Origin of the sequence: Bacillus sp. D7-8 (assembly GCF_052055895.1) — a bacterium.
In the GTDB taxonomy this organism is placed as follows: Bacteria; Bacillota; Bacilli; order Bacillales; family Bacillaceae; genus Bacillus; species Bacillus velezensis.
Genome location: NZ_CP179922.1, coordinates 3,507,869 through 3,623,211, shown reverse-complemented (window position 1 = coordinate 3,623,211; position 115,343 = coordinate 3,507,869). Strand labels below are relative to the sequence as shown.

The 115,343-nt window shown below is 46.6% G+C and carries 120 protein-coding genes and 3 pseudogenes (2 of these 123 running past the window's edge); 94 read left to right on the top strand and 29 right to left on the bottom strand.

Going from position 1 to position 115,343, the window contains the following annotated elements:
- A protein-coding gene (locus ACKTRM_RS17920; RefSeq protein ID WP_012118730.1) for a purine/pyrimidine permease crosses the window boundary here: on the top strand, positions 1-15 show its 3' portion. 1,305 nt of this gene lie to the left of the window's left edge; 15 of the gene's 1,320 nt are visible here — the last part of the coding sequence; the start codon falls outside the window, past its left edge; it ends in the stop codon at positions 13-15.
- A 63-nt stretch (positions 16-78) separates the two neighbouring features.
- Positions 79-450, top strand: a complete 372-nt coding sequence (locus tag ACKTRM_RS17915; RefSeq protein WP_012118729.1) for a DUF423 domain-containing protein — start codon at positions 79-81, stop codon at positions 448-450.
- A gap of 46 nt (positions 451-496) precedes the next feature.
- Here ACKTRM_RS17915 and gerQ read toward each other — a convergent pair whose 3' ends face one another.
- Positions 497-1,048 carry a spore coat protein GerQ gene (gene gerQ, locus ACKTRM_RS17910; protein ID WP_007407693.1) on the bottom strand — a complete coding sequence of 184 codons (552 nt, stop codon included), beginning with the start codon at positions 1,046-1,048 and terminating at the stop codon, positions 497-499.
- A gap of 280 nt (positions 1,049-1,328) precedes the next feature.
- Here gerQ and ACKTRM_RS17905 point away from each other — a divergent pair, with 280 nt between their 5' ends.
- The 20 genes and pseudogenes from ACKTRM_RS17905 to ACKTRM_RS17810 all read left to right on the top strand — a co-directional run bounded on the left by ACKTRM_RS17905 (position 1,329) and on the right by ACKTRM_RS17810 (position 22,708).
- Positions 1,329-2,099 carry a glycosyltransferase family 2 protein gene (locus ACKTRM_RS17905; protein WP_003150972.1) on the top strand — a complete coding sequence of 257 codons (771 nt, stop codon included), beginning with the start codon at positions 1,329-1,331 and terminating at the stop codon, positions 2,097-2,099.
- Between the two features lie 4 nt (positions 2,100-2,103).
- Positions 2,104-3,528 carry a capsular polysaccharide export protein, LipB/KpsS family gene (locus tag ACKTRM_RS17900; protein WP_012118728.1) on the top strand — a complete coding sequence of 475 codons (1,425 nt, stop codon included), beginning with the start codon at positions 2,104-2,106 and terminating at the stop codon, positions 3,526-3,528.
- A 22-nt stretch (positions 3,529-3,550) separates the two neighbouring features.
- Positions 3,551-4,720: a DegT/DnrJ/EryC1/StrS family aminotransferase gene (locus tag ACKTRM_RS17895; protein WP_012118727.1), complete on the top strand. Its 1,170-nt coding sequence runs from the start codon at positions 3,551-3,553 to the stop codon at positions 4,718-4,720.
- On the top strand, positions 4,721-5,584 hold the full coding sequence (locus ACKTRM_RS17890; RefSeq protein ID WP_012118726.1) for a GNAT family N-acetyltransferase: 864 nt from the start codon (positions 4,721-4,723) through the stop codon (positions 5,582-5,584). It begins immediately after the preceding gene.
- Positions 5,584-6,705, top strand: coding sequence for an N-acetylneuraminate synthase family protein (locus ACKTRM_RS17885; protein WP_012118725.1), 1,122 nt, complete (start codon positions 5,584-5,586; stop codon positions 6,703-6,705). The genes ACKTRM_RS17890 and ACKTRM_RS17885 overlap by 1 nt, the downstream gene beginning before the upstream one ends.
- A complete protein-coding gene (locus ACKTRM_RS17880) occupies positions 6,698-7,438 on the top strand; it encodes a cytidylyltransferase domain-containing protein (protein WP_023357183.1) in 741 nt (246 codons plus the stop codon). Before ACKTRM_RS17885 ends, ACKTRM_RS17880 begins: the two co-directional genes overlap by 8 nt.
- Before the next feature lies 1 nt (position 7,439).
- Complete coding sequence (locus ACKTRM_RS17875) at positions 7,440-8,444, top strand: PseG/SpsG family protein (RefSeq protein WP_012118723.1); 1,005 nt, start codon at positions 7,440-7,442, stop codon at positions 8,442-8,444.
- Between the two features lie 27 nt (positions 8,445-8,471).
- A complete protein-coding gene (locus ACKTRM_RS17870; RefSeq protein ID WP_012118722.1) occupies positions 8,472-9,209 on the top strand; it encodes a sugar phosphate nucleotidyltransferase in 738 nt (245 codons plus the stop codon).
- A 2-nt stretch (positions 9,210-9,211) separates the two neighbouring features.
- Positions 9,212-10,159: a dTDP-glucose 4,6-dehydratase gene (gene rfbB, locus ACKTRM_RS17865; RefSeq protein WP_007407684.1), complete on the top strand. Its 948-nt coding sequence runs from the start codon at positions 9,212-9,214 to the stop codon at positions 10,157-10,159.
- Between the two features lie 20 nt (positions 10,160-10,179).
- Entirely contained in the window at positions 10,180-11,028 is an 849-nt protein-coding gene (gene rfbD / locus ACKTRM_RS17860) for a dTDP-4-dehydrorhamnose reductase (RefSeq protein ID WP_012118721.1), read from the top strand.
- Positions 11,025-11,480: a dTDP-4-dehydrorhamnose 3,5-epimerase family protein gene (locus tag ACKTRM_RS17855; protein ID WP_015240798.1), complete on the top strand. Its 456-nt coding sequence runs from the start codon at positions 11,025-11,027 to the stop codon at positions 11,478-11,480. The genes rfbD and ACKTRM_RS17855 overlap by 4 nt, the downstream gene beginning before the upstream one ends.
- Before the next feature lie 348 nt (positions 11,481-11,828).
- Positions 11,829-12,755 carry an ABC transporter ATP-binding protein gene (locus ACKTRM_RS17850; RefSeq protein ID WP_025285446.1) on the top strand — a complete coding sequence of 309 codons (927 nt, stop codon included), beginning with the start codon at positions 11,829-11,831 and terminating at the stop codon, positions 12,753-12,755.
- Between the two features lie 64 nt (positions 12,756-12,819).
- Positions 12,820-13,524 (top strand): ABC transporter permease, encoded by a 705-nt coding sequence (locus ACKTRM_RS17845; protein WP_012118718.1) that lies wholly within the window; start codon positions 12,820-12,822, stop codon positions 13,522-13,524.
- 20 nt (positions 13,525-13,544) lie between these two features.
- A pseudogene (locus tag ACKTRM_RS17840) lies at positions 13,545-14,411 on the top strand (DUF4097 family beta strand repeat-containing protein).
- A 191-nt stretch (positions 14,412-14,602) separates the two neighbouring features.
- The gene (locus ACKTRM_RS17835; protein ID WP_012118715.1) at positions 14,603-15,301 is read left to right on the top strand and encodes a response regulator transcription factor; all 699 of its coding nucleotides are present in this window, start codon (positions 14,603-14,605) and stop codon (positions 15,299-15,301) included.
- Position 15,302: 1 nt separating this feature from the next.
- Positions 15,303-16,238 (top strand): sensor histidine kinase, encoded by a 936-nt coding sequence (locus tag ACKTRM_RS17830; RefSeq protein ID WP_012118714.1) that lies wholly within the window; start codon positions 15,303-15,305, stop codon positions 16,236-16,238.
- A gap of 231 nt (positions 16,239-16,469) precedes the next feature.
- Positions 16,470-17,756, top strand: coding sequence for a Glu/Leu/Phe/Val family dehydrogenase (locus ACKTRM_RS17825; RefSeq protein ID WP_003150991.1), 1,287 nt, complete (start codon positions 16,470-16,472; stop codon positions 17,754-17,756).
- 207 nt (positions 17,757-17,963) lie between these two features.
- A complete protein-coding gene (gene pruA, locus ACKTRM_RS17820) occupies positions 17,964-19,511 on the top strand; it encodes an L-glutamate gamma-semialdehyde dehydrogenase (protein WP_012118713.1) in 1,548 nt (515 codons plus the stop codon).
- 71 nt (positions 19,512-19,582) lie between these two features.
- A complete protein-coding gene (locus ACKTRM_RS17815; protein ID WP_012118712.1) occupies positions 19,583-21,265 on the top strand; it encodes a M20 family metallopeptidase in 1,683 nt (560 codons plus the stop codon).
- Between the two features lie 24 nt (positions 21,266-21,289).
- On the top strand, positions 21,290-22,708 hold the full coding sequence (locus ACKTRM_RS17810) for an amino acid permease (protein ID WP_012118711.1): 1,419 nt from the start codon (positions 21,290-21,292) through the stop codon (positions 22,706-22,708).
- A 32-nt stretch (positions 22,709-22,740) separates the two neighbouring features.
- Here the strand turns inward: ACKTRM_RS17810 and ACKTRM_RS17805 are convergent, their stop codons facing one another.
- A complete protein-coding gene (locus ACKTRM_RS17805) occupies positions 22,741-23,943 on the bottom strand; it encodes a multidrug effflux MFS transporter (protein ID WP_012118710.1) in 1,203 nt (400 codons plus the stop codon).
- 222 nt (positions 23,944-24,165) lie between these two features.
- Between ACKTRM_RS17805 and ACKTRM_RS17800 the strand changes: the two genes are divergently transcribed.
- From ACKTRM_RS17800 to ACKTRM_RS17770, 7 genes are all read left to right on the top strand, one after another.
- Positions 24,166-25,404, top strand: coding sequence for an MFS transporter (locus ACKTRM_RS17800; protein ID WP_012118709.1), 1,239 nt, complete (start codon positions 24,166-24,168; stop codon positions 25,402-25,404).
- A 160-nt stretch (positions 25,405-25,564) separates the two neighbouring features.
- Complete coding sequence (locus ACKTRM_RS17795; RefSeq protein ID WP_003150997.1) at positions 25,565-26,179, top strand: bacilysin biosynthesis protein BacA; 615 nt, start codon at positions 25,565-25,567, stop codon at positions 26,177-26,179.
- Entirely contained in the window at positions 26,169-26,879 is a 711-nt protein-coding gene (locus ACKTRM_RS17790) for a cupin domain-containing protein (RefSeq protein ID WP_003151000.1), read from the top strand. Before ACKTRM_RS17795 ends, ACKTRM_RS17790 begins: the two co-directional genes overlap by 11 nt.
- Entirely contained in the window at positions 26,876-27,637 is a 762-nt protein-coding gene (gene bacC / locus ACKTRM_RS17785; protein WP_007407673.1) for a dihydroanticapsin 7-dehydrogenase, read from the top strand. Before ACKTRM_RS17790 ends, bacC begins: the two co-directional genes overlap by 4 nt.
- A 17-nt stretch (positions 27,638-27,654) precedes the next feature.
- On the top strand, positions 27,655-29,073 hold the full coding sequence (locus ACKTRM_RS17780; protein ID WP_012118706.1) for an ATP-grasp domain-containing protein: 1,419 nt from the start codon (positions 27,655-27,657) through the stop codon (positions 29,071-29,073).
- Positions 29,070-30,251 carry an MFS transporter gene (locus ACKTRM_RS17775; protein ID WP_012118705.1) on the top strand — a complete coding sequence of 394 codons (1,182 nt, stop codon included), beginning with the start codon at positions 29,070-29,072 and terminating at the stop codon, positions 30,249-30,251. Before ACKTRM_RS17780 ends, ACKTRM_RS17775 begins: the two co-directional genes overlap by 4 nt.
- Before the next feature lie 12 nt (positions 30,252-30,263).
- Complete coding sequence (locus tag ACKTRM_RS17770) at positions 30,264-31,463, top strand: pyridoxal phosphate-dependent aminotransferase (protein WP_012118704.1); 1,200 nt, start codon at positions 30,264-30,266, stop codon at positions 31,461-31,463.
- Between the two features lie 16 nt (positions 31,464-31,479).
- Here the strand turns inward: ACKTRM_RS17770 and ACKTRM_RS17765 are convergent, their stop codons facing one another.
- Positions 31,480-32,259 carry an SDR family oxidoreductase gene (locus tag ACKTRM_RS17765; protein ID WP_007407669.1) on the bottom strand — a complete coding sequence of 260 codons (780 nt, stop codon included), beginning with the start codon at positions 32,257-32,259 and terminating at the stop codon, positions 31,480-31,482.
- A 119-nt stretch (positions 32,260-32,378) separates the two neighbouring features.
- Entirely contained in the window at positions 32,379-33,143 is a 765-nt protein-coding gene (hemQ, locus tag ACKTRM_RS17760; protein WP_003151011.1) for a hydrogen peroxide-dependent heme synthase, read from the bottom strand.
- A gap of 261 nt (positions 33,144-33,404) precedes the next feature.
- On the opposite strand from hemQ, the gene pta reads away from it, so the two are divergent.
- Positions 33,405-34,376, top strand: a complete 972-nt coding sequence (gene pta / locus ACKTRM_RS17755; protein ID WP_003151012.1) for a phosphate acetyltransferase — start codon at positions 33,405-33,407, stop codon at positions 34,374-34,376.
- A gap of 36 nt (positions 34,377-34,412) precedes the next feature.
- Here the strand turns inward: pta and ACKTRM_RS17750 are convergent, their stop codons facing one another.
- Entirely contained in the window at positions 34,413-35,390 is a 978-nt protein-coding gene (locus tag ACKTRM_RS17750; protein WP_012118703.1) for a YeiH family protein, read from the bottom strand.
- Positions 35,391-35,505: 115 nt separating this feature from the next.
- Here ACKTRM_RS17750 and ACKTRM_RS17745 point away from each other — a divergent pair, with 115 nt between their 5' ends.
- From ACKTRM_RS17745 to ACKTRM_RS17720, 6 genes are all read left to right on the top strand, one after another.
- The gene (locus tag ACKTRM_RS17745; RefSeq protein ID WP_003151014.1) at positions 35,506-36,405 is read left to right on the top strand and encodes a LysR family transcriptional regulator; all 900 of its coding nucleotides are present in this window, start codon (positions 35,506-35,508) and stop codon (positions 36,403-36,405) included.
- A gap of 46 nt (positions 36,406-36,451) precedes the next feature.
- Positions 36,452-37,315 carry a lipoate--protein ligase family protein gene (locus ACKTRM_RS17740; RefSeq protein WP_012118702.1) on the top strand — a complete coding sequence of 288 codons (864 nt, stop codon included), beginning with the start codon at positions 36,452-36,454 and terminating at the stop codon, positions 37,313-37,315.
- A 152-nt stretch (positions 37,316-37,467) separates the two neighbouring features.
- The gene (locus ACKTRM_RS17735; RefSeq protein WP_003151018.1) at positions 37,468-37,647 is read left to right on the top strand and encodes a hypothetical protein; all 180 of its coding nucleotides are present in this window, start codon (positions 37,468-37,470) and stop codon (positions 37,645-37,647) included.
- 48 nt (positions 37,648-37,695) lie between these two features.
- Entirely contained in the window at positions 37,696-38,619 is a 924-nt protein-coding gene (locus tag ACKTRM_RS17730; RefSeq protein WP_015240789.1) for a DUF6895 family protein, read from the top strand.
- Positions 38,588-39,385 (top strand): hypothetical protein, encoded by a 798-nt coding sequence (locus ACKTRM_RS17725; protein WP_023357180.1) that lies wholly within the window; start codon positions 38,588-38,590, stop codon positions 39,383-39,385. Before ACKTRM_RS17730 ends, ACKTRM_RS17725 begins: the two co-directional genes overlap by 32 nt.
- On the top strand, positions 39,376-40,212 hold the full coding sequence (locus ACKTRM_RS17720) for a hypothetical protein (protein ID WP_012118699.1): 837 nt from the start codon (positions 39,376-39,378) through the stop codon (positions 40,210-40,212). The genes ACKTRM_RS17725 and ACKTRM_RS17720 overlap by 10 nt, the downstream gene beginning before the upstream one ends.
- On the opposite strand, the gene ACKTRM_RS17715 is transcribed toward ACKTRM_RS17720, so the two are convergent.
- The 5 genes from ACKTRM_RS17715 to ACKTRM_RS17695 form a co-directional block, all read right to left on the bottom strand.
- On the bottom strand, positions 40,202-41,155 hold the full coding sequence (locus ACKTRM_RS17715; protein ID WP_012118698.1) for an ABC transporter permease: 954 nt from the start codon (positions 41,153-41,155) through the stop codon (positions 40,202-40,204). The genes ACKTRM_RS17720 and ACKTRM_RS17715 overlap by 11 nt on opposite strands.
- A complete protein-coding gene (locus ACKTRM_RS17710) occupies positions 41,152-42,072 on the bottom strand; it encodes an ATP-binding cassette domain-containing protein (protein WP_007407659.1) in 921 nt (306 codons plus the stop codon). The genes ACKTRM_RS17715 and ACKTRM_RS17710 overlap by 4 nt, the downstream gene beginning before the upstream one ends.
- 97 nt (positions 42,073-42,169) lie before the next feature.
- Positions 42,170-42,724, bottom strand: a complete 555-nt coding sequence (locus tag ACKTRM_RS17705; protein WP_012118697.1) for an HAAS signaling domain-containing protein — start codon at positions 42,722-42,724, stop codon at positions 42,170-42,172.
- Positions 42,725-43,039, bottom strand: a complete 315-nt coding sequence (locus ACKTRM_RS17700; RefSeq protein WP_012118696.1) for a PadR family transcriptional regulator — start codon at positions 43,037-43,039, stop codon at positions 42,725-42,727.
- Positions 43,040-43,299: 260 nt separating this feature from the next.
- A complete protein-coding gene (locus ACKTRM_RS17695; protein WP_012118695.1) occupies positions 43,300-44,073 on the bottom strand; it encodes an RsfA family transcriptional regulator in 774 nt (257 codons plus the stop codon).
- 202 nt (positions 44,074-44,275) lie between these two features.
- Here ACKTRM_RS17695 and ACKTRM_RS17690 point away from each other — a divergent pair, with 202 nt between their 5' ends.
- The 3 genes from ACKTRM_RS17690 to ACKTRM_RS17680 all read left to right on the top strand — a co-directional run bounded on the left by ACKTRM_RS17690 (position 44,276) and on the right by ACKTRM_RS17680 (position 46,501).
- Positions 44,276-44,500: a DUF1450 domain-containing protein gene (locus ACKTRM_RS17690; RefSeq protein ID WP_003151034.1), complete on the top strand. Its 225-nt coding sequence runs from the start codon at positions 44,276-44,278 to the stop codon at positions 44,498-44,500.
- Between the two features lie 159 nt (positions 44,501-44,659).
- The gene (locus ACKTRM_RS17685) at positions 44,660-45,961 is read left to right on the top strand and encodes an HD domain-containing protein (protein ID WP_007407654.1); all 1,302 of its coding nucleotides are present in this window, start codon (positions 44,660-44,662) and stop codon (positions 45,959-45,961) included.
- 39 nt (positions 45,962-46,000) lie between these two features.
- Positions 46,001-46,501: a YwgA family protein gene (locus ACKTRM_RS17680; protein ID WP_007407653.1), complete on the top strand. Its 501-nt coding sequence runs from the start codon at positions 46,001-46,003 to the stop codon at positions 46,499-46,501.
- A gap of 64 nt (positions 46,502-46,565) precedes the next feature.
- On the opposite strand, the gene ACKTRM_RS17675 is transcribed toward ACKTRM_RS17680, so the two are convergent.
- Positions 46,566-47,945, bottom strand: coding sequence for an amino acid permease (locus ACKTRM_RS17675; protein ID WP_041482224.1), 1,380 nt, complete (start codon positions 47,943-47,945; stop codon positions 46,566-46,568).
- Between the two features lie 384 nt (positions 47,946-48,329).
- Between ACKTRM_RS17675 and ACKTRM_RS17670 the strand changes: the two genes are divergently transcribed.
- Entirely contained in the window at positions 48,330-48,749 is a 420-nt protein-coding gene (locus tag ACKTRM_RS17670; protein ID WP_012118692.1) for a MarR family winged helix-turn-helix transcriptional regulator, read from the top strand.
- 37 nt (positions 48,750-48,786) lie between these two features.
- Here ACKTRM_RS17670 and ACKTRM_RS17665 read toward each other — a convergent pair whose 3' ends face one another.
- Positions 48,787-48,975 carry a 2-hydroxymuconate tautomerase gene (locus tag ACKTRM_RS17665; RefSeq protein WP_003151042.1) on the bottom strand — a complete coding sequence of 63 codons (189 nt, stop codon included), beginning with the start codon at positions 48,973-48,975 and terminating at the stop codon, positions 48,787-48,789.
- 105 nt (positions 48,976-49,080) lie between these two features.
- Here ACKTRM_RS17665 and ACKTRM_RS17660 point away from each other — a divergent pair, with 105 nt between their 5' ends.
- The 3 genes from ACKTRM_RS17660 to ACKTRM_RS17650 all read left to right on the top strand — a co-directional run bounded on the left by ACKTRM_RS17660 (position 49,081) and on the right by ACKTRM_RS17650 (position 50,846).
- Entirely contained in the window at positions 49,081-49,740 is a 660-nt protein-coding gene (locus tag ACKTRM_RS17660) for a site-2 protease family protein (protein ID WP_012118691.1), read from the top strand.
- 12 nt (positions 49,741-49,752) lie between these two features.
- Complete coding sequence (locus tag ACKTRM_RS17655; protein ID WP_007407649.1) at positions 49,753-50,271, top strand: YwhD family protein; 519 nt, start codon at positions 49,753-49,755, stop codon at positions 50,269-50,271.
- Positions 50,272-50,414: 143 nt separating this feature from the next.
- Positions 50,415-50,846: a hypothetical protein gene (locus ACKTRM_RS17650; protein WP_012118690.1), complete on the top strand. Its 432-nt coding sequence runs from the start codon at positions 50,415-50,417 to the stop codon at positions 50,844-50,846.
- Positions 50,847-50,870: 24 nt separating this feature from the next.
- On the opposite strand, the gene ACKTRM_RS17645 is transcribed toward ACKTRM_RS17650, so the two are convergent.
- Positions 50,871-52,943, bottom strand: a complete 2,073-nt coding sequence (locus ACKTRM_RS17645; protein ID WP_012118689.1) for a transglycosylase domain-containing protein — start codon at positions 52,941-52,943, stop codon at positions 50,871-50,873.
- A gap of 199 nt (positions 52,944-53,142) precedes the next feature.
- On the opposite strand from ACKTRM_RS17645, the gene speE reads away from it, so the two are divergent.
- The 3 genes from speE (at position 53,143) to ACKTRM_RS17630 (ending at position 55,290) form a co-directional block, all read left to right on the top strand.
- Positions 53,143-53,973, top strand: coding sequence for a spermidine synthase (gene speE / locus ACKTRM_RS17640; RefSeq protein ID WP_003151052.1), 831 nt, complete (start codon positions 53,143-53,145; stop codon positions 53,971-53,973).
- A 58-nt stretch (positions 53,974-54,031) separates the two neighbouring features.
- A complete protein-coding gene (speB, locus tag ACKTRM_RS17635; protein WP_007614448.1) occupies positions 54,032-54,904 on the top strand; it encodes an agmatinase in 873 nt (290 codons plus the stop codon).
- Positions 54,905-55,071: 167 nt separating this feature from the next.
- Entirely contained in the window at positions 55,072-55,290 is a 219-nt protein-coding gene (locus ACKTRM_RS17630) for a helix-turn-helix transcriptional regulator (RefSeq protein ID WP_003151056.1), read from the top strand.
- Positions 55,291-55,880: 590 nt separating this feature from the next.
- Here the strand turns inward: ACKTRM_RS17630 and ACKTRM_RS17625 are convergent.
- From ACKTRM_RS17625 to ACKTRM_RS17595, 7 genes are all read right to left on the bottom strand, one after another.
- On the bottom strand, positions 55,881-56,393 hold the full coding sequence (locus ACKTRM_RS17625) for a stage II sporulation protein M (RefSeq protein ID WP_023357177.1): 513 nt from the start codon (positions 56,391-56,393) through the stop codon (positions 55,881-55,883).
- A gap of 43 nt (positions 56,394-56,436) precedes the next feature.
- Positions 56,437-56,718 carry a hypothetical protein gene (locus ACKTRM_RS17620; protein ID WP_007407643.1) on the bottom strand — a complete coding sequence of 94 codons (282 nt, stop codon included), beginning with the start codon at positions 56,716-56,718 and terminating at the stop codon, positions 56,437-56,439.
- A 185-nt stretch (positions 56,719-56,903) separates the two neighbouring features.
- Positions 56,904-57,089: a DUF4177 domain-containing protein gene (locus ACKTRM_RS17615; protein ID WP_007407642.1), complete on the bottom strand. Its 186-nt coding sequence runs from the start codon at positions 57,087-57,089 to the stop codon at positions 56,904-56,906.
- Between the two features lie 34 nt (positions 57,090-57,123).
- Entirely contained in the window at positions 57,124-57,327 is a 204-nt protein-coding gene (locus tag ACKTRM_RS17610) for a hypothetical protein (protein ID WP_007407641.1), read from the bottom strand.
- Between the two features lie 13 nt (positions 57,328-57,340).
- Positions 57,341-57,544, bottom strand: a complete 204-nt coding sequence (locus ACKTRM_RS17605) for a helix-turn-helix transcriptional regulator (RefSeq protein WP_007407640.1) — start codon at positions 57,542-57,544, stop codon at positions 57,341-57,343.
- 197 nt (positions 57,545-57,741) lie between these two features.
- The gene (locus ACKTRM_RS17600) at positions 57,742-57,861 is read right to left on the bottom strand and encodes a PhrC/PhrF family phosphatase-inhibitory pheromone (protein ID WP_007407639.1); all 120 of its coding nucleotides are present in this window, start codon (positions 57,859-57,861) and stop codon (positions 57,742-57,744) included.
- Positions 57,845-58,990 carry a tetratricopeptide repeat protein gene (locus tag ACKTRM_RS17595; RefSeq protein WP_012118686.1) on the bottom strand — a complete coding sequence of 382 codons (1,146 nt, stop codon included), beginning with the start codon at positions 58,988-58,990 and terminating at the stop codon, positions 57,845-57,847. The genes ACKTRM_RS17600 and ACKTRM_RS17595 overlap by 17 nt, the downstream gene beginning before the upstream one ends.
- Positions 58,991-59,220: 230 nt before the next feature.
- Here ACKTRM_RS17595 and ACKTRM_RS17590 point away from each other — a divergent pair, with 230 nt between their 5' ends.
- Both ACKTRM_RS17590 and ACKTRM_RS17585 read left to right on the top strand, forming a co-directional pair.
- Positions 59,221-60,576 (top strand): YncE family protein, encoded by a 1,356-nt coding sequence (locus tag ACKTRM_RS17590; RefSeq protein ID WP_012118685.1) that lies wholly within the window; start codon positions 59,221-59,223, stop codon positions 60,574-60,576.
- 39 nt (positions 60,577-60,615) lie between these two features.
- Positions 60,616-61,992: a YncE family protein gene (locus tag ACKTRM_RS17585; RefSeq protein ID WP_012118684.1), complete on the top strand. Its 1,377-nt coding sequence runs from the start codon at positions 60,616-60,618 to the stop codon at positions 61,990-61,992.
- 6 nt (positions 61,993-61,998) lie between these two features.
- On the opposite strand, the pseudogene ACKTRM_RS17580 reads toward ACKTRM_RS17585, so the two are convergent.
- Positions 61,999-62,510: pseudogene (locus tag ACKTRM_RS17580) on the bottom strand (bacteriocin biosynthesis protein AlbG); the annotation flags it as partial.
- A gap of 153 nt (positions 62,511-62,663) precedes the next feature.
- On the opposite strand from ACKTRM_RS17580, the gene ACKTRM_RS17575 reads away from it, so the two are divergent.
- The 4 genes from ACKTRM_RS17575 to ACKTRM_RS17560 all read left to right on the top strand — a co-directional run bounded on the left by ACKTRM_RS17575 (position 62,664) and on the right by ACKTRM_RS17560 (position 66,897).
- Positions 62,664-63,092, top strand: coding sequence for a DUF1934 domain-containing protein (locus tag ACKTRM_RS17575; RefSeq protein ID WP_007407634.1), 429 nt, complete (start codon positions 62,664-62,666; stop codon positions 63,090-63,092).
- Positions 63,089-64,759 carry an arginine--tRNA ligase gene (gene argS, locus ACKTRM_RS17570; RefSeq protein WP_007407633.1) on the top strand — a complete coding sequence of 557 codons (1,671 nt, stop codon included), beginning with the start codon at positions 63,089-63,091 and terminating at the stop codon, positions 64,757-64,759. The genes ACKTRM_RS17575 and argS overlap by 4 nt, the downstream gene beginning before the upstream one ends.
- Before the next feature lie 133 nt (positions 64,760-64,892).
- Positions 64,893-66,083 carry a nitrate transporter NarK gene (gene narK / locus ACKTRM_RS17565; protein WP_007407632.1) on the top strand — a complete coding sequence of 397 codons (1,191 nt, stop codon included), beginning with the start codon at positions 64,893-64,895 and terminating at the stop codon, positions 66,081-66,083.
- 97 nt (positions 66,084-66,180) lie between these two features.
- On the top strand, positions 66,181-66,897 hold the full coding sequence (locus ACKTRM_RS17560) for a Crp/Fnr family transcriptional regulator (protein ID WP_007407631.1): 717 nt from the start codon (positions 66,181-66,183) through the stop codon (positions 66,895-66,897).
- A gap of 31 nt (positions 66,898-66,928) precedes the next feature.
- Here the strand turns inward: ACKTRM_RS17560 and ACKTRM_RS17555 are convergent, their stop codons facing one another.
- Positions 66,929-67,648: a YwiC-like family protein gene (locus ACKTRM_RS17555; RefSeq protein WP_012118682.1), complete on the bottom strand. Its 720-nt coding sequence runs from the start codon at positions 67,646-67,648 to the stop codon at positions 66,929-66,931.
- 142 nt (positions 67,649-67,790) lie between these two features.
- Between ACKTRM_RS17555 and ACKTRM_RS17550 the strand changes: the two genes are divergently transcribed.
- From ACKTRM_RS17550 to ACKTRM_RS17515, 8 genes are all read left to right on the top strand, one after another.
- Positions 67,791-68,267, top strand: a complete 477-nt coding sequence (locus ACKTRM_RS17550) for a Crp/Fnr family transcriptional regulator (protein ID WP_007407629.1) — start codon at positions 67,791-67,793, stop codon at positions 68,265-68,267.
- A 177-nt stretch (positions 68,268-68,444) separates the two neighbouring features.
- Entirely contained in the window at positions 68,445-72,131 is a 3,687-nt protein-coding gene (locus ACKTRM_RS17545) for a nitrate reductase subunit alpha (RefSeq protein WP_012118681.1), read from the top strand.
- Positions 72,121-73,584: a nitrate reductase subunit beta gene (gene narH, locus ACKTRM_RS17540; protein WP_015240770.1), complete on the top strand. Its 1,464-nt coding sequence runs from the start codon at positions 72,121-72,123 to the stop codon at positions 73,582-73,584. The genes ACKTRM_RS17545 and narH overlap by 11 nt, the downstream gene beginning before the upstream one ends.
- A 25-nt stretch (positions 73,585-73,609) precedes the next feature.
- Positions 73,610-74,167, top strand: a complete 558-nt coding sequence (gene narJ, locus ACKTRM_RS17535; protein WP_012118679.1) for a nitrate reductase molybdenum cofactor assembly chaperone — start codon at positions 73,610-73,612, stop codon at positions 74,165-74,167.
- A complete protein-coding gene (gene narI / locus ACKTRM_RS17530; RefSeq protein ID WP_012118678.1) occupies positions 74,164-74,835 on the top strand; it encodes a respiratory nitrate reductase subunit gamma in 672 nt (223 codons plus the stop codon). The genes narJ and narI overlap by 4 nt, the downstream gene beginning before the upstream one ends.
- A gap of 139 nt (positions 74,836-74,974) precedes the next feature.
- Positions 74,975-75,604 carry a YitT family protein gene (locus ACKTRM_RS17525; protein ID WP_012118677.1) on the top strand — a complete coding sequence of 210 codons (630 nt, stop codon included), beginning with the start codon at positions 74,975-74,977 and terminating at the stop codon, positions 75,602-75,604.
- 95 nt (positions 75,605-75,699) lie between these two features.
- On the top strand, positions 75,700-77,202 hold the full coding sequence (gene cls, locus ACKTRM_RS17520) for a cardiolipin synthase (RefSeq protein WP_007407622.1): 1,503 nt from the start codon (positions 75,700-75,702) through the stop codon (positions 77,200-77,202).
- An 80-nt stretch (positions 77,203-77,282) separates the two neighbouring features.
- Complete coding sequence (locus tag ACKTRM_RS17515; RefSeq protein ID WP_012118675.1) at positions 77,283-79,007, top strand: ABC transporter ATP-binding protein; 1,725 nt, start codon at positions 77,283-77,285, stop codon at positions 79,005-79,007.
- Positions 79,008-79,077: 70 nt separating this feature from the next.
- On the opposite strand, the gene ACKTRM_RS17510 is transcribed toward ACKTRM_RS17515, so the two are convergent.
- From ACKTRM_RS17510 to cls (ACKTRM_RS17500), 3 genes are all read right to left on the bottom strand, one after another.
- Positions 79,078-79,350 (bottom strand): hypothetical protein, encoded by a 273-nt coding sequence (locus tag ACKTRM_RS17510; protein ID WP_012118674.1) that lies wholly within the window; start codon positions 79,348-79,350, stop codon positions 79,078-79,080.
- A gap of 68 nt (positions 79,351-79,418) precedes the next feature.
- On the bottom strand, positions 79,419-80,381 hold the full coding sequence (uvsE, locus tag ACKTRM_RS17505) for a UV DNA damage repair endonuclease UvsE (RefSeq protein ID WP_012118673.1): 963 nt from the start codon (positions 80,379-80,381) through the stop codon (positions 79,419-79,421).
- Positions 80,382-80,393: 12 nt separating this feature from the next.
- Positions 80,394-81,593: a cardiolipin synthase gene (gene cls / locus ACKTRM_RS17500; RefSeq protein WP_012118672.1), complete on the bottom strand. Its 1,200-nt coding sequence runs from the start codon at positions 81,591-81,593 to the stop codon at positions 80,394-80,396.
- Positions 81,594-81,731: 138 nt separating this feature from the next.
- Here cls (ACKTRM_RS17500) and ACKTRM_RS17495 point away from each other — a divergent pair, with 138 nt between their 5' ends.
- From ACKTRM_RS17495 to pyrG, 3 genes are all read left to right on the top strand, one after another.
- Positions 81,732-83,840, top strand: coding sequence for a heterodisulfide reductase-related iron-sulfur binding cluster (locus ACKTRM_RS17495; RefSeq protein WP_012118671.1), 2,109 nt, complete (start codon positions 81,732-81,734; stop codon positions 83,838-83,840).
- A gap of 227 nt (positions 83,841-84,067) precedes the next feature.
- Positions 84,068-84,595 carry a DNA-directed RNA polymerase subunit delta gene (gene rpoE, locus ACKTRM_RS17490; RefSeq protein ID WP_007407616.1) on the top strand — a complete coding sequence of 176 codons (528 nt, stop codon included), beginning with the start codon at positions 84,068-84,070 and terminating at the stop codon, positions 84,593-84,595.
- Between the two features lie 240 nt (positions 84,596-84,835).
- Entirely contained in the window at positions 84,836-86,443 is a 1,608-nt protein-coding gene (pyrG, locus tag ACKTRM_RS17485; RefSeq protein WP_003151098.1) for a glutamine hydrolyzing CTP synthase, read from the top strand.
- Positions 86,444-86,490: 47 nt separating this feature from the next.
- Here pyrG and ACKTRM_RS17480 read toward each other — a convergent pair whose 3' ends face one another.
- Positions 86,491-87,012, bottom strand: coding sequence for a DUF2529 domain-containing protein (locus tag ACKTRM_RS17480; protein ID WP_007407614.1), 522 nt, complete (start codon positions 87,010-87,012; stop codon positions 86,491-86,493).
- A 164-nt stretch (positions 87,013-87,176) separates the two neighbouring features.
- Between ACKTRM_RS17480 and spo0F the strand changes: the two genes are divergently transcribed.
- The 11 genes and pseudogenes from spo0F to ACKTRM_RS17425 all read left to right on the top strand — a co-directional run bounded on the left by spo0F (position 87,177) and on the right by ACKTRM_RS17425 (position 97,647).
- The gene (gene spo0F, locus ACKTRM_RS17475) at positions 87,177-87,551 is read left to right on the top strand and encodes a sporulation initiation phosphotransferase Spo0F (protein ID WP_012118670.1); all 375 of its coding nucleotides are present in this window, start codon (positions 87,177-87,179) and stop codon (positions 87,549-87,551) included.
- A gap of 175 nt (positions 87,552-87,726) precedes the next feature.
- Positions 87,727-88,584 carry a class II fructose-bisphosphate aldolase gene (locus ACKTRM_RS17470; RefSeq protein ID WP_003151102.1) on the top strand — a complete coding sequence of 286 codons (858 nt, stop codon included), beginning with the start codon at positions 87,727-87,729 and terminating at the stop codon, positions 88,582-88,584.
- 118 nt (positions 88,585-88,702) lie between these two features.
- On the top strand, positions 88,703-89,341 hold the full coding sequence (gene fsa / locus ACKTRM_RS17465) for a fructose-6-phosphate aldolase (RefSeq protein WP_007407613.1): 639 nt from the start codon (positions 88,703-88,705) through the stop codon (positions 89,339-89,341).
- 309 nt (positions 89,342-89,650) lie between these two features.
- Positions 89,651-90,940, top strand: a complete 1,290-nt coding sequence (locus tag ACKTRM_RS17460; protein WP_012118669.1) for a UDP-N-acetylglucosamine 1-carboxyvinyltransferase — start codon at positions 89,651-89,653, stop codon at positions 90,938-90,940.
- Between the two features lie 33 nt (positions 90,941-90,973).
- Positions 90,974-91,939, top strand: a complete 966-nt coding sequence (gene glpX / locus ACKTRM_RS17455) for a class II fructose-bisphosphatase (RefSeq protein WP_003151105.1) — start codon at positions 90,974-90,976, stop codon at positions 91,937-91,939.
- A gap of 201 nt (positions 91,940-92,140) precedes the next feature.
- Positions 92,141-92,349, top strand: a pseudogene (locus ACKTRM_RS17450) (hypothetical protein).
- Positions 92,346-93,632, top strand: coding sequence for a transcription termination factor Rho (gene rho / locus ACKTRM_RS17445; RefSeq protein WP_003151107.1), 1,287 nt, complete (start codon positions 92,346-92,348; stop codon positions 93,630-93,632). Before ACKTRM_RS17450 ends, rho begins: the two are co-directional and overlap by 4 nt.
- A gap of 121 nt (positions 93,633-93,753) precedes the next feature.
- Positions 93,754-93,954, top strand: a complete 201-nt coding sequence (gene rpmE, locus ACKTRM_RS17440) for a 50S ribosomal protein L31 (protein ID WP_003151132.1) — start codon at positions 93,754-93,756, stop codon at positions 93,952-93,954.
- A gap of 84 nt (positions 93,955-94,038) precedes the next feature.
- A complete protein-coding gene (locus ACKTRM_RS17435) occupies positions 94,039-94,623 on the top strand; it encodes a thymidine kinase (protein ID WP_007614390.1) in 585 nt (194 codons plus the stop codon).
- Between the two features lie 283 nt (positions 94,624-94,906).
- The gene (malS, locus tag ACKTRM_RS17430) at positions 94,907-96,604 is read left to right on the top strand and encodes an oxaloacetate-decarboxylating malate dehydrogenase (RefSeq protein WP_007407609.1); all 1,698 of its coding nucleotides are present in this window, start codon (positions 94,907-94,909) and stop codon (positions 96,602-96,604) included.
- An 86-nt stretch (positions 96,605-96,690) separates the two neighbouring features.
- Positions 96,691-97,647 (top strand): AEC family transporter, encoded by a 957-nt coding sequence (locus ACKTRM_RS17425; RefSeq protein ID WP_007407608.1) that lies wholly within the window; start codon positions 96,691-96,693, stop codon positions 97,645-97,647.
- 33 nt (positions 97,648-97,680) lie between these two features.
- Here the strand turns inward: ACKTRM_RS17425 and racA are convergent, their stop codons facing one another.
- Both racA and gloA2 read right to left on the bottom strand, forming a co-directional pair.
- The gene (racA, locus tag ACKTRM_RS17420) at positions 97,681-98,244 is read right to left on the bottom strand and encodes a chromosome-anchoring protein RacA (protein ID WP_012118668.1); all 564 of its coding nucleotides are present in this window, start codon (positions 98,242-98,244) and stop codon (positions 97,681-97,683) included.
- Between the two features lie 109 nt (positions 98,245-98,353).
- The gene (gene gloA2 / locus ACKTRM_RS17415; RefSeq protein ID WP_003151138.1) at positions 98,354-98,737 is read right to left on the bottom strand and encodes an SMU1112c/YaeR family gloxylase I-like metalloprotein; all 384 of its coding nucleotides are present in this window, start codon (positions 98,735-98,737) and stop codon (positions 98,354-98,356) included.
- Between the two features lie 111 nt (positions 98,738-98,848).
- Here gloA2 and prfA point away from each other — a divergent pair, with 111 nt between their 5' ends.
- From prfA to ACKTRM_RS17400, 3 genes are all read left to right on the top strand, one after another.
- Entirely contained in the window at positions 98,849-99,919 is a 1,071-nt protein-coding gene (prfA, locus tag ACKTRM_RS17410; protein ID WP_003151139.1) for a peptide chain release factor 1, read from the top strand.
- Between the two features lies 1 nt (position 99,920).
- Positions 99,921-100,781, top strand: a complete 861-nt coding sequence (prmC, locus tag ACKTRM_RS17405; protein WP_012118666.1) for a peptide chain release factor N(5)-glutamine methyltransferase — start codon at positions 99,921-99,923, stop codon at positions 100,779-100,781.
- Between the two features lie 70 nt (positions 100,782-100,851).
- Positions 100,852-101,130 carry a DUF5316 family protein gene (locus ACKTRM_RS17400; RefSeq protein WP_012118665.1) on the top strand — a complete coding sequence of 93 codons (279 nt, stop codon included), beginning with the start codon at positions 100,852-100,854 and terminating at the stop codon, positions 101,128-101,130.
- Here the strand turns inward: ACKTRM_RS17400 and ACKTRM_RS17395 are convergent.
- Complete coding sequence (locus ACKTRM_RS17395; RefSeq protein WP_012118664.1) at positions 101,117-101,491, bottom strand: UPF0715 family protein; 375 nt, start codon at positions 101,489-101,491, stop codon at positions 101,117-101,119. The two genes, ACKTRM_RS17400 and ACKTRM_RS17395, sit on opposite strands and share 14 nt — an antisense overlap.
- A gap of 160 nt (positions 101,492-101,651) precedes the next feature.
- Here ACKTRM_RS17395 and spoIIR point away from each other — a divergent pair, with 160 nt between their 5' ends.
- The 17 genes from spoIIR to atpD form a co-directional block, all read left to right on the top strand.
- Complete coding sequence (gene spoIIR, locus ACKTRM_RS17390; RefSeq protein ID WP_012118663.1) at positions 101,652-102,332, top strand: stage II sporulation protein R; 681 nt, start codon at positions 101,652-101,654, stop codon at positions 102,330-102,332.
- Between the two features lie 70 nt (positions 102,333-102,402).
- Positions 102,403-102,846 carry a hypothetical protein gene (locus ACKTRM_RS17385; protein ID WP_007407603.1) on the top strand — a complete coding sequence of 148 codons (444 nt, stop codon included), beginning with the start codon at positions 102,403-102,405 and terminating at the stop codon, positions 102,844-102,846.
- Between the two features lie 156 nt (positions 102,847-103,002).
- Complete coding sequence (locus ACKTRM_RS17380; RefSeq protein ID WP_012118662.1) at positions 103,003-104,043, top strand: L-threonylcarbamoyladenylate synthase; 1,041 nt, start codon at positions 103,003-103,005, stop codon at positions 104,041-104,043.
- Between the two features lie 68 nt (positions 104,044-104,111).
- Positions 104,112-104,669 (top strand): manganese efflux pump MntP, encoded by a 558-nt coding sequence (locus tag ACKTRM_RS17375; RefSeq protein ID WP_012118661.1) that lies wholly within the window; start codon positions 104,112-104,114, stop codon positions 104,667-104,669.
- Between the two features lie 73 nt (positions 104,670-104,742).
- Positions 104,743-105,198 (top strand): low molecular weight protein arginine phosphatase, encoded by a 456-nt coding sequence (locus ACKTRM_RS17370; protein WP_007407600.1) that lies wholly within the window; start codon positions 104,743-104,745, stop codon positions 105,196-105,198.
- Positions 105,199-105,331: 133 nt separating this feature from the next.
- Entirely contained in the window at positions 105,332-105,781 is a 450-nt protein-coding gene (gene rpiB, locus ACKTRM_RS17365) for a ribose 5-phosphate isomerase B (protein ID WP_003151149.1), read from the top strand.
- A gap of 13 nt (positions 105,782-105,794) precedes the next feature.
- Complete coding sequence (locus ACKTRM_RS17360) at positions 105,795-106,337, top strand: TIGR01440 family protein (protein WP_007407598.1); 543 nt, start codon at positions 105,795-105,797, stop codon at positions 106,335-106,337.
- A 147-nt stretch (positions 106,338-106,484) separates the two neighbouring features.
- Positions 106,485-107,732 (top strand): serine hydroxymethyltransferase, encoded by a 1,248-nt coding sequence (glyA, locus tag ACKTRM_RS17355; protein WP_012118660.1) that lies wholly within the window; start codon positions 106,485-106,487, stop codon positions 107,730-107,732.
- A 134-nt stretch (positions 107,733-107,866) separates the two neighbouring features.
- Positions 107,867-108,496, top strand: coding sequence for a uracil phosphoribosyltransferase (upp, locus tag ACKTRM_RS17350; RefSeq protein ID WP_003151154.1), 630 nt, complete (start codon positions 107,867-107,869; stop codon positions 108,494-108,496).
- Between the two features lie 418 nt (positions 108,497-108,914).
- The gene (gene atpI / locus ACKTRM_RS17345) at positions 108,915-109,298 is read left to right on the top strand and encodes an ATP synthase subunit I (protein ID WP_003151155.1); all 384 of its coding nucleotides are present in this window, start codon (positions 108,915-108,917) and stop codon (positions 109,296-109,298) included.
- Between the two features lie 7 nt (positions 109,299-109,305).
- Positions 109,306-110,040, top strand: coding sequence for a F0F1 ATP synthase subunit A (gene atpB / locus ACKTRM_RS17340; RefSeq protein WP_003151158.1), 735 nt, complete (start codon positions 109,306-109,308; stop codon positions 110,038-110,040).
- Positions 110,041-110,085: 45 nt separating this feature from the next.
- Entirely contained in the window at positions 110,086-110,298 is a 213-nt protein-coding gene (atpE, locus tag ACKTRM_RS17335) for a F0F1 ATP synthase subunit C (protein WP_003151167.1), read from the top strand.
- A gap of 142 nt (positions 110,299-110,440) precedes the next feature.
- Positions 110,441-110,953 carry a F0F1 ATP synthase subunit B gene (atpF, locus tag ACKTRM_RS17330; protein WP_003151168.1) on the top strand — a complete coding sequence of 171 codons (513 nt, stop codon included), beginning with the start codon at positions 110,441-110,443 and terminating at the stop codon, positions 110,951-110,953.
- Positions 110,950-111,495 carry a F0F1 ATP synthase subunit delta gene (locus ACKTRM_RS17325; protein WP_003151169.1) on the top strand — a complete coding sequence of 182 codons (546 nt, stop codon included), beginning with the start codon at positions 110,950-110,952 and terminating at the stop codon, positions 111,493-111,495. Before atpF ends, ACKTRM_RS17325 begins: the two co-directional genes overlap by 4 nt.
- A gap of 16 nt (positions 111,496-111,511) precedes the next feature.
- Positions 111,512-113,020 (top strand): F0F1 ATP synthase subunit alpha, encoded by a 1,509-nt coding sequence (gene atpA, locus ACKTRM_RS17320; RefSeq protein WP_003151170.1) that lies wholly within the window; start codon positions 111,512-111,514, stop codon positions 113,018-113,020.
- A gap of 75 nt (positions 113,021-113,095) precedes the next feature.
- A complete protein-coding gene (gene atpG / locus ACKTRM_RS17315; protein WP_003151172.1) occupies positions 113,096-113,959 on the top strand; it encodes an ATP synthase F1 subunit gamma in 864 nt (287 codons plus the stop codon).
- 25 nt (positions 113,960-113,984) lie between these two features.
- Positions 113,985-115,343, top strand: partial view of a F0F1 ATP synthase subunit beta gene (gene atpD, locus ACKTRM_RS17310; protein WP_003151173.1) — the 5' portion only. Its footprint extends 63 nt past the window's final position; only the first 1,359 of its 1,422 coding nucleotides appear in the window; the start codon lies at positions 113,985-113,987; its stop codon lies off the right edge, out of view.

Here is a 115,343-nt window from a genome sequence, read left to right as displayed (position 1 = left end):
GACGGCGGACGTTGAATTTTGCCGATGTTGGGTTATGATTGAATTGGAAACTTTAACGAAAAGGCGGGAGAAAAATAGATGAAAGTGTTTATTATTCTTGGTGCGATTAACGCTTTATTGGCCGTGGCGCTGGGCGCTTTCGGCGCGCATGGGCTTGAAGGGAAAATCCCCGATAAATATTTGCAGGTGTGGCACACAGGCGTGCAATATCATATGTATCACGCGCTCGGTCTTTTGGTTGTCGCGTTTTTGGCCGAAAAGCTTTCTGGCGCAGGCAGTGTTTCTGTTGCGGGCTGGCTGATGTTTGCGGGCATCGTTCTGTTTTCAGGAAGCCTGTACGTATTGAGCGTGACGCAGATTTCCATTCTCGGCGCGATTACACCGCTCGGCGGCGTGGCGTTTATCATCTCTTGGATTATGATTATCGTCGCGGCCGTCAAATATTTATAAAGAAAAAAAGCCAATCCTCTGTCAAGTGAGCGATTGGCTTTTTGATTTATCTCGGAGAATAAGAAGACATGGAGTACGGATAAGTATAAGCGATTTCCTCATCAAACGTGATGTAATCAAGGTAAATGGTCAGAAGCAGATAGCGGGTGCCCGTTTTCGGGTCGCTGATGATGATATGGTCACGTCCCGCCGCCTGAATCACACCGCGGAAAATCTTTGAATTCCATTCTTTGCTGTTTTCAAATGTCATATAAATCGTCGCCGTTTTGCCCCGGTTCAACCGCAGAATATTTTCAATGTATGACTCTTCAATCGGCAGCATGCCGGGAACGTTTTGTGACGATGATGGACCTGACGGAATCTGAAAGCTGCCGCCGCCCTGCTGCTGCGGCTGGCCGGGGAACCCCCCGCCGAAGCTCTGCTGTCCTTGCTGCATCGGCATTGTCATTTGCTGCTGCATCGGCATCATTTGTGATCCTTGGCCCTGAGGCTGCGGATAAGGATTAGGCCCGAGCTGCGGCTGGTATCCTTGCATATCCATTCCCATTCCCATCCCCATCCCCTGCATTTGCTGATATTGATTCTTTTTCGGTTTCATATTGTTCCTCCTTTGATGAAAACCTCTTGATGCTGAAACCTCCTGACAAGTATCAGACAGCCGACAGAGCGGCTGCTGTTTTTATCTATTCCACCATATGAGCCCAAAGAAAGATTTATGCGAAAAAAGAAAATACGCTCCAATGAGTCCGGACATCAGAGCCGGCTTTTTTTGTGCGCGCAATGCTGACTTTTCACATAATAGTCTGTATTCCTAGCGCATCTTCCGCATAAGGAACATATGATAGCGGTAGTTTCAGGTGCGAAAAGGGGGTGACGAGTTGCCTAAAGTGTCAGTGATCATGACGAGCTATAACAAAAGTGACTATGTGGCCCGCTCTATTAAAAGTATTCTGTCTCAGACGTTTACGGACTTTGAGCTGTTCATTATGGATGACAACTCAAATGAAGCGACATTGGCGGAAATACGTCCTTTTCTCACGGATGACCGCGTCCGGTTTTATCAAAGCGATGTATCGGGCGTCAAAGAAAGAACGGAAAAAACACGCTACGCCGCCTTGATTAATCAGGCAATAGAAATGGCGGAGGGCGAGTACGTGACGTATGCGACCGACGACAACACGTATGTGCCGGAACGGCTTGAGAAAATGGTGAAAGAGCTTGATGAAGACCCGGAAAAAGCCGTCGTGTATTCAAGTTCCAAAACCTATCATTTGAATCAGCGGAAAGAGACGGTGAAGGAGACGGCCAGGCCCGCCGAACGGATCGTGTGGAACGCGCCGTGCGCCATTGACCATTGTTCGGTCATGCACCGGTTTTCCGTGCTGGAACAGGTCAAATCGGCATTCGGTTCCTATTGGGATGAAAGCCCGGCGTTTTACCGGATCGGTGACGCCCGTTTCTTCTGGAGAGTGAATCATTTTTATCCGTTTTACCCGATTTCTGAGGAGCTTGATATCAATTATATTACCGATCAATCCATCCATTATCAGCTTTTCGCGGCGGAGAAAAACGAGTTTGTGAACAGCCTTCCGCAGCAGACCACGTGCCGGGAGCTGAGGGAATCATTAAAAAAGCTTGGAAAGGGGTGAGGGCTTGTCGGCATACTTAGCGAATTATTGGGTGCTGTACCGGCAGTATATTGACCTTTTTCAGTCACTTCGCTACAAAGACATCCCGCTCGCATTGATCAGTAATTTTTATCAATATATCAGTCCGGCGCTTCGGGAGAGCATGGAGCAGAACCCAGAGCTTTTCGGTCCGGCTGATCAGCATATTCCTGAAGCCGGTATACAGCCATATTATGATCAAAAAAGGCAAAACATTAAGAAAACAGATGAGAAACCGGTAAACGGAAAAGTCATTCTGCATTTCGATCATCTTCGGTTCACCGAGGGAAACTACCGGCAGTTTGATCCGGCAAAAACAGCGGTACTGGCCAGATGGAGTCTGCCTGACCATTACGGGCTGCCCGTTATCTGCAAATTGGAGCTGACGGGAATGGGGAAAAAAGGGAACCCCGTCCCTTATATTGAAAAAGCCCATTCCATTCTGAAAGAGCTTCACAGCCATCCCGCTTTCGGAAACAGAGAATTTCAGGAACGTTTGTATAAAGACATTCCATTATTTATTGAAGCGATTGACGCCATTGATATTTTGTTTACGGCCGAAAAGATTTCCGCCGTTGTAGTCGGCACGACGGAGGATATTTACAGCCGTGTGCTGGCGCTGATGTCCGCGAAAAAAAACGCCGTCAGCATCTGTCTTCAGCACGGAGCGCTCATGGGAGATGAAGCGTTTCTGCCCGTGTTTACGGACTATCAGGCCGTATTCGGGGCTTATGAAGCGGAGTGGTATAAAGCAAAAGGCTGCAGGGATGAACAAATCATCATCACGGGGCATCCCCGTTTCGACGAGATTTTCTCAAGAGAGCCGATAGATCAGGACACGTTTTACCGCAAACTTTCTTTTCTCCCGTCACAGCGGACGGTGCTGATCGCCACGCAGCCGTTTTCTGATGAATTTTATACGGGCGTGCTTGAAGAGCTTGCCGGCCAAAAGAACATGCAGCTCATTATTAAACCGCATCCGTGGGAAATCGGCAAAAACAAGCTGGATGCTTACAATCAGCTGCTGCGGAAATATAAAGCAGGCAAAATCATCAAAAAAGAGATGGAGCTGTATGATATTCTCCCGTATGTTGACGCTGCAGTGACACAGACATCAACGGTCGGTCTTGAAGCGATGCTGTTTCAAAAGCCCGTGCTGATCGGAAAATCAGCGGGAACCCGCAGATACCCTTATTATCACTCACTTGGAGAATTTGTCTTTGAGGACCCGCAGGCACTCGCTCAGGAATTAATCCGGATATGCGAAAGCCCCGCAGAATATCAAAAAGCGGAACAGGCGCGCCGTGCTTTTGTCGCCGCGAACTACCCGGTTCAGGATTCGCTTGCCGCTTTATGCCAAGTGCTTCAGGAAAAAACCGGAGTCAGCTTTAGACGGGTTGACCCTTCATAAAAAAGATAGGAGCGCAAAGAAAATGGTGCAAAAAAGATCAGCTTTTCTTCCCTATTCATTGCCCATGATCGGGAAGGACGAAATTCAGGAGGTTATTGATACGCTTGAATCGGGCTGGCTTTCAAAGGGACCGAAAGTAGAGGCGTTTGAAAAAGCTTTTGCCGCCTGGACGGGGGCAAAGCACGCGATCGCGCTGAACTCATGTACCGCCGCTTTGTTTTTGGCCCTGAAGGCGAAAGGGATCGGTCCCGGCGACGAGGTCATCACGTCTGCCGTGACGTTCAGTTCAACAGCCAATACAATCGTGCACACAGGCGCCGTTCCGGTGTTTGTTGACATCGATCCGCTTACGCTGAATGCAGACCCTGAAAAAATTGAGGCGGCCGTCACCCCGCGGACAAAAGCGATTGTACCCGTTCATTTCGCCGGCCAGTCGTGTGATATGGATCAGATTCTGGCCATTGCCGAAAAGCATCAGTTATTTGTCTTAGAGGATGCCGCACATGCCGTGTATACCACTTACAAACAGAAAATGATCGGATCAATCGGCGATGCGACGGCATTCAGCTTCTACGCGACAAAAAACCTGGCAACCGGTGAAGGCGGCATGCTGACGACGGACGATGACGGGCTTGCCGATCAGATCAGGGTGCTCAGCCTTCACGGCATGAGCAAAGGCGCGTGGAACCGCTATTCTTCAAACGGAAGCTGGTACTACGAGGTCGAAACGCCCGGCTATAAAATGAATATGTTTGATCTTCAGGCAGCGCTTGGGCTTCATCAGCTGAAACGGATTGACAGCATGCAGCAAAGAAGAGCCGACATTGCGAGCCGCTACCAGGACGCCTTCAGACACATGAAAGGGCTGACCATCCCGCATGTCAGTGATGACGGGCGGCATGCATGGCATCTGTATGTTCTTCAAATAGAGGAGCAGGAGGCCGGGGTCAGCCGGAACGATCTGATTTCCGCTTTAAAAGACCAATATAATATCGGCACAAGTGTTCATTTTATTCCGGTTCCGTTCCATCCGTATTATCAAAAAACGTACGGGTATAAGGAAACTGACTTTCCGGCCGCGGCCGCGTATTATCACCGCACCGTGTCACTCCCTCTTTATCCGTCAATGACAGATGACGACGTTGAATACGTCATTGCAGCCGTTACGGATATCGTCAAAGGGGCTGATTAGGTGTACAGACTGAGGGAAAATCTTGCGCAGGACATGATTCATACCTTCCTGCATCAGAAGGGCATCCAGCCGGAAGCCTATGAATCGTCGCTCTGTTTATTGGAAGAAAACAGCCTTCAAGGCGTGATTTTATATGAAAACTCTTCGTGGGAAAGTCAATTGTTCCGAAAAAATATCATCAATGTGAAGCTTGCAGCCGCAAACAGCGCCGGACAGCTCAAAAGGCTGTTTCAGGAATTTTACGCGGCAAGGCGGGCGGCAGGCACTGATTTTATATTTATTAAAATACCGGCTGAAGATATCGGCGCGATGCAGGTCGTTCAGCAGCTTCCGAACGCTTATTTTGTAGGGAGTCTGCTCAAGCTCGTCAGTCCTGTGCGTGTATATAACAGCACGCCGCCGTTTGAGATTACGGAAGCCGGACCCGGCGACACGGAAGCGATCAGCCGGCTGGCCCGCGACGCCTTTACAAAAAGCAGGTATTATCAAGACCCCCATCTCAGCTATGAAAGTGCAAACCTCCTGTTTGAAGAGTGGGCGCGGAATAACGCGGAAGGCAGAGCTTCGTTACAATTCGCCGCCACATATAAGGGAGAGACTGTGGGCTTTGTTCAGGGGCTGTCTAAAGGCGATGAATTCGTCCTTGATCTGATGGCGGTAAAGCCGGGATTTGAAGGAAAGGGAGCGGGATTCCATTTAGCGGCGCACGTGATTGAACAATCATTGCGCTTTCAGCATAAGACTGTATCAGCGGGAACGCAGCTCCACAATGTAAGAGCCATCCGCCTGTACGAAAGAATGGGATTTAAAGCGGATGCGTCCTATTACTACTATCATGTGTGGCCCGGGAAGGAGGCGGACTGATGGCATCATGCCAAATCGGAACGAAGTCAATCGGCGAAGGTTCGCCCGTATTCATCATCGCCGAAGCCGGAATTAATCATGACGGAAAACTGAGCCAGGCGTTTGAATTGATAGATGCGGCCAGTGAGGCCGGCGCGGACGCGGTCAAGTTCCAAATGTTTCAGGCTGACAAAATGTATCAGAAAGACCCCGGCTTGTACAAAACCGCTGCGGGAAAAAACGTCTCTATTTTTTCTTTGGTGCAATCAATGGAAATGCCCGCCGAATGGATCGAACCGCTGCTTGAATATTGTAAGAAAAAAGGCGTGCTGTTTTTAAGCACGGTCTGTGACGAAGGCTCTGCCGACTTACTGTATGCGACTTCCCCTTCAGCCTTTAAAATCGCCTCCTACGAGCTGAATCATCTGCCGTTATTGAAATATGTCGCGGGGCTGAAGACACCGATTATCTTTTCCACCGCGGGTGCTGATATTTCAGATATTCAGGAGGCTTATCAAACCATTACCGGCGAGGGGAACACAGAAATTGCGATCATGCATTGTGTGGCGAAATATCCCGCGCCGCCTGAATACAGCAATCTGAGCGTCATTCCCATGCTTGCCGCCGCATTCCCGGATGCTGTGATCGGTTTCTCCGATCACAGCGCCCATCCGTATGATGTGCCGTGCGCGGCTGTCAGGCTCGGAGCGAAACTGATTGAAAAGCATTTTACGATCGATAAAAACCTGCCCGGTGCTGATCACTCCTTCGCCCTCAATCCGGATGAATTAAAAGAAATGGTTGCGGCGATCCGCTCAGTTGAAGCGGAGCTGCGGCAGGGGCATCACGCTCCGGTGCCGGAAGTGCTGTCGGGAAGTTCCCATAAAACGACGACACCGATTGAAGGGGATATCAGAAGGTTCGCTTACAGAGGCATTTTTTCAACAGCGCCGATTCAAAAAGGCGAATGTTTTACGGCGGAAAACCTTGCCGTCCTTCGTCCCGGCCAAAAACCGCAGGGGCTTCACCCGAGATATTTTGAGCTTTTAACTGACGGCGCGCGTGCGGTCAGGGATATCCCCGCCGACACGGGCATCACTTGGGATGACCTTTTGACGAAAGGCAGCCCATATGATGACTGACATTTTGTTTATCATTCAGGCGCGGATGGGAAGCGGGCGTCTTCCCGGTAAAGTGCTGAAACCGATCGGCGGGTATACGATCCTCGATATGATTGTCAAAAGGGTTCGGCAAAGCGCGTATTATGATCAATCGCGGGATAATCTGATCGTCGCCTCGTCTGACAGCAAGACCGACGACATTCTGTCTGCGCACTGCATCAGCAAGAACTACCGTGTGCACCGCGGCAGCGAGCAGTGTGTGCTTGACCGGTTTGCACAAGTCATCGAACAAGTAAAACCGGACATCGCAGTCAGACTGACGGGGGATAACCCGTTTGTCGATCCTTCGCTGCTTGATTTTCTGATTCAATCGCATTTAGATCAGCACGCAGACTACACGTATATCTGCGGTACACCGCTCGGCATCGGCGGCGAGGCGGTAAACGCGCGACTTTTAACGGAGATCAATGCCGACAAAATGCTGGCGGACAAATACCAGGAGCATGTCACGCTTTTAATAAGAGAATCTCCTGAGAAGTACCGGCTTCTCTTTCCTGAGCCCCCGCAGGAACTCCGGGCTCCTCACTTGCGGATGACCGTCGATACAGAAGAGGACTACAGGCTGGCCCGCGAGCTGTACGTAAAAGCGGGCTCGCGTCCTGATATTCCGGCAAAAGAATTGATCCATCTGCTGAATAGTGATCCGGAGCTCAGGGCCATTAATCAAATGATCCGGCAAAAAGAGGCTGATTAGCATGCGGATTTTGATTTTCGCGGACGGGGGCCGTGACATCGGCATGGGGCACGCGGTCCGGATGAAGCTGCTTGCCGGTGCCATTAAGAACAATTGCTCAATAACGTTCTACACAAATAAAGAGGCTTCTTCTTATCTGTCTTCTGATCAATGGGAAGTGATCATCAAGCCTGACAAGGAACAGAAGAAATTTATTGTCCGGGAAATAAACAGGCAGGCTCCTGACCTTCTCATATTCGATCTGCTCGATATGCCGTGTGACTGGTTAGAGGAAGTCAAAAAGCATTCATCGGCACGCATCGTCTTATTTGAAGAAAAACGGGAACATGTCATTCATTTATGCGATGCCGTTATAAACGGCATTTACGGAGGGCTGAAAAGCCGGACGGTTCAAATGGGCAGCGCCGCGGTATATGAAGGCCCGGAATATATGATTCTTCATCCGGGTTTTGAAAAAGCCAAACAGCTTTATCAGCTGAGAAAAGAATGCCGGACCATATTGGTTTCATTAGGAGGAAGCGACCCGAAGAAGCTTGTCTTTAAAGTGATGGAAGCATGCCGCCGCATCCCCGACATTCATCGAAAACGAGTGATCATCGTCATGGGCGGCGCCGCGCCTCATGCTGATGACGTGCGCGCGCATCTTACACAAATGCCTTATGCCGAGATGGTAAGGCAGACAAATGACATGGCCGCGCTTCTTTCGAGGGCTGATATGGCCGTCGTGTCCGGCGGGATCACTTTATATGAAACCATTTGTACAGGTGTGCCCTGCATCGTACTTTCTCAAGTGGAGCATCAAACTGAGACGGCGGGAAAATTCGCCGCACGGGGGGCCGCCGTTCACCTCGGCCTTGGTGAAGGCATATCAGCGGACGTTCTCGCACGGCATATGTCTGACATGGCCGCTGATTATCCGCTGCGGACCGGACTTCATCAAAACGGAAAGCCGCTGGTTGACGGCAGGGGCATCAAACGGGCGGCGGCGATTCTTTATGATTTGTGATAAAACCACACGTAAGGAAGTGTTCATGTGAAAGGTGTTATCTTAGCCGGAGGCACCGGCTCACGCCTTATGCCGCTGACAAAAGCGGTCAATAAGCATTTACTCCCTGTCGGTCCATATCCGATGATTTACTGGTCGGTCATGAAGCTGGAAGAAGCGGGGATTACAGATATCTTGCTGATTACGCAAAAAGAATATATTCCGCAATTTCATAAACTTCTCGAAACCGGAGAAGAGCTCGGCGTCTCAATCACATATCAGGTTCAGCCAGCCGCATCCGGCATTTCCGACGGTTTATCATACGCAAAGCGATTTACCGGGCGCGATCCGTTCGTTCTGCTTTTGGGAGATAATATTTTTGAAGATTCATTAAAACCTTATACGGAGCGTTTCGCAAAGCAGGGAAAAGGAGCGAAAGTGCTGCTGAAAGAAGTGGACGATCCGGAGCGCTTCGGCATCGCCGAGATTGATGAGAAAAACAAACGGATCAAGTCGATCATTGAAAAGCCGGAGCAGCCGCCGACCAGACTATGCGTCACAGGGATCTACATGTACGACGCAGAAGTGTTTTCTTATATTGAACAAATTTCCCCTTCAAAACGCGGCGAACTGGAAATTACGGATGTCAATAATTTATACATTGAACACAGTGAGCTGACGTATGATGTGTTAACGGGCTGGTGGGTGGATGCGGGTACGCATGAATCGCTCTACCTCGCCGGAAGCCTGGCGCATCAGGCATTACAGAAAGGACAGGAGCATTAATCATGCCAAAATCATATTTAATTACAGGGGGCGCCGGATTTATCGGCCTTACCTTTACAAAGATGATGCTGAAAGAAACGGACGCGCAGATTACCGTCCTGGATAATCTCACGTATGCAAGCAGGCCGCTTGAAATAGAAGCCTTGAAAAAGAACGGCCGTTTCCGTTTTATCAAAGGTGACATTTCTGAAAAAGAGGACATTGACAAAGTCTTTTCCCAAATGTATGACGCTGTCATTCATTTTGCGGCTGAATCCCATGTGGACAGAAGCATAAATCAGGCAGAGCCGTTTATCACAACAAATGTGATGGGCACATACCGACTGGCGGACGCGGTGTTACAGGGAAAAGCCGGCAGGCTGATTCACATTTCCACAGATGAGGTGTACGGAGATTTGGCGCCGGATGATCCCGCTTTTACAGAGACGACGCCGCTTTCTCCGAACAATCCGTATTCGGCCAGCAAGGCAAGCTCAGACCTGCTCGTCATGTCTTATGTGAGAACCCATAAGCTTCCTGCCATCATTACAAGGTGCAGCAACAATTACGGGCCGTACCAGCATCACGAGAAAATGATTCCGACCATTATCAGGCATGCCGTAAACGGCACGCCGGTTCCGCTGTACGGCGACGGGATGCAGATCAGAGACTGGCTGTTTGCCGAAGATCATTGCCGCGCCATTAAGCTCGTGCTGGAAAAAGGAACACTCGGTGACATTTACAATATCGGCGGAGGAAATGAACGGACGAATAAAGAGCTTGCGTCATTTATCATGAAGGAGCTCGGTGTCGAGGAACGGTTTGCTCATGTCGAAGACAGAAAAGGGCATGACCGCCGTTACGCCATCAATGCTTCAAAGCTGAAAAATGAGCTGGGATGGCGGCAGGACGTCACATTTGAAGAAGGAATGAGAAGAACCATTCGCTGGTATACAGACAGCCAAGACTAATCGGAAAGAAGGGGATCCGATTGACGAAGGTATTAGTAACCGGAGCGGCCGGCCAGCTGGGGCGGGAGTTATGCCGCCAGCTGAAGCAGGAAGGGTATGAAGTGATCGCCTTGACAAAAGCGATGATGAACATATCCGACCAGCGTTCGGTGCGGCACTCGTTCAGCCATTACAAGCCGGATATCGTCGTCAATACGGCGGCATACACCTCCGTTGACAAATGTGAAACGGAGCTCGACAAAGCGTATTTAATAAACGGAATCGGCGCTTATTATGCCGCGCTTGAGGCTGAAAACACCGGCGCGAAATTCATTCACATCAGCACCGATTACGTCTTCAGCGGCAAAGGAACACGGCCATACCAGACCGATGATCCCGCAGATCCGGGCACAATTTATGGAAAAAGCAAAAAACTCGGCGAAGAACTGATCCGGTTGACGGGAAAAAACCACACCATTATCAGAACATCGTGGGTGTACGGCAGCGGCGGGCACAACTTTGTCAATACGATGCTGAAGCTTGCGGATACACATGATCAGGTGCGTGTCGTTAACGATCAAGTCGGCGCACCGACGTATACAAAAGATTTAGCCGAAACGGTGATCGGTCTGTTTGACAGGCCGCCGGGCTTATACCACGCCGCAAACAGCGGAGTGTGCAGCTGGTATGAATTTGCCAAGGCTATTTTTGAAGAAAGCGGCAGAACCGCCGCCGTGCTGCCCGTCACGACGGAGGAATACGGAAATGAGACGCCGCGCCCCGCTTACTCGGTGTTGAGTCTTGAGTCGATTGAACGGCAGGGGCTCGGCATGAGGCATTGGCGGGAAGCGCTGCATGATTATTTACAAAGGGAGGGACAGTGCAAGTGATCGAAGGCGTAAAAGTCAAAAAGCTGATCAAACACAGCGATGACCGGGGTTTTTTCTCAGAACTCGTCCGTGACGATGAACATCTCTTAGAGCGTTTCGGGCAGGCTTCCTGGTCCAAAAGCTATCCCGGCGTCATTAAAGCATTTCACTATCATGAGAAACAGGATGACCTATGGTTTTTTCCGACGGGCCACGCCCAGGTCGTGCTGCATGACCTTCGCGAAGAGTCTGCAACCAAGGGAGAAACGGATGTCTACTACATGGGAGAAGACAATCCGATGCTCCTTCTCATTCCCAAAGGCGTCGCACACGGGTACAGAGTGCTGGGCGAAACCCCGCTGACCATTATTTATTTCACGACAATGTCCTACAATCCGGATCAGCCTGACGAAAAAAGAATCCCGTGGAATGATGACACCATCGGATTTGACTGGCAGACGGCTCACCGATAGCGCACAAGACGAAGACAGCGGATGTCTTCGTTTTTGTGTTTTTATTGACTTTGATATGAGTGGAGCCAGTGAATAAGATACGACCGCCCACTATATCATGATTGCTGGCCTGAAGAGCAATTTCATCAAAAATGTCTTGGAAGATGGCGGTCAGTTAGGGACCTGAAATTTAAGAGATCCTCCCTTTCTTATCCTACGGACATCATGCATCCTAAAAAAACAAAAAATGATTTATAGAATGGGGATAGGATTTAATTAGAAAAATCTTAAGAAAAAAGTAATATTTGCTTAAGAGAAAAGAGAACTTTCCTTTATATAGTAGGAGTATATATGGAAAGGGGAAAGCGAATGACATACATCTTAAAAACGAGTCAGCTTACAAAAACATTTAAAGGAAAAGAAGTTGTTTCCGGGGTTAATATGCACGTGAAAAAAGGGGAGATTTATGGATTCTTGGGTCCCAATGGTGCAGGTAAAACAACCATTATGAAAATGATTACAAATTTAATCAAGCCAACAAGTGGGGAAATAGAAATTTTCGGTGAGAAATTAACAGATACGTCATTTGAAGTTTTAAAAAGAATGGGCACCATTATTGAATACCCCATTTTTTATGACAACCTCACTGCTAAAGAGAATTTAGATTTCCATTGTGAATATATGGGCTATTACGATAAAAAATCCATTGACCACGCCATCGAGCTTGTAAAGTTACATAATATTGATAATAAAAAAGTGAAAGAGTTTTCTTTAGGAATGAAACAAAGGTTAGGAATAGCCAGAGCTATTTCTACAAGACCAGAACTTCTCATTTTAGACGAGCCGATTAATGGCCTGGATCCAATAGGTATAAAAGAGTTGAGGGATCTCTTTAAATTACTTTGCAGAGAATATGGAATTACATTATTAGTCTCCAGTCACATTTTAGCCGAAATGGAACAAATGTCAGATACTGTTGGTATCATACAGAATGGCAAGTTAATAAAAGAAGTTTCTATGAAGAGTATAAACGGAAAACAAACAGAGTATATAGAGGTAAAAGTCCAAAATATAAAAAAAGCGTTATATATTTTAGAGCAAAATCTGGGGATAAGAAATTTTAAAATGATTGATCAGCAATTAATTCGTATCTATGAAACAGCAGTTACACAACAAGAAATCTCTAAAGCACTTATTCTGAATGACATTGGTATAGAAAGTATAAATAAAAAACACAGTTCTTTAGAAGAATACTTCTTAAATTCTATGAATGGGGAGGGAATACACATTAGATAGATTGCCCGTCTGTGTTATGCACCTATTTGCATTGTCTTAAATTCTTCTGCTGGAGGCTATTAGCATGTTAAAACTTATGAAATTAGAGTACAAAAAACATCACTTATCACAGTATTTTAAATGGGTGGCACTTTGGATATTCATCATCTTTGCCTTAGCGGCTTTTATGGGATGGGAATCTAAAAATGAAAATGAACTTATGTTTCGTGATTATGCAGATTTTATATCTCTAACTAATATTTTAATTAGAATTGTGTTTATTAGTTTTTCTGCTGTGATTTTATCCCGTTTAGTTATTGATGAATATAAAAATAAAACAATACAATTGCTGTTTACTTATCCTTTACAAAGAAAAAAATTAATGCAAGCTAAACTATCTATTGTCTTCCTATTCTGCTTTGTAAGTATTGTTATTGCTACGTTTGTTATTAACTTGTTAATTCTCTTCGTGAGTCCGCACTTATATTTATTCGAGAAGCCTGTTGAAATGAGTGAAGTTATTTCCGCTATGCCATCGACTCTTCTCACCGCTTTTATGATGGGAGGAGTGAGTCTGATTCCTTTATTTTTCGGCATGAGAAAAAAATCAACTTCTGCTACAATCACTTGGGCTGTCATAATCGGGGTCTTTATCAATGCAACAGTTTCCGACGGAGGAGAAACAGTCAGTTTAAGTCAATTTATTATCATTCCAATTATACTTTGTTTATTTGGTTTTTTAGTGGGTTATCTTTCTTACCGTAAGGTGGATCAGAAAGATTTATTGTAGATAAAAGGAGAAATTCTACAATGAAGAAAATTATAGCATCTTGTGCAGTGTTAATCGTAATCGGCGGAATTGTTTTAAGCCTTTATAAGACAGATACAAAAAACTTTAAAAAGAACGTGTCCTACAATGTTGAAAAAATTGATACTTTAAAAGTATATACTGACTCATGGGATGTGAAGTTTAAAAAGAGTAATTCAAATAAGGCAACAATATCTGCTGAGGGGAAGAAGAAAGATAAGGCTCGAGTTACATTTCAAGAAAATGGGAGGGGTTTGGTCGTTACTCAAAAAGAACAAAAGAATGGCGGCTTTTTGGATGGATTTACTTTTGGTAAGCAGGGCGGCACAATCTATATTAATGTTCCCGATTCAGGTATGAACAATATTGAAATAACCAATAAAGATGGGACTATACATTTAAGTGAAATTTCAGCTGAAAATATTGTCGTTGATAATCATTCCGGTGATGAAAAAATCAATAATGTTTCGGCTCATACTGGAAAGTTTTAATCCAAGGATGGGGCGTTAAGCGTTGAAAATAGTTCTTTTGAGGAATTAAATATAACATCTGCAAGCGGCGATAACGAGATGAAGGAAATAGATAGTTCCAATGTAAAGATTACCTCTAAAGATGGGACGGTTTCAATCAAGGACATAACAGAGGGAAAATCTTTATCAGTAAATACGAAATCAGGAGATATAGGTGTATCTTATAAAAAAGCGCCAACTTCACTTGCTGTTTTTGCTCAGAGTAATTCTGATGTAACGTTTGATCTAGATGGGCTTAATAAGAGCCATGATGGCGTAAAACTGAAAAAAGGTGAAATTGGCGCGGGAAGTAATAAAGTAAGTCTATCTAGTGAAGATGGTTCGATAAAGGTGAGATAAAAAGAGAAAAACACAAGACAACAATTCCCGCTATTGAAGAATGGTTGTCTTGTTTGTTTGTATTTAAAATGTTTTGGAATATTTATCTCCTTTTGTATAAAAAATAATTATAATGAGATTAATTATCTGTATAATGATTGAAATAAACAGTGAATTAAGAATATCAGTTTTATATTTAAGGAGCGGAAAGCTTGGGTTACAAAATATTAATTGTAGAAGACGACCAATTCATAAGCGATATGGTAAGCGAAAGCTTAACGAAAGAAGGGTTTGAAGTAACAGCAGCTTTTAATGGTGAAGAAGCTTTAGACATATTGAACACCCAAAAGTTTGAGGTTATATTGTTGGATTTAATGCTTCCGAAGATAGATGGGATGGAATGTTTAAGAATGATTCGTTCCAAAAGTATGGTTCCCGTTCTTATCATGTCTGCAAAAGATGAAGATGTAGATAAGGCACTTGGTCTCGGCCTCGGGGCTGATGATTATATTTCTAAACCTTTTTCTATGCTGGAGGTAATAGCCAGAATTAAAGCAACCATTAGAAGAGAAAGACACTATAAGAGCTCCCTGTCTTCAAAGGAAGAAAAAATCATTAAAATAGGTGATTTAAGTGTTGACCTGCATGGCTTTTCTGTTAAAAAATTCAATGAAAAGATTAATCTCACGGCAAAAGAATTTAATATTTTAAAACTCTTTATTTCTAATCCTTCACAAGTATATACTAAGTCTCAACTTTATAAATCCGTATGGGAAGATGAGTATCATGGAGATGAGAATGTAATTAATGTTCATATTAGACGGCTTAGAGAGAAAATTGAGGACGATCCATCTCATCCAATGTACATAAAAACTTTGTGGGGAATCGGTTATAAGTTGGGAGATTTTTAAATTGTTTTATATGTTGGTTATTTTATTCATATGCTCTGCAGCAGTAAATATATTTCTTTTCCGAAGCCGATTAAATCTAAGGACTGAGATTAAATATATAAGAAATAAACTTCGAAAAGTTGTTAATGAAGAGACAGGCGAAAGATTATTGCTTAACACGGAAGATAAATATATAAAATCCTTGTTAATTCAAATAAACCGTCTTTTAGACCATAATCAAAAGATCAAAGGGAACTGCAATAGTATTGAACTGTCCATGCGAAAAATGTTATCAAATATTTCACACGATTTAAAGACGCCTTTAACAGTTATACTAGGTTATATTGAAATTATAAATAACGATAAAAGTCTGACTTCGGAAAAGGTTATGAGTTTACTAAAAACAGTTAATTTAAAAACGGTCGAGGTATTAGCGTTAATAAACCGTTTTTTTGAACTTGTAAAATTAGAGTCAGGAGATAAAAAATTAAATTCTTCACGAATTGACATATGTGAAGTCAGCCGAAAAATAATTTTGGATTACTACGAAATTTTAATTAGCAAAGAATTTGAAGTAGTGATTGATATACCCGATGATTCTGTCTTTGTTAGCGGAGATGAAGATGCAATTGAGAGGGTTCTGAATAATTTAATTACGAATGCAATTCAATATGGTTCCGATGGTAAGATGGTGGGTTTAAAGATCAGAATAACTGATAATGATGTTTTTGTAGAAATATCAGATAAAGGAAAAGGAATAAATGAAATGCATAAAGACCGTGTCTTTGAACGAATGTACACATTGGAAGACTCGAGAAATACCAATTATCAGGGAAGCGGATTGGGGCTGACGATTACTAAGAGATTAGTAGAGCAAATGGGAGGAGGTATATCTTTAGATAGCGTGCCATTTGAAAAAACAATATTTTCTGTGCGTCTAAAACGTATTAGGTTCTAATAAAGCAGTAAGGTTTCTTCTGTATACGTCTTCAAATCCCCTTTCTCTTTAATCTGAGAGGCTGACAACAGTCTCTTTTTTTTATAAGCAAAAACCTGGCATGAATCTTGCATATAAAAAGGGGCGTAACGACAATGTGAAAGGGATTGATGGGTTTTGGTGTAAAAGCGCTTACATTTTGTTCTGCCGGTAATTGAAGCTTACACGTAAAATACGATGAGGTGATAAAACATGTCAGCCAACCCGCTTTCTAAAAGCAATCAGAAAGATGAAGAAAAAGAAGTTCTTAATTTGTTCTTGTCAACACAATCGATCATAAAAGAGGCCCTGCGCAAACTGGGGTACCCTGACAATATGTATGAATTGATGAAAGAGCCGATGCGGCTTTTAACCGTCCGCATCCCTGTCAAAATGGACAATGGCTCAGTACAGGTTTTCACGGGCTACCGCTCACAGCATAATGACGCAGTCGGCCCGACAAAAGGGGGCGTGCGGTTTCATCCGGAAGTCAGTGAAGAAGAGGTTAAGGCGCTTTCCATCTGGATGACTTTAAAATGCGGCATCACAAATCTTCCTTACGGGGGCGGAAAAGGCGGCATCATCTGTGATCCGCGGACGATGTCATTCGGAGAGCTGGAACGGCTGAGCCGCGGATATGTGCGTGCGATCAGCCAGATCGTCGGTCCGACAAAGGATATTCCGGCTCCCGACGTATATACCAACTCGCAGATTATGGCATGGATGATGGACGAATACAGCCGCCTGAGAGAATTTGATTCACCGGGATTCATTACGGGCAAACCGATCGTTCTCGGCGGTTCACAGGGGCGGGAAACGGCGACCGCGCAAGGCGTCACGATTTGTATTGAGGAAGCCGTTAAGAAAAAAGGGATTCCATTGGAAAATGCGCGGATCATCATTCAGGGGTTCGGAAATGCGGGGAGCTTTCTCGCTAAATTTATGCATGACGCCGGCGCCAAGGTGATCGGCATCTCAGACGCCCACGGCGCTTTGTATGACCCTGACGGCCTTGACATTGATTACCTGCTGGATAAGCGGGACAGCTTTGGCACGGTGACGAATCTCTTCTCGGATGTCATAACGAACAGGGAGCTGCTGGAAAAGGACTGTGATATTCTCGTGCCCGCCGCAATCTCCAATCAGATTACGGCTGAAAACGCCCATCACATTAAAGCCTCAATCATTGTGGAGGCGGCAAACGGCCCGACAACGATAGATGCCACGAAAATTCTGAATGAAAGAGGCGTGCTTCTCGTGCCGGATATTTTGGCAAGCGCCGGCGGCGTGACGGTGTCTTATTTTGAATGGGTGCAAAATAATCAAGGCTTTTACTGGTCTGAGGAGGAAGTCGCCGGAAAACTGCGCAGCGTCATGGTGAATTCGTTTGAATCCATTTATCAGACAGCGCATACCCACAAAGTCGATATGCGTTTGGCCGCCTATATGACAGGCATCAGAAAGTCGGCTGAAGCGGCCCGTTTCCGCGGCTGGGTATAAGTGTTATCCGCAAAGAGATTTTGCATCAGTTATATAGCGGATCGCAAAATTTCTTTGCGTTTTCAGATTACAGCTGACAGATTCGGACAAGCTTCGTCCGCTTTCGGCAGAAGATTTTCTTATTTTTATCACAAATTGCTATGCTGGTATGCTTCTTGCATCTTATAAAGCGTGAGCACACATTACAAAATACGGGGAGGAATTCTAATGACAGTTTCATACGCACACGAACCATTTACAAATTTTCAGGAAGAGACAAATAAACAATCGTTTCAGGAAGCGCTGGCTTATGTAAATTCACAGCTCGGCAAGCATTATCCGCTTATCATCAACGGTGAAGCGATTGAAACGGATAAAAAGATCATTTCCGTCAATCCGGCAGATAAAAAAGAAGTGATCGGTTCTGTATCGGCAGCCGGAAAAGAACTTGCGGAAAAGGCCATGCAGGCTGCGCTGCAGGCATTTCAAACATGGAAAAAAGTACGGCCGGAACACCGCGCGAATGTGCTGTTTAAAGCGGCGGCGATCATCCGCAGAAGAAAGCACGAATTCTCCGCATATCTAGTGAAAGAAGCGGGAAAACCGTGGAAGGAAGCGGATGCGGATACGGCGGAAGCGATCGACTTTTTAGAGTATTACGCCCGTCAGATGCTGAAACTGAAAGACGGTTCCCCTGTAAAGAGCCGTGACGGAGAATATAATCAGTATCACTATAAGCCGCTTGGGGTGGGGATCGTCATCTCTCCATTCAACTTCCCGCTTGCGATTATGGCGGGAACGGCGGCGGCAGCCATCGTAACAGGCAACACGATACTGCTGAAACCGGCGGATGCGGCGCCTGTCGTGGCGGCGAAATTCGTTGAAGTGATGAAAGAAGCGGGCCTGCCGGACGGCGTGCTCCAATTCATACCGGGCGACGGAGGAGAAATCGGCGACTATCTGGTTGAGCATCCGAAGACGAGATTTGTGTCGTTTACAGGTTCCCGCGCGGTTGGATGCCGTATTTATGAACGCGCCGCAAAAGTACAGCCGGGCCAAAAGTGGCTGAAACGGGTCATCGCCGAAATGGGAGGGAAAGATACGGTGCTTGTAGACAGAGATGCTGATCTTGATCTTGCCGCTTCCTCAATCGTGTATTCCGCCTTCGGATTCTCAGGCCAAAAATGTTCAGCCGGTTCCCGTGCGGTAATCCATCAGGACGTCTATGATGAAGTTGTTGAAAAAGCCGTCGCTTTAACAAAATCACTCACCGTCGGAAGTCCGGAAGATTTTGATACATACATGGGGCCAGTCATCCACGAAGCATCTTATAATAAAGTCATGAGGTATATCGAAATCGGCAAAACAGAAGGAAAACTCCTGACGGGAGGCGAAGGTGATGATTCAAAAGGATACTTTATTCAGCCGACCATTTTTGCGGATGTTGATGAAAACGCCCGCCTGATGCAGGAGGAAATTTTCGGGCCGGTCGTCGCGATCTCAAAAGCCCGTGATTTCGACCATATGCTTGAGATTGCCAATAATACCGATTACGGACTGACGGGCGCTCTGTTATCGAAAACCCGTGCGCACATTGAACGCGCCCGCGAAGATTTTCACGTCGGGAATCTATACTTCAACCGCGGATGTACGGGAGCGATTGTCGGATACCAGCCGTTCGGCGGCTTCAATATGTCAGGAACCGATTCAAAAGCCGGAGGACCTGACTATCTGATTCTTCATATGCAGGCAAAAACAACGTCTGAAGCCTATTAATCTTTCGGAAATAGCGCGATGAAAAAGAGAGTCGCGCTATTTTCTCTATATGAGGGTAAGGAGGATGGAACATGTATCAGCAGCTCAGCAAAATGCTTCCGGAGGAGAAAATAGAAGCCATTACGAAATCACTGGTGGCGTTAAACAGCATCAACGGCACATTGGGAGAAGGAAAAAAAGCCGACTATATCAAAGATATGATCAAGAGCTTTCCCTACTTTCAGGAGAATCCGTCACATGTGTGGGAGCAGGCGATTCCTGAGGACCCTTACGGCCGCAAAAATATTTTCGCATTTATTGAGGGAAACGGCGAAAGCCTGAATACGGTCATTTATCACGCTCATCTTGATACGGTCGGCATCGAGGATTTCGGCCCTTTAAAAGATATCGCTTTTGATTCCGACCGTCTCGCGGAATATTTCTCAAACTATGAATTTGATCGGGATGTGCAGCGGGACGCCCGCTCAGGCGAGTGGATGTTCGGAAGGGGTTCGGTTGATATGCAGAGCGGTATTGCCGTTCATCTCGCCAATCTGCTTCACTTTTCTGAACGGCGCGATCAGCTGCCGGGCCATATTCTGTTCATGGCAAATCCGGATGAAGAAAGCCAGCATTCCGGCATTTTAACCAGCATTTCTGAATTAAAACGGCTGAAACAAGAAAAGCAGCTTCGTTATTTAGCAGCGATTAATAACGATTTTATCACGCCGCTGTATGAGGGTGACACGACAAGGTACATCTACACGGGCGCGGCAGGGAAGCTTTTGCCTTGCTTTGCGATTTACGGGCGGGAGGTGCATGTCGGTGATACGCTGTCCGGCATCGATCCGAATTTGATCGCATCAGAAATCACCAGAAGAATTCACAACAATATTCATATGGCGGAAAACATTGAAGGGGAGCTTGTGCTTCCGCCGACCTGCCTGTACCAGCGTGACAATAAGGAAGCGTATAACGTGCAGACCGCCGTCAGCAGCTATGTCTATTTTAATTATTTTATTTACGAGAAAACCGCCAAAGTAGTCATGGATCAGCTGACTGCCGTGGCTGACGAAGCCTGCAGAGAGACAGAGCAAAAATTATCTGATTATTACGACGAATACTGTGAGAGAACGAGCCTGCCGAAAAAAGAGATGTCATGGAACGTTCAAGTGTACAGTCTGGAAGATTACCTGAAAAGGCTTAGAAGCCGCGGGATAGACCCTGCACAGTGTATCGAGCAGGCATTTAAAACATATGAACATCTTGAACTGCGGATGAGATGCTTTAAAGCCGTCGAGGAACTGCAAAAACTCGATCCTGAGCAGGGAGCCAAGGTCATTATTTTCTATGCGCCGCCTTACCTTCCGCACAATTATCTGAAAGAAGAGAGCTCACGGGACCGGCTTTTGCAGCATGTCATTCAAGAAGCGGTCGATAAAACAGCGGCATCAACCGGAGAAACATTCGTCTTTAAAAAGTTTTTCCCTTATTTAGCGGACGGAAGCTTTTTATCGCTGCATGAAACAGACGAGGAGGTCTCCGCCTTTACCGATAATTTTCCGGGCTGGGATGTCATCGGGACGATTCCTTTTAAAGAAATCAGGGAATTGAATATTCCGTCGGTCAATATAGGGGTATACGGAAAGGACGGCCATAAATGGACGGAACGCGTGTACAAGCCGTACACATTCCATGTGCTGCCGGAGCTCATTCAGCAGACGACAATGCACCTTTTGCACAGCTACCGATTAGACATACGCACAAATGGCTGACATAACGGAATAAGGAGGATGTATATGCAGGGAGATACCAATCAAACTGAATTGCAGCGCACGATGAAGGGCCGGCATTTGTTTATGATCGCCCTCGGCGGCGTGATCGGGACGGGGCTTTTTCTGGGCTCCGGTTTTACGATCAGTGAAGCGGGACCGATCGGCGCGATATTGGCTTATGTGATCGGCGGATTTTTAATGTATCTGGTGATGCTTTGTTTGGGGGAGCTCGCGGTCGCCATGCCGGTCGCAGGATCATTTCAAGCGTATGCCGCAAAGTTTCTCGGGCCGTCGACGGGTTTTACGATCGGATGGATGTACGCATTCAGCTGGGCCAATACAGTGGGGCTTGAACTGACGTCGGCGGGGATTTTAATGCAGCGGTGGTTTCCGGCCGTTCCGATTTGGGTGTGGTGCCTTGTATTCGGCGTCGTCATTTTTTCCATTAACGCGCTGTCTGCGCGGAGTTTTGCGGAAATGGAATTTTGGTTTTCCAGCATTAAGGTCATGGCCATTGTATTGTTTATTATTCTCGGCTGCGCTGCGGTATTCGGCTTTGTCGGTTTTAACGGCGGGCAGACGGCTCCGTATCTGTCAAACTTTACGACGGACAAAGGGCTTTTCCCGAACGGTGCCCAAGCCGTGCTGTTTACCCTTGTCATGGTGAATTTTTCATTCCAGGGCACCGAGCTGGTCGGAATCGCCTCGGGAGAAAGCGAAAATCCGGAAAAGACGCTTCCCCGCTCAATCCGAAACGTCATATGGCGGACGCTGTTTTTCTTCGTGCTGGCGATGTTTGTTCTCGTGTCCATTTTGCCGTACCAAACGGCAGGCGTCATCGAAAGCCCGTTTGTGGCTGTGCTGGATAAAATCGGCGTTCCCTATGCGGCTGATATCATGAACTTTGTCATTCTGACCGCCATGCTGTCGGTGGCGAATTCCGGGCTGTACGCTTCGTCCAGAATGATGTGGTCCCTATCAAAAACTAAGATGGGCCCCGCTTCCTTAACGAAACTGACGAAAAAAGGCGTGCCTCTGAAAGCTCTTTCCATCACCATCGCCATCTCCGGTTTATCCCTGCTGACAAGTGTATTCGCGGCTGAAACGGTGTATGTGTGGCTCATTTCCATCTCCGGTATGATTACCGTCGTCGCGTGGATGTCAATCTGCGCTTCACAATTCGTTTTCCGGAGACGCTTTCTCGCTGAAGGAGGAAATCTGAAAGACCTGGCATTTAAAACGCCTCTTTATCCGATCGTGCCGATTCTCGGATTTTCGGTTTACGGTCTTATCTTGATCAGTCTCATCTTTATCCCCGACCAGCGTATCGGTCTGTACTGCGGCGTCCCGCTGATGATCATTTGTTACGCGTATTATCACTTCGGTATCAAAAAACGCCTGAAGCGTGAGCCGGCTTCTTCGGAAAAAGGCGCTGCCGGATAAGAAAAAAAGCCCTCCGCAAAAAGCGGCGGGCTTTACTTTGTTTTCCGTTTGGCTGACAGCACATAGGATAGAACGGCACAGAACTCAAAACCGAAAATGCTGACGGCCATCGGCCAGGCATTTTCTTCTCCGGCAATACCGACCAGGGGAGCGGCAGCCGCACCGCCGATAAAGGGCAGGAGTCCGAGAAGAGCCGCAGCGCTTCCCGCGCCTTTCTCCTGTTTCTGCATAGCCAGAGAAAATCCCGTCGTCGTGACGATCCCGACAGAAGAAACAATGATGAATAAAGAAATGCAGACCGCCGTCAGGCCTGAACCAAACGCAAGTGATAAAAGCAAAGCGATGCTTCCGATGACGGCGATCAACAGTCCGGAGACAAACAGCTTCCGTTCATCATGTGTTTTGGCCATCCGTCCGGTGATTTGAGTGGCGCATATGATTCCCGCACCGTTTACGGCGAACAGCAGGCTGAACATTTGCGCCGATACGCCGTAGATGTTTTGCAGTACAAACGGCGATCCGGCAATATATGCGAACATGCCGGTCATCACAAATGCCTGGCTGAGCGCAAATCCCATAAACATCCGGTCGCCAAGCAGGCCGCGAAACGTCATCAGCGTCTCCCGGAGTCCGCCGCTTGTCCGCTTTTCCGGCGGGAGTGATTCAGGCAACGCCGTAAGCACGGCGGCAGAAATGATACAGCCGATCACCGCCAGCACGACAAATACGATTTTCCAGCCGGCGAACTGAAGGATAAATCCCCCTGTAATCGGCGCTAAAATCGGTGCCGCCCCATTGACGAGCATCAGTAATGAGAAAAAAGCCGTCAATTCTTTTCCGGAATACATATCGCGTGCGGACGCCCGTGCGATGACGATTCCGGCCGCCCCGGTGAATCCTTGAATAAACCTCATGACAATTAAAAACGAAACAGAAGGGCTGAAGGCGCATAATAAAGAAGACAGCGTATAAAGCAGCAATGACAGAATGAGCGGCTTCCGGCGCCCGATCATATCACTGAGCGGCCCGACAACGATCTGCCCGACCGCCAGCCCCAAAAGACAAAACGTCAGGCTCAGCTGCGCAAGTGACGCTGTCGTATGAAGATCGGCCGCCACTTCAGGCAAAGCGGGCAGATACATATCGAGCGAAAGCGGCCCGAATGAAGCGAGCGTCCCGAGAATCAGTACCATGCCGAGGCCTGCGCGGGCGGCCTTTGAATCAGTGTTATTCATTCCATGCCCCCCACCTTAACAAATGATTCTATCACTATAGCATAACCGGACGGTGTATTTTATATCATTTATTGAATACAAACTAAATATTTTATTTAAAATCTGAATGTAAATAAAAAAATAGAATTAGTTTTCATTTGAAATGTAAAATGAAACATAAGGATGCTAAACTATAAAATAACAAAAGGTAGAAAAGTTTTACGGAAGAGGTGTTCAAAGAGCATGAACAGCAAACAAACCGATCACATCGAAACGAAACGCCGATTTCCGATCTGTCTCGCGCTTGCTTTGACATTAGGCGTATTTGCCGCCGGTTCTGAAGAGCTGGTGATTTCTCCGCTGCTTCCGGATTTAGCGCAGGCTTTCAGCTCGGATGTCAGTGTGCTGGCGCTTTCCATCAGTATTTACGGATTGATGATTTTTATCGGCGCGCCGCTTCTCGTTCCGCTGGGAGATAAATATTCCCGGGAACTCAGCCTGCTGGCGGGGCTGCTTATATTTACGGCCGGCACGGTGATCTGCGCGCTGGCGCACAATCTCTTTTTCTTCTTTCTGGGCAGGGCGCTTTCCGGGCTCGCGGCGGGTGCGTTTGTGCCGACAGCATATGCGGTGGTCGGCGACCGTGTGCCTTATGCGTACCGCGGCAAGGTGATGGGTCTGATCGTGTCAAGCTGGTCGCTCGCTTTGATTTTCGGTGTTCCGATCGGCTCTTTTATCGGCGGTGTTTTGAATTGGCGGTGGACGTTTTGGATTTTCGCCATGATGTCTGTCCTCGTTGCTTCGCTCATTTTCATTGAGGCGCGCCGCAGCACGGCGGATGGGGATAAAACAGAAGAGGAAAACGGACGGCAGGCAGGCACTTTCCGGGATGCGCTGAAGGTGCCCCGTGTCCCTGTATACCTCACGATCACTTTTTGCAACATGATCGGTTTTTACGGCATGTATTCCTTTCTCGGCACATATCTTCACCGCGTGCTGCCGGGGGGAAATACAGCTTCAGGGCTGCTGATCATGGTGTACGGAATCGGTTTTTCCATGAGCGTGTTCACCGGAAAAATCGCAGATAAGGCGGGGAAAATGCGCTCTTTGATCGCGGCATTGGCCGTGATCAGCATATGGCTTTCCTGTCTCGCCTATGCGCCGTCATCAATGCCGTTTTTGGTCATCGGGTTATTCGTCTGGGGATTGATGCAAAGCCTGACGGTGACCTTGCTCAGCACCATTTTAAGTGATTGCTCACAGAGCCGCCGGGGCAAAATCATGGCATTTTACAGTCTGGCGTCCAATTTGGCCGTCACCTTGGGTTCTGCTGTCATGGGTCCGGTCTATGTCGGATACGGATATGCAGCTGTCGGATTTATTTGTGCGGCCGTCACCCTCATCGGCTTTGTCCTCAGCGTTTTCGCATACAGAAGGTATGGGAAATATGAGCATCAGGCCGACCAAACATTGTATCGGTAAAATAAAGTTTCTATAATTTTATAAATGTTAATTTTAACACCCTATGTCATAGGGTGTTTTCTAATATATAGGAATAATTATCAATATTTTCAAATAATATTGACAGCTTGAACATCTATGGATAATATTTACTTAAAATTTAACAGATTGGTTGGTGCTCATGATTATATTGGATAATAGCATTCAAACAAAAAGCAAGGCTTATTCAATATCTAAACTGATTACGATCAACACGCTCGGTCCTGAAGGGACAAGTAGTGAGTACGCAGCAAAAAACTTCATCACCAATTTTACCCTTCTCCAAGGGGTGAACAGCAAATTATCACTGCATGATACATTTGAATCGTGCATTGAAAAAACGCTTCAAAGTCCGCTGGAATACACAATTGTGCCTCACGCGTATGACGGCATTAAGCACTTCTACATGAGACCGGATCTGCAGCTTCTGCAAATTTTCAGGTGCGACACCCCGATGTACGGCCTGGCTGTCCGGCCCGGTTTTGAATATACGGATGACATGCTTGATAAGACTGTCATCGTATCCCACCCGTCTCCTATCAATTTGATTAAGTATTTTACCCGTAAAGATGTCACGTTTGATCTGGTGAACTCAACGAGCGCAGCCGCGAAAAGAGTGAAGGACGGTTTGTCCGACATCGCGCTGACAAATGAGCTGGCCAGACAAAAGTACGGCCTTCACTTTGTCAAAACATTTAAAAGCATTCCCATGAGCTGGTCATTATTCGGAAAAGGAGAGATTCATGATGAAAACTGAACAAGATTTGCAGGAACTTTATTTCCCGACGCCTAAATTAATAGAATGGGATAACGGAGTAAGACAATATTCGTCCGTCAGAGGAGATACGGAAGTTCTGCTTTCTTACGTTCCGCCGCATACAAACGTGGAACCGCATCAGCATAAGGAAGTCCAAATCGGCCTTGTCGTTTCCGGGGAGCTGTCCATGACTGTCGGAGATGTCACAAGAAAGATGACAGCGCTGGAATCAGCCTATATCGCGCCTCCTAATGTGCCTCACGGCGCAAGAAATGAGACGGATCAAGAAGTGATCGCCATTGATATTAAACGCCTGAAAGCCGGTGAAACCTACACAAGCCCTGAAGATTATTTTTTGAATATTTTTAAAACGAGAGACTTATTGCCCGGTATGGAAGTCACGTTCTTCGTGGAAGACTGGGTGGAAATCATGCTTGCCAACATTCCGGGCAACGGGGGAGAAATGCCGTTCCATAAACACCGCAATGAACAGATCGGCATCTGCATCGGCGGCGGCTATGATATGACCATTGAAGGCTGCAAAGTGGATATGACATTCGGCACAGCTTATTTCTGCGATCCGAGAGAAGATCACGGCGCCATCAACAGATTTGAAAAAGATTCAAAATCAGTCAATATCTTTTTCCCTCCGCGCTATAACAGAGCAAAAGCGAAAAAATTAGAGGCGAAAGAGTCATGAACCTGACGGATAAAACCGTCCTCATCACAGGGGGCGCATCAGGCATCGGTTATGCCGCGGTTCAGGCGTTTCTGAATCAGCAGGCGAATGTGGTCGTCGCGGATATTGATGAGGCGCAGGGAGAAGCGATGATCAGGAAAGAAAACAATGACAGGCTGCATTTTGTGCAGACGGATATTACAGATGAGCCGGCATGTCAAAACGCCATCCGGTCAGCGGCGGACAAGTTCGGCGGATTGGACGTGTTAATCAATAACGCCGGCATCGAAATTGTCGCCCCGATTCATGAGATGGAGCTGAGCGATTGGAACAAGGTGCTCAACGTCAATCTGACGGGCATGTTTCTTATGAGCAAGCACGCGCTCAAGTATATGCTCAAAAGCGGCAAGGGCAATATCATTAACACGTGCTCCGTCGGAGGAGTCGTTGCATGGCCCGACATTCCCGCATATAACGCCTCTAAAGGCGGCGTATTGCAGCTGACGCGTTCGATGGCCGTCGATTACGCCAAACACAACATCCGCGTCAATTGCGTGTGCCCGGGAATCATTGACACACCTTTGAATGAAAAGTCGTTCCTTGAAAACAACGAAGGCACGCTTGAAGAAATCAAAAAAGAAAAAGCGAAAGTCAATCCGCTGCTGAGACTCGGCAAGCCTGAAGAAATAGCGAACGTCATGCTGTTTCTCGCGTCGGATTTATCAAGCTATATGACCGGAAGCGCGATCACCGCAGACGGTGGATACACCGCACAATAGAGAAGGAGTGTTTACATATGGAGAGAAAAACAGTATTGGTTATCGCTGACCTTGGGGGATGCCCGCCGCATATGTTTTACAAAAGCGCAGCCGAAAAATACAACCTCGTCAGCTTTATTCCGAGACCTTTTGCAATTACAGCCTCTCATGCGGCATTAATTGAAAAATACTCGGTCGCGGTCATAAAAGATAAAGACTATTTTAAGAGTCTGGCTGATTTTGAGCATCCCGATTCGATTTACTGGGCTCATGAAGATCATGACAAACCTGAGGAAGAAGTAGTCGAAGAAATCGTCAAGGTGGCCGGCATGTTCGCGGTTGACGCCATTACGACCAACAATGAACTGTTTATCGCTCCGATGGCAAAAGCGTGTGAACGTCTCGGCCTGCGGGGAGCGGGCGTACAGGCCGCTGAAAATGCCAGAGATAAAAACAAAATGAGAGCCGCTTTCAACCGGGCCGGCGTCAAGTCTATCAAAAACAGACGGGTGACGACGTTGGAAGATTTCCGCGCCGCGCTTCAGGAAATCGGAACGCCGCTCATTCTGAAGCCTACATATCTGGCGAGCTCCATCGGCGTGACGCTCATCAAAGAGAGGGAAACGGCAGAAGCCGAATTTAACAGAGTCAATGAATACCTGAAGTCGATTAACGTACCGAAAGCGGTCACGTTTGAAGCGCCGTTTATCGCGGAAGAATTTTTGCAGGGCGAGTATGACGACTGGTACGAAACAAGCGGTTATTCCGACTATATCAGCATAGAAGGCATCATGGCCGACGGAGAATACTTCCCTGTCGCAATTCATGATAAAACACCGCAAATCGGATTCACGGAGACATCGCATATTACGCCGTCCATCCTGGATGATGACGCGAAGCGGAAAATCGTCGAAGCAGCCAAAAAGGCGAATGAAGGACTCGGCCTCGAAAACTGCGCAACACATACAGAGATTAAATTAATGAAAAACCGGGAAGCCGGACTGATTGAATCAGCGGCACGATTTGCGGGCTGGAACATGATTCCGAATATTAAAAAGGTCTTCGGCGTCGATATGGCGCAGCTGTTATTGGATGTTCTCTGTTTCGGAAAAGAAGCCGATCTGCCGAAAGGATTATTGGAGCAGGAGCCATGCTATGTCGCCGACTGCCACTTGTATCCTCAGCATTTCAAAGAGAACGGCCAGCTGCCTGAGACGGCTGTCGATTTCGTCATTGAAAGCATTGACATTCCCGACGGCGTCTTAAAGGGAGACACCGAAATCGTTTCTTTCTCGGCGGCCGAGGCGGGTACATCCGTGGATCTGCGGCTGTTCGAAGCGTTCAACAGCATTGCGGCGTTCGAGCTGAAAGGAAGCAATTCGGGTGACGTGGCCGAATCAATCAAACAAATTCAGCAGCAGGCGAAGCTGACTGCAAAGTATGCGTTACCGGTATGAAACAGCTGAAACCGAACTCTAAGTATTTGCTTTTCGGGCAGGCGCTTTCGTTTATGGGAGACTATTGCGTTCTCCCGGCTCTGCTCATTTTGTCTACATACTATCACGACTACTGGGTGACGTCCGGCGTCATCGCGGTCCGCAGTATTCCGATGGTGTTTCAGCCGTTTTTAGGCGTGCTCGTGGACCGGCTCGACAGGGTGAAAATCATGCTGTGGACGGATGTGATCAGAGGTGTCATCTTTTTGGGGCTGACATTTCTCCCGAAAGGCGAATATCCGTTGCTTTTTCTGGCGCTGCTGTTTGTTTCTTACGGAAGCGGCGTGTTTTTTAACCCGGCACGTCTCGCGGTCATGTCGTCTTTAGAAGCGGATATTAAAAATATCAACACTTTGTTTGCAAAAGCCACGACGATTTCGATTATTGTCGGCGCTGCAGCCGGCGGACTTTTTCTGTTAGGCGGTTCTGTGGAGCTTGCCGTCGCCTTTAACGGGGTGACCTATCTTGTCTCCGCGTTTTTCATCAGCCGCATTAAGCTTCAATACGTGCCGATTCAGTCAGAAAACGTGAGAGAAGCTTTTCAGTCGTTTAAAGAAGGCCTGAAGGAAATCAAAACAAATGCTTTTGTGTTAAACGCCATGTTCACGATGATTACGATGGCGCTTTTGTGGGGTGTCGTCTACAGCTATTTCCCGATTGTCAGCCGCTTTTTAGGCGACGGGGAAATCGGAAATTTCATCCTGACGTTCTGTATCGGCTTCGGCGGCTTTATCGGCGCCGGTCTTGTCAGCAAATGGGGCTTTAACAACAATAAAGGGCTGATGTATTTTACAGTGTTATCGATCGTCTCGCTTGCGCTGTTTTTGTTTACCCCGATTTTCGCCGTGTCAGTCATTGCCGCCATTCTTTTCTTTATCGCAATGGAATACGGTGAGGTGCTGGCGAAGGTCAAAGTTCAGGAGAACGCGGCGAACCAGATTCAGGGCCGGATCTTTTCGGTGGCGGAGGCGTCCATCGGATTGTGCATCGCCGTCGGTTCCATGCTGATCAACATTGTAGACGCGGCAGTCATCATGGCGTTTATCGTCCTTTTGGTCAGCGGGCTGTTTCTGCATACAAAACTGGTCAATAAATCCTTTTCAGAACGGAATAACGAATCAGAGCAAATTCATTTATAAGGAGCCTTTCAGATGGAAATCATACCGTCCGACGTCATCAAGACACTTCCGAAACAGGAATTTTCGCTCGTTTTTCAAAAGGTAAAAGAGTTGGAGAAAACGGGAGCCCAGATCATTAATCTCGGGCAGGGGAATCCCGATCTCCCCACACCGCCGCATATCGTTGAAACATTGCGGGAGGCTGCGCTGAATCCTTCGTATCACGGATACGGCCCGTTCAGAGGCTATCCGTTTCTGAAAGAAGCCATCGCGGAATTTTATGAGAGAGAGTACGGGGTATCGGTCAATCCGGAGACAGAAGTCGCGCTGTTCGGCGGAGGGAAAGCTGGTTTGTACGTTTTGACGCAATGCCTGCTGAATCCCGGCGATATCGCCTTAGTCCCGAACCCCGGCTACCCTGAGTATTTATCGGGCATTACAATGGCCAGAGCGGAGCTGCATGAGATGCCGCTTCATCCGGAAAACGGCTATTTGCCGGATTTTGAGCGGATTGATCCCGCCGTCCTGAAAAAAGCCAAGCTGATGTTTTTGAATTACCCGAATAACCCGACGGGCGCGACTGCAGATCAGGCGTTTTATGAAAAAGCGGCAGCGTTTGCAAAAAAACATGACATCCACCTTATTCACGATTTTGCATACGGCGCGTTCGAATTTGATCAGAACCCGGCCAGCTTTCTTCAGGCGAAAGAAGCGAAAACGGTCGGCGCGGAGCTTTATTCATTTTCGAAAACCTTCAATATGGCAGGCTGGAGAATGGCATTTGCCGTGGGGAATGAGAAAATCATTCAGGCGGTCAATGAGTTTCAGGATCACGTCTTCGTCGGCATGTTCGGCGGCCTTCAGCAGGCGGCAGCGGCGGCGCTGTCAGGAAATCCTGAGCATACGGAGCGTCTGAAGCGCACATATAAAGAACGGATTGACTTTTTCACGGCGTTATGTGAAAAGGAATTAGGCTGGAGCATTGAAAAACCGAAAGGGACTTTTTATGTATGGGCTGAAATTCCGAATGAATTCGAGTCTTCACACCAGTTTTCGGACTATCTGCTGGAGCATGCCCATGTTGTCGTGACGCCCGGCGAGATTTTCGGCAGCGGCGGAAAGCGTTATGTCAGAATATCAATGGTGGCCAAGCAGGGCGATTTAAGGGAATTCGTGCTGCGGATTCAAAAGCTCGGTTTGTCCTTTCCTTCATTACAAGAAACATCCCGCTGAGAGCGGGATGTTTTTATTATATGCTTTTCATGCTGCCGCCGTCGGCTGACACTTGCTGTCCGGTAATATAGGAAGCTTCTTCAGAGGCAAGAAAGGCAGCCAGCGCCGCGGTTTCTTCCGCAGTTCCGACACGCTTCATCGGGACGCCTGAGGCAATCCGTTCTTCCGCTTCCGCTTTAGAAATGCCGTTTTGCTTCATGACATTCTTCACGAATTGGTGATAACGGTCTGTGGCGATAAACCCGGGATTCAGACAGTTGACAGTAATGTGAAAAGGCGCAAGCTGAATGGCGATGTTTTTGCTGGCATTAATTAAAGCGGCGTTCATCATGCTGTTGGTAAACATATTGGCGCCGGGTTCTTTCCATAGGTTTCCGACGATATTAATGATTCTGCCGAATTCGTGCTGTTTCATGATTGCTGCGGCCGTTTTCATAGAGTCGATATAGGCGATCGTTTTATTCGTAAAGGTATTTGTCATATCCTCTATATCACAGTTTTCAAAGGTATCCGGCGAGCCGCCCGGAATGTTGTTGATCAATACATCAAGCCGTCCGCATTGTGATCTGATCTCTTCAAAAATGCCGGCTCTTGTCTTCTGGTCCGACATATCCCCGGCCAGAACAGTGACGCCCGCATCCGGATGTTTGGCGAGGATCTCTTCTTTTACCGATTCGATATTTTCGGGAACTCGTGAATTAATGACGGTATGAAAGCCATTGTCCGCCAGTTTCAGAGCGATCGCTTTGCCGATCCCCTGACTGGCTCCCATAATAAACGCGGTTCGTTTTGACAACTGTCTGCACCCCTTTACCAAAATGGAATCTCCTTTACATCGTAAAAAAAAATGATAAAAATAGCAAATTTTATTTAAATTCTGACAAAGGAAAAACCCGCCGGACAGGCGGGTGGGTGTTACACGTGCAAAAACTTCGGAAGCGTGTCGAGAGACAAGCGGTTTCCGACAAAAAATGAACCGAATTCGCCGTAGCGCGCGCTGACTTCATCAAAGCGCATTTCGTAAACAAGTTTTTTGAACTGAAGCACATCATCGCTGAAGAGCGTGACGCCCCATTCGTAATCGTCAAAACCGACAGATCCCGTGATAATCTGTTTGACTTTGCCGGCATAGCTCCGTCCGATCAAGCCGTGGCTTCTCATCAGGTTTCTGCGTTCATCCATAGAAAGCATGTACCAGTTGTCATTGCCGCTTCTTCTTTTATCCATCGGATAGAAGCAGACGTATTTCGCTTCAGGCAGCTCAGGATACAGGCGGGCGCGGACATGCGGATTTTCATACGGATCGCCTTCTCCGCTTGCGAGGTAGTTGCTCAGCTCAACCACGGACACGTAAGAATAAGCCGGGATTGTAAATTCAGCAAGCTTTGATTTGTTAAATTCAAGCTCGATTTCGTTCAGCTCTTCCATTGTCGGGCGAAGAATCATCAGCATAAAATCAGCTTTCTGTCCGACGATGCTGTAGATGGTTTGCGAGCCTTTGCCTTCTTTTTGGGCGACGCCCCATTTTTCAAGCAGTCCCGTAAATTCGTGAATAATCGACAGGCGCTCATCGCTGGATAACATCTTCCATGACGTCCAGTCCATTGTGCGGAAATCGTGAAGCGCGTACCAGCCGTCAAGCGTTTGGGCGGCTTCGTTCGTTTTTTGCTGCTCACTCATGTATCTTCACTCCTATATCTTTTCATTACATTGATGCCTTCACTATATCACAGTTTAACCGTTTCGGCTGTGGAGAAACCTTGAATAATCCGAAGCCTTGTGTCAGAAACTATGCCGTGAACAAACGGTCAATTAAATTAGTTAGAAAAATAAGATTTCTTTTTGAAAGCGCTATAATAGAAGTTGGTTATTTGAATTTAGCTGGAAGAAGAGTATGCTGTAAAAGTAAGCGTTTTTTGTCAACATAGAGGAGGGTATATCGTGGCAGATTTATTTACAAAAGTACAAGAAAAAGTCGCAGGAAAAGATGTGAAAATCGTATTTCCTGAAGGGTTGGACGAACGTATCCTGGTTGCGGTCAACAACTTGGCGGGCAACAAGGTATTAAAGCCGATCGTAGTCGGCAATAAAGAAGACATTCAAGCAAAAGCGAAAGAATTAAATCTTACGCTTGACGGCGTGGACATTTTTGACCCGCATACATATGAAGGCATGGAAGAACTCGTTCAGGCTTTCGTAGAACGCCGCAAAGGCAAAGCGACGGAAGAACAGGCCCGCAAAGCTTTGCTGGACGAAAACTATTTCGGCACGATGCTTGTGTACAAAGGTCTCGCAGACGGACTTGTCAGCGGAGCTGCACATTCTACTGCTGATACGGTGCGCCCTGCACTGCAAATCATCAAAACAAAAGAAGGCGTGAAAAAAACATCAGGCGTCTTCATCATGGCCCGCGGTGACGAGCAGTATGTGTTCGCTGATTGCGCGATCAACATTGCTCCTGACAGCCAGGACCTTGCCGAAATCGCCATTGAAAGCGCCAATACGGCTCAAATGTTTGACATTGACCCGCGCGTTGCCATGCTCAGCTTCTCTACAAAAGGATCGGCGAAATCAGACGAGACGGACAAAGTGGCTGAAGCCGTGAAAATTGCGAAGGAAAAAGCGCCTGAGCTTACGCTTGACGGCGAATTCCAATTCGACGCTGCATTTGTGCCGTCTGTCGCGGAGAAAAAAGCGCCGGACTCCGACATTAAAGGAGACGCGAATGTATTTGTATTCCCAAGCCTTGAAGCAGGAAACATCGGCTACAAAATCGCTCAGCGCTTAGGCGGCTTTGAAGCGGTCGGACCGATTCTGCAAGGATTAAATATGCCTGTAAACGATCTTTCTAGAGGATGTAATGCGGAAGACGTCTACAATCTTGCGTTAATTACGGCTGCTCAAGCGCTGTAATCCGCAAAAGCCGGCCTTTACGAGGGCCGGCTTTTTTTATAGAAAAAACGTCACTGCGGCCCAGCCGAACAGGGACAAACAGAGAGAACCGATCAAGCCTGCTGCGAGCGCCCGCCAGCCGTTATGACGAAACGCCGATATATGGACTTTCAAACCGAGACCCGCCATCGCCATGCCGATTAAAACATAAGACACTTGAACAAGAAACGCGGAAAACGAAGCTGAAATAACGCCTGATGTGTGGATGGCGCTCATTCCGAGAAATCCGAAGATAAACCAAGGGATGGGGAGCGAAGCGGCAGAAGCCGTCTTTGACTTTCCGCTGCGGCGCGTCCGCATTCCGAGCATGAATGCGGCCGGGACGAGCAGCGCGACCCGGGTCAGTTTGACGATCACCGCCATCTCGACGGCTGCTTTTCCTCCGGCGCTGCCGGCCGCCGCCGCATGCGCCACCTCGTGAAGCGTTGCCCCGCAAAAGGCTCCGTAAGCCGCAGGAGAAAAGCCCAATCCATGATAAGCAAGAGAATATACAACAGTAAAAACGGTTCCTAATAACGAAACGGCGGCCGCGCTGATGGCGGCTGCATTTTCATTTGATCTGATCTGCGGCGCGATCGCGGCAATGGCAGCCGCTCCGCAGATCGCTGTGCCGCAGGCTGTCAGCGTGCTGAGTGTCTGATCTATACGGAACAGCCGGGACAGTCCGTATACAACGGCACCCGCAAACATCATACAGCAGACGGCAATTGCAAATACGTGCCAGCCCGCATGATAGATATCCGCCAGATTCAGTCTCATACCAAGCAGGATGATACCTGCTTTCAGCAAGTATTTGCTTGAGAACGCGATCCCCGGCTCTAATGCCGCCCGCTGTCCGAATACGGCGCGCCAGAGCATGCCGATCAGCATTGCAAGGACAAGCATTCCGAACATATGCAAAAACGGCAGGCGGCTGACATAGAAAGCCGCAAACGCAATTCCTGCGGTAACTGAAGCACCTTTTACCATCTTCATCTCAGTCACTTCCCATTATCTTGATAACTCCACTTTACTGCGGTCTTAATCATTAGTAAAATATATTTATATGATCTAAACGATTAGGAAAAATAATGATTGGGGGCGATGCTTTTTGTATTATGGGGAACTGAAAACATTCATTGCCGTCGTGGAAGAAAAAAACTTTACAAAGGCGGCGCAGAAGCTGATGATTTCTCAGCCGAGCGTTAGCCTTCACATTAAAAACCTGGAGAAAGAATTTCAAACCGCCTTGCTGAACCGCTCTCCGAAGCACTTTACGACTACGCCGACGGGGGACATTCTCTATCAGCGCGCCAAGCAGATGGTCTTTTTGTACGAACAGGCGAAATCCGAAATTTACGCCCATCATCATTATGTCAAAGGGAAGCTCAAAATCGCCGCGAGCTTTACCATCGGCGAATATATTCTGCCGCCGCTTCTCGCAAAGCTTCATGACGAGTATCCCGAGCTGAACCTGGACGTCATGATCGGAAACACGGAGGAGGTCAGCGAAGCGGTTCGGATGCTTCAAGCCGATATCGGATTAATTGAAGGGCATACGGGGAAAAACGAGCTCGACATTCAGCCGTTTATGGAGGATGAATTGTGCATTGCCGCACCGAACGGACACCCGCTCGCCGGCAGAAAAAACATCCCGGCTGCCGAATTGCAAAATCAAGCGTGGGTGACGAGGGAGAAGGGTTCGGGAACGAGGGAATATTTAGACCACGTCCTTCAATCAAACGGACTGCGGCCGAAATCCATGATGACGATCAGCAGCAACCAGGGCGTCAAAGAAGCCGTGATCAGCGGAATGGGCCTTTCCGTTCTGTCAAAAAGCGTGCTGCAAAAGGATCTGCTTCACGGCAGCATTTCCGTGCTTGAGATAAAAGGATTCTCCTTAAAACGGAAACTGTCTATCATCCAATCTTCCATTATGGAGAACACAAAAAACAAAGAAATCTTCATCGCTCTATTGAAAAGCCAATTTCAATCATCACAAGCGGAGTGATATAATAAATGCATGGAAAGCCTATGACGAAAGGGATTTAAAATAGATGGGAAAGCAACCGATTGATTTACTGATGCAGCCGAGCTGGAGAATCATTGACCAATCCAGCCTCGGCCCTTATTTTGATGCGAAGCAGTCATTCGCAATGGATGATACGCTGTGCGCCTCCGTAGGCAAAGGGGAATCGCCTGCGACAGCACGCTCTTGGGTGCACCACCGGACGATCGTGCTCGGCATTCAGGACACGCGCCTGCCGTTTTTAGAGGACGGCGTGAAATTGCTGGAGGACGAAGGCTACCGTGTCATTGTCCGCAATTCCGGAGGCCTCGCCGTCGTACTGGACGAAGGCGTATTGAATATCTCGCTTATTTTTGAAGACGAGAAAAAAGGCATCGACATCGACAGAGGCTACGAGGCGATGACAGAGCTGGTGCGGCGGATGCTGCGTCCGCACCATGCCGAAATTGAAGCATATGAAATTAAAGGATCGTACTGTCCGGGCAGCTATGATCTCAGCATCGGCGGCCGAAAATTCGCGGGAATCTCACAAAGACGCCTGCGGGGCGGAACCGCGGTTCAGATTTACCTCTGCGCCGATAAAAGCGGAAGCGAACGCGCCGATCTGATCAGACGTTTCTATCAAGCCGCTTTAAAAGACAAAAGCAACGATACAAAAGGCGTATATCCCGATATCCGGCCCGAAACGATGGCTTCATTAAGCGAATTGCTGCGAACGGACATTACCGTGCAGGACTTAATGCTGGCGCTTTTGACTGAACTGAAGGAACTCAGCGGACGCCTGTATGCAGCCGGATTATCGCCTGAAGAGGAAATGGTATTTGAAAAAAATCTGACCCGAATGCTGGAACGGAATGAGAAGGTGTTCGGCACGCAGGAAAGCTTGGACTAAGTCCGGGCTTTTTTGTTTTTGGTAATTATATACTATTTAGTTATAGTGAAAAAAGAAGTGTTATATGAAAACTAGTTTACATTATATACCTTATTTGATTAATATATTTATGTAGGTTCCAAATAATTCTATAAACTAAAGGAGATGGAGATATGAACTTTAAAAAAATAAAAGAAGAAAAAAGAATCACGATCCCGACACATTTGTTAGCCGGAGATGCAGAACAATCAGGCAATTCTTTCGCTTGGAGCGGCTGGGTGCTTGTAGTGCCGAGCCAAGAAGACAATCAAAACCCGAATTTGAATTTCTCTGATTTAGCCGCTCAAAAGTAGGATAATCACTGTTTGGAGCCTACACATCTGAGACGAGGCGGTGAGAGTTTGACACAAGAGTATATAAGAGAAATTAAGCGGGGAGCACTGTCATGGATTGTTAAAAATATCCATTATTTTGATATGAATCATAAAGTAGCGAATGATTTCAGGTGGCGCCTTAAAACATTTATAGAACTCATTTTTCTTACCAATTACCTGATCAGAAATCAGGCAGATGATAAGGAAGTTGCTGTTTTAACGGAGTTTATTACAGAAAGGCTCCGTAATGATCAGCTTGAAGAATTTATTCATTTTGATCCGGACGGTCTCGCCGGATTGGCTATTGCGGGTGAATTTCTTACCTTGACTGATCATCCGTCACGGGCTTCGGTGATATGGGAGCTGGAAAAATTCACGGCAGCGCGTTTTGATTGCAGCCTTGCTAAAGTTCCCTTTCGGAAAATGGATCTGAAGTACAGTCTGCAAAGAGCAGGCGTAACCTCGGAAATAACGGATTTTTCTGACTTATATCACTACACAGCAGCTGGTCAGGATATCCCAAATACATATATGACGGATCATGATGCGTACAGCATCACTCATACGATTTTTTATATAACAGACATGGGATGTTCTTCGCTTACGGATAAAGAGTATCATCTGCCGTCCTTAAAAGAAAAGGTCCTGAAATTTCTCGGGATCTATATCTGTCTTGAGAATTTAGATATTACCAGCGAATTATTGATGTGCAGCTCTTTTTTACATATCAACATGGATAAGGACAACCATAAACCGCTCTATGAAGCAGCCTGGAATAAAATCTATCAGGGCCGAATGAAAGAGGGGAATGTCCCGAGCATCACCTATCAACATAAACCCGGTTTGACAGGTGAACAGCGAAGAGAAGATGTGTTCAAACATTGCTATCATACAACACTTGTCGCCGCTGGTGCCGCGCATGCCTGTCTTAGAGCAGAAAGGAACGATTAACTTGAATAGATTAGCTGAAGAGACAGATCAATTTTTATTATCTTTTGCTGAACAATCGCTTCCGGATCAAAAGAGCATTCAGCTGTTTGCCGGCTTCTGCAAGTACTACAGGAAGACGAGCCATTCTTCCGCTGTAAAAGAACATACTGAAAGGATTGCCTCCGCTTTCGTTGATAAGTCATGCTGGGAAGATCTGTTTCACTGTAACACGGCCATTGTCAATGAGTTGATTCATATCTATTTAACGGCAAAAGCTTATAAAAAGAAGCAGGGAATAGATTCGGATGATCAGGTCATACGTCACGGATTGCAAAACGGCTATCTTATAAAAAAAGAATGGCCTTATTTTAAATACGCCGAATTCGTCGGTTTGCTGAGCGAGCTGGGAATGTCAACTGACCATGAAAAAGTGCGCTTTTACAAGAATTCGATGTTTCAGCCTTTGCTCCATGACGCATGGAAAAGAACAGCTGAAAACGAGCTGGAGTTTGTCGAGTACTGTCTTCTTCATTTGAATGAGGGAGAGCATCTGCTTCATCCCGGCTTGAAGGTGTCCATTCAAAAATGGCTTGTGTTTTGTCTCGGCAGCCGAAAAATGAAACAGCTGTGCAATATGTTATTTATCCAATCGTGTATCGATCCATTTTTTTATGGCTGTCAAGCGGCTCTTCATCATATAAATAACGAGAATCCATCCATTCATTGTGCTCCGGCTCTTCTGCCGGCGATTGAGATTCTGAATCTGGAGTGTGGAACATGCAGATAGTCAAGGAACATTTTAATATAAAAAAAACAGAAGAATGGCTGCTGGGTTTTTGGAAGAACATTCAGCTGCAGCCGGAAGAAATGGAAGCAGATGATCTCATGCACCTGTTTTGCGGTTTAGCGGCATGTCATCATTTTGAAAGCAGAAAGGATACAGAAGAAGTTATTCTATTCCTAGACCGTTATTTCGGAGAAAAAACACACGAATGCCATCCGGTCCTGTTCGCGTATGCGTATCATGTGTACCGCAGGATGGATGCCGCAAAAAGCATCTTTTTTCATAACGGACTTGAACAAATGGCCCGCGGTTTACAAGAGGAACTGAAATCAGAGCCCTCCTCTATGCTCCTCATGGTGTTAGGGGCTTATTTTGGGGCGGTGACTCCGGAAGAACTGATCGTGTTCTTAGAAACCGGGATGAAACGTGAGGCCGATTTGCTCATGGCACCGGGCGGCATGCAGGAAGAACAGGCGGATGCCCTTTATGCCGTCACTTATTTGCAAATGAATGAATTGCAGCCTTTTCTCACGGAATGGTACAAAACATCAGACTTTGCTTTTTCAGGTTTAATGTTAGCCGAGTGCAGAAAGTATCACATTGACGCCGTTGCAAAATACACTGCCATTATGAAATTTCTCCAATTCGATGAGGCGCTTTTTATACGGGAAGGGCGGGAATTTCTACACTTTCAGCAGCGAAGCAGCGGGAGCTTCGGTTATTTGAATCCATTAGCGATGGACCAAGGGGCGGTCAGCGGCAAATTGCTGGACCGGCAGTATTTCCTGCCGTCCGCTCATTATGCCGCCGCCTCTCTGTCTATGCTGTAATGTCTCTCTTTTGAAAGACGGAAAAAGAAATCAATAAACAAATAAGAAAGTAGATCGCTATAACCGTCATGGAATAGGGGATGTTTAACGTTGAAATCGCATCACCCGCGCTTTTATTTACATAAGCAACGAGATTTAAATGCGGAAAGAGCGTAAATTTATACCACGTAAATTGGGCAAGCAAATCAGTTCCGCCCAATATACTGCCGGCAAACAGCAGTAAAATGGATAAGCAAAGGGAGAGCGCCTGGCTTTTGCACAATACTGACAAAGTGAACGCAATGGTGACAATGCTTATAATTGATATGAAACGCAAAAGCAGAATGATTCCGGATGCTTTGATTGAACTGATGGTATACAGACTGTCATTTAAATGAGTATAGACGAGCGGATATGAAGCATTGGAAAAACCGAATAACACGCCGCCGATCAGCAAACAGCTCACACAGTAAAATAAGTAAATCATACCGGTAAACAGAAGGGAGGCCAGAAATTTCGATGTTAAAATCCGCCATCTTCGGTTCGGGCTTGTAGCGATAAACTTAATCGTCCCAAGGGCAAACTCTTTAGAAACAACCCCGCTGACGGTTAAAATCGCGGTCAAGCTGACGAAAATCTCAAGCCCGTTTGAAGTAACCGTGCCGAAAAACCTCCAGCCGTTCCATTCATAAGGGTTGATGTTATGCTCCAAATAATAGTCTTTATTCTTAACATCAGCAGAATAATAAACGCCTGTCGTTTCAGCCGGTTTATCAATTTCTTCCTGTTTTTTTTCGGCGAGAAGCCGTTCTTTCCAATTGTTATCCGAGGAAGCATCTAACTCATGATTCATAATAAGGCCGGCCAGCAAAACGATGAGAAACAGGAAAAAAAGAGATAAAAGTGTGCCTTTTTTTCGGGTTATTTTTATGAATTCGTTCTGCGCCAGATGAAATATGCTCATACCGCGTCCTCCTGATCTGTAATCATCATGTATTTCTCTTCCAATGATAAAGTTCTTGCAGAAACGCGGGAAATCAGAATCTCTTTCTCTGCCAAAGATTTAATGACATACGGGATGGTATCTTCTTCCGCTTCCAATTCAATGATGCGGCTGTCTTTTTGCTGTACTTGAAGAATACCGTCCTGCTCTAATATTTCTTTCGCCCTTGCCGGATGATCGACCGTGACGGTAAACAGTTTTTTCTGACCAAGGTCATGTCTGTTCTTCATGTCTTCAATTCCTAAAATCCGTCCCTTTTTAATATAGGCAACCCTATCGCAAATCTCCTCCATTTCCGACAATAAATGGCTCGATAATAAAATGGAAACCCCTTGCTTCGATAAATCGGAAAGAATGGTGCGCAATTCTTTCATTCCTTTAGGATCGAGGCCGTTCATCGGTTCATCCAGAATTAATAATCCGGGATTGTGAAGAAGAGAATAAGCGAGCCCCAAGCGCTGTTTCATACCTAATGAGAAATGTTTCACTTTTTTGCGGGCAGCCTGCTCTAGCCCGACTTTTGCAAGGGTATTCATAAGGTCATCCGTTCGCAGCGAGGTGCTGCGCAGTTTAGTAAAATATTTTAGGTTTTGCAAAGCGGTCATATTCGGATACATATCCGGGCCTTCAATGATAACCCCGATATGTCTCATAAAATATTCAAAGTCGCTGTCCGGTCTGCCTCTGAATGAAATGGCTCCTTCTGTTTTTTTAATAAGCTGTACGATCATTCTGAAAATAGTGGTTTTTCCTGAGCCGTTCGGCCCTAAAAGGCCGAAAATCTCGCCTTTTCTCACATCGAAAGAAATTGACTGTACAATAGGGGTATGATTGATTGTTTTAGAGACATCTTTTAATATCAGGGCTGGTTCAGTCATGATATTTGCACACCTTCCTTATGATTTAGGGTAAAAGCCGTCAAAACCGAAGAACATGCTTCCGATCAGGCCGGCAACGATTAAAATGAGAGCAATGCTATACCACATTTTTCGATTCAATGGTTTCCCTCCTTACAACGCTGACATTCCATTTGAAATAGCGCAAAAAGATGCGGAATATCAGTTTCGAAAGATCAAATCCGGCCATAAACACCGCCATACCCGCTCCAAGAACCATACATCCGTTAAAAATGGCTGTTACAATCGGCACTTTTACGAGGAGAAAGAATGATCCGGTCATCAGCATCAGGCCGATCGCCATCAAACTTAACACCGCAACAGAGGCAAAAAGAAACGGTGTCAGCATAAACATGAAGTTGAACATGCCCATCCCCAGCATCAGGCCGAATGCTTTGAAAAAGGAGCGCCATGTTTTCTGCTCCTCGGCATCACTGATGAAAATATCCGCTTTTAAGGCGCGCGCAAGTGTTTTGGGGTTTCCTAAATTGCCGGCGATTTGTTCATCGCTTTTTCCTTCAGCGCCGCCCATTTGGAATATTTCGCCGATATCGGCCAGTATCTCTTTTTGCTCAAGTTCCGGCAGATCTTTTATTTCCCGCCGGAGATGTTTTAAATATTGGTCTTTACACATTCATTTTCCCTCCTTAATGATGCTGTTCACTTTTTCGGACAGGTCAAGCCATTCCGATTTTAATGTGTGATGATAAAAGGCGCCTTCTTCTGTTACCTTGTAATATTTGCGTGACGGGCCTTGATCGGAAGCTGCTGTATACGTTTTTAAATAGTTGTTTTTTGTAAGTCTTCGTAATATGGGGTAGATGGTGCCCTCCGATACAGGGAACGTTTCACTTATGATCTTGATTAATTCATAACCATATAAATCTTCATAAAGAAGCAGGGACAACACACAAAGTTCCAACGCTCCTTTTCGTAATTGGCTACTCATTTACTATCATTCCCATCATATCTAATAATTGTATTCTCTATACAGTGTATTGCACAGTAGCTAATCGATCAATAATTCCCAAGAACCATTTAGGATGAGGAATTGAATCTTTATGCTTATGTGCGGGCGGGGACCGAGATGCGCAGCCCTTGCGGGAAGAAGGCCTCCTGAACAATGTTTACATTAATATAGATCAGGATGCGCGTCATTGACAAATGGCAAAAACCCCTTTTTCCATGACAAGGAAAGGGGTTTTTTCGTTATTCGGCCATTTTTTCTAAATTGCCGTTCCGGTCCATTTTAAAGGACGGAGAGGCATGTTCGTCGTCTTCAAATAAAACTAGTTTTCTGGCTCTGTTCATAATTTTTACCAAGGTTTCGTAGTCTTCCTGAATGGTTTTTTGATCTTTTTCAAGCTTTTCGACGGCCGCTTCCAGCTGCTCGGTTTTAGACTGAAGTTCTTGGTTTTCCCGTTTTAAACGGTCATTTTCCATTTGCAGGGCGGAAGTTTGCTTTCCGCTGCCTTCATAGCTCTGCAGAAATTGAATGACGTCTGCCATTGTGAGCTCCGCCTTTTGGCTCGGCTGCTGAGGCGCCAGCAAATGTGATAAACTAGCTAACTCTTCCTTGAAGCTTTCATCGACATAAGGCATATGTTCGCCGGACATGACGGCTTGCCGATCCTCTTTTGGCGCTTCCGTTTGAACCGTCTCTTCGGCTGCGGTTTCCTGCATGATGTCCGCATCCGGTGCAGGCGGCTGATATAATAGTTTCTTCTTGGCCGGCTGGCCGTTTCCGAGCGCGCGCATCCGCTGTTTCCGCTGTTTTTTGGCAAGCTGAAGCGCTTTTTCGTATTGATGGCGCACGACGGCATTCCATCTGAAACCGCACGCTGCCGACGTTCTGTTTAATTTATCGCCTACCTCTTCAAAGGCGTTCAGCTGCGTGCTTCCTTCCCGGACGTGCCGGAGCACGGTTTCCGCAAGCAGCAGGTCGTTTTCCTCCGACCAGGCGTCCTGTCTTTGTTTTGTCAATGTTCTCAACCCCCAATATCTTTGATGGTATTAGAATGTCCAGATTGGAAAATATTTATACAAATTGGCTGAAAGAATGAGAGATACGCAGAGCCTTGCAGGATAAGATGAATCCTTGTACAATGAGATGTGATGTGATTTTTTTCGTTTTTAAAATTAAGATTTAACATAGAGGAACATTGAATGAAGGGAAGCGTACATCATGGCTAATGAATTCCGAGTGTGTGATGATTGCCAGGCCACCAATATTAAGACTTTGCTGCCGCGTTTGAAAGAAGCTGACCCGGATGCAAAAGTGGAGGTCGGATGTCAGTCATATTGCGGGCCCGGACGCAAAAAATCGTTTGCTTTCGTAAACAACCGCCCGCTGTCGGCGCCGACTGAGGATGAGCTGATTGAGAAAGTGAAAAAGAAGATCAAAAAGTAAATGTGTATTTTACGACAGCCTCGCCCGATGGGTCAGGCTTTTTTGCTTCAAAAAATCAATGACGGAAAACTGGAACAAAACGCCGGACAAATTCAAGGATGTTTTCAAATTACAGAGCCGATATAATAGAATCACGGCTAAAAAAAAGAGGGAATGACGATGGCGTATCCAAACGGAAAATTATCAGAAGAAAAAGTGTTTAAAGATCCCGTTCACCGCTATGTTCATGTGCGGGACAAGCTGATCTGGGATTTGATCGGCACCCGTGAATTTCAGCGGCTGCGCCGGATCAAACAGCTCGGTACGACGTATTTGACGTTTCACGGCGCGGAACACAGCCGTTTTAACCATTCTCTCGGCGTCTATGAGATTGTCAGACGAATGGTTGATGATGTTTTTAAAGGGCGTCCTGAATGGGATGACAATGAACGCGAACTCTGTCTCAGCGCCGCGCTTTTGCACGATTTGGGACATGGGCCGTTTTCGCATTCCTTTGAAAAGGTTTTTCATCTGGATCATGAAGACTATACGAGGGAAATCATTCTCGGCGACACCGAGGTGAATCAGGTTCTCAGAAAGGCGGGACCGGGATTTCCGCAGGATGTTGCCGAAGTCATTGCCAAAACATACAAAAACAAACAGGTGGTCAGCTTGATTTCGAGCCAGATTGACGCCGACAGGATGGATTACCTTCAGCGGGACGCATACTATACGGGCGTCAGCTACGGACATTTTGATATGGAACGGATTTTAAGGGTGATGCGTCCGCGAGAGGACCAAATCGTCATTAAGCAAAGCGGCATGCACGCCGTCGAAGACTATATTATGAGCCGCTATCAAATGTACTGGCAGGTGTATTTTCATCCCGTGACGAGAAGCGCTGAAGTCATTTTGACGAAAATTCTCCACCGTGCGAAGCAGCTCCATGAAGAAGGGTATATATTCACTCATGCTCCCGTTCATTTTTATTCCATTTTTGAAGGGAAGCTGACGCTTGCGGATTATCTGAAGCTTGATGAAGCCATTATTTTATATTATTTCCAGGCTTGGGAGGAAGAAGAGGACCCGATTCTGTCCGACTTGTGCCGCCGCTTCATTAACCGCCAGCTGTTTCAATATGCCGAATTTAACCCCAATGAGGAAATGTCGGCTTATTTTGAACTGACCGCTCTGTTTAAAGAGGCGGGAATTGATCCCAATTACTATTTAGTGGTCGATTCTTCATCGGATCTGCCGTATGATTTTTACCGGCCGGGTGAAGAGGAGGAGCGTCTGCCCATTCACCTGTTAACGCAGAAGGGCCAGATCAAAGAGCTGTCCAGGCAGTCCGCCATTGTCGAATCCATTTCGGGCAAACGCCGGACGGACCATAAGCTCTACTATCCGATGGACCTCATTTGTGACGATTCAGAAAACCCTGAAGCAAAATTAAAAATCCGGCAGCTGCTGGGACTGACATAGAAGGATTTTGGTAAAGAAGGAAAAGGAGATGTCGGGAATTTGTTGAAAGAACATGCAAAACTGATGAAGGTGTTCTCGGATTCTGGAGAAATCATCGGGCGGAAAAAGCTGCAGAAAATCATTTATATCGCGAAGAAAATGCAGTATCCTTTCTACGAAAAATATGATTTTCATTTTTACGGCCCGTATTCCGAAGAACTGACGCTTCGAATTGAAGAGCTGTGCAATCTTGGGTTTCTGGATGAGGTGAAGGAAAAAAAGGGCGGCTACTTTCAATACCGGTACTCGCTGACGGAGACGGGAGCCGAGTTTTTACATCATGCGGAGCTTACGATGCCGGATATGAAGAAGTACATCGACAGCGTCAACAGCCGCTCATCCCGGTTTTTGGAGCTGGTGTCTACGATTTTGTATTTTGACGGCCTTGAAGCTGAGGAAAAGAAAGAGAAAGTGTTTACGATAAAAAGCAAACAGAAATATACGGATGAAGAATATGATGAGGCGCTTCACTACATAGAAGAGCTGAAACACATTTGTTAAAGGCGATGGCTTTCGTCTTTTTTGATGAAAAAACCAGGCCGCGATAAAGCGGGCCTGGTTTTGTTTATTGTCTCAATTTGCTGTGCTTGTACGAATATAAAAAGTAAACGATCACGCCGATGATCAGCCAGACGGCAAAATAAAGCCACGTTTTCAGCGGCAGATTGACCATTAAAAACAAACAGCAGATAATGGCCAAAATCGGCAGAACGGGTACAAAAGGCACTTTAAATCCCCGTGGCAGATCCTTATGGGTGCGGCGCAGAATCAGCACGGACAGACTGACCATGGCAAATGTCAATAGCGCGCCGATGTTTGAGAGATCTGACAGCTCTTTCAGATCAACAAAACCCGCGATGCATGCGCTGATCAGTCCGATCAGCCACGTATTAAAGATCGGCGCTCCCGATTTCTTTCCGACAATGGTAAAGACTTTCGGCAGCATTCCGTCTCTTGCCATCGCAAAAGATATACGGGTCGCCGCATAGGTATGGGCGAGAACGACGGCCATCAGTCCGATCACCGCACCGGCAGCGATAACGCCCGCCACCGCGTTTTGTCCGACAGACTGCAACACATAAGACATGGCTTCCGGCACATTAAGCTGTGAATACGGAACCATACCCGTCATGACGAGACAGACGATGACGTATACAAATGTACAGATCACCAATGAACCGATAATACCGATCGGCAGGTTGCGCTGCGGTTTTTTGACTTCTTCAGCCGAAGCGGAAATCGCGTCAAATCCGAGAAACGCAAAAAAGACGGCAGAAGCCCCCGTAATGACGCCTTTGATTCCAAAAGGCATAAAAGGATGCCAATTGCCCGGCTTTACAAAAAAGCTTCCTGTGATGATAAACAGCAAAACAATTCCGATTTTTACGAGAACCATTATATTATTAAAGGTTTTGCTCTCTTTAGAGCCGCGTGACAGAACGACGGCAATTAATAGAGTAATGATGATGGCAGGAAGGTTGACGATGCCCCCCTGGCTCGGCACGTGCAGCAGACTGTCCGGCAAAGGCATGCCGATTTCGGCTAACAGATTATTAAAATAACTTGACCAGCCGCTTGCCACCGCCGACGCCGTCACCATATAAACGGATAAGAGCGTCCAGCCCATTAAATGGCCGACAATTTCTCCCATGGTAGTGTAAGAGTAAATATAGGCACTTCCGTAAACCGGGAGAACAGAAGCGATTTCGGCGTAACATAATGCTGCAAGGCTGCAGACAACGGCTGCAATGATAAAAGAAAAGATTACGGAAGGCCCGGCGTTTTTCGCGGCCGTAATGCCTGTAAGAACCATGACGCCCGTCCCGATGACGGCGCCGATGCCCAGTAATGTTAAATCAAATCCACCCATCGTTTTGGCAGTCTGCCTGTTTCTGCTTTGTTCAAGCAGCTGGGTGATGTCTTTTTTTTGTAGGATATTCCGCAACACGCATCCCTCCATCCAAAAGTAAAAGCCAAGAGGGCCTCTTTGGCTTTTACCCGTGTCACATCTTCTGTGTAATCGACAATCCTGTGTTCTGTTTCCCCGTCTGTTCCGTTTCTTTTCCAGTCATATTGTCTGCCGCATCCGATCAGATTATCCTTTCCGTCAAACGCAGTCACCCTTAATGATTTTACCTGAATCATGTCTATAAAACCAGCATTGCATAAAATGGATGGGTAAAAAAGCAGGAGATAATAGTCTGTATAGGGCAGGATAAAAGTTGTGGGCTTTCCGGCCGGAATTTTGACTTTCTCCGTAAGGTATCAGTAAAATGTAATAAAAAACAAACAATGATGATGGATGCATCTTGAAATGGGGAGTTTCTGCATGAAGCACGATATATTACAAGCAAATGTACTGGATTACGCGCTCACGAAATATTTAAAGAGCACGAAAAAGCTTGATGAGGCGACAATTCCGAAGAGTATAAACAATATCAGAGGATTTATTCTCAGGATTATTTACCGGCACGGCACGTGCACGATTAAAGATATATTGCAGGAAGTCACATTATCGCCTTCAGCCACGACAACCGCTCTGAATCATTTAGAAAAAGAGGGTTTCGTGGAAAGGTCGAGAAATAACGAAGACCGACGCACGGTATGGATGACGCTTTCCGAATCGGGAAAAATGGCGGCCATGCAAATGATTGAAAACCGGCAGATGCTCATTGACGAGCTGTTCGAAGCATTGACTGAAGAAGAAAAGAATACCTTTTTCAGCCTCGTTGAAAAAGTAATGAAATAAGCCGGCCTGACATAGCAGCGCCGGCCATTATCAAGGATTACTCCGTATCGCTGATCCGTTTGCCGGCGACGGCGTAATGATCCTTTCTCATTTCTTCAATCATGACAATGATCTTTTCTTCGGCTGCGCCTGTCGTTTCTTTTACGGCTTCTGTCACTTTTTCAACCAAATTCCGTTTTTGTTCATCTGTGCGGCCTTCAAGCATTTTAACGGTTACGAGCGGCATGGTGCTGATCCTCCTTTATCGTTTCCTCACTTTGGAAGAGAGGTCACTTATAGTATACTGAATGAAGGACAATCTTGCATTTTTTAAAAAAGGGGATTTTTACATTTGGACAGATTTTTATATTATCCGCTGGAGCTTATGCCCTATGTCGTGATTACGCTGATTGTGGCATTTACGATGCATGAACTGGCGCACGCGTATGTCGCGTATCGGTTCGGAGACGATACCGCGGCGAGGCAGGGCAGATTAACGCTCAATCCGATTAAACATCTTGATGTTTTCGGAACGATTCTAATTTTGGTCGCGGGTTTCGGCTGGGCCCGTCCGGTGCCGGTGAACCGCCGCGCCTTTAAAAGACCGCGGCTGGCGGGAGTGCTGGTTTCCGTCGCCGGGCCTGTAAGCAACCTGCTTCTTGCCTTTATCGGTTTCTTTTTGCTAGTGTTGATGCATGCTTACGGAATGGAGCTGCTTTCTGCATTCAGCATGGGGCTTGACCGCTTTTTCTCTATTTGGATTCAGCTGAATCTTGCGCTTTGTTTATTCAACCTGCTGCCGCTTCCTCCGCTTGACGGCTACCGGATTATTGAGGATCTCGTGCCGCCGGGGGTGCGCGCCAAAATGACTCAGTTTGAGAGCTACGGGATTATCGTGTTTCTCGTGCTGTTTGTGACACCGGTCGGCTCCTATGTCGTGTGGCCGCTGTTAAGCGAGGGGAGAGACTGGATTCTCAAGGTATTTGCCATTATATTTCAACCGCTTTTGTAGGAGGGTATTTTCATGGAAGAAAAAAAGAAGAAAACAATCGGATTTAATATTATTAAAAGTGATCCGACCGACGGACATGGCGGTTTTGGCGCCGGGGCGCTGAGCCTTGACAATATTTCTCCGGTATTTGTCGATGTGGAAGAGAAGGAAGCCTTCGTTGACATCGGTGCCATGCATGCCCGCAGTGTCGTTGAAAAAGGCATCAAATTCCTGCCGAACAAAGATGAAGTGCCGAACGGAAAACCGTACTGGCTCGTGTGGGTCACCATCGACAGAAAAGAAGAAGGCCCTTATTACGCGGGTGTGACGGCTTGTGAAATGACCGTGGACAGAAGTATCCGCAGAGGCTATAAGTCATTGCCGGAGCATGTGAATTTAATGGATAAATCAATGAAGCGCTGCATTATCGTGGACAAAATGGACGCCAGCTCAAAGCAGGTGCTTGCTGAATTTCTGCAGAAGCATGACCAAGGGCTCTGGGAACGTTCATCCGATGAATTGAAAACAGGACTGCTTCCGGAAGAAAAATAATTTGTGAACTTTTTGTGAACTTTATAAATATTTGCACTATTTTGCAATTGTACTGAGTAAACTGTTGATACAGAATCAGGACATGGAAAGTCCCGAGCCGAACCAAGACTCGGGGTTTTTCATGTTTACGCGGAGGTTTCATCATGTTCACCGTCTTTGAAATCGGGCCATGGGTCATTGAAGCAGATGCGGAGGAAACGAGAAAACAATATGAAAAATCATGGCCTGATCCCTGCGATTGCGGGAGCTGCCGGAACTTTTCCGAGGCGGTGAATCTCCTTCCCGCCGAGAAAACAAGATTGTTTACGCAGTTTGGGATTCGTCCGGCTGTCTGTCACGATTTGGGGGAGCATGGAAAGGAAAACGGCCTGCATCATTATGCGGGCAGCTATCCGATTGTCGGCAGGCTTAGGGAAGGCTGGCCGAATTTTCATATCGAGAGGGCGGGAGATATCCGCTTTTCGTTTTCATTGCCGAGTACAACATTTTTTATACCGAAGGGTTTTCCTGACCCTATTATCCATCTCGACTTTTCACTCTTGCTCCCATGGGTGCTTGAGGAAGACGCGGATTAAAGCCCGGCGCGCAATGCACCGGGCTCAGTCTTTTTTGCCGAGCCACTTATCCCACCACTTTTTGCGCGGAGCTTCTTTGCGGGCGGGGGCGTGTTCCTTTTCTTTTTTAGAAGGTTCCGGTCCGTAGCACACATCCGCGGGCTCAGTGCCTGCGATGAAATACGTATAATGCTTTGCGGCGCAGCCGGGTCCCGAAGTGTAGCCGGAAGCGGGATCGATATAGACGCCCGTGACGCCCTTCGGCGGTTTAAGCGCTATTTCCGGTTCTCCTTCGAGCGCCTTCTCCATAAAGTCCGCCCAAATCGTCTTCGCATAGCTTTTTTCCTCTACTGAATCAATCGTGCTGCTTTTGTCATAGCCTGTCCATACACCGGCGGCAAGAGCCGGGTTAAAGCCGATCATCCAGCTGTCTGCGCTCGTCGTGCCTGATTTACCGCCATAGGTTCGGGTCAGCCGGTCAGAAATGGTGCGTCCCGTGACGGAAGTATAGCCGTTTAAATCCTGATCAAACATGCCCGTCATCATGCTCGCCGTCACAAAAGCGGCTTTTTTATCAAGCGTCTGCTGATGTCCGCGCGGCTGTTCATACAAGATGTTGCCGGCGGTATCCGTCACTTTTGTGATAAAGGAAGGGGTGATTTGTTTTCCCCCGTTTGCGAGCATCGCGTAGGCATTAACCATCTCAATCGGGCGCACGGGTTCAGTTCCGAGCGCCAGAGACGGAAGAGGCTTTAAATGTTCGCTGATGCCGAATTCCTTTGCCGCCGACACGAGCTTATTCATGCCGAGAAAGAGATGGGTCTTCACGGCATAAATGTTGTCTGATAACGCAAGCGCCTGAAGCAGCGTAATCGGTTTATTGGCGTAGTAGCCGTTGTAATTGCTTGGAGAATAAGTATCTCCGTTGTCGTCAATCTGGAACTCTGTGGCTTCGCTTTTCATCAGCGTGACCGGTGTAAAGCCGCTTTGAATCGCTTTGTAGTACAAAAGCGGCTTGATCGTGGAAGCGGGCTGCCGTTTCGCCTGTGTCGCCCGGTCAAACGGGCTTTTTTCGTAGTCACGTCCGCCGAGAAGCGCAAGCACGCGCCCTGTTGCCGGATCAATCGCGGAAAAGCCGACCTGAATGTCAGAGCCGGTACGGATCGTATGTGCCACAGTGTTTTCCGCAATCCGCTGCATGCGCTTATCAAGCGTTGTATAAACACGCAATCCGCTCGTTGCGAGCTGTTCGCGCGTCATGCCGAGCTTTTTCTCGATTTCTTTCATCGCATCATCGTAAAAATAAGGCGCCGTTTTCGCCGCGGTTCTGTTTTTCAGCGGCTGATAGGCAAGCGGCGTTTTCTTAAGCCTTTCCGCCTTTTCTTTTGAGATCATTTTTTGGCCGATCATCATTCGGAGAATGGTTTCCTGGCGCTGTTTGGCCTTCTTTTCGCTGACATATGGCGAATAGCCGGACGGGCCTTTCGGTATGCCCGCCAAAAGCACGGCTTCCGCATCGTTCAGATCTTTGGCGTGTTTGCCGAAATACAGGCGCGAGGCAGCTTCAATTCCATATGCGCCGTGGCCGTAATATATCGTATTTACATAACCTTCTAAAATCTCGTTTTTAGAATAGTTCTGTTCAAGGCGGATCGTGTAAAAGGCTTCATTCCATTTACGTTTCCATGTCTTATCATGCTCAAGGTAGAGATTTCTCGCGTATTGCTGGGTGATGGTGCTTGCGCCCTGAACCTTGGCCATTGCCTTTATGTCAGCCAGCGCGGCGGCGGCCATCCGCCGGTAATCAAAACCGTGGTGATTGTAAAAGTTTTGATCCTCCACCGCAATCGCGGCCTGCACCGCTATCGGATTGATATCTTTTAACCGCACCCAGTAGCGCTTTTCCCCGAAATCGGTCTCACCTAGCTTTGAGCCGTCATTTGCATAAAGAATCGTAGACTGAGGAACCCGGACGGAGGGGGCCCCCTGCCATTTCGCTGCAAGAAGAACGGATGTGAAGCAGACGCCGGCCAGCATTCCGCCGATCAGTGTCAGAAAGATGCAGGCACGGATGATTTTGAACGTGACTCTGAGCTGTTTTCCAGATACTTTATCCACTTTTGGGAACCCCCTTTTTCATGATTCTATTATTATGTGAAAAAAGGGGGTTTTTTAAACATATCAAACCGGACACTTCTTTACTTTTTCCCCTCCATCCTCTATACTTTTTCCTTAGGTGAAAATGAGATTTTAACCGGAATAAAAGCGATACAGACGCTTACAATAAATGAAATAAGCCTTGAAAGGGAGATGACAATTGAGCGAGCTTTGGTATACGGAGAAGCAGACGAAGAATTTCGGCATTACATTAAAGGTGAAACAAACATTACATACGGAACAGACGGAATTTCAGCATCTGGAAATGGTGGAGACAGAAGAATTCGGCAACATGCTGTTCTTAGACGGAATGGTCATGACTTCTGAAAAAGACGAATTTGTCTATCATGAAATGGTTGCGCACGTCCCGTTATTTACGCACCCGAATCCGGAAAACGTCCTCGTTGTCGGCGGCGGAGACGGCGGTGTCATCAGAGAGATTCTGAAGCACCCAAGCGTAAAAAAAGCGACGCTTGTCGACATTGACGGCAAGGTTATTGAATACTCTAAAAAATTCCTTCCGTCCATTGCGGGCAAGCTTGATGATCCGCGCGTCGACGTGAGAGTCGATGACGGTTTCATGCACATCGCGAAATCAGAGAATGAGTATGACGTCATCATGGTTGATTCAACAGAACCGGTCGGACCGGCCGTCAATCTGTTCTCAAAAGGCTTCTATGCCGGAATTTCCAAGGCGTTAAAAGAAGACGGCATCTTCGTCGCGCAGACGGACAACCCGTGGTTTACACCGGAGCTGATTACAAACGTACAGCGTGACGTGAAAGAAATCTTCCCGATCACCCGCCTGTATACGGCTAATATCCCGACGTACCCAAGCGGCTTGTGGACATTTACGATCGGTTCTAAAAAGTACGATCCGCTTGAAGTGGAGGACAGCCGTTTCTTTGACATCGACACGAAATATTACACGAAAGAGCTTCACAAAGCGGCATTTGTTCTTCCGAAATTTGTGAGCGACTTAATCAAATAAAAACGTACGGCGCAGGAGCGAATCTTGCGCTTTTTTACAGGAAAGCGAGGGTTTTATCATGAGGTTTGATGAAGCATATTCAGGAAAAGTATTTATCGCAAGCCGCCCCGACTGGAAAGAGGCGGACGCCATCCTTTACGGCATGCCGATGGATTGGACGGTCAGCTACCGTCCGGGTTCGCGTTTCGGCCCGGGGAGAATCCGCGAGGTGTCTATCGGTCTTGAAGAATACAGCCCGTATCTCGACCGTGACTTGGCTGATTTGAATTTCTTTGACGCCGGCGACATTCCGCTTCCGTTCGGCAATCCGCAAAGAAGCCTTGATATGATTGAAGAATACGTGGACAGCATTTTAGAAAAAGGAAAGTTCCCGCTCGGCATGGGAGGGGAGCACCTTGTATCATGGCCTGTCATAAAAGCCATGTATAAGAAGTTTCCGGACCTTGCCATCATTCATTTTGACGCGCACACCGACCTGCGCACGGATTATGAAGGCGAACCGCTTTCCCACTCTACTCCGATCCGCAAAGCGGCCGAGCTCATCGGGCCGCAAAACGTATTTTCATTCGGCATCCGTTCCGGAATGAAGGAAGAATTTGAATGGGCGAAAGAAAACGGCATGCACATTTCTAAGTTTGAAGTGCTTGAGCCGCTGAAAAAAGTGCTGCCGCAGCTTGCGGGACGCCCTGTTTATGTCACCATCGATATCGACGTTCTTGATCCCGCTCATGCGCCGGGAACGGGCACGGTTGACGCAGGAGGCATCACGTCTAAAGAATTGCTCGCGTCCATCCATGAAATCGCGCGCTCGGAAGTCAACGTAAAAGGCGCTGACCTCGTAGAAGTCGCGCCGGTCTATGACCACTCAGAACAAACCGCAAACACGGCAAGCAAGATGATTCGTGAAATGCTGCTTGGGTTTGTGAAATAAAAGAAAATCCCCCGCTTGAAACATGCGGGGGATTTTTATATTGTATATAAACTACTTAGAAGTTAGTAAAAGCAACATATTATTTTACCATTAACAATTGATGTTATTGATAAAAATTATATAATAGGGTATTATTTAGTAAATACATCTTTAGAAAGGAAGTTAGAATGAAAACAGCAGTAGAAAATGAATTGGAATTAAAAAAGATTGAAATTTCAGTAATTAAGCTGATAATTGCTGAAAAACCTAATAAAGAGATCGCTAAGTCATTAAACTACTCGCAGCGTAATGTCGAATATATCATAGCCGGTCTCTGTAAAAAGTGGAATGTGAGTACTAGAGTCGGTATTGTTTCGGAAGCATATAAAAGGAATTGTATACAGTGAACGAAATGAAAGAAAAACCCCTATTGAGGGGGTTTATTTATATATGCTAAAAAAACATTCTATACAGGAATGCCGTAAAAATAAAAACTGAGATTGTCAGGTAGTTCAAATTTGTTCTCCATTTCAGAAGAATAAACAAAAGAAATAAATATGCAATATTGAACAAATCAAAGATAGAAAAAATCAAATGATTACTTGTGAAAAATAAACTAGTGTTTGGATGTTCCGCGAAAATGTTTTTGAATGATATAAGAAAAAACTTAATTGCGACCGGGATGTTAGAAAACATAAATAGGGAATAAAAGGTTTTAATCTTAATTTGAGCGCCAAGAAAATTTATAATGAGAAATAATACAAATCCTTCAAAAATCACCCCGAACATTAAAAGAAACAGTGCGGCTATCGCAATGATATAATCTAAATGTTTTACTTGCTCAACAACTTGTATAGGGATGTTTTTGGGAATTAAACTTTTCATAAAAGGCAATAGGGAACTTAAATAAAAAGCTAACCCGATAATATAAAACAAAAACGAGGACAAAAAATTAATGTTTCGGTCCTTAAATGAAGATAATTCAATTTGCATAATCCTAAGAGACTCCTTTTATAAAGATAGGTGTAAGAAATGTTTCTAACATAGCTGCTATCATTAAACCGAGAAATATAATACCAATATATTTAAAAGTGAATTTTAAATTTATTTTGAGGAGTAATAAATCCAAAGTTAATTTCATTCCTACAGAAGCTGCAAGAAGCAATACCGGGACTTCAATTATTCCATGGGGTATAACAAGCAGTAAAAGGTTTAAATTGTCTTTGATGTTTCCTATGGCATTTCCTAAAATTAATCCATTAATAATTAAAACTGCAATCGTGCCAAGTGACAGCGTCAACGGGCCTAAAAAAACAAGCAGACTCGCTACTTTAATATTATTAAAGAAAATCTGAAAAAAATCCGGACGGATATTTCGATTTAGATTATTTACATTTGAAGCGGGATCTGTATAAAAATATGCTGTAAATAAAGCAATTAAAAATAAGATCAGACAGAGTATGTACAATTTGACTAAAACGTTCTTTTTAAACAAAGTATTTTCATCCATTCGTTTAAGGGACTGCCAGGGATATTGAATTTAATGTTTTATATTAAGCTGCTGCTGTACTTGCTGCAGCCAATTGTTCTAAAACGGCTAATGGCAAGCCTGCACCAAGAGATCCTAAAACAGTAATGATAGCCAGGACTGAACCCGTTGCAGTGATAGCACTGACAATCCAACTAGGAGCTATTATTCCAGCTCTGTTTAAAATATCGATGACATCCATGCTTAAATGATTATGTTTTATACTGAAAAGAGCGAGAACAATGATTCCTGATGCTACTAATGTAAAAATCGCTTTACTATTTTGTGTTTTTAAAAGTAGACTCATTTTTTCCTCCAATTTTTTCAATATCCCCAGCAAGTTAAATAATAAAATATATTGGAAGCTATTTGAATTGCGGATTTCCGAAAAAATATTTAAGAGGTGAAATCCGTTAAGGTATCTGCTGGCTTATTTTAGTACAAAGAAAGCCGGACCATATGTATGATCCGGCTTTCTTTGTACTGAAACATTTATACTTTTTTTTCAAGAATAATATCAAAATAATCGGCTGCCCCATAACCTGAAATAGGAGGAGCAAATATTTGAACCAGCTTCCATCCTTGCTGAGAATACTTTTCAATAATTTCTTTATAGTCTTCTTTAGGCTTTCCTTTCCATCGGTTTACTTCTACTTTTATGAACTTATATTCGTACATTGCTGTATAATCCTCCGGAAGTGTATTGGAATTGTTACCTTGTTTTTCGATTATGATAAACTTGAATCCATAAATAGAGCGCGCAGCCTATTAAAAGTATTGGAAATTGCCATCCTGTATTTCCGTTTTTAAAATAATCTATTAATGACCATATCAGTAAAGCGACAGTATAAAAACTAAATGCTATTCTGGCGGCTATACCCGATTGGTGTTTTTGCATCTCATCCATTTTCTTCATAAGAACCGCTCCCTTACTTTTTTTTGGCGTTATAGTTGAATACTTTATCTATTCCCGTATTTAATGCGTGAGCTATCGAAAAAGCCAGACTTAAAGTCGGGTCATATTTATTATTTTCAATTGCATTGATGGTTTGCCTGGTCACATTGCAGAGCTTAGCCAGATCATTTTGTGAAATATCAGCTGCTGTTCTAAGTTTTTTAATATTGTTATCCACTAAAACCCTCCTTAAATATTTTTGTTTTTATTTTAAATTTTCAAATTTATATATATTTATTTTAAATAATATATGTATATGTGTCAAATACTTTTTACACATTTGAATTTTAAGGTATACTTTTTGTTTTTGCAAATTAGTTGTTTATATAAAAAACGGCTTGCAGTTTAACCTGCAAGCCTAAAAGTAATCATCATTTAAATCATTCCGCGCTGAGCAACTTCAAATTGATGTTTCGGTGCACTTGCGATTTCGGCTGAAACAAAAACAGTGCTTATTGCCAAGCAAGTAAGTGCTAATTTATACTTCAATTTCATACAACTTCACACCTCCTTGAATCTGCTGTCTTGTTTCTTCCACCTTTAAAAAATATGCGGAAGCCTTCTCGAAATTTTCTCTTTCATGATAATATTTTGCCACATCTAAGGCAAAATCTTCAAGATCAGCATACATCGATTTATCTCTGAGAAAGTCAAAACATTCCATGATTGCTTCTTCATCAGGCTCACCGACATATAAAGATTCTAAAAATTCATACTCGGCGATATATAGGGAATCTTCTGCCTCCTCTGCATAAGATACCCCTTTGTCATGATATTGTCTGGCTATGGCCATATTTCCGATTTTATAATGTATTTGTGTGATTAAGAAATAGGCTTGCGGGAGAGAAGTGATGATGTTCCCATCTTCAAAAACAGCTATTGCCCGTTTTATGTAATCAATGGCTGGTTTGTAATTTTCTTGGCTGTTAAAACAAAGTCCGATATTATATAGAGTCCGGCCCATTAATTGTGGCTGCTGTTCTGCCTCTGCCATGGCATAAGCCTTTTTAAAATGCTGAATTGCTTCATCATATTGCTTTAAGTCAAGAAAGTTGGTAGCGAACAATGAATGGCACTGAAGCACCCTTATATTATATGCCTCCTGCTTATGATAAATTTTATAAGCCTGCCGGGCATAATCCATAGAAAAATAAGTCTGTTTCATATAATAGTAGGACTCTGACATCTTAAAATAAAATTCAGCTTTCTCGATACAATCTTTGACAAAATCAAGCTTATATTCAGCTTTCTTAAAAAACTGAATCGCTGAAAGATATTCACGGCATTCCAGCTCATACATCCCCCGGAAAAAATTAAAATAATAATCAAGACGTCCGGTCAGCAGGGCCTGCTTTTTATCAATATCCGCGAGCAGATCCGATAGTCTAGGCTGTTCTTCTATCCGCTGCGATTCCAGCGGTTCGAGGTATTCGAGCATCAGATTGTGGCGGAATTCCATGAGAGAATAGTATAGATGAAGATCCTGATCATCTTCCAGACCTGCAAGTTCTTCTTTGATTTCTCTCCGCAAGTACTCGGCGTCCGGGATGCTGAACCTTCGAATGTACATATACCATTCGTTGATTTTTTCTCCAACCGCTGAAGATGATAAAACACTCGCCACTATTCCGAATCCCTCCCTTCCACGTTATGTATATGACATATTTTATCATTTTCATTCGGAAGGATAGCGCAAAAATACCGCAATGTTTTCTTTCGTTAAAACCGCATGTCTGCGGATATCATTTCAAAAATCCACTATTATCCCCACAATTTGTACAAGCAAACAAATCCACCTTCCCATATTCTGTTGTATCTGCGTGAGCAGTGTATGTCTGAAAAGGAAGTGAAGATATGAGAAATAACAAGCTTTCCTTTAAAGAAAAAGCAGGAGCCGCACAAGAAGAATGTTTATGTTTTTGCGAGGAAGAAGCAAGCCGTGAAGCGATGTTTCAAGCGCCGATTGAATTGCCTGAGGGGTTTGTCGTTGATCCGGCTGAAGCTGTTGCAAACGTGACGTGGAATGCAGACAGCCTTTCTTGTGTCATTGAACGCTGTTTCATTGAGACGGGGCCAGAGCCTGATGAAATCGGTGTTCAATTCGCAGTGCGCCTGCAGGGAACTGTTACGCTTCTCGTCAGTGTCTCACCAGTGCGAAATCAATATGGACAAGGGAACGGGTCTGTTTCTGTCATCCGCAATGCAGAGATTGACCAAGTCGTCTATTATTCCGATGAGCCTGATGATTGCCCGGATGTCAGTGACATTACGATCGAGAACCTTATTGTCGTTCCGCCATTCTATGGCAGTCCTTTATCGGTGACGGGCACGATTGTGTTTGTTCCTGAGCCGGAACCCGTTTATGCGTTTACAGCGAATCCAAATGATCAATCAGTTTCTGTGATTGATACAAACACTCATACTGTTGTGACAACGATTGCTCTACCGTACCGGCCGACAGGTATTGAAATAACTCCGGATAAAAGTGCTGTGTTTGTTTTGCACTTCAACAATAATGTGATTTCTGTCATCGATTATGACACTTTAACAGTGACAGCATCCATACTGCTGGATCAGCCGCCTGGATCGGTAAAATGCATCCCAAATCATGAGTTTGCTTATGTTCTCGGCGATACTGCGATTTATGTGATTGGAATTGATACGTTAACTGTGGATAGGTCGATTCCTGTGGAAGGATTTGATTTTGCAATTGATCCCAATGGGTTATTCGCCTATGTTCTTGATTTTGGTTTAGTGCAAAAAGTGGACCTATTCACCGGTGAAGTCACAGGAACGATTGAACGAGAGCTTATCGTATCATCCATAGAAACAAATTGGCCGGAGCGGTATGCGTATGTCTTAGAACAAGAATTCTTATTCAATTATTTGACGGTTATTGACTTAAATACGTTTACGATCAGCATTACCCAAGACCTGGAGCCTGATGGCCAATATGTAATGTTTACGAGTGGATCAGAGGTGTATTTACATGACAGCTTCACTGGCAATTTATATGCTGTCAGTCCGAATGGTGCAGGCGTTATAGGAAATGTTCCGCAATCGGCAAGAGACTTTGCGTTTACTCCGAATGGCGAATTTCTGTATGCTGCTCATTTTTTAGAGCAGAACATCACTGTTTACAACACGGATGATTATTCTGTGGAAACTGTGATATCTCTTGGGGTTTCACCGGGAGATATTGTGATTTAACCAACTGCATGCTGTACATTTCTAAAAGGACGTGAATTCATGAAAAAGAATGATCTGTCTGCTTTACAGGAAAATTGTTTCTGTTTTTGTGATGAGGAAATTAGCAGAGAAGCGCCGTTTCAAGTGCCGATTGACATTCCCGAGGGGTTCACCATTGATTCTGCCGAAGCAGCTGCGACGGTTACATGGAGTACTGATCATTTATTATGTATCAGTGAGCCTTGCTTAATCCAGACTGGGCCGGAACCAGAAGATATCGGTGTTCGATATGCCGTGAGAGTAAAAGGGACCGTTACGCTTCTTGTCAGTGTGTCGCCTGTACGAAATCAATATGGACAAGGGGACGGGTCTGTTTCTGTGATTCATACTGAAGAGATTGATCAAGTTGTTTATTATGCAGCGCAGTCTGGCCGCTGTCCTGATTTCAGTCAAATAACGGTGGAAGATCTTCTCATTGTACCGCCTTTCTACGGCAGTCCGCTTACGGTGACCGGGACACTTGTTTTACCGCCACCGCCAGACCCTCAATCGTATGTGTTTACAGCCAATTCAGGAGACAGCACGGTTTCGGTTATTGATTCAGATTTAAACACTGTTGTAAAAACAATCCCTTTTTCTGACGTGCCAACTAATTTAGGCGTTACTTTCGATAAAGCTTTCACGTATGTCCTCCATGGGAATACCAACCTTGTCTCAGTGCTAGATAATAAAACATTAACCATCATAAATACCATCACTGTTGGAGGAGGGCCGAGAAAGGTTGAATTTGATTCAACAGATGAGTTCGCGTACGTGATGGCCGCCGGATCTATATATATGATCAACATGGCCTCTCAATCGGTCGTTGATGTCATTCCGATACCCGGCGCTTTAGACTTTGCTCTTGATCCGAATGGACAGTATGTCTATACCGCTAATGGAAGCAGTTGGTCGGTTGATAAATATGATGTAAATACTGGGCAGTTGGTAGAAAGTATCATAGATACATTTGAATTTCCCAGTTTAATTGCCACTCCTTACGCTGGAAATTTTGCGTATGTGTTGAATGGTGAGCTGCTGCCGAAAGGTGTAACGGAGATTAGTTTGTCACCATTAAGCAGGGGAGGCGACTTCAACCGTTTATTTGAAACGCTGAGGACGATTGTATTTTCTCGCGATAGCACTAGGGCTTATTTTCTAGAGCCATATAGTGAACCGTTTCTCATTAATAACTTATACGTAGTTAATACGGCTGGACAGAGGATCATTGCAAACGTGTCTCTGCCCGGCGCCTTTGACCTCGCCGTAACACCTGATAATCAGGGCATTTATGCAGCACAGCCCGGCGACAATACCGTAACCGTGTACCGCACGAGTGATTATACAGCCATGACGGTGATTCCGGTTGGGACTGGTCCGTCAGCGATTGCGATGTAGCTTATTTCACAGGTTGAGAGAAGCAGAGCTGCGATAAAAAAATCGTTTAAAATAAATGAGCCGATCTGCTGGATGGCAGCCAGGATGATTAAAAACAGCAGTTCACTTATGGTGAAACTGAGCATCCGCCAAACCCCGGCTCCTGTCAGCGCTCCCGCATGCCCTTTTTTGAACAGGCTGACATGTTGGAAAAGCTGCAGCAAGTACGTCCGCATAAAATACAATAAATACAAAATCAGTAACACCGCGAGTCCCATTGATACGGCAAGGGGCGTGTGAAAGCGGAAAGGGACGGCTTTGACGATTTCGAACACGCAGCCGAATATGATGACTTGGCATAATACAGCAGCCATCACGGGTGTTTGGCGGACGTTTTTATAGCTGTCACGCAGCGCTTTGACATCGTTGGCATTTCTGCTGCACAATCTATGTTGCCGGAAGTCGCAGCAGCTTCGATGAGACTGTGTGAGTTTCTGAAAAGCTGCTGTCATGTTTTTTACGGATTGGGTGACATAGTGATATGGTTTTCTCTTCTCATAAGGAACTGCTTTTTATGAGGTTTATCTTCAAATCTAATGAGCAATGATGGTAAGATAGAAGCAGTTGAAGTTTACAAGCTGAATGATTATACTATTCAAGTCAAAGTGGAATGATGAAAAGGACGTGTCAAAATGAAGCAAGAGACACCGATAACACTCCATGTGAAGTCTGTGATCGAGGATGACGGAAATGATGAAGTCATCGAATTCCGTACTACCGGATTTTACTATGTAAAACAACAAAAAGTGTATCTATCTTATTATGAAGAACACGACCTAGGCAAAGTAAAAACGATTGTGAAGGTGAGCGAAGGCGAAGTCCTGATCATGAGGTCAGGCGCTGTTAAAATGAATCAGCGTTTCATAACGGGAGCTTCCACAATTGCGAAATATAAAATGTCATTTGGTGAGCTTGAGCTGGAAACAAGCACAAAATCGATTCAATCTGATCTCGGTGAAGAAAAAGGCCGAATCAGCATCGCATATGACATGCATGTCGGAGACGGGCAGCAGCATTTACATAATATGACGATCACGTATGAGGGAGGAACTCACGCATGAACATTGCGGAACAAATGAAGGACGTGCTGAAGGAAGAAATCAAAGCGGCCGTTCTGAAAGCGGGCCTGGCGGACGAAAGCCAGATTCCAAGCGTACTGTTAGAAACGCCGAAAGAAAAAACACACGGTGATTATTCCACAAACATGGCGATGCAGCTGGCGAGAATCGCAAAAAAAGCGCCGCGCCAAATCGCTGAGGAGATCGTGGCGTCATTTGATAAAGGCAAAGCTTCCATTGAAAAGATGGATATTGCGGGACCTGGCTTTATCAACTTTTACATGAACAACAGCTACTTAACAAAACTGATTCCGTCCGTGCTTGAAGCGGGTGAACATTACGGAGAGACAAACATCGGACAAGGCGAAAAGATTCAGGTCGAATTCGTATCAGCCAACCCGACGGGAGATCTTCACTTAGGCCATGCGCGCGGCGCGGCGGTAGGTGACGCGCTGTGCAGCGTTCTTTCTAAAGCGGGCTATGATGTGAGCCGCGAGTACTATATTAATGATGCGGGCAACCAGATTAACAACCTGGCGCTTTCCGTTGAAGTCCGTTATTTTGAAGCGCTCGGTCTTGAGAAACCGATGCCGGAAGACGGCTACCGCGGCGAGGATATTATCGCCATCGGGAAAAAGCTTGCCGAAGATTTCGGCGACCGTTTCGTACATGAAGAGGAGAGCGAACGTCAGGCGTTTTTCCGTGAATACGGCTTAAAGTACGAGCTTGATAAACTTCGCTCCGACCTGGAAAATTTCCGCGTGCCGTTTGACGTATGGTATTCTGAAACGTCACTGTACGAAAACGGAAAAATTGATCAGGCGCTTGAGGCGCTTCGCGAAAAGGGCCATGTATACGAAGAGGACGGCGCGACATGGTTCCGCTCCACAACGTTCGGCGACGATAAAGACCGTGTGCTGATCAAAAAAGACGGCTCATATACTTATTTGCTGCCGGATATCGCATACCATAAAGACAAACTTGACCGCGGATTCGACAAGCTCATCAATGTATGGGGCGCGGATCACCACGGGTATATTCCGCGTATGAAAGCGGCAATTGAAGCGCTCGGTTACAAGAAAGGCACATTGGAAGTTGAGATCATTCAGCTCGTTCATTTATACAAAAACGGCGAAAAAATGAAGATGAGCAAACGTACGGGGAAAGCCGTAACGATGCGCGACTTGATTGAAGAAGTCGGCTTGGATGCCGTGCGTTATTTCTTCGCGATGCGCAGCGCTGATACGCACATGGATTTTGACTTGGATCTTGCCGTATCCACATCTAACGAAAACCCTGTGTATTATGCACAATACGCACATGCACGTATTTGCAGCATGCTTCGCCAAGGGGAGGAGCAGGGACTTAAACCGGCGGCAGATCTTGATTTCAGCCATATTCAATCAGAAAAAGAATATGACCTGCTGAAAACGATCGGCGGCTTCCCTGAGGCAGTGGCAGAAGCGGCGGAAAAACGCATTCCTCACCGTGTCACAAACTATATTTATGATCTGGCTTCCGCTCTGCACAGCTTCTACAATGCGGAGAAAGTCATCGATCCGGAAAATAAAGAGAAGAGCCGCGCGCGTCTCGCTTTAATGAAGGCGACGCAAATTACGCTGAACAATGCGCTTCAGCTGATCGGCGTATCCGCTCCGGAAAAAATGTAATGATGATCAAAGGACAAAGTCTTCGGGCTTTGTTCTTTTTTTGTATATAAAGCGTGTGATGTAATTCACAATCCCGCACACTGAGTTTTTGTATGATAAGACTGATATTGAATCAGTGAAAGGGGCAAGCCGAATGATCAATCGTCAACATATTCAATTATCGTTGCAGTCATTAAGCTTAGTGGCAGGGTTTATGGTGTGGGTGCTGATTTCATCGCTCATTTCTCAAATGACATCAGATATTCATTTAAGCAAAGGCGAAATTTCATTGGTGACGGCGATTCCCGTTATTCTCGGATCGCTTCTCCGTATTCCTTTAGGATATTTAACGAACAGGTACGGGGCGCGGCTGATGTTTATGATCAGCTTCATCCTGCTTTTGTTTCCTGTATTTTGGATCAGTATCGCGGATTCTTTATTTGATTTAATCGCGGGCGGCTTTTTCTTAGGGATCGGGGGAGCGGTATTCTCCATCGGAGTGACGTCCCTCCCGAAATATTATCCGAAAGAAAAGCACGGAGTCGTCAATGGGATTTACGGTGCCGGAAACATCGGGACCGCCGTTACTACCTTTGCGGCGCCGGTTATCGCTCAAGCCGCGGGATGGAAAGCAACCGTGCAGATGTATCTTGTTTTGCTGGCTGTTTTCGCATTACTGCACGTTTTGTTCGGCGACCGGCATGAGAAGAAAGTCAAAGTTTCCATAAAGACACAAATGAAAGCCGTTTACCGAAATCATGTGCTGTGGATGTTGAGCCTGTTTTATTTTATTACGTTCGGCGCCTTTGTCGCCTTTACCATCTATCTTCCGAATTTTTTGGTTGAGCATTTTGGGCTGAGCCCTGCGGACGCCGGTCTGCGGACGGCCGGCTTTATTGCGGTCTCTACGCTGCTCAGGCCTGTGGGAGGGTTTCTTGCAGATAAACTGAGCCCGCTCCGCATTCTGATGTTCGTTTTCGCAGGGCTTACGCTGTCAGGGGTCATGCTGTCATTCTCCCCGACGATCGGCCTTTATGCGTTCGGATCGCTGACGGTGGCAGTCTGCTCAGGGATTGGAAACGGGACGGTATTTAAACTGGTGCCTTTCTATTTTTCGAAGCAAGCGGGGATTGCCAACGGTATTGTGTCTGCCATGGGCGGACTGGGCGGTTTTTTCCCTCCGCTGATTCTGGCAAGTGTATTTCAGGCAACAGGCCAATACGCGATCGGGTTTATGGCGCTTTCAGAGGTCGCGTTAGCCAGCTTTGTTCTTGTGATCTGGATGTATTGGCAGGAAAGAATGAAAACACATACGGAGAGAAACAGTCAGAGCCTCAATTCATAATGATCCATTCACAAGATTGTTAGTTTTTTCTGGGTGAGTGCAAATCAAGTCACGTTACAATATACATACGCAACGTGACTTTCTTCGAGGTGAGCTCATGAATATTCTCTCTGTCCGAAAATCTGATAAAGAACTTCTTTCCCGCGAACTGCATGAATTGCTGGAATCGATCAGTACGAAAAGGAAAATGAAAAAACACACTTATTTGTTTCAAGAAGGAATGGATGCAAAAGAGCTTTATCTGATTCAATCAGGACTCATTGAAATCGGCAAGCTGACGTCTGACGGAAAAGACCTGACGCTTAGAATCTGCCAAAAAAACGATATTGTCGGGGAATTGACGCTATTCACAGATGAGCCGAGATATATGCTCAGTGCGAAAGTGTTAGAGGATGGCGAGGTGCTCGTCATTAATAAAAACAAGCTGGAAAAGGAATTGATCCAAAACGGTGTTTTGACGTTTGAATTTATGAAATGGATGAGCACCCATCTTCGAAAAATCCAGTCCAAGATCAGGGACCTGCTTCTTCACGGCAAAAAGGGGGCGCTCTATTCCACCCTTATCCGCTTATCAAACAGCTACGGGGTGGAACGAAGCGACGGGATTCTGATTAACATTGTGCTGACAAATCAGGATTTGGCCAAGTTTTGCGCGGCGGCAAGGGAGAGCGTCAACCGCATGCTGGGAGACCTCCGCAAACAAGGGGTTATTTCGATAGACGAAACCGGAAAAATTATTTTGCACAAGCGGGACTATTTACGATGCGAGATCGAGTGTGAAAATTGTCCGCTTGAGATCTGCAATATTGACTGAAAAAAACAAGGGCAGCCGGTGTCCTTGTTTTTCAGCTTGTGATACATATACACATGACGGCGAAAAAGAAGCCGGCATTTACGATTTCCAGAATGCCGATCGTTTTCACCGGCCAGTCTCTTCCGTGAAAAAACCAGGCCCGCAGACTGCTTGGGATAAAAGCGAGAAACGCCCAGCCTGCCCCGAGAAGAGCCGATAAAAAGGGGAGGAAGAGGTGATATCCCCACGACCAGTATGCAAAGGTTCTGTTTTTTCTCTCCCGTATGACCGATTTCACATAAAAAGAACTCCCGACAAAAAATAAAGCGGATTGCAAGAATAGAAACCAGGCCCAGCCGTCAAGGATTCCCGTTCCCAGCCAGCAGCTCGCAAGCCCGCCTGAACAAAAGAACAGAACACCCGCAATATCATTCGTGAGCGCCCGTTCGTTTTTTCGGCGGGCATAATGCGTATGTATGAGAAACAGCGGCAATAAAAAAACGCCGATCCAGACGAGCTGCGGCTTATGATAGACAGAAATGATCAAAAAGCAGCAGGCCGGAAAACCGTAATACCATATCCACTTTTGATAGGGCTGAAGCTGTTTCTTTTTCAAAGCGAGCGAAACGGGATAAACCGTCAAGTAAAGGAACAGCCAGCCCAGAAAGAGCGGAATATGCCAGAAAACCGGGCCTCCCTTGACCATGCCGAGTAAAAATGGAATCAGCAGCATCGCCCATGCGCCGTGCTGCTTCGGAATCATCGCCTTCATCGAAACCCTCCTTTTTATTTCATTATAAGTACATACACTCTCCTGATAAGTGACTTTTATCATACAAGCTGTGAAATACATCACTGCCGTGCAGGCTCAATCGGGCTACACTAAAGCTATCCTTAGCACAGGAGGCTTTCCTATGAATCAGTGTGACTATTTATTATTTCTGAAACAACTTCCTATGTTTAATGAAGTGCCTCTGTCCATTGTCGAAACCTTGCTGAAAAACGGGACGTTTATCCGCGGCTCATCTGACCAATCTCCATCCTTTCTTCACTCACAATCCGTTTATATTGTATTAAAAGGCAATATCCGTTTTACGGACAGCAGGCTCCCTGAAGGGTCGCAAACCGTTGCGCTGTGGGAAAAAGGCGATGTGTTTCCGATTGATGAAAAAGGCGGGCTCTCTTTATCGCCTTTTATCTCAGTCAATGCCTCACCGGATATTCTGGTACTCCATATTCCATATTCCGTATTTAAGCAAATGATGTCTTACCATCCGCGGCTGCAAATGAACTTTTTGGCGATGCTTCAGCAAAATGTCTTCTGTTCCTATCAGTTGTTTTTGCGGTATCTGCATACATCACGGGATGAAAACGCCGAACCCGGTTCTTAAACAGAACCGGTTTTTTTGATGACGCCGGGCGTCCCCATATCGTTTGAAAATCCTTCCTGCTGCTCTGTGTGAACGTTTTGTGAAAAAAGCAGAGTGTGTGACATAGTTCACAAGGTGATGCGCCGTCTCTGTTTATAGTGTACATAGCATTACCTGACTCGGAAGGAGTGAACGATCATGAAGAAAAAGAAAATGAGTCCGTTGCTCAGGAGATTAAACTATTTTTCTCCTATCGAACATCATTCAAATAACCATAGCCAAACGACAAGCGAAGATCGTGATTGGGAGAATGTATACAGAAACAGATGGCAGTACGACAAAGTCGTTCGCTCCACCCACGGCGTCAACTGCACGGGTTCTTGCAGCTGGAATATTTATGTGAAAAACGGAATTGTCACGTGGGAAGGACAAAACTTGAATTATCCATCAACAGGCCCGGATATGCCTGATTTCGAACCGAGAGGCTGCCCGCGGGGGGCCAGTTTTTCTTGGTACATCTACAGCCCGCTCCGTGTGAAATATCCATATCTGCGAGGTGTGCTGATCAATTTGTGGCGGGAAGCATTGCAGACGCATCAAAATCCGCTGGATGCCTGGAAATCGATCGTTGAAAACCCTGAAAAAGCGAAGTCCTATAAACAGGCAAGAGGGAAAGGCGGCTTTGTCCGCGCGGAATGGCCGGAGGTGCTGAAGCTGATTTCAGCCTCTCTGCTGTATACAGTGATGAAATACGGGCCTGACCGGAATGTCGGTTTTTCTCCGATCCCGGCGATGTCCATGATCAGCCACGCATCAGGTTCGCGATTCATGTCGTTAATCGGCGGCCCAATGCTCAGTTTCTATGACTGGTATGCGGATCTTCCGCCGGCGTCCCCGCAAATTTGGGGCGACCAGACGGACGTTCCGGAGAGCAGTGATTGGTACAATTCAGGCTATATCATCACATGGGGCTCCAACGTTCCGTTAACGAGAACGCCTGATGCGCATTTTCTGGCGGAAGCCCGCTATAAAGGCGCTAAAGTCATTTCGATCAGTCCCGATTTTGCCGAATCCTCAAAGTTCGCAGATGACTGGCTGAGTATCCGCCAGGGGACTGACGGGGCGCTTGCGATGGCGATGGGTCACGTCATTTTGCAGGAATTTTACGTGAACCAAGAAACTGAACGTTTTATTGAGTACGCGAAGCAATACACCGATTTTCCATTCTTCGTCACTCTTTCAAAAGAGAACGGCGTGTATACAGCGGGACGGTTTCTGCATGCAAAAGACATCGGGCGGCAGACAAAAAATGATCAGTGGAAGCCGGCGGTCTGGAATGAACAGACAGGTGCGTTTGCCATACCGCAAGGCACAATGGGCTCCCGCTGGGACGGGCAGCAGAAATGGAATCTGCACATGATCGACGAAGACACCGGGGAACAGATTGAGCCCCGTCTCTCAGTGCTCGGAATAGAGGACGAAATCGGCTCAGTGCGCATTCCGTATTTTTCAGATGACGGAAACAAAGTGCTTGAGCGGGATCTTCCTATTAAAAAACTGGACCTGAACGGTGAAGAGACGTACGTCACGACCGTGTTTGACTTGATATTGGCCAACTACGGCGTGAACCGGGGCATCGGCGGACAATCAGCCGCATCCTATGATGATCCCCGTCCGTTCACACCTGCCTGGCAGGAACAGATCACGGGAATTAAAAGAGAAGCCGTTATACAGATTGCCAGGGAGTTTGCCCAAAATGCAATTGATACAGACGGCAGATCCATGATTATCGTAGGGGCGGGGATCAACCACTGGTTCAACTCCGACACGATTTACCGTGCGGTGTTAAATCTTGTTTTACTCGTAGGCGCCCAAGGCGTAAACGGCGGAGGCTGGGCCCATTACGTGGGGCAGGAAAAGCTCCGTCCGGCTGAAGGGTGGCAGACGATTGCCACCGCAAAGGACTGGGAAGGCGTGCCTAAACTGCAAAACGGCACCTCATTTTTTTACTTTGCGACAGACCAGTGGCGTTATGAAGACCAGCCGATCAGTGACTTGGCTTCACCGATCGCCGCGTCATCCCGCTACAAGCATCACGCCGATTACAATGTGCTGGCGGCGCGATTAGGGTGGCTTCCGTCTTACCCGACATTCAATCAAAACGGCATTGATCTGTACAAAGAAGCTGAGAAAGCGGGGGCGGCGACACCTGAAGACGTAGGTGCGTACGTGGCCTCACGGCTTCAAGAAAAAAAACTGAAATTCGCGATTGAAGACCCTGACAATGAAGTGAATTTCCCAAGAAATCTCTTCGTATGGCGGGCAAATCTGATCTCAAGCTCAGGGAAAGGGCATGAATATTTTCTCAAGCATCTGCTGGGGACGACGAACGGTCTGATGAATGACGACAGCGACAGCATCCGCCCTGAAGAAATCAAATGGCGGGAGCAGGCGCCGGAAGGCAAGCTCGACTTGTTAATCAATCTTGATTTTCGAATGGCGGGTACGGCGCTGTATTCCGATATCGTGCTGCCGGCGGCGACATGGTATGAAAAACACGATCTCAGCAGCACGGATATGCATCCGTTTATTCATCCATTTGCTCCGGCCATCTCGGCGCCGTGGGAATCGAAGTCAGACTGGGATATTTTTAAGGCGCTGTCAAAAGCCGTTTCCGATCTGGCGGAAGAAGTCGATATGGAGCCGGTGAAAGAGGTAGTCGCAACGCCGCTCCTCCACGACACGATGCAGGAATTGGCCCAGCCGTTCGGCAAAATCAATGACTGGAGCAAGGGTGAATGTGAAGCCATTCCGGGAAAAACGATGCCGAACATCCATGTCGTTGAACGGGATTACAAACACATTTTTCATAAAATGACCGCGCTTGGCCCTAATACGGCTTTAAAACCGAGCGGAACAAAAGGGATGAGCTGGTCGATTGCGGATGAATATGAATCACTCAAACAGAGACTGGGAGAAACCGATTCAAACAGCGTTGCCAAAGGATGCCCGAATATAAGTGAAGCGAAGCAGGCGGCGGAAGCGATTTTAACCCTGTCGTCCACCTCAAATGGAAAAGTCGCCGTGAAAGCATGGGAATCACTTGAAAACATTACCAATCTGGAGCTGAAAGACCTGGCGGAAGAGCGCGAGGAAGAATGCTTTACGTTCGAGCAAATTACAGCCCAGCCGAAAACGGTCATCACCTCTCCGGCCTTTACCGGTTCAGAAAAAGGAGGGCGCAGGTACTCGCCGTTTACGACGAATGTGGAAAAATTAATTCCGTGGCGGACGCTGACAGGCAGACAATCCTATTATGTCGATCATGAACTGATGATGGAATTCGGTGAAACGATGGCGACATTTAAACCGATCCTCCAGCACCGTCCGTTCCTAAGCAAGCGGCCTGATCAAGAGGGCAAAGAAATCGTTCTTAATTATTTGACGCCGCATAATAAATGGTCCGTCCACAGCATGTATTTTGATTCTCTGCCGATGCTGACGCTGTTCCGCGGCGGGCCGACTGTGTGGATGAATAAAGATGATGCTGCGGATACGGATATCAAAGACAACGATTGGATTGAATGCTTCAACCGAAACGGCGTTGTCGTCGCGAGAGCGGTTTTGTCTCACCGGATTCCTAAAGGAATGGCGTTTATGCACCATGCCCAGGACCGCCACATCAATGTGCCCGGCACAAAACTGACGAATAACCGCGGAGGCACCCATAACAGCCCGACAAGGATTCACGTCAAGCCGACCCAGATGATCGGGGGCTATGCACAGCTGAGTTACGGCTTTAACTATTACGGTCCGACGGGAAATCAGCGCGATCTGAATGTCGTCATCCGCAAGCTGAAGGAGGTTGATTGGCTTGAAGATTAAAGCGCAAATCGGGATGGTCATGAACTTGGATAAATGCATCGGCTGCCACACGTGCAGCGTCACCTGCAAAAACACGTGGACAAACCGTTCCGGTGCGGAATATATGTACTTCAATAATGTAGAAACAAAGCCGGGCATCGGCTACCCGAAGCAATGGGAGGACCAGGACAAATATAAAGGCGGCTGGACGTTGAAAAAAGGAAAGCTTGAACTGAAATCAGGCCCGAAAACGAATCGGCTCGCAGGCCTTTTCTATAACCCGAACCAGCCGACGATTGATGACTACTATGAACCTTGGAACTATGATTATGAAACATTAACAAACAGCCCGCAGAAAAAACACCAGCCGGTGGCACGGCCGAAATCGTCCTTGACGGGGGATTTTATGAATATCGAATGGGGTCCGAACTGGGAGGATGATCTCGCGGGCGGCCATATTACAGGGCTTGAAGATCCAAACGTTCAAAAAATGGAGGAATCGATCAAAACAGAATTCGATGAAGTCTTTATGATGTATCTGCCGCGTATTTGCGAGCACTGCATTAATCCGGCGTGCGTCTCATCCTGTCCGTCCGGCGCCATGTACAAACGTGAGGAGGACGGCATTGTGCTTGTGGACCAAAATGCATGCCGTTCATGGAGATATTGCGTCTCATCCTGTCCTTATAAAAAAGTCTATTTTAACTGGCAGACGAACAAAGCGGAAAAATGCACACTCTGCTTTCCGCGCTTGGAGGCGGGGCTGCCGACCATCTGCTCCGAAACGTGTGTCGGCAGAATCCGCTATCTCGGCGTCATGCTGTATGACGCGGACAAAGTGGAGGAAGCGGCATCGGTTGAAAATGAAAAGGATCTCTACCATTCCCAACTGGACGTTTTTCTTGATCCGAATGATCCTGAGGTTGCCAAACTGGCAAAAGAACAAGGCATTCCGGCTGAATGGATAGAGGCTGCGCAGCAATCACCGATCTATAAAATGATCATTGACTGGAAGATTGCGCTGCCGCTTCATCCAGAGTACCGTACGCTGCCGATGGTGTGGTACATTCCGCCGCTCAGTCCGATTATGAATCTCTTTGAAGGAAAAGGCAGCCGGCAAACGGCGGAAGCGATTTTTCCGGCTATCGACCAAATGAGAATTCCGATTGACTATTTGGCGCAGTTATTAACGGCCGGTGATACGGATCATATTCGATCCACGTTAAAGAAAATGTCTGTCATGCGCCAGTATATGAGAGCGGTGCAGACGAATAAATCCATCGACCCGGCATTGGTCTCCAGTGTCGGCTTAACAGAACAGCAAATTGAAGACATGTATCGGCTGCTGGCAATCGCCAAATATGATGACCGTTTTGTGATCCCGAGCAGCCATCGAGAAGAAGTGTCAGATTTATATGCTGAACAAGGGAGCTGCGGCTTATCATTTTCAGGCGGCCCGGGCTCTTGTTTCTAATTTTTCATAAATGAGGTGTAATAACATGAACACCACAGACCGGCAAATGACGTTCTCCGCTCTTTCCGTTCTTCTCTCATATCCGGAGGAAGAGTGGAGAGCCGAGATTCCCGATTGGAAGGCTCTTATCCATGACATCACCAATCAGCAAATCCGGGAGAAATTGCTGCACTTTTTAGAGGCGGCAGCCGGCTTTTCTCCGCAAGCGCTGATTGAACACTATGTGTATACGTTCGATTTCGGAAAAAAAACGAATATGTACGTCACCTACTTTAACTCAGGCGAACAAAGGGAACGCGGCATTGAATTGCTGCATTTAAAAAACACCTACCAGCAATCCGGTTTCCTGCCGACAGAGAAAGAACTGCCTGATTACCTGCCGCTGATGCTGGAATTCGCCGCGGTTGCGGAGATTGAAGCGGCGAGAAGCGTGTTTGAGAAATACCTGTCCAATGTGAGGGAGCTGGCTTCCCGCCTCGAAAAAAATAACAGCATCTATGCTGAGCTGCTGCACGTGCTGCAGGCCGCACTGGAAAACATCGATGTGCGTGAAAGCATTGAAGAAGGGGCTGTTCAGGCATGAGCGGGCAGATCCTGTGGGGCGTTATGCCATACATTGTATTGACGATCTTTATCGGCGGGCATATTTACCGCTATCAGCATGACCAATTCGGCTGGACGGCGAAATCAAGCGAGCTGTTAGAAAAGAAAAAACTCGCCGCTGGCAGCACACTTTTTCATTGGGGACTGCTGTGCGTTGTCGGCGGACATATCATGGGAATTCTGATCCCGGAAGGCGTGTATGCTTCCCTTGGTATTTCCGAGCATATGTATCACAAAATGGCGATCGGCGCAGGCCTGCCGGCGGGGATCGCGGCATGTGCCGGACTTGTCATCCTGACGTACAGAAGGCTGTTTGACAAAAGAATCCGCAAAACCAGCTCGCCATCGGATATCTTGACGCTTATTCTGCTGCTGTTCATGATGCTGTCGGGCGTTGCGGCCACATTTCTTAACATTGATTCGAAAGGCTTTGATTACAGGGCAACAGTCGGGCCGTGGTTCAGGGAAATTGTTTTGTTCCGGCCTGACGCTTCTTTGATGGAGAGTGTCCCGCTATGGTTTAAGTTTCATATCATCATAGGGTACGTCGTTTTTATCCTTTGGCCGTTTACAAGATTGGTTCACGTGTTCAGCCTGCCCCTCAAGTATTTGACCCGCAGCTATGTTGTCTATCGGAAACGCACGTAAAAATCCCCCCTGCAAGAGGGGGATTTTTTATGGTGAAAAAATAAAAACATAAGATATTTTCTGCCAAGGTAATGGCTGGGCGGCCGGGATTCCTGTTATGTTTTATTTGGAAATAACATCAACAAAAGGAGAGTGAAGAATGAAGCGGATTTTCCTCATGTTAGCCGCCTGTCTGATGACAAGCGCCGGCGTCCTGACACTCAGACATTCTCATGTATTAACCGGCGGCACAGCGGGACTGTCACTAAGCCTGTCATACTTGTTTCATTCCTCGTTTGCGATTATCTTCTTTCTGATCAATATCCCGTTTTATATATTTTCTCTCATCAGAATGGGAATCAAATTCACTCTATCCACCGTTTTTGCAGTCACAGTACTGACTCTGTTTACTGGCGCGGATCACTGGCTGCCGCCGGTCTCTGTTTCACCGCTTGCCGGGGCGATTTGCGGAGGGGCGCTGATCGGGTTGGGCCTGTCGCTCATGTTTTATCATCAGGCATCGCTCGGCGGCGCCAATATCCTCGCTTTATTTCTGCAAAAGCGCTGCGGATGGAATCCGGGTGCCGTTAATTTCCTCTTCGATTTTGGCGTCGTGCTGGCCGGCATTTTTTCCGTCGGGTTGCTGAAAGGGCTCTTCTCCTTAGTGTCGATAGCGGTCACCGGTCTGATCATCGGCATCTTCAAAAATAAAATCAAAGGCAGCTGCTCGCTCAATCCGGCATTGCTTCAGAACATCACACCCGGCCAATCACAGGAAGCTTCATCATAAGCCTTTCCGCTCGTGCAGAGAGGCTTTTTCATATGTTTACAAGCCGGAAAACAGAGGGTATACAGAGATATCGGATCAGATGGGAGAGAGTCGGGATGCTGAAAAGGAGACTGGAATTTTGCTTTTTATATATGATGCTTATCGGAGCATATGTCATATGGTTTTTTCCGGTTTCCAGGCTTGAGTTTTACGGAGGGGTGCTTTGCTATGCAAGCATTATTTTGTTCAGCATCTATTCGTTAATTCTTGAAAACCGCACCTCGCAGCACACGCTGTTATGGATTCATATTCTTGTGTTTTTTCCGATCGCCGGGTACTTATTTTACCTTTTTTCCGGCCAGCTTTATGAAAAAGGCAAGCTGTTCAGGTCGAAACGGACATACAACCGGGAAAAGCTGAGAACGATATTTGATATGGAACAAACTCCCGACCTGACCGGGCTGAAAGGAAATCAGAAGCGTTTCTTTCAATATTCAATCAAGGCGTCCCATATGAATATCAATACAAAAAGCAGGCTGAAGGTGCTCAAAAACGGGGACGAAACATTTCCGGAGCTGTTTGAGGCGCTCCGGGAGGCCGCGTCATTTATACATATTGAGTATTATATGTTCAAATCAGACATGCTCGGGCACAAGATGATGGACATTATGATGGAAAAGGCGCGTCAAGGTGTGGAAGTGCGGTTTTTGTTCGACGCGGCCGGCAGCCTGAAGCTGGCCGGAAAAGATATTAAAAAACTGAAACGCGCGGGTGTGAACATCGTCCCGTTTCTGCCGCTGAAATACGGTTTTTTCAACCAAAAATTCAATTTCAGAAATCACCGCAAGATCGTCATCGTTGACGGGAAAGTCGGTTTTGTCGGCGGGCTGAATGTCGGCAAGGAGTATATCGGCAAAGACCAAGATGTCGGCTTTTGGCGGGACACCCATATGAAAGTCGAAGGAGAAATCGTTCAGACGCTCCACAGCATTTTTATGCTTGATTGGGAATACGTTTCGGATGAGGTGCTGATTGATCGGAAAGCATATACCCGCCCGGTTGCGGCAGAAAGCGGCGGCGTCTATCAAGTCGTTCCGACAGGCCCCGATATGAAGGAGCGGATGAGCGATCTGTATTATGCCATGATAGCGGCGGCCGAATCGTCTGTATGGATCGCGACGCCTTATTTCGTGCCGAATGAGCCGATCCGCACAGCGCTAAAGGAGGCTGCTGCCAGAGGCGTCCGGGTGCGTGTCATGGTGCCGGAAACCAATGACGGATTTTTAACCCAGTACGCGACGAGATCGTATTTCCCCGAGCTTCTTCGCGAAGGAATCGAAGTCTATTCTTATCAAAAAGGCTTTATGCATCAAAAGGTGCTCATCACTGACGGAAACCTCGCCTCTGTCGGGACGGCGAATATGGACATGAGAAGCTTTCAGCTGAACTTTGAAGTCAATGTCTTTTTTACAGATCAAGAGGCGATCAAAGATCTTGAAGCGCATTATCTGGAGGATATGAAGGAGTCTGAAAAAATCAGCCCCGTCCGTTTCTATAAGCGCACATTATGGGAAAGAACGAAGGAATCCTTCGCACGGTTATTTTCCGGCGTGTTATAAAAAACGCTTTTAAAACTCCTTGTGTATAGTATAATTGAGAAATATTATCATTAAGAACGAGGCACAAGGAGGACGGAATCGTGCTGCGACAATTTTTTTCTTATTATAAACCGTACAAAAAGCTGTTTTTTCTCGACTTCTTTTCTGCCATCGCCGGCGGATTGATGGAGCTGAGTTTTCCTCTGATTGTCAATTACTTTATCGATACATTGCTTCCGGGGCAGGATTGGAGTCTGATTATTTTGACTTCCGCGGCTTTATTCGGGGTGTACGCCCTCAGCTCGGCACTTCAGTATGTTGTGACGTATTGGGGCCATATGCTCGGCATTAACATTGAAACCGATATGCGGAAAAAGCTTTTCGACCATCTGCAAAAGCTTTCGTTCAAATTTTACGATAACAACAAAACGGGCAGTTTAATGTCCAAGCTCACCAATGATTTGATGTATATCGGAGAAACCGCCCACCACGGGCCTGAAGACCTGTTTATCGCGATCATGACGATTTTGGGCGCGTTCGGTGTGATGCTGTTTATTAACTGGCAGCTTGCGCTGTTGACTTTTATCATTATGCCGGTCGTCATATGGCTTGCTTTGTACTTCAATAAAAAAATGACCTCTGCGTTTACAAAACTGAACAAAGACGTCGGAGACTTCAGCGCGAGGGTTGAAAACAATATCGGCGGCATCCGTCTTGTTCAGGCTTTCAGCAATGAAGCGTTTGAAACGCAGCGGTTTGACGTGAACAATCAGCGTTTCCGCAAAACAAAGCTGACGTCTTATAAAATCATGGCGAAAAACGGCTCGATCAGTTACATGCTGACAAGATTCGTCACGCTGTTCGTCTTATTGTGCGGCACATGGTTCGTGATCCGCGGATCGTTATCTTACGGGGAATTCGTCGCTTTTGTGCTGCTGACGAACGTTCTGTTCCGTCCGATTGATAAAATCAACGCGATTATTGAGATGTATCCGAGAGGCATTGCCGGTTTTAAAAGCTTTATAGAAATACTGGAAACGGAGCCTGATATCAAGGACGCCCCGAACGCGAGACATGTGTCCGGTTTAAAAGGGAATATCCGTTATGATGGTGTGTCGTTCGGTTACGAAGAAAACAGTCCGGTTCTGTCGGGAATCAATTTGTCCATTCATGCCGGGGAGACAGTCGCATTCGTCGGGCCTTCGGGAGCGGGAAAATCAACGCTGACAAGTCTGCTGCCGCGCTTTTATGAGCCGTCTGAAGGCGTGATTTCCATCGACGGAATCGATATTAAGGACATGACGCTGTCATCATTGCGCGGACAAATCGGCGTCGTCCAGCAGGATGTCTTTCTGTTTTCCGGCACATTGCGGGAAAACATTGCTTACGGGCGGCTCGACGCGTCTGAGGAAGAAATCTGGCAGGCCGTCCGCCAGGCGCATTTAGAGGACTTGGTAAACGGGTATCCCGACGGTTTAAACACGGTGATCGGCGAGCGCGGCGTGAAGCTGTCAGGCGGGCAGAAGCAGCGGCTTTCCATCGCCAGAATGTTTTTGAAAAACCCGTCGATCTTAATTTTAGACGAGGCTACATCAGCCCTCGATACAGAAACGGAAGCCGCCATTCAAAAATCGCTGCAAGAGCTGTCTGAAGGACGCACAACGCTTGTGATCGCCCATCGGCTGGCTACGATTAAGGATGCGGACCGGATCGTCGTCGTCACGAAAGATGGCATCGCTGAACAAGGTCATCATAAGGAACTGCTGGCATCCGGCGGCATGTACCAGAGACTTCATCAGGCCCAATTCGGCGAGCTGATTCATTAATAAAAGAAAAAGGATAGACGAGCGGGGGCCGGGCAGCCTCCTGTCTATCCTTTTTTTATGTAGTCCGTATTTAATGGGCTTCTTTTTGCGCAGGTTCGATGATATGTTTGAAACGGTCAACAAGCTGCACCGCTTTCTTTCCTTCCACTACAATTAAATATTCTTGTTCTTTATGGGCCATTCTGAACGTTTCCAGCTCAATGAGATCTTTGATTTTGCACATCGTTTTTTTAGAGTAGATATACAGCTCGTGACCTCCCGTGTGGCAAAGCTGATAAAGCTGAAGCATGTTTCGTAAAGTGAACTTCTTAGCGGCTATTTTCAAAGATGTAATGTTTTTCATATGTTTTCTCCTCCGTCTGATGGTCTGTTATTTCGGAAATTCCCCATATAAACGGGTGATAAACCTGGTTATGCCTTCCACTTTAGCACTCCGCCCGCCAGGCGTTTGACTCCGCGGATGGCGCTTAATTCTTCGACGAGCCGGAGCAGCGCCCGGTCTTTCTCTTTCGCCTCAATCATAAAATCGATGTCCGTATCCCATTGTCTGAACCGCTCCAGCACCGGCAGAATAAAATTCGCATCCACATAGTCCGCATGACTGCGTATGGCTGATTCTGATTTTGGCGAGGAGAGATGGACCTTCGGCTTTAAGCCGATCCGCTGCCATGTTTTGATCATCCGCGGAAGAATGTCATCTAAATCAGCGTCATCGGTCGGATTGGCGTAAAAATGGTGATAATCAAACACAAACGGAATGCCTTCTTGTTCACATACACTGAGTGTTTCCTCGGACGTATATGTTTTATCATCGTTTTCTAAAGTCATCCGCTGTTTGATGACATCGGGAAGTTCTTTCAGATTCACGCGGAAACGGCCAAGCGCGCTTTGTTTGTCACCGTAAGCGCCTCCGACATGGATGTTGATGACGGAACGGTTCGCGATACCCATTGCGTCCAGCATGTCATAATGATAGGCCATATCCTTGACCGCATTTGCGGTAATCTCCTGTTTCGGGCTTGTAAAAAGCGTGAATTGGTTCGGATGAAAGCTCGTTCTGAGATCATATTTTCTGACCAGCCCGCCGATCTCACAAAACTCCTGGCGAAACGGCGTGACAAAATCCCACAGCACATCCGGATGGGTGGCGAGCGGCACAATCGAGCTTGAGAACCTGTACAGCGGGATGCCGTGGCCGACCACATAGTGGATGGTGCGCAGTGTATTGGTAAGATTTGCTTTCGTCACAGAAAGCAGGGCGTCTTTCCGCTCACTGCGGGAAAGCTTGGTATAGCGCGCATATGTTAAGGTTTTGGCGGGGGACGCGTCCCAAAGGCACATGGCGTTTGCGACGAATCCGAATCTGAACAGCATATGGTTTCTCCTTTATAAAAAGTAAGATATGGCCTTTCCCAGCCATTCTGCAGGAAGCTGTCTGACGGAGCGCTGTTTCACTTTTTCTAATGTGAGAAGCTCGGATTTTTCGATGTCCTGCTTTATGGTTGAAAGCACTTCCTTTGTAAAGGCTTCATCATGAATGATGACATTCACCTCTTCATTCCAGAACAGACTCCGTTTATCAAAATTCGGCGTGCCGATAATGCTGATGCGGTCATCAATAATGAAAGCTTTGACATGATAAAAGCCTTGATAATACCGATAGATGAGGCAGCCGGCCTTCAGAAGCTCGGGATAATAGGTAAAAGCTGTTTCCCGAACGAGCGGGTGGTCTGACTTCATCGGCACGATCAAGATGACTTTGACGCCTTTTCGGCAGGCTGAAATAAGCGCTTCCTGAAGCTTTTTGCTCGGTACATAATAAGGCGTGCCGATAATGATTTTTTTCTCCGCCTTACGGATGCAGTTTTCATAATGCGATTCAAGCGAAAAACCGTCAGACGCATATGTCCTATGAGAGATATTCCCTTCGGATAATGCGGGATAAACCTCGGGTGATCCGGGTGCTTTTCCGGTGTTTCGTTTCAGATCGCTTACAAAAAGAGTCTGAAGATCCGCCGTGCCTTCGCCGGTCATCCGCAGGTGATAATCCTCCCAGTTTCCGAACTTCGCTTTTTTGCCGAGGTACTCTTCAGCGATATTAAAACCGCCGACATAGCCGATTTTGCCGTCAATGACGGTCACTTTCCGGTGATTCCGTTTTTGCAGCCTGAAAAAAAGAAACGGAAATGCCGGTTTATTTAGAAAATGAACGTGAACGCCGGCTTTTTTCATCGTTTGAATGGAAGGCTTTTTCACTTGGCGGCTGCCCGCCCAATCGAGCAGCAGATATACGGAGACGCCGGCCTGGGCCTTTTCTTTCAATAAATCAAACATCTCATGGCTGACTTGGTCGTTCTTCATAATAAAAAACATCATATGAATAGAAGAGACGGCTTGGCGGATATCGGCCGTCATCTGCCGCACAAGCTCGCTGCCGCAGTGAATGAGTGTGATATCACTCTTTTTCGGGTCAAAAACGGGCTCATACGCCTGTTTTTTGTACGCCGCCCGGCCAAGCAGCATATCAAGCAGCATAAGTGCGATTAATATGATAAAAATGACAAGCAACACAAAAATGACCTTCATACCGACGCTCCTTTCCGAAGTATTCGTAGTGTGCCCTGAGAATGTGAATTTAATTATTGACTGAACACTCATTCATTATTTATGATAAAGTAAAGATATGACAATGAAGAGGGGTATCAGAACAAAGGGGGAGACAAGATGAACGCATTTCTCATGGTAAACGCTCTGCTGTTTTCAGCTGTAACCGCTTACGCTGTTTATTTATTCGTTTACCTGATCAGAACGAGGATCGCTTATATTAAGCTCGGCCAAAGGGAAGAATTTGATAAACGCCTGAAAGAACGTCTTCAGAAGATATGGGTGAATGTGTTCGGACAGAAAAAATTGCTGAAAGATAAAAAGAGCGGCATCATCCACGTTCTGTTTTTTTACGGTTTTATACTCGTTCAGTTCGGCGCAATTGATTTTATTCTGAAAGGGCTGCTTCCTGACCGTCATCTGCCGTTCGGTCCGCTTTATCCGGCGTTTACCTTTTTTCAGGAAATCGTCACGTTTCTGATTTTAATCGCCGTAGTCTGGGCGTTTTACCGGCGCTACATTGAAAAACTCGTCAGACTGAAACGCGGGTTTAAAGCGGGGCTTGTCCTGCTGTTTATCGGCGGACTGATGGTGACGGTGCTTCTCGGGAACGCCATGAACCTTTTATGGCACGATCATTCTCTGTCTTGGACGGAGCCGATCGCCTCCTCCATTGCGATTGTGCTCGGCGGTCTTTCAGCGCCGGCGGCCGCCGCCGTGTTTTATGTTTCATGGTGGCTTCATCTGTTGTTTTTGCTCAGCTTTTTAGTGTACGTGCCGCAATCAAAGCATGCGCACTTAATTGCAGGTCCGGCGAATGTGTTCCTCAGCAGGCTGGATTCAAAAGGAAAGCTGGAAAAAATCGATTTCACCGATGAGACGAAAGAAAGCTACGGCGTCGGAAAGATTGAAGACTTCCGCCGCTCTCAGCTTGTCGACCTTTACGCCTGCGTCGAATGCGGCCGCTGTACAAATATGTGTCCGGCCTCCGGTACGGGCAAGATGCTCTCGCCGATGGACCTCATTTTAAAGCTCAGAGACCATTTGACGGAAAAAGGCGCTGCCGTGACGTCAAAATCTCCGTGGGTGCCCGCGCCCGTTTTTCAGCACACGAAGGCGAATCAGCTCGCCGCGGCTTCCTCAGGGGGAGGATCGCGTGAAGCGGCCGCAGCCATCGATTACAACCCGAGCTTAATCGGCGATGTCATCACGGCAGAGGAGATTTGGGCGTGCACGACTTGCCGCAACTGTGAAGATCAATGTCCGGTCATGAATGAACACGTTGATAAAATTATCGATCTGCGCCGCTATCTTGTGCTTACGGAAGGGAAGATGGACAGCGACGCACAGCGGGCCATGACAAGCATTGAAAGACAGGGAAACCCGTGGGGCTTAAACCGGAAAGAGCGGGAGAACTGGCGGGAGCAGGCCGATACAGAGATTCCGACAGTGAAAGAAATGAAAAAACAAGACAAAGAGTTCGACTATTTGTTTTGGGTCGGCTCAATGGGTTCCTACGACAACAGGAGCCAAAAGATTGCCGTCTCATTTGCAAAGCTGCTTAATGAAGCGGGCGTATCCTTTGCGATTCTCGGCAATAAGGAAAAAAACTCAGGCGATACGCCGCGCCGTTTGGGCAACGAGTTTCTGTTCCAAGAGCTGGCGGAACACAACATCGGCGAATTTGAAAAACACGGAATCAAAAAAATCGTCACGATTGATCCGCACGCCTATAATATGTTCAAAAATGAATATCCTGATTTCGGATTCCGGGCTGAAGTCTATCATCATACTGAATTATTAGCCGAGCTTGTGTCACAGGGGAAACTAAAACCGCTTCACCCGGTGAATGAAACGATTACCTTCCATGACTCGTGCTATTTAGGAAGATACAATGAAGTGTATGAGCCGCCGAGAGCGATCTTAAAAGCCATTCCGGGCGTTCAATTGAAGGAAATGGAGCGCAGCCGCGAAAACGGGATGTGCTGCGGCGCCGGGGGAGGGCTCATGTGGATGGAAGAAGAAACGGGAGCGAGAATCAACACGGCCCGGACTGAGCAGGCGCTTTCTGTCAGTCCGACGGTCATCAGCTCCGGATGTCCTTACTGTCTGACCATGCTCGGTGACGGTACGAAAGCGAAAGAAGCCGAAGACGCGATCGGCACTTATGATGTCAGTGAATTGCTCGCCATGTCTGTATTCGGCGCCGAAAAACAAGAGTCTTTATAGAAAGAAGCGGGCCGCCGGCGCATATGCCGGCGGCTTTGTTTTCGCACATCAGCCGATTTATGAAGGGACAGCTCTAAAATTTCTTAAATTACGCTGTTAAGGGTAGCATATTCTGTTTTAATTTGTTTATAATGAGAGGTATGGTTTATGAACAAAACAATACAAATTCGTTCTTATTATAGGATAGAAACAGATACATATAAGTAATAGAAAGGGAGTGTCCGACCTTGAGTATCAAACAATATTCTCAGGAACAGCTGAAGCAGATGGCTTTAGTTGAAATCGCTCACGAAATTTTCTCAGAACATAAAAAACCGGTTCCGTTCCAGGAGCTGCTGAATGAAATGATCTCCTTGCTCGGTGTTACGAAAGAGGAATTGGGCGACCGTATCGCCCAATTTTATACAGACCTGAACATTGACGGCCGCTTTATTGCTCTGTCAGACCAGACGTGGGGGCTTCGCAGCTGGTATCCGTACGATCAGCTGGACGAAGAAACACAGCCGACTGTAAAAGCGAAAAAGAAAAAAGCGAAAAAAGTCGTTGAGGAAGATCTCGACCTTGATGAATTCGAGGAAGTTGACGAAGATGACATCGATCTCGATGAAATAGAAGAAGATATTGACCTTGAAGCAGACAGCTTTGACGACGAAGATATCGATGAAGAAGATGACGACGAGCTTGAGATCGAAGACGAGATGATTGAAGAAGATGAGGAAGATTATGATGATGAGGAAGAGGATCGCAAAGACTGATTTTATATCAGCAAAACGATCTTGACTTTCATTGTCGAACTATGTAGTATGTATTTTGGGCTCTTCAAAAAGAAGAGAATTCATAAGAGTGCTACGCTCCCTTTCAAGAAATTGAAAGGGAGCTTTCTTATTTTCATCTCCCAAATTCTTTTACACATCATTTGTTTTTAGTGAAATGATTTTCTATAAAACGGCACATTTTAAGGAATGTAGCGCAGACCGAAGAGAGGAGCAAACGAAATGACGAAATATATTTTTGTAACCGGGGGAGTTGTATCATCACTCGGAAAAGGAATTGTGGCTGCGTCACTTGGCCGCCTTTTGAAAAACAGAGGCATGAGCGTCACCATCCAAAAATTTGACCCTTATATCAACGTTGACCCGGGAACGATGAGCCCGTACCAGCACGGTGAGGTATTCGTTACCGATGACGGCGCTGAGACTGACCTTGACTTAGGGCATTATGAGCGGTTCATTGACATTAATCTGAACAGATTCAGCAACGTGACGACTGGTAAAATCTATTCTGCCGTATTGAAAAAAGAGCGCCGCGGGGACTACCTCGGCGGAACGGTTCAGGTCATTCCGCACATCACAAATGAACTGAAAGACCGCGTGTACCGTGCAGGCAAAGAAACAAACGCAGATGTAGTCATTACTGAGATCGGCGGAACAGTGGGAGACATCGAATCCCTTCCGTTCCTTGAAGCCATCCGTCAAATGAAAAGCGACATCGGCCACGAAAACGTGATGTACATTCACTGTACGCTTGTTCCGTACATCAAAGCGGCGGGCGAGCTGAAAACAAAACCGACGCAGCACAGCGTAAAAGAGCTGAGAAGCCTCGGTATTCAGCCTAATATCATCGTCGTGCGCACAGAAATGCCGATTTCTCAAGATATGAAAGATAAAATTGCGCTCTTCTGCGATATTGACACGAAAGCGGTCATCGAGTGCGAAGATGCGGACAACCTTTACTCCATCCCGCTTAACCTTCAGGAGCAGGGACTCGATAAGCTTGTCTGCGATCATATGAAATTAGAATGCAAAGACCCGGATATGACGGAATGGAAAGACCTTGTCACGAAAGTGAAAAACTTGTCTAAAACCATTACAATCAGCCTCGTCGGTAAATACGTCGAGCTTCAGGACGCTTACATTTCAGTCGTTGAATCACTGCGCCACGCCGGCTATGCGTTTGACGCTGATGTGAAGATCAAATGGATTAACGCCGAAGAAGTGACAGAAAGCAATATTCAAGAGCTGACTGGCGGCACAGACGGAATCATCGTGCCCGGCGGTTTCGGAGACCGCGGTGTAGAAGGGAAAATCATCGCCGCCAAGTATGCGCGTGAGAATAAAATTCCGTTCTTCGGCATCTGCCTCGGTATGCAGATTGCATCCATTGAATATGCGCGAAACGTATTAGGTCTGGAAGGGGCTCACTCTGCGGAGATCGATCCGTCCACTCCTTATCCGATCATCGACCTTCTGCCAGAACAAAAAGATGTCGAGGATCTTGGAGGAACGCTTCGTCTCGGACTGTACCCTTGTAAGCTTCAGGAAGACACGAAAGCCTTCGAAGCGTATGCGGATGAAGTGGTATACGAACGCCACCGCCACCGTTATGAATTCAACAACGAATACAGACAGCAAATGGAAGAGAACGGTTTTGTGTTCTCAGGAACAAGCCCTGACGGCCGTCTTGTGGAAATCATCGAGCTGAAAGACCATCCTTGGTATGTCGCTTGCCAGTTCCACCCTGAGTTCAAATCAAGACCGACAAGACCTCAGCCTTTATTCAAAGACTTTATCGGCGCTTCCGTACAAGCTGCAGAACAGAAGTAATAAAAAAAGACTTGCCTCCTTTAAAAGCGGCAAGTCTTTTTTCTGCATCAGGCATATTCCTGCATCATTTCCTTTAACGTAAAGGACAGTGCGTGATAGACATACAGGCCTGTCATTAATGAAGGAAAGCCGTATCTTGTCCCGTCTTCATCAGGCAGAAGCGGCATTTTTAATTTGCTGTCAATATGAACATCACAAAATTCCTCAATCCCGGTTTGATCTTTGATGACAGGAGATACGCCAACGAGGCCGATCCCTTTTTCATAAAGCTTTTGAGCCAGCGCCTGTTCTTCAGCCGTGCCCGGACCTGAACAAAACATCAGCACCCTGTCGCTTTCTGTAATCGAATCAGCTGTATCCGGAAACGCTTTGACGGAAGGCATCGGTTCTGAGCCGAGTTCCGCCTCGCACAAAATGCCCTGCATCTCATTTGCGCCGTATAAATAAATGGTATGACCGCTGACGGCTGCCTGCGCCAGCAGGCGCGCGCCGTCTTCTATTGCTTCGGATTCCTTATCCTGAATGCGGGAAAAAATGCCTGCAAGCTGCGTTGTAAATATCTTTAACATGAGTGAAACCTCCTTTACACATACAAGAACAGTATACAACAAAAGAGAAAATGCTCAGAAAATGTCGGAAAGTAGACTATTATAATTAAAGGAAATGTGAAAATCAAACAGAATACATAAACAACTGCTTCCTTTTGACGAAAATGATAATATTGGGGTGTAAAATGATGAATGAAAAGATTTTAATCGTAGATGACCAATACGGTATACGCATATTGCTCAATGAAGTGTTTCATAAAGAAGGGTACCAGACGTTTCAGGCCGCCAACGGCATACAGGCGCTGGACATCGTAACGAAAGAACGGCCCGATCTCGTGCTTTTAGATATGAAAATCCCCGGCATGGACGGAATCGAAATTCTCAAGCGCATGAAGATGATTGACGAATCCATCCGCGTCATTATCATGACCGCTTACGGAGAACTCGATATGATTAAGGAATCAAAAGAGCTCGGAGCGCTGACCCATTTTGCGAAACCTTTTGACATTGATGAGATCAGAGACGCGGTGAAAAAATATTTACCTCTAAAATCGAATTAATAAAATTAGAAACAATTATGTCATTGTGTTGCCGATTTGTCGAAAAGTTGGTATCCTAGAGATGGAGAAAAAGCGATCTGTTGTTTTACATATGACAGGTTTTTATGGTCATGCTATAGGTGGAAAGCTTTTTTCGAGAAGAAGCAAATCAGGCTACATAAGGAGGACTTTCGACATGCCTTTAGTTTCAATGACGGAAATGTTGAATACAGCTAAAGAAAAAGGATATGCTGTTGGACAATTTAACCTAAATAACCTTGAGTTCACTCAAGCTATTTTACAAGCAGCAGAAGAGGAAAAATCCCCGGTTATTCTTGGTGTTTCAGAAGGCGCGGGACGCTACATGGGCGGCTTCAAAACAGTGGTTGCCATGGTTAAAGCTCTTATGGAAGAATACAAAGTGACAGTTCCTGTCGCCATTCACTTAGACCACGGTTCAAGCTTTGAATCTTGTGCGAAAGCGATTCATGCAGGCTTCACTTCTGTAATGATCGACGCATCTCACCACCCGTTTGAGGAAAACGTAGCAACTACAGCTAAAGTGGTTGAGCTTGCTCATTTCCACGGCGTTTCAGTTGAAGCTGAGCTTGGAACTGTAGGCGGACAGGAAGATGACGTGATCGCTGAAGGCGTAATCTATGCTGACCCTAAAGAGTGTCAAGAACTTGTAGAGCGCACTGGCATCGACTGCCTTGCACCTGCACTGGGTTCTGTTCACGGCCCTTACAAAGGCGAACCGAACCTCGGTTTCAAAGAAATGGAAGATATCGGCAAATCAACCGGCCTTCCATTAGTACTTCACGGCGGTACAGGAATTCCGACTGCCGACATTAAAAAATCAATCTCACTTGGTACGGCTAAAATCAACGTAAACACTGAAAACCAAATTTCTTCTGCAAAAGCTGTCCGCGAAACATTGGCAGCTAAGCCGAACGAATACGATCCTCGTAAATATCTTGGACCTGCTCGTGAAGCGATCAAAGAAACGGTTATCGGCAAAATGCGTGAGTTCGGTTCTTCAAACCAAGCTTAATCCAATGTAACATCCATAAACCGCCTGACAGCATTGACAGGCGGTTTTATGTCTTACCTTTAGAAAGCGCAATCATGTTTTACAGTTCTGAAAATTTATTACTGGGGAGGCTTTCCTTATGTTATTTTTCATTGATACAGCAAACATTGACGAGATTAAAGAAGCTTATGAACTTGGCGTTCTTGCCGGAGTTACGACAAACCCTAGTTTAGTGGCGAAAGAAGCTGACGTGTCTTTCCATGACAGACTTCGTGAGATTACGGAAGTCGTGAGCGGATCAGTAAGCGCGGAAGTCATTTCCCTGAATGCTGAAGAGATGATTGAAGAAGGTAAAGAACTTGCGAAAATCGCACCGAATATCACGGTGAAAATCCCGATGACGTCTGAAGGGTTAAAAGCCGTAAAAGCGCTGAGCGACCTGAACATTAAAACAAACGTAACGCTCATTTTCAGCGCCAACCAAGCGCTTTTGGCGGCAAGAGCCGGGGCGACTTATGTATCTCCGTTCTTAGGCCGTCTGGATGATATCGGCCATAACGGTCTTGAACTGATTTCAGAAATAAGACAGATTTTTGACATTCATGATATTGATACACAAATCATCGCAGCTTCCATCCGTCATGCGCAGCACGTGACTGAAGCCGCTTTACGCGGTGCGCATATCGGTACGATGCCGCTGAAAGTCATTCACCAGCTGGCGAAACATCCGTTAACGGATAAAGGCATCGAGCAATTCTTGGCAGACTGGAATAAATAAGGGTGAAAAGGGCGGCAAACCGGTTGCATCCGTTTGCCGCACCCTTATGTTTTCCTGTTTGGCAGCGGGCCTTCAGTATCAAAGTGAAGAGTGTGTTTCCCCGGAATGTGAACCCGGCGGGCCTCTGTGCATCCTGTGTTAAAAATGCCCCGCAAAGCTTCGCTATTTTCTTCCTGTTATTTTATAATGTCCTTGTATTCTTTCTCTTCGAATTGGCTACATTTTGGACAAGAGCTTTATTTGCAGAGACAGAATAAAATGCCATTTTATTTACGCTCCGCAGCTATCTTCTTATGGAAGGAGACTATCATGGAAAAGTTGAATATTGCCGGCGGCGATCCGTTAAACGGAACCGTACATATCAGCGGCGCGAAAAACAGCGCCGTCGCATTGATACCCGCAACCATTCTGGCAAATTCCGAAGTAACGATCGAAGGGCTTCCGGAGATCTCAGATATTGAAACGCTGCGTGACCTGCTGAAAGAAATCGGCGGAAACGTCCATTTTGAAAAAGGAGAAATGGTCGTCGACCCTTCCCCGATGATCAGCATGCCGCTTCCCAACGGCAAAGTGAAAAAACTCCGCGCTTCCTATTACTTAATGGGCGCGATGCTGGGCCGCTTCAAACAGGCGGTCATCGGACTGCCGGGCGGATGCCATCTCGGGCCGCGGCCGATTGACCAGCACATCAAAGGGTTTGAAGCGCTTGGGGCGGAAGTCACCAATGAACAAGGCGCGATTTATCTGCGCGCCGAAAGGCTGAGAGGCGCACGGATTTATTTAGATGTCGTCAGCGTCGGAGCGACGATCAATATCATGCTTGCCGCTGTACTGGCTGAAGGTAAAACCGTGATAGAAAACGCCGCCAAGGAACCTGAGATTATTGATGTTGCCACATTGCTCACCAGCATGGGCGCAAAGATCAAAGGCGCGGGAACCAATGTAATCAGAATCGACGGCGTAAAAGAGCTGCACGGATGCAGGCATACGATCATTCCGGACAGAATTGAGGCGGGCACCTTTATGATCGCCGGCGCCGCGATGGGGAAAGAAGTCATTATTGATAATGTCATACCGACTCACCTGGAGTCTTTAACGGCGAAGCTCAGGGAAATGGGTTTTCACATTGAGACGAGTGACGATCAGCTTCTTATGCTCGGCGGGCAGAAGCAGATAAAACCGATCGACGTAAAAACGCTTGTTTACCCGGGATTCCCGACTGATCTTCAGCAGCCGATGACATCTCTGTTAACGAGAGCCAGCGGCACGAGCGTCGTAACCGACACCATCTACTCGGCCCGATTTAAACATATAGATGAGCTGAGACGGATGGGGGCCAACATGAAAGTGGAAGGCAGGTCGGCCATTATCACCGGTCCGGCCGAGCTTCAGGGCGCAAAAGTAAAGGCGAGCGATCTGCGTGCAGGCGCTTGTCTGGTCGTCGCCGGGCTCATGGCTGACGGCGTAACCGAAATTACCGGTCTCGAGCATTTAGACCGCGGCTACAGCAATCTTGAGAAAAAACTCGAAGGTCTGGGCGCCACAATCTGGCGGCAAAGGCTGACGGACGAAGAGATAGAACAGCTCCAAAATTCATAGAAATGCGGACTTTTGAGAGGAGATCGTGTTGAAATGGAAAGAAGCTTATCGATGGAATTGGTTCGAGTCACTGAAGCGGCGGCTTTAGCATCTGCCAGATGGATGGGCCGCGGGAAAAAAGATGAAGCTGATGATGCGGCGACAAGCGCAATGCGTGACGTGTTTGACACGGTGCCGATGAAAGGCACGGTCGTGATCGGGGAAGGCGAGATGGATGAAGCGCCGATGCTTTACATCGGCGAAAAGCTGGGAAACGGATACGGCCCGCGCGTCGATGTCGCAGTCGATCCTCTTGAAGGCACAAACATCGTAGCGAGCGGCGGCTGGAATGCGCTGACGGTGATCGCGGTCGCCGACCATGGAACACTGCTGAACGCCCCGGATATGTATATGGAAAAAATCGCGGTCGGTCCCGAAGCGGTAGGCTGCATCGATATTGAAGCGCCTGTCATTGATAACTTAAAAGCCGTTGCGAAAGCGAAAAACAAAGACATTGAAGATGTCGTGGCAACCATTTTAAATCGTGACAGACATGAAAAAATCATCTCTGAATTGCGTGAGGCGGGCGCCAGAATCAAACTGATCAACGACGGTGATGTCGCGGGCGCCATCAATACGGCCTTTGACCATACGGGAGTAGACATTCTCTTCGGTTCAGGCGGGGCTCCTGAAGGCGTGCTGTCTGCCGTTGCGTTAAAAGCGCTCGGCGGCGAAATCATCGGCAGGCTTCTGCCGCAAAGTGCGGAAGAGCAGGCCCGCTGTGAGCGAATGGGCCTTGATGTATCCAAAGTGCTCCGGATGGAGGACCTTGTGAGAGGGGATGACGCCATTTTTGCCGCAACGGGCGTCACGGACGGAGAGCTGCTGAAAGGCGTTCAGTTCAAAGGCTCCGTCGGCACGACTGAAAGTCTGGTCATCCGGGCGAAATCAGGAACGGTCCGATTCGTTGACGGAAGACACAGCCTGAAGAAAAAACCAAATCTTGTGATCCGGCCATAAATAGAGAAAAGCGGGACGGAAAGTCCCGCTTTTCTTTTGCAATAAAGAGTCAACCCTATCATTTATATGTCAAAGCATTATTTAAGTTGAATAATTTTTTGAAATGAGGTAAAAATAAAGAGTGCTGCGATTTTTCTGTGTCATTCCTTCTTTTGAGTACTGGGAAATTTTCAAATTCTACCGCATACAGACGATATAAATATTGATCTTCTCAAGTTTTTGTCCTCGCTTCCTTCAAAACTCATTAAGACATTCCTTTTTTAAAAAAGCGCCGATCATGGGTGGAAGTGTTACCGATAGAAGTTCCTGAACGTTTTATAAAAGAATGTGCTTTGGCGGAATCATGCGAAGCAGCCGATTTGAATGAAAACAGCAATACATTGACTATGAAAAGCGTGGTGTTTTTATGAAAGACGTATCTATTTCCTCTTTGGAAAATATGAAATTAAAAGAACTATATGAACTGGCCAGACATTATAAAATCTCCTACTACAGCAAACTGACTAAAAAAGAATTAATCTTTGCCATTCTGAAAGCCAACGCCGAGCAGGAGGATCTTCTGTTTATGGAAGGCGTGCTCGAAATCATCCAATCGGAAGGATTCGGCTTCCTCAGACCGATTAATTACTCGCCAAGCTCAGAAGACATCTACATTTCTGCTTCCCAGATCCGCCGCTTTGATTTAAGAAACGGTGACAAAGTATCCGGCAAGGTGCGTCCGCCGAAAGAAAACGAACGCTATTACGGACTTTTGCACGTTGAAGCGGTAAATGGAGATGATCCGGAATCTGCGAAAGAGCGCGTCCATTTTCCTGCGCTGACTCCGCTTTATCCGGACCGCCAAATGGTGCTTGAGACGAAACCGAATTATCTCTCAACAAGAATTCTCGATATGATGGCTCCCGTCGGTTTCGGCCAGCGCGGTCTGATCGTGGCGCCGCCGAAAGCCGGTAAAACCATGCTGTTAAAAGAAATCGCTAACAGCATTACGACAAATCAGCCTGACGCTGAATTGATCGTTCTCTTAATTGATGAAAGACCGGAAGAAGTAACGGATATTGAACGTTCCGTAGCGGGCGATGTCGTCAGCTCGACGTTCGATGAAGTGCCGGAAAATCACATTAAGGTAGCGGAGCTTGTGCTTGAACGGGCGATGCGTCTCGTTGAACATAAAAAAGACGTTATCATTCTGATGGACAGCATTACCCGACTGGCACGGGCCTACAACCTCGTTATCCCGCCAAGCGGACGTACGCTTTCCGGCGGGATTGACCCGGCTGCGTTCCATCGTCCGAAGCGCTTTTTCGGTGCCGCGAGAAACATTGAAGAGGGCGGCAGTCTGACCATTTTGGCGACGGCGCTCGTAGACACGGGCTCCCGGATGGATGACGTCATCTATGAAGAGTTTAAAGGAACGGGCAACATGGAGCTTCACCTTGACCGTTCTCTTGCGGAAAGACGGATTTTCCCGGCGATCGATATCCGCCGCTCCGGCACACGGAAGGAAGAGCTGCTCGTGCCGAAAGAGCATCTTGACCGTTTATGGGCGATCCGCAAATCGATGTCTGATTCTCCGGACTTCGCAGAGAAGTTTATGAGAAAAATGAAAAAAACAAAAACGAATCAGGAATTCTTCGATCTGATCAACCAAGAATGGAAGCAGGCAAACCTTTCATCATCAGCCCGCCGCTGATAAAAAATGTATTTGCAAATGCAGTAAATGACTGATATAATTCTCTCATATGCGTTCCGGATTACTCCGGAATAATAACTCTGTTTCCACACGGGATTCAGGGCGGAAGGAGATGGATACAATGAAAGCAGGAATTCATCCTAATTTCAAAAAAGCAACAGTTAAATGCGCTTGCGGAAATGAATTTGAAACAGGCTCAGTAAAAGAAGAGGTACGCGTTGAGATTTGCTCTGAATGCCACCCATTCTACACTGGACGTCAAAAATTCGCTTCTGCTGATGGTCGTGTTGATCGCTTTAACAAAAAATACGGTCTTAAGTAATAATAGATTTTACAGGCAGGCAAGAATTGCTTCTTGCCTGTTTTTTATGTCCATAAACAGGAAAAAAAGGGGAGCGGATAGCCTATGTACATAATGAAGCAAAGCGGATGGCTTGAGCTGATATGCGGCAGCATGTTCTCTGGGAAATCAGAAGAGCTGATCCGCAGAGTGAAAAGAGCGACATATGCGAAGCAGGAGGTCAAGGTGTTCAAACCTGCCATTGATAATCGCTACAGTGAGGAGGCCGTCGTTTCTCACAACGGCACATCCATGACAAGCCACGTCATCTCGTCTTCGGCTGAAATATGGGATCATATCAGTGAAAGCACCGACGTCATCGCGGTAGATGAAGTGCAGTTTTTCGGCGAATCGATCATCGGCGACTTATCCTCGCTTGCGGATAAAGGCTATCGTGTCATCGCGGCCGGACTTGATATGGATTTCCGGGGAGAGCCTTTCGGCGTGGTGCCGAATCTGATGGCGGTTGCCGAATCGGTGACGAAGCTGCAGGCGGTCTGCTCCGTTTGCGGATCGCCGGCAAGCCGTACGCAGCGTTTGATTGACGGGAAGCCCGCTTCCTATGATGATCCGGTCATTTTAGTCGGCGCGTCGGAGTCATACGAAGCGAGATGCAGACATCATCACGAAGTGCCGAAAAAAACAGACTGATAAATAACCCTTTTCATGAAAACATCGGTAAAAAACCCGGTGTTTTTTTGACGTTTTTTCAAAAATTGTAGTTAAATAACTTAAAAAAGAGTATGAAAAAATTAAGTAATTTTCATCTCTTGAATTTTCATTTTTACAGGCATAAAATGACTAAGTAATGTAAATAGTTATGAGACATTGTTCGAATAATTGTCAAAAAAAGATATAGCAGATCGCGATCACACTAGCCAAAATGGGTAATTACTTAACTTTGTTAACTATTTGAAGAAAGAAGGAGATTTTCTTGAATAATATTAAAGTAACGAAGGAAGGCAACTTAGAAACTACTTTAAGAGGAAAAGAAGTTCTATCTATCCCTACTTTAAATAAAGGTGTTGCGTTTTCAGCAGAAGAAAGAAAAAGCCTTGGATTAGACGGGCTGCTTCCTCCGACAATTCTGTCTCTTGATGAGCAGGCAAAACGCGCATACGAGCAGTTTCAAGCTCAGCCGGACCGCCTTCGCCAAAACGTGTATTTGAATGATTTGCAAAACCGTAACGAAGTTCTTTTCTTTAAATTGCTTCAAAACCATCTTCGTGAAATGCTGCCGGTTGTTTACACACCGACTGTCGGTGAAGCGATTCAAGAATACAGCCATGAGTACAGAAGACCTCAAGGGATTTACCTTTCTATTGACAACGTGGAAGGGATTGAAGAGGCATTTGAAAACCTTCATGCCACTGCCGGAGATATTGATCTGATCGTTGCGACAGACTCAGAAAGCATCCTCGGAATCGGTGACTGGGGTGTAGGCGGTATCAACATCGCCATCGGTAAATTAGCGGTATACACAGCTGCTGCCGGTATTGACCCAAGCCGTGTTATTCCTGTCGTTCTTGACGTCGGTACGAACAATGAAAAACTTCTGAACGATCCTTTATACATCGGTAACCGCCATGAACGTATCCAAGGCGAACGTTACGAAGCTTTCGTTGACGCTTATGTAAAAGCTGCGCTTAAATATTTCCCTAAAGCTCTTCTTCACTGGGAAGACCTTGGAAACAAAAACGCGCGCAATATCATGAAGAAATACAATCATGAAATTCTTACATTCAACGATGACATTCAAGGAACAGGTGCGATTACGCTTGCAGGTGTGCTTGCGGCTATGAAGAAAACAGGCGCGTCTATTAAAGACCAGCGTGTGGTTGTCTTCGGTGCTGGATCTGCCGGAATCGGAATCGCTGACCAAATCCGCGACACTATGGTGCTTGCCGGTCTTTCTGAAGAAGAAGCCAACAAAGCGTTCTACACAATGGACTACAGAGGCTTGTTAATTGAAGGTATGGAAAACATTCTTGATTTCCAAGAGCCGTACCTGCGCACAGCTGAAGAAATTAAAGATTGGAAACGCGATGAAAATGGACAAATTCCTTTCATTGAAGTGATCCGTCAAGCGAAACCGACAATCTTAATCGGTACATCAGGCCAAAGCGGCGCGTTCAGTGAAGAAATCGTCAAAGAAATGGCAAAACACGTTGAGCGTCCGGTCATCATGCCGATGTCTAACCCGACACCGCTTGCTGAAGCCGTTCCTAGCGATCTTTTCAAATGGACTGACGGCAAAGTGCTTGTGGCGACAGGAAGCCCGTTTGACAATGTAGAGTACAATGGCGTTTCTCATGAAATCGGACAATCTAACAACGCATTCGCGTTCCCTGGACTTGGTCTCGGTTCAATCGTTGTAGAAGCGAAAGTAATTACTCCTGCAATGTTTGCGGCAACTGCTGACGCAATCGCAGAAAGCGTTGATTTTGAAACACCGGGTGCAGGCCTTCTGCCGAGCATGAGCGACTTACAAGAAGTTTCAATTAAAGTTGCGATCGCCGTAGCGGAAACTGCCATTAAAGAAGGCGTGGCAAACCGCATTCCTGAAAATGTAGAACAAGCCGTTCTTGATGCAATGTGGAAACCGCAATATAAACAAGTTGTCGCTAAATAATTTTTACGATTAATTTTACAGTCCGAGGGAAAGCTTTTATGTAAAGGCTAAAGTATACGGACATTAAGGATTTGGAGGAGAACATTTTGAGCTTCTTAGATATTTTAATCCTCCTGGCGCCGATCTTTTTCGTGATCGTGCTGGGATGGTTCGCAGGTCGCTTCGGAAGTTATGACGCGAAGTCAGCAAAAGGGGTAAGCACCTTAGTTACGAAGTACGCGCTTCCGGCGCATTTTATCGCTAGTATTTTAACCACTTCAAGAAGTGCGTTTTTATCACAGGTTCCTTTAATGGTCGCTTTGATCATTGGGATTGTCGGATTCTTTATCGTCATTCTGTTGGTTTGCAAATTTATCTTCAAGTATGATTTAACGAATTCATCTGTATTTTCTTTAAACTCTGCACAGCCGACATTTGCTTTTATGGGTATTCCTGTACTAGGAAGCTTATTCGGAGCAAGCGAAGTAGCGATTCCTATCGCCGTTACGGGTATCGTGGTTAACGCCATCCTTGACCCGCTTGCGATCATTATCGCTACTGTCGGTGAGTCATCTAAGAAAAAAGACACTGAAAACGAGAACTTCTGGAAAATGACTGGTAAGTCTATTCTTCACGGTCTTTCCGAACCGCTTGCGGCTGCACCGCTTATCAGTATCATTCTGGTACTCTGCGGTGTAACACTCCCTGGCTTGGGAGAAAAAATGCTTGATCAGCTCGGAAGCACAACGTCAGGTGTTGCGCTCTTCGCCGTCGGTGTAACTGTCGGTATCCGCAACATTAAGCTCAGTCTGCCGGCTTTCGGTATCGCTTTGTTAAAAGTTGCCGTTCAGCCTGCGCTGATGTACTTGATCGCTCTTGCAGTCGGACTTCCGGCTGACCAGATCACTAAAGCGGTATTGCTCGTTGCATTCCCTGGATCTGCGGTAGCGGCGATGATTGCCACACGTTTCGAAAAACAAGAGGAAGAAACTGCGTCCGCGTTCGTGATCAGTGCGATTTTATCTCTGATCTCACTGCCGATCATCATTGCGCTGACTGCATAATGAAAAGCTCCCTGTTTCAGGGAGCTTTTTTGATTAGAATTGAAATTTAAAAGGCGAAAATCTCGTTTTTTTTCTGGGTTTCTTATGTTCTGAAGAAGCGGCTGTTTCTGAGAGGGGAGCTGTCTGGGCAAGTTCCTGGATGCGGGAGGCCAATGTCTGCAATTCGGTATTGAGGTCGTCAATTTCCCGCCTGTGCTGAAGAAGCTGATAAGACACCCCTTCATCCGCCTTTTGTTTCAGCTGGCGTTCAAGCTCCTCTATCCTTGAAAGCAGATGGCTCTCACCTTGTTTCTCTTTCGTGAGAATGTCCAGTTTGCGCTCCAGCTCTGCCAATCTTTGTTCAGCGCCGCCATTGATTTTCGGACGCTGCAAAATGAAGCCTGTCCGTTTTTTCGGCTGCCGGGGCACTTGAACGTCCAGAAGGGCAGTGCCTTCAGAAATTTGCCGTTTGACCGATTTCAGCACATCAAGATCCTCAGGTGTAAAGGAATAATGTCCGAGCTCATTCCGTTCAGCCGGAAGATTCAGCTGCTTGACCCACCTTTGCACCGTTTTTGCGGAGACGCCGAGCTCTTTCGCGGCCATGTTTGTATTCATGATCACATACCTCCTTTTTGCTAGGTATTCGACCATGAGGCGGCGTTCCCTTCATGTTAGACAAAACAAGAAGGAATTCGCCAAAGAAAGCGGCATTTCTTCAAAAAACTTACGCTTCATACAATTCAAGCGGAAGCTTGTCGGGATCAAAGAAAAAGGTAAACCGTTTCCCCGTCAGCGGATCGGTTCTGATTGGTTCTGTGCCGACGCCCTTTTCCTTTAACTCTCTGACGGCTGCTTCAAGATCGTTTACGGTGAAGGCGAGATGCCGTAGACCCGCGGCTTCCGGTCTGGTCGGCCGTTCGGGCGGATCGGGAAAGGAAAACAATTCAATCGCGTACGCGCCGTCCAGCGCAAGATCAAGTTTATAAGATTCCCGTTCCTTTCGGTATGTTTCTTTTATAATGCCGAAACCGAGAATCTCGGTGTAAAAAGCTTTCGACTTTTCATAATCAGAGCATATGATTGCTATATGGTGGATGGATTTCAGCATATCCGCCCCTCCTTTTTTGCTTCAGTATAACAGAGGCGAATTGCTTTTGACTGGCGATAAGCCCTATACTATAATGAGAATGTTACGCACAGGAAAACAGAGGTGAAGACCGTGTTAGACCGTTTACAGTCAATTGAACAACGATACGAAAAATTAAATGAGCTTTTAAGTGATCCGGAAGTGGTCAACGATCCGAAAAAGCTTAGAGAATATTCGAAAGAGCAATCTGATATACAAGAAACCGTTGAAGTCTATAGACAATACAGAGACGCATCAGAACAGCTTGCCGATGCGAAAGCGATGCTTGAGGAAAAGCTTGATGCCGATATGAGAGAAATGGTGAAGGAAGAAATCTCCGAACTGCAGGGAGAGACGGAAACCTTATCAGAGCGTTTGAAAGTACTCCTCATCCCGAAAGACCCGAACGATGACAAAAACGTAATCATGGAGATCCGCGGAGCAGCGGGAGGAGAAGAAGCCGCGCTGTTTGCGGGAAATCTCTACAGAATGTACTCCCGTTATGCCGAAATCCAAGGCTGGAAGACTGAAGTCATGGAAGCAAACGTGACCGGAACGGGCGGTTACAAAGAAATCATCTTTATGATTACGGGAAAAGGCGCATACTCCAAGCTGAAGTATGAAAATGGCGCGCACCGCGTACAGCGTGTTCCGGAAACGGAATCAGGCGGCCGTATTCATACATCCACGGCGACGGTGGCGTGTCTTCCTGAAGCGGAAGAAGTAGAAGTGGACATCCACGAAAAAGACATCCGCGTCGATACATTCGCATCAAGCGGACCGGGCGGACAAAGCGTAAACACGACGATGTCGGCCGTACGCCTGACGCATTTACCGACCGGTGTCGTCGTATCCTGTCAGGATGAAAAATCTCAAATTAAAAACAAAGAAAAAGCGATGAAGGTGCTCCGCGCCAGAATCTATGACAAATTCCAGCAGGAAGCTCAGGCTGAATATGATCAGACCCGTAAATCAGCCGTCGGTTCAGGCGACCGTTCCGAGCGTATCCGCACATACAATTTCCCGCAAAACCGTGTGACGGATCACCGCATCGGCCTGACGATTCAAAAGCTGGATCAAATCCTGGAAGGCAAGCTTGATGAAGTGGTTGAAGCGTTAATCGTAGAAGACCAGTCAAGCAAGCTCCAGCAGGCGGAAAATTAAGATGAAGACCGTTTTTGAAGCCCTAAGCTGGGCTTCTTCTTATTTAACCGAAGCGGGAAGAGAAAAAAACGCGGCCGAGCTGCTGCTGTTAAATGATACCGGAATGGATCGGAGCAAGCTTCTCGCAAGTCTGCAGGAGGCCGTCGGCGAGGACGAGCTTTATCGTTTCAGGCGGCACGTGGAGATGCATAAAGAAGGTATTCCGATTCAATATATTATCGGGAAAGAACAGTTTTACGGCAGGGAATTTTTTGTGAATGACGATGTTCTCATTCCGCGTCCGGAAACGGAAGAAGTCGTCTTTCATCTGCTGGACAGACAGAAGCGGGCATTTTCCGAGGCAGAACGCCTGAACGTCATTGATATCGGTACGGGGAGCGGTGCCATTGCGGTGACGCTCGCCCTTGAATGCGGACATTTTTCAGTATCGGCTTCGGATATTTCAAAAGAAGCGCTGCAGGTGGCAGAAAGAAATGCGCAAAACCTCGGAGCGGACGTCTGTTTTTTGCAGGGAGATCTGTTAACTCCTTTTATTTCATCAGGGAAAAAAGCGGATATTATTGTTTCCAATCCGCCGTATATTTCTGAAGAAGAAATGGCGGATTTGTCGGATATCGTCCGTTTCCATGAGCCGCTTCATGCTCTTACGGACGGCGGTGACGGTTTGAAATTCTACAAGCGGTTTATGGAGGAGCTGCCTCTTGTCATGAAAGATAAAGCGCTTGTCGTCTTTGAAATCGGATATAATCAGGGGAAAGCCGTGAAAGACCTGTTCCGTCATTCCTTTCCGAATGCGGAAGTGGAAGTCGTACAGGACATCAACGGAAAAGACAGAACCGTATCCGCGGTCATTACATCATGAAAAAAGCCCGCCGGTGACGCACACGGCGGGCTTTTGTTACAATGGAAAGAAAATGAAAGGGGCATCCGCCTTGAAAAAAGCGTTCACCTTCGGATGTATACTCGCCGCCGCAGCTTATGCGGCGGGGGTTGTTCTGCCGTTTGGCGTTGACATCATTTTCGGCGCCGTTACGGCTGTTCTTATCGTCACAGCGATCATCGTTTCCGGGTTGGCCGTAAGCGGAGCGGAGCAGCGGGCCAATTATCATTCTGAAACAGAAGAAGGACGGCACGCCCGTTTAAAGATGGCCGCCGTTTTCTTTTGCGCCGCTCTCCCTTCAGCCGGCTGTCTGCTGATTACGCTTCTGTAGCCGGATTTTGTCTTTGCAGCAATACGGAATCCCATACCCAATAGATGACGGCTGTTAAAACCGCAAAGATATAAAAGGCTGAATTAGAAAACAGAGATTGGCCTGACGGCTGCAAAAGACCGAAGATGATCCCGTTTGCAATGAATGACACCCCTAAATAATAAAGAAAATACAGCGGATGAAATCTCTTCGGCTTTTTATTCAGAAAGTATTGAAGCGGCAGTGCAAAAATCAAATAAGGAAACAAAAAATAAAACGCCATCGAAATGAAAGCCGCGATAATGAATTGATGAACATACAAAATAGAATAAATGACAGACATACATGCCGCCGACAGCAGCACGGTGTAATTATATTTCATCTGAAAACCTCCTATCAAAATAATATCGTACCATATTTTGAATCTGTCAATGCAGATTATCAGCTTGCTAGATTTTTTTCTTCCCGCCGGTTTAAACTTTTTCCGTCATGTCCATAATGGGACTAGATAAAAAAAGCACGGAGAGGAACGGTGGGGACCGATGAAACAGACCATGATGATCTGCATATATATTTTTCTTTTATTATCAGGAGCGCTTGCGGGTTTGACAAAAGAAGAAACGGCGCGGGCATCAGCCAATGAGCCCGTTGTCATACCGGATGAAGCGATCCGGCTCAGGATTTTGGCCAACAGTGATAACGATGAGGATCAAAAGCTCAAGCGCCAGATCAGAGATGCTGTAAACAAGCAAATTACGGACTGGGTGAAAGATATCACTTCCATTGAAGAAGCGCGGCGGCTCATTCGTTCGAAGCTTCCTGAAATTAAAGAAATCGCCAAACAAACGATGAAAGAAAAGGGTGCGCATCAATCCGTTTCAGTTCAATTCAATAAAATCTCGTTTCCGACAAAGCTCTACGGCAATATGGTCTATCCGGCCGGAAAATATGAAGCGATTTTAATTACACTCGGCAATGGCGAGGGCGCCAACTGGTGGTGCGTCTTGTTTCCGCCGCTGTGCTTCCTTGATTTCTCAAACGGCGAAGCGGTGAAAGATCAGGAAGACGGCGGACAGAAGCAGGGAGAAACGCAGAAACAGACTAAAAAAGTGCTGGATGACGTAAAAACAAAGGCTGATAAAGCGAAGAAAGAAAATAAAGATGACGATGATACCGAAGTGAAGTTTTTCCTCGTCGATTGGATTTCAGATCTATTTTCCTGAAGTAAAAGGCATAAATCCGGATTCGATTCATAGATTGGAAGAAAGAGTTGATCGAAACGGAGGGAAATATATGTTTTATCAGCTGAGAGTGGCAAGAGATCAAGATACGGAGGCGCTGGAGGCCTTTTTGAAAAAGGCTGATACGGCACATGCGGAAATCGATCAGCAGATCAGCCGGTTTATCGTACTGGAAGACAGCGAAAAAATGATTGCCGCCTGTCTCGGGATCGAAAAATTCAGCGGCGGAAAAGGGCTTCTCCGTTCACTCGTCATGTCGGACAGGCTGAATCAAAGCCATATCGTTACACTGTTTCAAAGTATGGATGTGCTGTGCAAAAAACATGAGATTCAAGATGTCTACTTAGTCGCCAATCAGCCCTCATCTGCTGAGTTTCTGAATGTGATGGGATTTGAAGCGTGCGCTGATGCGCCTGATGAACTGTATACGTCCGAACATTTCCGCAACTCGTTATGCACAGAAGGTTCGTTTTTAATGGTGAAAACCTCTGCCTGATCTAACTTATACACAAGGTTATCCACTTATTAAAAAGTGTTGTCCACAGTTTGTGGATAACACTTGTTTTATTAAAGGACATCTTTTATACTTTCAAAAGGAATACACGAGAGAAAATAAAGTTTTACCGCTTTAAAATAAGGAGTTTGGTTATACATGAAAACAAGAAGATGGTTTGTGGATTGTTCCGCAGAATTATCCACAACCGATCCCCAGATTACACAAGCCGCGGAATTGCTGCGGCAGAATGAGGTTGTGGCTTTTCCGACAGAAACCGTTTACGGACTGGGCGCTAACGCTGAAAATACGGAAGCCGTAACGAAAATATATGAGGCGAAAGGAAGGCCGAGCGATAACCCGCTGATTGTGCATATATCCCATATCAGCCAGCTTGATCGTTTTATCAGCCATATTCCTGAGACGGCGAAAAAGCTTATGAAGCTATTCTGGCCGGGGGCGCTGACCCTTGTTCTGCCGTGTAAGCCCGGTGTGCTGTCACCCCGTGTCACCGCGGGACTTGAGACGGTAGCGGTCAGAATGCCTGATCATCCGGTAGCATTAGCCCTCATCAGCTCGGCCGGACTGCCGATCGCCGCGCCGAGCGCCAATTTATCAGGAAAACCGAGCCCGACGAAGGCCGAGCATGTAGCCCATGATTTAAACGGCCGCATTGCCGGCATTGTGGACGGCGGCGCGACGGGAATCGGAGTGGAATCAACCGTTCTGTCCTGTACGGGGAAACAGCCCGTGCTGCTTCGTCCGGGCGGCGTGACAAAAGAGCAGATTGAATCCGCCGCCGGTCCGATTCTTGTGGATAAAGGGCTGACCGAAGAAGATGAGGTTCCTATTTCTCCCGGTATGAAATATACACATTACGCGCCTTCTGCGCCGATGGCTATTGCCGTTGGCGGCGCCCGGAGAATTCAAGAACTGGCAGACGCATATAAAAGCCGGGGGAAACGAATCGGCATTTTGACAACAGAAGAGAACGCCGATAGTTACCAGGCTGATTATACCAAGGTCTGCGGCAGACGCGCCGACCTTGAAACAGTGGCGTCCGCCTTATACGATGCGCTCCGCAGCTTTGATGAAGCGGAAGTGGACATGATTATTTCTGAGTCCTTTCCGGATACCGGAGTGGGGCTTGCCATTATGAACAGGCTGATGAAAGCCGCAGGCGGCACCGTTATCCATTAACTTGTTCTACCCCTTATCGGACATGCATAAGCTAAACAAGCGGGCACGTCCAAGGGGGTTTTTATTTCATGTCGAATCTATTCATCGGGGAACTTGTCTCCTTAAGCATCATGGCATTTGCTTTGGGGACGGATGCCTTTTCCGTCGGGCTCGGAATGGGAATGATTCAGCTGAAGAAAAAACAGATTTTTCATATAGGGGTTGTCATCGGGCTGTTTCATGTCATGATGCCGCTTGCGGGAATGGCGGCCGGGCATCTGCTGTCCGGTTTTCTGGGGATGCTCGCCGTTTACATCGGCGGATCTCTTCTTTTCATTTTAGGGGTGCAGATGATCATCGCCGCGTTTAAACAATCAGACGGGCCGCTCATATCTCCGGCAGGCTCGGGACTGTTGCTGTTTGCGATCGGTGTCAGTCTGGACAGCTTTTCTGTCGGGCTCAGTCTCGGGATGAACGGCTCCAATCCATTTCTGGCCGTTACGCTGTTCGGGGTCTTCAGCACCGTTTTAACATGGGCGGGCCTTTTGGCGGGAAGAAAGGTGCAGTCGTGGCTCGGCTCGTACAGCGAAGCGCTTGGCGGAGCCATTTTGATCGGTTTCGGGCTGAAACTGCTTTTACCGGTATAAGATACGTAAAAAAAGAAACGAAGATGCCGTTTCTTTTTTCTTCATTTATAATAGGCAGTAAGAGGTGACGGACATGAAAATAATCTTTGTATGTACAGGCAATACGTGCCGCAGTCCTATGGCTGAGGCTCTTTTTAAATCCATTGCAGAAACGAAAGGGCTGGACGTCAGCGTAAGCTCGGCCGGCGTATTCGCGTCTCCGAACGGAAAAGCGTCAGCCCATGCCGTGGAAGCGCTGTTTGAAAAACGGATCGCTCTCAATCACAGTTCATCTCCCTTATCGGAAGAACATATCGAGACGGCTGATCTGGTGCTGGCGATGACGGAACAGCACAAACAGCTGATTGAAGGCCGATATCAAAACAGTCAGGGCAAAGTCTTTACCATTAAAGAATACGTAACGGGAGAAAACGGCGATATCTCTGACCCGTTCGGCGGTCCGCTTGATGTTTATAAACAAACGCGGGACGAACTGGAGGAGCTGCTGACCCTTTTGGCTGATCAATTGCTTGACGGAAAAAGCAAGTAATCTGTCAGAAAATCTGCAAACAGGTCATTTGCAAAACGAATGTGAAAGAGTAGAATGAAATCAACGGATTTCGTAATAAAAAGGACAAGCACACTGGGCTGTCTTCGCCCAGCCACACCTAGGAGGTAAATGAATGAAAGTAGCTATTGCGTCAGATCACGGCGGCGTCCATATCCGCGAAGAAATAAAAAGTCTTTTGGATGAATTGCAGATTGAATACATTGATATGGGCTGTGAATGCGGCGCCGGCTCTGTCGATTATTCAGACTACGCTTTTCCGGTAGCGGAAAAAGTGGTGAACGGCGAAGCTGACAGGGGAATTTTAATTTGCGGCACAGGCATCGGCATGAGCATCTCCGCAAATAAGGTAAAGGGAATACGCTGTGCGCTTGCCCATGACACCTTCAGCGCAAAAGCGACGCGTGAACACAATGACACGAATGTTCTTGCGATGGGCGAACGCGTCATCGGCCCGGGGCTGGCGCGCGAAATCGCAAAAGTCTGGCTGACGACTGAATTTACGGGCGGCCGCCACGAACGGCGGATCGGCAAAATCGCAGATTACGAAGAAAAAAATCTGTAAGAGGTGCTGGACAATGGAAGAGATGAAGCAAAAATGGACGGACATGCTGACTGAGTTTCAAGAGCAGGCAGGACTGACGGACGGCAGCCTGCTGGTGATCGGGTGCAGTACAAGTGAAGCCGCCGGAAGCCGGATCGGCACCGCCGGAAGCGGGGATTGGGCTGAATTGATATACGGCGGACTTAACCGGTTTAAGGAAAAAACGGGTGTGCATCTTGCTTTTCAATGCTGCGAGCATTTAAACAGGGCGCTGGTCATTGAAGCGGAAACGGCCGAGCGGTTCAGGCTCCCCATTGTTTCAGCCGTCCCCGTCCCGAAAGCGGGCGGAGCAATGGCCTCTTATGCATACCGGCAGATGCGTTCTCCCGTGCTCGCCGAATCGATTCAGGCTGATGCCGGGATTGACATCGGCGATACGTTCATCGGCATGCATCTGAAACCCGTTGCCGTCCCTGTCCGGATATCAAGCCGTGAGCTTGGAGAAGCACATGTGACGATGGCCCGGACAAGGCCGAAGCTGATAGGCGGAATTCGCGCCGTTTATGAATGCGAATGATGAAAATGCTTTTCCTGTATAATGTTCGTGTTTTCTAATTAAATTTTGTGATTTTTTTAAATAAGCTGTTACATTCACCTGAAAAACCATGTACAATAAGGGTGGTAAAAATAAAGAACAGGAAACGGATAGGAGAGGATCTCGCTGATGAAACATTTACCTGTACAAGACAAACAAGTGTTTAACGCCATCAAAGATGAGCGTAAGCGTCAACAGACTAAGATCGAATTAATTGCTTCTGAAAACTTCGTGACGGAAGCGGTAATGGAAGCACAAGGCTCTGTTTTAACAAACAAATATGCTGAAGGCTACCCCGGCAAACGCTACTACGGCGGCTGTGAGCATGTTGATGTCGTTGAGGACATCGCCCGCGACCGCGCGAAAGAGATTTTCGGAGCTGAGCATGTAAACGTTCAGCCGCACTCAGGCGCTCAAGCGAACATGGCTGTTTACTTCACGATTTTAGAGCACGGCGACACGGTGCTCGGGATGAACCTCTCCCACGGCGGCCACTTAACACACGGAAGCCCGGTTAATTTCAGCGGTGTTCAATACAACTTTGTAGAATACGGTGTCGATAAAGACACGCAATATATAGATTATGAAGATGTGCGTGAAAAAGCGCTGGCGCATAAGCCGAAACTCATCGTTGCCGGAGCGAGCGCGTACCCCCGCACGATCGACTTTAAAAAATTCCGCGAAATCGCTGATGAAGTCGGCGCTTACTTCATGGTAGACATGGCGCATATCGCGGGTCTTGTCGCAGCCGGCCTTCATCCGAATCCGGTTCCTTACGCTGACTTTGTAACGACAACGACTCACAAAACACTTCGCGGACCTCGCGGAGGAATGATTCTTTGCCGTGAAGAGTTCGGCAAAAAGATTGATAAATCCATTTTCCCGGGAATCCAAGGCGGACCGCTTATGCATGTCATCGCGGCCAAAGCCGTTTCTTTCGGAGAAGTGCTTGAAGATGATTTCAAAACATATGCGCAAAACGTCATCTCGAACGCGAAAAGCCTGGCTGAGTCTCTGAACAAAGAGGGCATTCAGCTCGTATCGGGCGGAACGGATAACCACCTTGTGCTTGTCGACCTCCGTTCTCTCGGTCTGACCGGAAAAGTCGCTGAACACGTTCTTGATGAAATCGGCATTACATCTAATAAAAACGCGATCCCTTACGATCCGGAAAAACCGTTCGTCACAAGCGGAATCCGTCTCGGTACGGCAGCTGTGACAAGCCGCGGCTTTGACGGTGACGCGCTTGAAGAAGTCGGCGCCATCATCGGCCTCGCGCTGAAACATCATGAAGACGAAGCAAAACTTGAAGAAGCGAGACAGCGCGTATCTGCCTTGACTGAAAAGTTTCCTTTATATAAAGAACTAGGCTATTAATAAGGAAGAAACCCGCCGGAACCTTAATCCGGCGGGTTTTTTTATGATTTTCTTGAAACTGTTTGTCTTTTTCTGTAGAATCAATAGAAGTGTGAAAAAGTCACTCGGACAACAAAAAAGGAGCTGAACACAGTATGGGAAAGGTTTACGTATTTGATCATCCTTTAATCCAGCATAAGCTGACATATATTCGGAATGAAAATACAGGCACAAAGGATTTCAGAGACCTTGTGGACGAAGTCGCATCACTGATGGCGTTTGAAATTACACGTGATCTTCCTCTTAAAGAAGTGGAAGTGAAAACACCTGTTCAAACAGCGACATCCAAAGTGATTTCAGGGAAGAAACTCGGTATCGTGCCGATCCTGAGAGCGGGTCTCGGAATGGTTGACGGCATGCTGAAATTAATCCCGGCCGCTAAAGTGGGACATGTCGGATTATACCGTGATCCGGAAACCTTAAAACCGGTGGAATACTATGTCAAGCTTCCTTCTGATGTAGAAGAACGCGAATTTATTGTCGTGGATCCGATGCTTGCTACGGGAGGTTCTGCGGTGGAAGCGATAAACAGCCTGAAAAAGCGCGGCGCGAGAAACATTCGTTTTATGTGTCTTGTAGCGGCTCCGGAAGGCGTGGAAGAGCTGCAGAAACACCATTCTGACGTTGATATTTACATCGCCGCCCTTGATGAAAAACTGAATGAAAAAGGCTATATCGTTCCGGGCCTCGGTGACGCGGGTGACAGACTGTACGGAACCAAATAAATCGGAAAACCTCATTCAGGGGTTTTCTTTTTTTATCCAGATATTTGCTGAATGGGCAGAGTTCATACATTTATAGGTGAAATTGTGAACATTCTGTGTATGCTTCCGGTATAAAAAGTTTTTTAACTTTAAACAGATTGACACATGTTAGGGGCTATTGTATGCTAAACGAGGGTATTATGAGAAGGTTTTCATTCCTTTCATTTCTAGTATCCATCCTCATTTTAAATCCTCCAAAAAAACCCGTTATATGAGGATTTATCTAAGCGAATGAAACAGCATCCCGTGGCATCAGGAGGATGAGTGGTTTTTTCGAACAGGCCGTTTTGCGGACAAAAAAGGCCTTCTGCAAGGGTTAACCGCATGTTTTGCCGTATCCAGGAATTATATTACATTTTCATCAGGAGACAGATAGTTGATGGACGATCCCAATCTTACATTCAGCAGACAACGGAGATATGTATTTGTAATCTTAGCAATCTATTTGCTGGGATATGGTCTTACGGCGTATAAAACTGTTTTTTTAGGCCTCTTTTTGGGAACTGTTTTCAGTTTGTTTAATTTGTGGCTCTTGACCAGAAGAATGAATGCTTTTGACAAGGCCGTGGCGAAAGGAAAGTCCATACGATCACTCGGGAGCGCAGCGCGTTGGTGCAATGCGATACTTGCGATGGCTGTCGCCTTTAAATATCCCGATAAAGTCAGTGTGGCAAGTGTGATTATTGGATTAATGACAATTTATCCCGTCATTATGATAGATTCCATTATTCAGCTCAAACGTTCATCAATGGAAGAGAGGTGAAAACCCATTGAATCACGATTACAGAACTATTGATTTGTTTGGTCTTACTTTTAATCTGACAAACATTCTGATGATTACTGTGGCAAGTGTGATTGTGCTGCTGATTGCGATTCTCACTACGAGAACGCTGTCCATCCGTCCGGGAAAAGCCCAGAACTTCATGGAATGGATTGTTGATTTTGTCCGCAATATTATAGGCAGTACAATGGATTTAAAAACAGGGGCTAACTTCTTGGCGCTTGGTGTAACCTTGCTGATGTACATATTTGTATCAAATATGCTGGGGCTGCCGTTTTCTGTAACGGTCGGACACGAGCTTTGGTGGAAATCACCGACGGCCGATCCGGCTATTACTCTGACTCTAGCCGTTATGGTTGTGTCGTTAACGCACTATTACGGCGTGAAGATGAAAGGTTTGAAGGAATACTCTAAGGATTACCTCAGACCGGTTCCGCTTATGTTCCCGATGAAGATCATTGAGGAGTTTGCGAATACGCTGACACTCGGACTTCGTCTTTACGGTAACATTTTTGCCGGGGAAATTCTTCTTGGCCTGCTTGCGAATCTGGCGACGAATTTCTACTCAAACAGTTTCTTTCTCGGTTTGGTCGGCACAGTCGGAGCCATTATTCCGATGCTTGCATGGCAGGCATTCAGCTTGTTCATCGGTACCATCCAGGCATTTATCTTTACGATGCTGACGATGGTGTACATGTCACACAAAATCAGTCATGATCATTAAAATCATATATCCATTCGGATAACATTTTAAAGGAGGAACTTTTTCATGAATTTAATAGCAGCTGCAATTGCAATCGGTTTAGGTGCACTTGGTGCAGGTATTGGTAACGGTCTGATCGTTTCACGTACGGTAGAGGGAATCGCCCGTCAGCCGGAAGCAGGAAAAGAACTTAGAACTCTTATGTTCATGGGTATCGCATTGGTTGAGGCCCTTCCGATTATCGCTGTCGTTATCGCGTTCTTAGCGTTCTTTGGCTAAGCAAAAAAGCCTTATATGAACTAAAAATGGCGAAGATCACTCTAAGAGAACCTTCGCCATTGCTTTATGTCTGATAAGCAGGCCGTCCCGAAACGGCTTTTTATCAGCAGAGAAAACCTGCAGAAGGGAGTTGCCGTAGTAGATGTCTCAATTACCTCTTGAATTAGGACTGTCGTTTAACGGCGGAGATATCCTATTCCAATTGTTAGCTATGTTAGTTTTATTAGCGCTTCTCAAGAAATTCGCTCTTGGACCGCTATTAAATATAATGAAACAGCGTGAAGATCATATCGCCGGCGAAATTACGTCCGCTGAAGAAAGAAATAAAGAAGCGCAGAAGCTGATTGAAGAGCAGCGCGTTCTTTTAAAAGAAGCGAAACAGGAATCACAATCACTCATTGAAAATGCGAAAAAACTGGGTGAAAAGCAGAAGGAAGACATTATCCAGGCTGCACGCGCCGAGTCTGAAAGATTGAAAGAAGCGGCGAGAACCGAAATTGTCAAAGAAAAAGAACAAGCGGTTTCCGCACTTCGCGAGCAAGTCGCATCACTTTCTGTCTTAATCGCATCGAAAGTGATTGAAAAAGAGCTTGATGAACAAGCCCAGGAACAACTGATTCAGGACTATCTTAAAGAGGTAGGAGAAAGCCGATGAGTGGATCTGCTGTCTCTAAACGATACGCGTCAGCGCTTTTCGACATTGCCGTTGAGACTTCTCAAATCAATGAAATCGAAGAAGAGCTTACCGTACTAAAAGAAGTGTTCCGGAACGAAGCCGGATTACAGGAAGTGTTAAGCCATCCGAAGGTATCGGCCGCTAAGAAAAAAGAGCTGATTCAGCAATCGTTCGGCGCACTGTCTGAGTCTGTGCTGCATACGATTTTTCTTCTGATTGACCGCCGCCGGTCTTCGATTGTGCCTGATCTCACAGACGAGTTTATCAAACTTGCCAATCAGGCCCGTCAGACAGAGGACGCGGTTGTTTATTCAGTAAAACCGCTGTCAGAAGCGGAAATGTTATCATTGTCTCAAGTGTTTGCAAAAAAAGCCGGAATCGCTTCGCTCAGAATCAGAAATGAAGTGCAGACGGATTTAATAGGCGGCATTAAAGTCCGCATTGGAAACCGGATTTATGACGGAAGCGTAAGCGGAAAGCTTGAGCGCATGGAACGTCAACTTGCCGGAGGAAATCGATAGAAGGGGTGAAACCTAAGTGAGCATCAAAGCTGAAGAGATTAGCACGCTGATAAAGCAGCAAATTCAAAATTACCAATCTGAAATTGAAGTTCATGACGTAGGTACAGTCATCCAAGTCGGAGACGGTATTGCGCGTGTGCACGGCCTTGACAATTGTATGGCCGGTGAACTTGTTGAGTTTTCAAACGGCGTTTTGGGTATGGCTCAAAACCTTGAAGAATCCAACGTAGGTATCGTTATCTTAGGACCTTACAGAGATATCCGTGAAGGTGATGAGGTCAAAAGAACGGGCCGCATCATGGAAGTTCCTGTAGGTGAAGAATTAATCGGACGTATCGTCAACCCGCTCGGACAGCCGGTAGACGGACTGGGTCCGATTCTGACAAGCAAAACACGTCCGATCGAAAGCCAGGCTCCAGGCGTAATGGACCGTAAATCGGTACATGAGCCGCTGCAAACGGGTATCAAAGCGATCGACGCGTTAATTCCGATCGGCCGCGGACAGCGTGAGCTGATTATCGGTGACCGTCAGACAGGTAAAACATCTGTTGCGATTGATACAATCTTAAACCAAAAAGATCAAGACATGATCTGTGTGTACGTAGCGATCGGTCAAAAAGAATCTACAGTGCGCGGCGTAGTGGAAACACTTCGTAAGCATGGCGCGCTTGATTACACGATTGTCGTGACGGCGTCCGCTTCACAGCCGGCTCCGCTTCTGTACCTTGCACCGTATGCAGGGGTGACAATGGGTGAAGAATTCATGTACAACGGCAAGCACGTTCTCGTCGTATATGATGATTTATCCAAACAAGCGGCCGCTTACCGTGAGCTGTCATTGCTTCTTCGCCGTCCGCCGGGCCGTGAAGCATTCCCTGGGGATGTATTCTATCTTCACTCCCGTCTGCTTGAGCGCGCAGCTAAGCTGAGTGACGCGAAAGGCGCAGGATCAATTACGGCGCTGCCGTTCGTCGAAACACAAGCAGGAGATATCTCCGCTTATATCCCGACAAACGTCATTTCCATTACTGACGGACAGATTTTCCTTCAATCCGACCTATTCTTCTCAGGCGTGCGTCCTGCGATCAATGCCGGATTATCCGTATCCCGTGTCGGCGGATCAGCCCAAATCAAAGCGATGAAAAAGGTAGCGGGAACATTGCGTCTTGACCTGGCTTCATACCGTGAACTTGAAGCGTTCGCCCAATTCGGATCTGATCTTGACCAGGCGACTCAGGCGAAACTGAACCGCGGTGCGCGTACAGTTGAAGTGCTGAAGCAAGACTTGAATAAACCGCTTCCGGTTGAAAAACAGGTAGCCATTCTTTATGCGCTGACAAAAGGATATCTTGATGATATTCCGGTTGCGGATATCAGACGTTTTGAAGAAGAGTACTACATGTACCTTGATCAAAACCATAAAGATCTGCTTGACGGCATTGCGAAAACAGGAAACCTTCCTGCTGATGAAGACTTCAAAGCTGCAATCGAAGGCTTCAAACGCACATTTGCACCAAGCAACTAACCCTTAGAAGATGAGAGAAAAAGGTTCTCTTTTTCTCTCTTTTTACGCAAATGAAGAATAAAGGTGGTGAAATCTTTGGCCTCATTACGCGATATTAAGTCAAGGATCACGTCAACGAAAAAAACAAGCCAGATTACAAAAGCCATGCAGATGGTATCCGCTGCGAAGCTGAACCGTGCGGAAACCAACGCGAAGTCATTTGCTCCGTATATGGATAAGATCCAGGAGGTTGTGTTTAACGTCGGAAAAGGCGCGAAAAACGCGAAACACCCGATGCTTGTCTCAAGAGAAGTGAAAAAGACGGCGTATCTCGTCATTACGTCTGACCGCGGGCTTGCGGGTGCGTTTAACAGTTCGGTTTTGCGAAACGCTTACCGCACCATTCAAGAACGCCATCAGTCTAAAGATGAATACACGGTGATTGCAATCGGCAGAGTCGGCCGCGATTTCTTCAAAAAACGGGAAATGCCGATTTTGTCTGAGTTAGTGGGGCTTGGCGACGAGGTCACTTTTGCTCAGATTAAAGATTTGACCCGTCAGACGGTTCAAATGTTTATCGACGGCGCTTTTGATGAACTGCATTTGGTGTATAACCATTTCGTCAGTGCGATTTCACAGGAAGTGACGGAGAAAAAAGTGCTGCCTTTAACGGATTTCGGAACGAGCGGCGGGAAGCGTACAGCTTCTTACGAGTTCGAACCGGATGAAGAAGAGGTGCTCGAAGTGCTGCTTCCTCAATATGCGGAAAGCTTAATTTACGGCGCGCTTCTTGACAGTAAAGCAAGTGAACACGCTGCGAGAATGACAGCAATGAAAAATGCGACTGATAATGCGAAAGAACTCATTGATTCACTTTCGCTTTCATATAACCGCGCGCGTCAAGCGGCGATTACACAAGAAATTACCGAAATTGTCGGCGGTGCAGCCGCTTTAGAATAGAAAGATTTTGTCAGGAGGGATAGCGATGAAGAAAGGACGCGTAAGTCAGGTGCTTGGACCGGTTGTCGACGTACGTTTCGAGGACGGCCACTTGCCTGCGATTTATAATGCGATTAAAGTTTCACAGCCAGCTACAGGCGAAAATGAAGTAGGCATCGACCTAACGCTAGAGGTTGCTCTTCATTTAGGCGATGATACAGTCCGTACAATTGCCATGGCATCTACGGACGGAATTCAGCGCGGAATGGAAGCTGTTGATACAGGTGCGCCGATTTCCGTTCCTGTCGGTGATGTGACTCTCGGACGCGTATTTAACGTACTGGGAGATAAAATTGATTTAAATGAACCGCTGCCTGCGGATGCTCAAAAGGACCCGATCCACAGATCAGCTCCTTCATTCGATGAGCTTTCAACTGAGGTTGAAATTCTTGAAACGGGAATTAAGGTTGTTGACCTGCTCGCTCCTTACATCAAGGGCGGTAAAATCGGATTGTTCGGCGGCGCCGGCGTAGGTAAAACCGTATTAATCCAGGAATTAATCAACAACATCGCGCAAGAGCACGGCGGTATTTCCGTATTCGCCGGTGTAGGAGAGCGTACTCGTGAAGGGAACGACCTTTTCTACGAAATGAGCGATTCAGGCGTTATCAAGAAAACAGCCATGGTCTTCGGACAAATGAACGAGCCGCCGGGCGCACGTATGCGTGTAGCACTGACGGGGCTTACAATGGCTGAGCATTTCCGTGATAAACAAGGACAGGACGTACTGTTCTTTATCGATAACATTTTCCGTTTCACACAAGCGGGTTCAGAGGTTTCCGCGCTTCTCGGCCGTATGCCTTCTGCGGTTGGTTATCAGCCGACGCTTGCGACAGAAATGGGTCAGCTTCAAGAGCGTATTACGTCTACAAACGTTGGTTCAGTTACATCTATCCAGGCGATCTACGTGCCTGCCGATGACTATACTGACCCGGCTCCGGCGACAACGTTCGCTCACTTGGATGCGACGACTAACCTTGAGCGTAAATTAACTGAAATGGGTATCTACCCTGCGGTTGATCCGCTGGCTTCCACTTCCCGCGCGCTTGCTCCGGAAATTGTCGGAGAAGAGCATTATGCGGTGGCGCGTGAAGTCCAGTCAACGCTTCAGCGTTACAAAGAACTTCAGGATATTATCGCGATTCTCGGTATGGACGAATTAGGTGAAGAAGACAAGCTTGTCGTTCACCGCGCACGCCGTATCCAGTTCTTCCTTTCTCAAAACTTCCACGTAGCTGAGCAGTTTACGGGACAAAAGGGTTCTTACGTGCCTGTTAAAGAAACGGTACGAGGCTTTAAAGAAATCCTTTCCGGTAAATATGACCATCTTCCGGAAGATGCATTC

What these genes read in the sequence shown, in the direction of transcription:
- ACKTRM_RS17915 (WP_012118729.1), top strand. Translation starts at nt 79, where the DNA reads ATGAAAGTGTTTATTATTCTTGGTGCGATTAACGCTTTATTGGCCGTG.
- gerQ (WP_007407693.1), bottom strand. Translation starts at nt 1,048, where the DNA reads ATGAAACCGAAAAAGAATCAATATCAGCAAATGCAGGGGATGGGGATG.
- ACKTRM_RS17895 (WP_012118727.1), top strand. Translation starts at nt 3,551, where the DNA reads ATGGTGCAAAAAAGATCAGCTTTTCTTCCCTATTCATTGCCCATGATC.
- ACKTRM_RS17885 (WP_012118725.1), top strand. Translation starts at nt 5,584, where the DNA reads ATGGCATCATGCCAAATCGGAACGAAGTCAATCGGCGAAGGTTCGCCC.
- ACKTRM_RS17880 (WP_023357183.1), top strand. Translation starts at nt 6,698, where the DNA reads ATGACTGACATTTTGTTTATCATTCAGGCGCGGATGGGAAGCGGGCGT.
- ACKTRM_RS17875 (WP_012118723.1), top strand. Translation starts at nt 7,440, where the DNA reads ATGCGGATTTTGATTTTCGCGGACGGGGGCCGTGACATCGGCATGGGG.
- rfbB (WP_007407684.1), top strand. Translation starts at nt 9,212, where the DNA reads ATGCCAAAATCATATTTAATTACAGGGGGCGCCGGATTTATCGGCCTT.
- ACKTRM_RS17850 (WP_025285446.1), top strand. Translation starts at nt 11,829, where the DNA reads ATGACATACATCTTAAAAACGAGTCAGCTTACAAAAACATTTAAAGGA.
- ACKTRM_RS17845 (WP_012118718.1), top strand. Translation starts at nt 12,820, where the DNA reads ATGTTAAAACTTATGAAATTAGAGTACAAAAAACATCACTTATCACAG.
- ACKTRM_RS17825 (WP_003150991.1), top strand. Translation starts at nt 16,470, where the DNA reads ATGTCAGCCAACCCGCTTTCTAAAAGCAATCAGAAAGATGAAGAAAAA.
- pruA (WP_012118713.1), top strand. Translation starts at nt 17,964, where the DNA reads ATGACAGTTTCATACGCACACGAACCATTTACAAATTTTCAGGAAGAG.
- ACKTRM_RS17815 (WP_012118712.1), top strand. Translation starts at nt 19,583, where the DNA reads ATGTATCAGCAGCTCAGCAAAATGCTTCCGGAGGAGAAAATAGAAGCC.
- ACKTRM_RS17810 (WP_012118711.1), top strand. Translation starts at nt 21,290, where the DNA reads ATGCAGGGAGATACCAATCAAACTGAATTGCAGCGCACGATGAAGGGC.
- ACKTRM_RS17805 (WP_012118710.1), bottom strand. Translation starts at nt 23,943, where the DNA reads ATGAATAACACTGATTCAAAGGCCGCCCGCGCAGGCCTCGGCATGGTA.
- ACKTRM_RS17800 (WP_012118709.1), top strand. Translation starts at nt 24,166, where the DNA reads ATGAACAGCAAACAAACCGATCACATCGAAACGAAACGCCGATTTCCG.
- ACKTRM_RS17795 (WP_003150997.1), top strand. Translation starts at nt 25,565, where the DNA reads ATGATTATATTGGATAATAGCATTCAAACAAAAAGCAAGGCTTATTCA.
- ACKTRM_RS17790 (WP_003151000.1), top strand. Translation starts at nt 26,169, where the DNA reads ATGAAAACTGAACAAGATTTGCAGGAACTTTATTTCCCGACGCCTAAA.
- bacC (WP_007407673.1), top strand. Translation starts at nt 26,876, where the DNA reads ATGAACCTGACGGATAAAACCGTCCTCATCACAGGGGGCGCATCAGGC.
- ACKTRM_RS17780 (WP_012118706.1), top strand. Translation starts at nt 27,655, where the DNA reads ATGGAGAGAAAAACAGTATTGGTTATCGCTGACCTTGGGGGATGCCCG.
- ACKTRM_RS17775 (WP_012118705.1), top strand. Translation starts at nt 29,070, where the DNA reads ATGAAACAGCTGAAACCGAACTCTAAGTATTTGCTTTTCGGGCAGGCG.
- ACKTRM_RS17770 (WP_012118704.1), top strand. Translation starts at nt 30,264, where the DNA reads ATGGAAATCATACCGTCCGACGTCATCAAGACACTTCCGAAACAGGAA.
- hemQ (WP_003151011.1), bottom strand. Translation starts at nt 33,143, where the DNA reads ATGAGTGAGCAGCAAAAAACGAACGAAGCCGCCCAAACGCTTGACGGC.
- ACKTRM_RS17750 (WP_012118703.1), bottom strand. Translation starts at nt 35,390, where the DNA reads ATGAAGATGGTAAAAGGTGCTTCAGTTACCGCAGGAATTGCGTTTGCG.
- ACKTRM_RS17740 (WP_012118702.1), top strand. Translation starts at nt 36,452, where the DNA reads ATGGGAAAGCAACCGATTGATTTACTGATGCAGCCGAGCTGGAGAATC.
- ACKTRM_RS17735 (WP_003151018.1), top strand. Translation starts at nt 37,468, where the DNA reads ATGAACTTTAAAAAAATAAAAGAAGAAAAAAGAATCACGATCCCGACA.
- ACKTRM_RS17725 (WP_023357180.1), top strand. Translation starts at nt 38,588, where the DNA reads ATGCCTGTCTTAGAGCAGAAAGGAACGATTAACTTGAATAGATTAGCT.
- ACKTRM_RS17720 (WP_012118699.1), top strand. Translation starts at nt 39,376, where the DNA reads ATGCAGATAGTCAAGGAACATTTTAATATAAAAAAAACAGAAGAATGG.
- ACKTRM_RS17715 (WP_012118698.1), bottom strand. Translation starts at nt 41,155, where the DNA reads ATGAGCATATTTCATCTGGCGCAGAACGAATTCATAAAAATAACCCGA.
- ACKTRM_RS17710 (WP_007407659.1), bottom strand. Translation starts at nt 42,072, where the DNA reads ATGACTGAACCAGCCCTGATATTAAAAGATGTCTCTAAAACAATCAAT.
- ACKTRM_RS17705 (WP_012118697.1), bottom strand. Translation starts at nt 42,724, where the DNA reads ATGTGTAAAGACCAATATTTAAAACATCTCCGGCGGGAAATAAAAGAT.
- ACKTRM_RS17700 (WP_012118696.1), bottom strand. Translation starts at nt 43,039, where the DNA reads ATGAGTAGCCAATTACGAAAAGGAGCGTTGGAACTTTGTGTGTTGTCC.
- ACKTRM_RS17690 (WP_003151034.1), top strand. Translation starts at nt 44,276, where the DNA reads ATGGCTAATGAATTCCGAGTGTGTGATGATTGCCAGGCCACCAATATT.
- ACKTRM_RS17685 (WP_007407654.1), top strand. Translation starts at nt 44,660, where the DNA reads ATGGCGTATCCAAACGGAAAATTATCAGAAGAAAAAGTGTTTAAAGAT.
- ACKTRM_RS17670 (WP_012118692.1), top strand. Translation starts at nt 48,330, where the DNA reads ATGAAGCACGATATATTACAAGCAAATGTACTGGATTACGCGCTCACG.
- ACKTRM_RS17665 (WP_003151042.1), bottom strand. Translation starts at nt 48,975, where the DNA reads ATGCCGCTCGTAACCGTTAAAATGCTTGAAGGCCGCACAGATGAACAA.
- ACKTRM_RS17655 (WP_007407649.1), top strand. Translation starts at nt 49,753, where the DNA reads ATGGAAGAAAAAAAGAAGAAAACAATCGGATTTAATATTATTAAAAGT.
- ACKTRM_RS17650 (WP_012118690.1), top strand. Translation starts at nt 50,415, where the DNA reads ATGTTCACCGTCTTTGAAATCGGGCCATGGGTCATTGAAGCAGATGCG.
- speB (WP_007614448.1), top strand. Translation starts at nt 54,032, where the DNA reads ATGAGGTTTGATGAAGCATATTCAGGAAAAGTATTTATCGCAAGCCGC.
- ACKTRM_RS17630 (WP_003151056.1), top strand. Translation starts at nt 55,072, where the DNA reads ATGAAAACAGCAGTAGAAAATGAATTGGAATTAAAAAAGATTGAAATT.
- ACKTRM_RS17625 (WP_023357177.1), bottom strand. Translation starts at nt 56,393, where the DNA reads ATGGATGAAAATACTTTGTTTAAAAAGAACGTTTTAGTCAAATTGTAC.
- ACKTRM_RS17620 (WP_007407643.1), bottom strand. Translation starts at nt 56,718, where the DNA reads ATGAGTCTACTTTTAAAAACACAAAATAGTAAAGCGATTTTTACATTA.
- ACKTRM_RS17615 (WP_007407642.1), bottom strand. Translation starts at nt 57,089, where the DNA reads ATGTACGAATATAAGTTCATAAAAGTAGAAGTAAACCGATGGAAAGGA.
- ACKTRM_RS17610 (WP_007407641.1), bottom strand. Translation starts at nt 57,327, where the DNA reads ATGAAGAAAATGGATGAGATGCAAAAACACCAATCGGGTATAGCCGCC.
- ACKTRM_RS17600 (WP_007407639.1), bottom strand. Translation starts at nt 57,861, where the DNA reads ATGAAATTGAAGTATAAATTAGCACTTACTTGCTTGGCAATAAGCACT.
- ACKTRM_RS17590 (WP_012118685.1), top strand. Translation starts at nt 59,221, where the DNA reads ATGAGAAATAACAAGCTTTCCTTTAAAGAAAAAGCAGGAGCCGCACAA.
- ACKTRM_RS17585 (WP_012118684.1), top strand. Translation starts at nt 60,616, where the DNA reads ATGAAAAAGAATGATCTGTCTGCTTTACAGGAAAATTGTTTCTGTTTT.
- ACKTRM_RS17575 (WP_007407634.1), top strand. Translation starts at nt 62,664, where the DNA reads ATGAAGCAAGAGACACCGATAACACTCCATGTGAAGTCTGTGATCGAG.
- argS (WP_007407633.1), top strand. Translation starts at nt 63,089, where the DNA reads ATGAACATTGCGGAACAAATGAAGGACGTGCTGAAGGAAGAAATCAAA.
- narK (WP_007407632.1), top strand. Translation starts at nt 64,893, where the DNA reads ATGATCAATCGTCAACATATTCAATTATCGTTGCAGTCATTAAGCTTA.
- ACKTRM_RS17560 (WP_007407631.1), top strand. Translation starts at nt 66,181, where the DNA reads ATGAATATTCTCTCTGTCCGAAAATCTGATAAAGAACTTCTTTCCCGC.
- ACKTRM_RS17555 (WP_012118682.1), bottom strand. Translation starts at nt 67,648, where the DNA reads ATGAAGGCGATGATTCCGAAGCAGCACGGCGCATGGGCGATGCTGCTG.
- ACKTRM_RS17550 (WP_007407629.1), top strand. Translation starts at nt 67,791, where the DNA reads ATGAATCAGTGTGACTATTTATTATTTCTGAAACAACTTCCTATGTTT.
- ACKTRM_RS17545 (WP_012118681.1), top strand. Translation starts at nt 68,445, where the DNA reads ATGAAGAAAAAGAAAATGAGTCCGTTGCTCAGGAGATTAAACTATTTT.
- narJ (WP_012118679.1), top strand. Translation starts at nt 73,610, where the DNA reads ATGAACACCACAGACCGGCAAATGACGTTCTCCGCTCTTTCCGTTCTT.
- narI (WP_012118678.1), top strand. Translation starts at nt 74,164, where the DNA reads ATGAGCGGGCAGATCCTGTGGGGCGTTATGCCATACATTGTATTGACG.
- ACKTRM_RS17525 (WP_012118677.1), top strand. Translation starts at nt 74,975, where the DNA reads ATGAAGCGGATTTTCCTCATGTTAGCCGCCTGTCTGATGACAAGCGCC.
- cls (WP_007407622.1), top strand. Translation starts at nt 75,700, where the DNA reads ATGCTGAAAAGGAGACTGGAATTTTGCTTTTTATATATGATGCTTATC.
- ACKTRM_RS17510 (WP_012118674.1), bottom strand. Translation starts at nt 79,350, where the DNA reads ATGAAAAACATTACATCTTTGAAAATAGCCGCTAAGAAGTTCACTTTA.
- uvsE (WP_012118673.1), bottom strand. Translation starts at nt 80,381, where the DNA reads ATGCTGTTCAGATTCGGATTCGTCGCAAACGCCATGTGCCTTTGGGAC.
- cls (WP_012118672.1), bottom strand. Translation starts at nt 81,593, where the DNA reads ATGAAGGTCATTTTTGTGTTGCTTGTCATTTTTATCATATTAATCGCA.
- ACKTRM_RS17495 (WP_012118671.1), top strand. Translation starts at nt 81,732, where the DNA reads ATGAACGCATTTCTCATGGTAAACGCTCTGCTGTTTTCAGCTGTAACC.
- pyrG (WP_003151098.1), top strand. Translation starts at nt 84,836, where the DNA reads ATGACGAAATATATTTTTGTAACCGGGGGAGTTGTATCATCACTCGGA.
- ACKTRM_RS17480 (WP_007407614.1), bottom strand. Translation starts at nt 87,012, where the DNA reads ATGTTAAAGATATTTACAACGCAGCTTGCAGGCATTTTTTCCCGCATT.
- spo0F (WP_012118670.1), top strand. Translation starts at nt 87,177, where the DNA reads ATGATGAATGAAAAGATTTTAATCGTAGATGACCAATACGGTATACGC.
- ACKTRM_RS17470 (WP_003151102.1), top strand. Translation starts at nt 87,727, where the DNA reads ATGCCTTTAGTTTCAATGACGGAAATGTTGAATACAGCTAAAGAAAAA.
- fsa (WP_007407613.1), top strand. Translation starts at nt 88,703, where the DNA reads ATGTTATTTTTCATTGATACAGCAAACATTGACGAGATTAAAGAAGCT.
- ACKTRM_RS17460 (WP_012118669.1), top strand. Translation starts at nt 89,651, where the DNA reads ATGGAAAAGTTGAATATTGCCGGCGGCGATCCGTTAAACGGAACCGTA.
- glpX (WP_003151105.1), top strand. Translation starts at nt 90,974, where the DNA reads ATGGAAAGAAGCTTATCGATGGAATTGGTTCGAGTCACTGAAGCGGCG.
- rho (WP_003151107.1), top strand. Translation starts at nt 92,346, where the DNA reads ATGAAAGACGTATCTATTTCCTCTTTGGAAAATATGAAATTAAAAGAA.
- rpmE (WP_003151132.1), top strand. Translation starts at nt 93,754, where the DNA reads ATGAAAGCAGGAATTCATCCTAATTTCAAAAAAGCAACAGTTAAATGC.
- ACKTRM_RS17435 (WP_007614390.1), top strand. Translation starts at nt 94,039, where the DNA reads ATGTACATAATGAAGCAAAGCGGATGGCTTGAGCTGATATGCGGCAGC.
- racA (WP_012118668.1), bottom strand. Translation starts at nt 98,244, where the DNA reads ATGAATACAAACATGGCCGCGAAAGAGCTCGGCGTCTCCGCAAAAACG.
- gloA2 (WP_003151138.1), bottom strand. Translation starts at nt 98,737, where the DNA reads ATGCTGAAATCCATCCACCATATAGCAATCATATGCTCTGATTATGAA.
- prmC (WP_012118666.1), top strand. Translation starts at nt 99,921, where the DNA reads ATGAAGACCGTTTTTGAAGCCCTAAGCTGGGCTTCTTCTTATTTAACC.
- ACKTRM_RS17395 (WP_012118664.1), bottom strand. Translation starts at nt 101,491, where the DNA reads ATGAAATATAATTACACCGTGCTGCTGTCGGCGGCATGTATGTCTGTC.
- spoIIR (WP_012118663.1), top strand. Translation starts at nt 101,652, where the DNA reads ATGAAACAGACCATGATGATCTGCATATATATTTTTCTTTTATTATCA.
- ACKTRM_RS17385 (WP_007407603.1), top strand. Translation starts at nt 102,403, where the DNA reads ATGTTTTATCAGCTGAGAGTGGCAAGAGATCAAGATACGGAGGCGCTG.
- ACKTRM_RS17380 (WP_012118662.1), top strand. Translation starts at nt 103,003, where the DNA reads ATGAAAACAAGAAGATGGTTTGTGGATTGTTCCGCAGAATTATCCACA.
- ACKTRM_RS17375 (WP_012118661.1), top strand. Translation starts at nt 104,112, where the DNA reads ATGTCGAATCTATTCATCGGGGAACTTGTCTCCTTAAGCATCATGGCA.
- ACKTRM_RS17370 (WP_007407600.1), top strand. Translation starts at nt 104,743, where the DNA reads ATGAAAATAATCTTTGTATGTACAGGCAATACGTGCCGCAGTCCTATG.
- rpiB (WP_003151149.1), top strand. Translation starts at nt 105,332, where the DNA reads ATGAAAGTAGCTATTGCGTCAGATCACGGCGGCGTCCATATCCGCGAA.
- ACKTRM_RS17360 (WP_007407598.1), top strand. Translation starts at nt 105,795, where the DNA reads ATGGAAGAGATGAAGCAAAAATGGACGGACATGCTGACTGAGTTTCAA.
- glyA (WP_012118660.1), top strand. Translation starts at nt 106,485, where the DNA reads ATGAAACATTTACCTGTACAAGACAAACAAGTGTTTAACGCCATCAAA.
- upp (WP_003151154.1), top strand. Translation starts at nt 107,867, where the DNA reads ATGGGAAAGGTTTACGTATTTGATCATCCTTTAATCCAGCATAAGCTG.
- atpI (WP_003151155.1), top strand. Translation starts at nt 108,915, where the DNA reads ATGGACGATCCCAATCTTACATTCAGCAGACAACGGAGATATGTATTT.
- atpE (WP_003151167.1), top strand. Translation starts at nt 110,086, where the DNA reads ATGAATTTAATAGCAGCTGCAATTGCAATCGGTTTAGGTGCACTTGGT.
- atpF (WP_003151168.1), top strand. Translation starts at nt 110,441, where the DNA reads ATGTCTCAATTACCTCTTGAATTAGGACTGTCGTTTAACGGCGGAGAT.
- ACKTRM_RS17325 (WP_003151169.1), top strand. Translation starts at nt 110,950, where the DNA reads ATGAGTGGATCTGCTGTCTCTAAACGATACGCGTCAGCGCTTTTCGAC.